Raw genomic sequence first — 115,343 nt, 5'->3', positions numbered from 1 at the left:
GGCTGCGGCAGCAGCCGCTGGAGAAGGCGGAGGCGTACTGGCGTCAGGCGCTGCGTGGCTTCACCGCCCCCACGCCGCTGCCCGGCCTGCTCGCCGAGCGCGCCGGCGCGGCCCACGCGCGCGCGGAGCTGAGCGCGCCGCTGTCCGCCGAGACCACCTCGGCGCTCCAGGCCTTCGTCCGCCAGCACCAGCTCACGCCCAACGCCGTGGTGCAGGCCGCGTGGGCGCTGGCGCTCTCGCGCCACACGGGCGAGGACGACGTCGTCTTCGGCGCCACCGGCTCCGGCCGCTCGGCCGAGCTGCCCGGCATCGACCGCGCGGTGGGCCTGTTCATCAACACGCTGCCCGTGCGCGTCCGTGTGGACGAGGAGGCTCCGGCGCTCGCGTGGATGAAGGGGCTGCACGCGCAGCAGGGCGAGCGCCGCCACCACGAGCACGCGCCGCTGGTACGCATCCAGGGCTGGAGCCAGGTGCCGCGGGGCACTCCGCTGTTCCAGTCGCTGTTCATCTTCGAGAACTACCCCGTCGACGCGGCCGTGAAGTCCGCTCGCGCCGAGCTGGCCATTCGCGACGTCCGCGCGATGGAGCAGGCGGACCTGCCGCTGGTGGCGCTCATCCTCCCCGGCACGCGGCTGGAGCTGCGCCTGGCGTACGACACGGCGCGCTTCGACCCGGCCCGCCTGGAGCGACTGCTGAAGCACTGGGCCCTGGCCGTGGAGGCGCTGGTCGCCCGGCCCGACGCGCGCCTGGGCGAGCTGTCCCTCCTGCCCGATGCCGAGCGCCAGCAGGTGCTGGTGGAGTGGAACGCCACGGCTTCCGAGTACCCGCGCGGCTCGACGCTGCCTGAGGTCTTCTCGCAGGTCGTCGCTCGCTTCTCCGACAAGGTCGCCATCGAGTTCGGCGAGGAGAAGCTCACGTATCGGCAGCTCGATGAGCGCGCCAACCGGCTGGCCTGGCACCTACGCGGGCTGGGTGTGTCCACCGACTCGCGCGTGGCCATCGCGCTGGACCGCTCGCTGGAGCTGATTGTCTCCCTCGTCGCCATCCTCAAGGCCGGTGGCGCCTACGTCCCGCTCGACCCGTCCTATCCTCGCGAGCGCCTCACGGCCATGGTGGAGGACGCACGTCCGCGCGTGCTCATCACTTCGCGCACGCTGCTGGCGAAGCTGCCCGTGTCAGAGACGTTGGCCTCCCCGGAGCAGCCGGCCTCCGCGCCGCTGTCAGCCGCGCGTGGATTGCCCTTGGACGGGCTGTCCACCGTGGTGATGGAGGACGTGTCCCTGGAGGGGCAGCCGACTTCCGCGCCTCCGTCGACGGCGCTGCCGCAGAGCCTCGCGTACATCGACTTCACCTCCGGCTCCACCGGCAGGCCCAAGGGTGTCGGTACCCCGCAGGCCGCCGTGCTGCGCACCGTCTTCGGTGTCGACTACGCGCACCTCGGGCCGGATGAGACCTTCCTCCTCATCGCGCCCGTCTCCTTCGACGCTTCCACCCTGGAGCTGTGGGGTCCGCTGCTCCATGGCGCGCGCCTCGTTGTCTTCCCGTCCAGCTCTCCCTCCGACCTGAAGGAGCTGGAGTCCGTGCTGGTGAAGCACGGTGTCACCACGCTCCACCTCACCTCCGGTCTCTTCACCCAGGTGGTGGACCACAACCTCGCGGCGCTGCGCGGTGTGAAGCAGCTCCTCACGGGTGGCGATGTCGTGAGCGCGCCTCACGTGCGCCGGGTGCTGGAAGGAATGTCCATTCCGGTGACGGCCTGCTACGGCCCCACCGAGACGACGCTCTTCGCCTCCTGCTTCCGGATGACGTCTCCGGAGCAGCCCGGCACCTCCGTGCCCATCGGCCGGCCCATCGGCAACACCCGCGTGTACCTGCTGAACAAGCAGGGGCAGCCGGTGCCCGTGGGTGTCACGGGTGAGCTGTTCATCGGCGGCGACGGCGTGGCCCGCGGCTACGTGGAGCAGCCCGCCCTCACCGCCGAGCGCTTCGTCCCCGACGCCTTCAGTGGCATCCCCGGGGCTCGCCTCTACCGTACCGGCGACCTCGCCCGCTGGCGGCACGACGGCGTGCTGGAGTTCCTCGGCCGAGCCGACGCCCAGGTGAAGGTGCGCGGCTACCGCATCGAGCTGGCCGAAGTCGAAGCCGCCCTGCTCGCCTTCCCCGGCGTTGCCCAGGCCGTGGCCCTGGCCCGCGAAGACGTGCCCGGCGACAAGCGCCTCGTTGGCTACGTCGCCGCTCCCGAGTCCCTCGACATCGCCGCCCTGCGCGACTCCCTCAAGCAGCGGCTGCCCGAGTACATGGTGCCCTCCGCCCTCGTGCGGCTGGACGCCCTGCCCCTCACCTCCAACGCCAAGGTCGACCGCAAGGCCCTGCCCGCTCCCGACGCGGCGCTGGTGTCCTCCACCGAGGCCTACGTCGCGCCTCGCAATGCCCCCGAGGAGCAGCTGGCGGAGCTGTTCGCCAGCGTCCTGCGACTCTCCCAGGTGAGCATCACCGGCAACTTCTTCGAGCTGGGCGGCCACTCGCTGATGGCCACCCAGGTCATCTCGCGCATCCGCTCCACCTTCGGTGTGGAGCTGCCCCTGCGCGCCCTCTTCGAGGCGCCCACCGTCGCCGCCCTCGCCGAGCGCATCGATTCCAGCCGTCCCCCCCAGCGGGCCGCGCCGCCGCTCGTCCCGGTGCCGCGGACGGGTCCGCTGCCGCTGTCCTTCGCGCAGCAGCGGCTGTGGTTCATCGACCAGCTGCAGCCCAACAGCGCCGCCTACAACATGCCCGCCTTCGTGCGCATGGAAGGCGTGCTCGACTCCGAGGCCCTGCGCCGGAGCCTGGACGCGCTGACGTCGCGGCACGAAGCCCTGCGCACCGTCTTCCTCCAGGAGGAAGGCCAGCCGCTCCAGCGCATCCATGCCGCGGTCGAGCTGCCGCTGGAGACCGTGGACCTCAGCGCCCTGGAGCCCCAGACCGCTCGCGCCGAGCTGGAGCGCCACCTGCGCGAGGAGCTGGCGCGCCCGTTCGACCTCTCCACCGGCCCGCTGCTGCGCGCCCGGCTGCTGAAGCTGGGCCCCACCGAGCACGTGCTCGCCCTCAACATGCACCACATCGTCTCGGACGGCTGGTCCATGGGCGTGCTGGTGCGCGAGGTCGCGGCGCTCTACGAGTCCTTCTCCCAGGGCAGGGCTTCTCCGCTGCCGCCCCTGGAGCTCCAGTACGCGGACTACGCGGCGTGGCAGCGCGGGTGGCTGCGAGGCGACGTGCTCGACGAGCAGCTCGCCTTCTGGCGCAAGCATCTCTCCGGCGTCTCCACGCTGGAGCTGCCCACCGACAAGCCGCGTCCGCCCGTGCAGACGTTCCACGGTGCGCGGGTGCCCGTCGCGCTGTCGCCGGCCGTGTCCGGCAGGTTGCAGGCGCTCTGCCAGCAGGAGGGCGCCACGCCCTACATGGCGCTGCTCGCCGCCTTCCAGGTGCTGCTGTCGCGCTACTCCGGCCAGCAGGACATCAGCGTGGGTTCGCCCATCGCCGGCCGCCAGCGGGGTGAGCTGGAGGGCCTCATCGGCTTCTTCGTCAACACGCTGGTGCTGCGTGCCCAGGTGGATGCTCGTGCCTCGTTCCTCCATCTGCTGCGGCAGGTGAAGGAGACGGCGCTGGACGCGTACGCGCACCAGGACGTGCCCTTCGAGCGGCTGGTGGAGGAGCTCCAGCCCACGCGCGACCTGAGCCGCAGCCCCCTGTTCCAGGCGCTCTTCGCGCTCCAGAACGCGGCCCTGCCGTCGCTCCAGGCGCCCGGGCTGGAGCTGAAGCCGCTGGAGGTGGAGAACCCCACCATCAAGTTCGAGCTGGAGCTCAACCTCGCGGAGTCTCCGGAGGGCTTCCGGGGCGCGCTGAGCTACAACACCGACCTCTTCGAAGGCACCACCGTCCAGCGCATGGCGGAGCACTTCCGCACGCTGGTGGAAGCGCTCGTCTCCCAGCCCGAGGCGCCGCTGGCTTCCGTCTCGCTGCTGTCGGCGGCGGAGCGCCAGCAGGTGCTGGTGGACTGGAATGCCACGGCCTCCGAGTACCCGCGCGGCTCGACGCTGCCCGAGGTCTTCTCGCAGGTCGTCGCGCGTTTCCCCGACAAGGTCGCCGTCGAGTTCGGCGAGGAGAAGCTCACGTATCGGCAGCTCGATGAGCGCGCCAACCGGCTGGCCTGGCACCTGCGAGGGCTGGGCGTGTCCACCGACTCGCGCGTGGCCATCGCGCTGGACCGCTCCCTGGAGCTGATTGTCTCGATGCTGGCCATCCTCAAGGCCGGTGGCGCCTACGTCCCGCTCGACCCGTCCTATCCTCGCGAGCGCCTCGCGGCCATGCTGTGGGACGCGCGTCCTCGCGTGCTCGTCACCTCGCGTGAGCTGATTTCGAAGCTGCCCGCCGACGGCCTGTCCGCGGTGGTGCTGGAGGACGTGTCGCTGGAAGGGCAGCCGACTTCCGCGCCTCCGTCGACGGCGCTGCCGCAGAGCCTCGCGTACATCGACTTCACCTCCGGCTCCACGGGCCGGCCCAAGGGCGTCGGTACCCCGCAGGCGGCCGTGCTTCGCACCGTCTTCGGTGTCGACTACGCGCACCTCGGGCCAGACGAGACGTTCCTGCTCATCGCGCCCGTCTCCTTCGACGCCTCCACCCTGGAGCTGTGGGGCCCGCTGCTCCACGGCGCCCGGCTGGTCGTCTTCCCGTCCAGCTCTCCCTCCGACTTGAAGGAACTGGAGGCGGTGCTCACCCGACACGGCGTCACGACGCTGCACCTCACCTCCGGCCTCTTCACGCAGGTGGCGGACCACAACCTCGCGGCGCTGCGTGGCGTGAAGCAGCTCCTCACGGGTGGCGACGTGGTGAGCGCGCCCCACGTGCGCCGGGTGCTGGAAGGAATGTCCATTCCGGTGACGGCCTGCTACGGCCCCACCGAGGGCACCCTCTTCTCCACCTGCCACCGCATGACGGACGTCGCCCACGTGGGCTCCTCCGTCTCCATCGGCAAGCCCATTGGCAACACCCGCGTGTACCTGCTGGACTCTTCCGGCCAGCCGGTGCCCGTCGGTGTCACGGGTGAGCTGTTCATCGGCGGCGATGGCGTGGCCCGCGGCTACGTCGAGCAGCCCGCCCTCACCGCCGAGCGCTTCGTCCCGGACACCTTCTCCAACGTGCCGGGTGCTCGCCTCTACCGCACCGGCGACCTCGCCCGCTGGCGGCACGACGGCGTGCTGGAGTTCCTCGGCCGCGCCGATGCCCAGGTGAAGGTGCGCGGTTACCGCATCGAGCTGGCCGAAGTCGAAGCCGCCCTGCTCGCCTTCCCCGGCGTCGCCCAAGCCGTGGCCCTGGCCCGCGAGGACGTCCCCGGCGACAAGCGCCTCGTTGGCTACGTCGCCGCTCCCGAGTCCCTCGACATCGCCGCCCTGCGCGACTCCCTCAAGCAGCGGCTGCCCGAGTACATGGTGCCCTCCGCCCTCGTGCGGCTGGACGCCCTGCCCCTCACCTCCAACGCCAAGGTCGACCGCAAGGCCCTGCCCGCTCCGAGCCTGACGTCCTCGGCCGGCACCTACGTCGCCCCGCGCACGCCCACCGAAGAGCTGCTGGCGGGCATCTTCACCCAGGTGCTCGGCGTGCAGCGCGTGAGCACCACCGACAGCTTCTTCGACCTGGGTGGCCACTCACTGCTGGCCACGCGCGTCGTCTCCCGCATCCGCGCCTCCTTCAACGTCGAGCTGTCCCTGCGCGAGCTGTTCCAGGCGCCCACCGTCGCCGCGCTCGCCGAGCGCATCGACGCCGCCGTGCGCACGGGACAGGCCGGGGTGCTCCCGCCCATCGACCGGGTTCCGCGCACGGAGCGGCTGCCCTCCTCGTACACGCAGGAACGCCTCTGGTTCCTGGACCAGCTCGAGCCCGGCAGCCCCGCCTACAACATGCTCACCGTGCTGGAGCTGACCGGCACGCTCGACATCCCGGCCCTGCGCGAGAGCCTCTCCGAGCTGGTGCGCCGGCACGAGGCCCTGCGCACCACGTTCCACGACTCCGCCGAAGGCCCCGTGCAGCGCATCGCCGAGCCCGCGCCGATGGAGTTGCCCGTCATCGACCTGGGCGGCCTGTCCGCCGAGGAGCGCCAGACGGAGGCGCGCCGTCGCGTCTCCCAGGAGGCCCTGCGTCCCTTCGACCTGGCCGCGGGCCCCATCGTGCGCGCCATGCTGCTGCGGTTGGAGGAGCAGCGGCACGTGATGATGCTCAACGTCCACCACATCGTGGCGGACGGCTGGTCCCTGACCGTCCTCGTGCGCGAGCTGACCACCCTCTACTCCGCCTTCTCGGAGGGCCGGCGCTCGCCGCTGCCGGAGCTGCCGCTCCAGTTCGTGGACTACGCGGCGTGGCAGCGCCGGTGGCTGGTGGACGAGGAGCTGGAGAAGCAGCTCACCTGGTGGCGGCGCCAGCTCGACGGCGCGCCGCAGGACCTGGAGCTGCCCACGGACCGGCCGCGCGTGCATCACCCCGCGCCGCCGGGAGCCCTGCTGACGCGGACCTTCCCGCGTGAGCTGGCCGAGGCGGTGGAAGCCCTCTGCCAGCGCGAGGGCGTCACGCCCTTCATGTTCTTCCTGGCCGCCTTCCAGCTCCTGCTGGCGCGCTACTCCGGGCAGGACGACATCTCCGTCGGCACTCCCGTCGCCGGCCGCAACCGCGCCGAGCTGGAGGGACTCGTCGGCTTCTTCCTCAACACGCTGGTGATGCGCACCCGCCTGGAGGGCGAGCCGACCGTCCGCGAGCTGCTGCACCGCGTGCGGGAGACGGCCCTGGGCGCCTACGCGCACCAGCACGTCCCCTTCGAGAAGCTCCAGCCCATGCGCGACCTGCGCCAGGCGCCGATGTTCCGGACGATGTTCGTCCTCCAGAACCTCCCGCCCGCCGAGCTCGCGCTGCCGGGGCTCACCCTGCGACCCGCGTCCGCCGAGCAGCGCATCGCCAAGTTCGACCTGTCGCTCTCGATGACGCGCACCGCGGAGGGCTTCCTCGCCGAGCTGGAGTACGCCACCGGCCTGTTCGACGCCTCCACCGCCGAGCGCATGGTGGGGCACCTGCGCGTGCTCGCGGAGGGGATGGTGGCCGATGCCAGCCGTCCCCTCTCCTCGCTCTCCCTGCTGCCCGGCGAGGAGCGCCGGCGGCTGCTGGTGGACTGGAGCGCCAACCCCGCGCCCTTCCCGGACGTGTGCGTCCACACGCTCTTCGAGGCCCAGGTGCGCCGCGCGCCGGACGTGGTGGCCGCCTCCTTCCAGGGTGAGCACCTCACGTACGCGCAGCTCGACCAGCGCGCCAACCAGCTCGCGAACGCGCTGCGCCGCCGGGGCATCGGGCCCGAGGTCCGCGTCGCGCTCAGCGTCGAGCGCTCGCTGGACATCCTCGTCGGCCTCTTCGGCATCCTGAAGGCCGGTGGCGGCTGGGTGCCCGTGGATCCGCTGCTGCCCCGCGAGCGCCTGTCCTTCATGCTGGAGGACAGCGGCGCGACGGTGCTGGTGACGCAGGCCCCGCTGCTGGAGCGCTTCCCCGAGGCGCACCGCGCCCGCGCGCTCTGCCTCGACTCCGAGCGCGACGCGCTGTCGCGCGAGAGCACCGAGGCGCCCGTCACGGGCGTGGCCCCGTGCCACCTCGCCTACCTGCTCTACACGTCCGGCAGCACCGGCCTGCCCAAGGGCACCGCCATCGAGCACCGGGGCGTGTCCAACCTCGTCACGCAGGAGGCGGTGTTCTACGAGATTGGTCCGGGCAGCCGCGTGCTCCAGTTCGCGAGCCTGAGCTTCGACCTGTCGGTGGAGGAGATCTTCACCACGCTGTGCGCCGGCGGCACGCTGGTGCTGGCGCCGATGGAGAAGCTGATGCCGGGCGCGCCGCTCCAGCAGCTCATCCGGGACGAGGCGCTCACCGTCATCAGCGTCACCCCGGCCGCCCTGGCGGCAACGCCCGCCGAGGATTACCCCACGCTGCGCACCGTCATCTGCGGCGGTGAGGCCGTGTCCGCCGAAATCGTCGGGCGCTGGGGCCCGGGCCGCCGGTTCATCAACGGCTACGGCCCCACGGAGACCACGGTGGTGGCCACGCTGGCGGTGTGCCAGCCGGACGGCAGCCCGCCGCACATCGGCCGCCCCATGGCGAACATGCTCACGTACGTGCTGGACGCGCGCGGCGAGCCGGTGCCCGTGGGCGTCAAGGGCGAGCTGTACGTGGGCGGCGTGGGCATCGCCCGAGGCTACGCGGGCCGCCCCGCCCTCACCGCCGAGCGCTTCGTGCCGGACCCGTACTCCGGCGTGCCCGGCGCGCGGCTGTACCGCACCGGCGACGTGGTGCGCTGGAAGGCGGACGGCACGCTCGACTACATCGGCCGCGCGGACTCGCAGGTGAAGGTGCGCGGCTTCCGCATCGAGCTGGGCGAGGTGGAGTCCGCGCTCGCGAAGCTGCCCGCCGTGCGCGAGGCCGTGGTGCTGGCGCGTGAGGACGGGCCCGGTGGCAAGCGCCTCGTGGGCTACGTCGTGGCGCACGACGGCGTCCAGACGGACAGCGCCACCCTGCGCGCCGCCCTCAAGGAGACGCTGCCCGAGTACATGGTGCCCTCCGCCGTGGTGGTGCTGCCGGCCCTGCCGCTCACCTCCAACGGCAAGGTGGACCGCAAGGCCCTGCCCGCGCCGGACCTGTCCTCGGCGGACGGACGCCCGGACTTCCTCGCGCCGCGCACGCCCACCGAGGCCCGGCTGGCGGAGGTCTGGAGCGCGGTGCTCGACATGGAGCGCGTGGGCGTCCACGACAACTTCTTCGAGCTGGGCGGCCACTCGCTGATGGCCACGCAGGCCATCAGCCGCCTGCGCACCGCGTTCGGCGTGGAGCTGCCGCTGCGCGACCTCTTCGAGTCGCCCACGCTGGAGTCCCTCGCGGTGCGGGTGGACCGGGCCATCCGCGCCGGCCAGGGCATCCACACGCCGCCGCTCGTGCCCGCACAGCGCACGGGCGACCTGCCGCTGTCCTTCGCGCAGCAGCGCCTGTGGTTCCTCGACCAGCTCGAGCCCGACAGCGCCTTCTACAACGTGCCCGCCGCCGTCCGGCTGGAGGGCGACCTGGACATCGGCGCCCTGGAGCGCACCTTCACGGAGCTGCTGCGCCGGCACGAATCCCTGCGCACCTCGTTCAAGAGCCACGAGGGACAGCCCGTGCAGGTCGTCCACGCGCCCCAGCCGCTGACGCTGGAGGTGGTGGACCTCCGCGCCATGCCCCCGGAGACGCGCGAGGCCAGCATCCGGCTGCACGCGGTGACCGAGGCCCAGCGCCCGTTCCGGCTCACGGAGAGCCCGCTGCTGCGCGCCCGCCTGCTGAAGGTGGCCGAGCGGGAGCACGTGCTGCTCATGACGATGCACCACATCGTCTCGGACGGCTGGTCCATGGGCGTCCTCCTCCAGGACGTGGCGGCGCTGTACAGGGCGTTCTCCCGGAATCAGCCTCCCGCGCTGCCGGAGCTGCCGCTCCAGTACGCGGACTTCACGGTGTGGCAGCGCGGCTGGCTGCGCGGCGACGTGCTCGACCGTCAGGTGGCGTGGTGGCGCGAGCAGCTCACGGGCGCGCCCCCGGCGCTGGACCTGCCCACGGACTTCGCGCGCCCGGCGGTGGCCAGCTTCCGCGGCGACGCCGTGAGCTTCAACATGCCCCGCGCGCTCCAGGACGGGGTGCAGGCCCTGGCGCGCCGTGAGGGCGCCACGACGTTCATGGTGCTGCTGGCCGGCTTCCAGGCGCTGCTGCACCGCTACTCGGGCCAGGAGGACATCAGCATCGGCTCGCCCATCGCCGGCCGCGGTCAGGCCGAGCTGGAGCGGCTCATCGGCTTCTTCGCCAACACGCTGGTGCTGCGCACCCAGCTGACGGAGCAGCTCTCCTTCCGCGAGCTGCTCGCGAAGGTGCGCGAGACGACGCTGGGCGCGTACGCGCACCAGGACGTGCCGTTCGAGAAGCTCGTCGAGGAGCTGCAGCCCGAGCGCAGCCTGAACCGCACCCCGCTGTTCCAGGTGCTGTTCGTCCTGCAGAACGCCGTGAAGCAGGCCTACGACACGGCGGACCTGCGAATGGTCCCGGTGGAGGCCACGAGCGGCACGGCCAAGTTCGACCTCACGCTCTCCATCATGGAGACCGCGCAGGGGCTGAACGGCTACCTCGAGTACAGCAGCGACCTGTACGCCCGCGCCACGGCGGAGCGGCTGGTGGGGCACCTGGAGCGGCTCCTGGAAGGCGCCGTCGCCCACCCGGACCAGCCGCTGTGGAAGCTGCCGCTGCTGTCCGAGACCGAGCGCCACACCGTGGTGCAGGGCTTCAACGCGGCCGTGGACCCCACGTACGTGCCGGGCCTGATGCACCGCTGGGTGGAGGCCCAGGTGGCCCGCACACCCGAGCGCGTCGCGGTGACCGACGGCGTGAACAGCCTCACGTACGCACAGCTCGACGCTCGTGCGAACCAGCTCGCGCACCACCTCGTACAGCTCGGCGTGCCGGTGAATGGCACGGTGGGCCTGTGCCTGGAGCGCAGCAGCCTGGACATGCCCGTGGCCGTGCTGGCGACGCTGAAGGCCGGCGCCGCCTTCCTGCCGCTGGACCCCAACTACCCGGCGGACCGGCTCGCGCTGATGCTGGAGGACACGGGCGCGCCCGTGGTGCTCGCGCACTCGCAGCTGGTCTCCGCGCTGCCCGCCGGCCTCAATGCGCGCATCATCCGCCTCGATGAGGAGGCGGCCACGTTCGCCTCGCGTCCCACGCACGCGCCCGCCGTGGAGATGTCGCCGGAGACGAACTGCTACTTCGTCTACACGTCCGGCAGCACGGGCCGGCCCAAGGGCATCGTCATGTCCCACCGCGCGGTGGGCAACATGCTCTGGTGGCTGATGAAGCGCGCCGCGAAGGCCGACGCCACCACGCTCCAGTTCGCGTCGCTCAACTTCGACGTGTCCTTCCAGGAGATGTTCGGCACGTGGTGCCTGGGCGGCAAGGTGCTGCTCATCACCACGCCGCTGCGTCAGGACCCGCCCGCCATGCTGCGCTACATGCGCGAGCACCGGGTGGAGCGGCTGTTCCTCCCCTTCGTCGCGCTGCAGGCCATGTGCGACGCGGCGCTCTCCGAACAGGAGCTGCCGCCGCTCGGCGAGGTGATTACGGCGGGTGAGCAGCTCCAGGTGACGCCAGCGCTGGTCTCCTTCTTCGAGCGGCTGCCGGGCTGCACGCTGGAGAACCAGTACGGCCCCTCGGAAGCGCACGTGGTGACGGCGTGGCGCGCGCCCGCGGACCTGAAGCAGTGGCCGGCGCTGCCGCCGGTGGGCTCACCGCTCACCAACGTGCAGCTGTACGTGCTCGACCCGCACTTCCAGCCGTGCCCCATCGGCGTGGCGGGCGAGGTGTACGTCGGCGGCACCAACCTGGCCCACGGCTACTACGGCCGGCCGGACCTGACGTCGGACAAGTTCCTGCCGCACCTGATGGGCGGGCCGTCCGGCGCGCGGCTGTACCGCACCGGTGACAAGGCGCGGTGGCTGGCGGATGGCAACCTGGAGTTCCTCGGCCGCCTGGACGGCCAGGTGAAGCTGCGCGGCTTCCGCATCGAGCTGGGCGAGGTGGAAGTCGCCCTGCGCGGGCTGCCGGGCGTGCGCGACGCGGTGGCCATCGTCCGCGAGGACGTGCCGGGAGACCGGCGCCTCGTGGGCTACGTGATGCTGCCGGCCGAGGCACCGTGGGACACGGAGGAGGCGCGCCGCGTCCTGGGCCAGCGGCTGCCGGAGTACATGGTGCCGTCGGCCTTCGTCCGGCTGGAGACGCTGCCGCTGATGCCCACCGGCAAGGTGGCGCGTGGCGCGCTGCCGCCTCCGGACGAGGAGAGCCTGCGTGGCGCGGCGCCGTTCACCGCGCCTCGCAATCCGCTGGAGGAAATGCTCGCGGAGGCCTTCTCCGAGGTGCTGCGCGTCCCGCGCATCAGCGTCACCGACAACTTCTTCTCGCTCGGCGGCCACTCGCTGCTGGCGACCCAGGTCATCTCGCGCGTGCGCAAGAGCCTCGGCGTGGAGCTGCCCCTGCGCGTCCTCTTCGAGGCACCCAGCGTGGAGTCTCTCGCCGCGCTCCTCCAGCGCGAGCAGCAGGCCCGGCAGGCCCAGCCGCCGGCCCCGGAGAACACGATGTCTCCCGTGAGCGCAGCCCCCGCGCAGTCCGCCGCCGTGAAGGAGCCCCGGAAGGAAGCAGCACCGTGGTCGCCGCTCGTGCCGCTGCGCGCGGGTGACGGCGCGCGCCGGCCGCTCTTCCTCGTCCACCCCATGGACGGCCGCCTCCACTGCTACGCGGAGCTGGTGGAGCACGCGCCGAAGGGACAGCCCATCCTCGGCTTCCAGGCCCGCGGGCTCGACGACGGCCGCGCGCCCTTCGAGTCCGTGGACGTCATGGCCGCGTTCTACGTGGAGGCGCTGCGCGCCGCTCAGCCCGAGGGCCCGTACCTCCTGGCCGGCTGGGCGCTGGGTGGCGTCGTGGCCTGGGAGATGGCGCAGCAGCTCCAGCGCGAGGGCCTGGAGGCGAAGGTCGCGCTCATCGAGCCGTCGCCCACCACGCCGGACGCCGCGACGAAGGCCACCGCCGCGGGAGCGCAGGCGGCCGTGTTCGCCAGGGAGCTGGCGGCGCTCGCCGGAGTGGAGCCGCTGGTGCTGCCCAAGGAGCTCACCACGGCCAAGGACGCCGAGCCGCTGCTCCAGCGCCTGCACACCGAGGGCGTGAAGGCCGGGCTGTTGCCCGAGGGCACGTCGCTGGACGAGGTGCGCGCGCGGTTCAAGATGTTCGCCAGCCACCTGCGCGCCGCGCGTCGCTACGTGCCGGAGCCCTACGCCGGACCGGTGCGCCTGCTGCGCGCCAGCGAGGCACCGGACCTGGAGGACGGCGAGAAGGACCGCGGCTGGGGCGAGCTCGTCGAGAGCGGCGTCGAGGTGGAGGAGACGCCCGGCGACGGTTACTCGCTGCTGCGCGCGCCGCACGCGAAGGAGCTGGCCGCGCGGCTGTTCGGCGCGACGGACTCCGAGCCGCCCACGCCGGGCACTCCGGGCGGTGGGGGTGACGGACTGCCGCTGTCCTTCGCCCAGCAGCGCCTGTGGTTCATGGACCAGTTCCAGCCGGGCAGCGCCGCCTACAACATCTTCTACGGGCTGCGCTTCACCGGCCACATGGACGCCCAGGTCCTGGAGCGTGCCTTCACGGAGCTGGTGCGCCGCCACCACGCGCTGCGCACCTCGTTCCGGGACTCGGGCCAGGGCCCCGTGCAGGTCGTGGCGGAGCCCGGTCCCTTCTCCGTTGCCCATGACGACCTGCGCGCCGTGCCCGCCGGACAGCGGGAGGCGGAGGCGCGACGGCTGGCGGACGAGGAGGTCCGCCGGCCCTTCGACCTCGCGACGGGCCCCCTGCTGCGCGCGCGGCTGGTGACGCTGGACGCGCAGGACCACGTGCTGGTGCTGGTCGTGCACCACATCGTCTCCGACGGCTGGTCCATGGGCGTCCTCGTCAAGGAGATGACGGCGCTGTACCTGTCGTTCCTGATGGGCCAGCCCTCGTCGCTGCCCGAGCTGAAGGTGCAGTACGCGGACTACGTGCGCTGGCAGCGCGACTGGCTCCAGGGCGAGGTGATGGAGAAGCAGCTCGCGTTCTGGCGCAACCAGCTCACGGGCGCTCCCGAGGCGCTGGAGCTGCCGACGGACCGGCCTCGGCCGGCCATGCAGACGCACCATGGCGCGCTGCGGGGCATCAAGCTGTCGCGGCCGCTGTCGGATGCCATCAACGCCCTGTGCCGCCGCGAGGCCACCACGCCCTTCATGGTGCTGCTGGCCGCCTTCCAGGTGCTGCTGTCGCGCTACTCGGGACAGGATGACGTGGTGGTGGGCTCGCCCATCGCGGGCCGCAACCGCGCCGAGTACGAGGGCCTCATCGGCTTCTTCGTCAACACGCTGGTGTTGCGCACGCGCCTGGGCGCCCGGGACTCGTTCCGGGATGTGCTGCGGCAGGTGAAGGAGTCGTCGCTCGGCGCCTTCGCGCACCAGGACGTGCCGTTCGAGAAGCTGGTGGACGAGCTGAAGCTCGCGCGCGACACGAGCCGTAGCCCGCTGTTCCAGGTGCTCTTCGCCCTGCAGAACACGCCCACGTCGGGCGTGAAGATGCCGGGCCTGTCGCTGCGTCCGCTGGAGGTCTCGAACTCCACGGTGAAGTTCGAGCTGGAGCTCAACCTCTCGGAGACGCCCGAGGGCTACCAGGGCGCGCTCGGCTACAACACCGACCTGTTCGATGCGGCGACCATCGACCGGATGGCGGAACACTTCCGCGCGCTGGTGGAAGTGATGGTGGCCCGGCCCGAGGCCCCGCTGGCCTCCGTGTCGCTGCTGTCGGCGGTGGAGCGTCGGCAGGTCCTGGTGGAGTGGAATGCCACTGCCTCCGAGTACCCGCGCGGCTCGACGCTGCCCGAGGTCTTCTCGCAGGTCGTCGCTCGCTTCTCCGACAAGGTCGCCGTCGAGTTCGGCGAGGAGAAGCTCACGTATCGGCAGCTCGATGAGCGTGCCAACCAGCTCGCCTGGCACCTGCGTGGCCTCGGTGTGTCCACCGACTCCCGTGTCGCCATTGCGCTGGACCGCTCGCTGGAACTGATTGTCTCCCTCGTCGCCATTCTCAAGGCCGGTGGCGCCTACGTTCCGCTCGACCCGTCCTACCCCCGTGAGCGTCTGGCGGCCATGGTGGAGGACGCGCGTCCTCGCGTGCTCGTCACCTCTCGCGCGCTGCGGACGAAGCTGCCCGTGGACGGACTGGCCGCCGTGGTGCTGGAGGACGTGTCCCTGGAGGGGCTGCCCACCTCCGCGCTGCCTTCTGCCGCGATGCCCGGCAGCCTCGCGTATATCGACTTCACCTCCGGCTCCACCGGCCGGCCCAAGGGCGTCGGTACTCCGCAGGCGGCTGTGCTTCGCACCGTCTTCGGTGTCGACTACGCCCACCTCGGGCCGGATGAGACGTTCCTTCTCATCGCGCCTGTCTCCTTCGACGCTTCCACCCTGGAGCTGTGGGGCCCGCTGCTCCACGGCGCGCGGCTGGTGGTGTTCCCGCCTCACTCGCCTTCCGACCTGAAGGAGCTGGAGTCCGTGCTGGTGAAGCACGGGGTGACGACGCTCCACCTCACCTCGGGCCTCTTCACCCAGGTGGTGGACCACAACTTCGCGGCACTCCGTGGCGTGAAGCAGCTGCTCACCGGTGGCGACGTCGTCAGCGCGCCCCACGTGCGCCGGGTGCTGGAAGAGCTGCGCATCCCCGTCACTGCCTGCTACGGCCCGACGGAGACGACGCTCTTCGCCTCCTGCCACCGCATGACGGACGTCGCCCACGTCGGCACCTCCGTCCCCATCGGCAAGCCCATCGGCAACACCCGCGTGTATCTGCTCGACAAGCAGGGGCAGCCGGTGCCCGTGGGTGTCACGGGTGAGCTGTTCATCGGTGGTGACGGCGTCGCCCGCGGCTACGTGGAGCAGCCCGCCCTCACCGCCGAGCGCTTCGTCCCCGACGCCTTCTCCAACGTGCCGGGTGCGCGGATGTATCGCACGGGCGACCTCGCCCGCTGGCGCAAGGACGGCGTGCTGGAGTTCCTCGGCCGTGCCGATGCCCAGGTGAAGGTGCGCGGCTACCGCATCGAGCTGGCCGAAGTCGAAGCCGCCCTGCTCGCCTTCTCCGGCGTGGCCCAGGCCGTGGCCCTCGTTCGCGAGGATGTCCCCGGTGACAAGCGCCTCGTCGGCTACCTCGCCGCTCCCGAGTCGCTCGACATCAGCACCCTGCGCGACTCCCTGAAGCAGCGGCTGCCCGAGTACATGGTGCCCTCTGCCCTCGTGCGGCTGGACGCCCTGCCTCTCACCGCCAATGCCAAGGTGGACAGAAAGGCCCTGCCCGTTCCCGACGCGGCGCTGACTTCGCCCACCGAGGCCTACGTCGCGCCTCGCAACGCCACCGAGGAGAAGCTGGCCGCGCTGTTCGCCAGCGTCCTGCGGCTCAAGCAGGTGAGCGTCACCGGCAACTTCTTCGAGCTGGGCGGCCACTCGCTGCTGGCCACCCAGGTCATCTCCCGCATCCGCTCCACCTTCGACGTGGAGCTGCCCCTGCGCACCCTCTTCGAGGTGCCCACCGTGGCCGGACTGGCCGAGCGGCTGGAGGCGGAGCGACGCTCCGAAGAGGAACTCGCGGCGCCGCCGCTGGCGGCCCTGCCTGGCACGGGTCCGCTGCCGCTGTCGTTCGCGCAGCAGCGCCTGTGGTTCATCGACCAGCTGCAGCCCGGCAGTGCGTCCTACAACATGCCCACCTTCGTGCGCATGGACGGCGTGCTGGACTCGGACGCCCTGCGCCGGGCCTTTGACGCTCTGGTGCAGCGCCACGAGGCGCTGCGCACCACCTTCACCCAGCGGGAGGGCCAGCCCCTCCAGGTCATCGCGCCCACGGGCTCGCTGCCCCTGGAGACGGTGGACCTCAGCGGTCTGGAGCCCCAGGCCGCCCGCACCGAGCTGGAGCGCCGCCTGCGTGAAGAGATGCTGCGGCCCTTCAACCTCTCCACCGGTCCGCTGCTGCGCGCGCAGCTGCTGAAGCTGGGCGAGACGGACCACGTGCTCGCCCTCAACATGCACCACATCGTCTCGGACGGTTGGTCCATGGGCGTGCTGGTGCGCGAGGTGGGCGCACTCTATGAGGCCTTCTCCCAGGGCCGGCCCTCTCCCCTGCCCCCGTTGACGCTCCAGTACGCGGACTACGCCGTCTGGCAGCGTGGGTGGCTGCAAGGCGCGGTGCTCGATGAGCAGATTGGTTACTGGAAGCGCCAGCTCTCCGGGCTGAGCACGTTGGAGCTGCCCACCGACAAGCCGCGTCCTCCCGTGCAGACCTTCCGCGGCGCTCAGGTGCCCGTGGCGCTGTCGCACGCGACGTCCGAGAAGCTCCGGGTGCTGTGCCAGCGCGAGGGCGCCACGCCCTTCATGGCCCTGCTCGCGTCCTTCCAGGTGCTGCTGTCCCGCTACTCCGGCCAGCAGGACATCACCGTCGGCTCGCCCATCGCCGGCCGTCAGCGTGGTGAGTTGGAAGGCCTCATCGGCTTCTTCGTCAACACGCTCGTGATGCGCACGCGCTTGGAGACGCGTGGCGCCTTCCGTGACCTGCTGCGGCAGGTGAAGGAGGCCGCGCTGGGCGCGTACGCGCACCAGGACGTGCCCTTCGAGCGTCTGGTGGAAGAGCTGCAGCCGGCTCGCGACATGAGCCGCAGCCCCCTGTTCCAGGTCTTCTTCGCCCTGCAGAACACCCCGATGCCCGCGGCGCGGAACGCACAGGCCGCACAACAGCCCGTGCTGGCGCTGCGCCCGCTGACGCCGCCGGAAGACCCCAACATCAAGTTCGAGCTCCAGCTCAACCTGACGGAACTGCCCGAGGGCTACCAAGGCACTCTGAGCTACAACATCGACCTGTTCGAGAGCACCACCGCGCAGCGCATGGCGGAGCACTTCCGCGCGCTGGTGGAAGTGATGGTGGCCCGGCCCGAGGCGCCCCTCGCGACGCTGCCCATGCTCACGCAGGCGGAGCGTCAGCAGGTGCTGGTGGAGTGGAATGCCACTGCCTCCGAGTACCCGCGCGGCTCCACCCTGCCCGAGGTCTTCTCGCAGGTCGCCGCTCGCTTCTCCGACAAGGTCGCCGTCGAGTTCGGCGAGGAGAAGCTCACCTACCGGCAGCTCGATGAGCGCGCCAACCGGCTCGCCTGGCACCTGCGTGGCCTCGGTGTGTCCACCGACTCCCGTGTCGCCATTGCCCTGGACCGCTCCCTGGAGCTGATTGTCTCGCTCGTCGCCATCCTCAAGGCCGGTGGCGCCTACGTTCCGCTCGACCCGTCCTACCCCCGTGAGCGCCTCGCGGCCATGGTGGAGGACGCGCGTCCTCGCGTGCTTGTCACCTCTCGCGCGCTGCGGACGAAGCTGCCCGTAGAGGGACTGTCCACCGTGGTGCTGGAGGACGTGTCCCTGGAGGGGCTGCCCACCTCCGCGCTGCCTTCTGCCGCGCTGCCGCAGAGCCTCGCGTACATCGACTTCACCTCCGGCTCCACCGGCCGGCCCAAGGGCGTTGGCACTCCGCAGGCCGCCGTGCTTCGCACCGTCTTCGGTGTCGACTACGCGCACCTCCGCCCCGACGAGACGTTCCTGCTCATCGCACCCGTCTCCTTCGACGCCTCCACCCTGGAACTCTGGGGTCCGCTGCTCCATGGCGCCCGCCTCGTAGTCTTCCCGCCCCACTCGCCTTCCGACCTGAAGGAACTGGAGTCCGTGCTGGTGAAGCACGGTGTCACCACGCTCCACCTCACCTCCGGTCTCTTCACCCAGGTGGTGGACAACAACCTCGCCGCGCTGCGTGGCGTGAAGCAGCTCCTCACGGGTGGCGACGTGGTGAGCGCGCCCCACGTGCGCCGGGTGCTGGAGGGAATATCCATTCCGGTGACGGCCTGCTACGGCCCCACCGAGGGCACCCTCTTCACCACCTGCCACCGCATGACGGACGTCGCCCACGTGGGCTCCTCCGTCTCCATCGGCAAGCCCATTGGCAACACCCGCGTGTACCTGCTGGACGCTTCCGGCCAGCCGGTACCCGTGGGTGTCACGGGTGAGCTGTTCATCGGTGGTGACGGCGTCGCCCGCGGCTACGTGGAGCAGCCTGCGCTCACCGCTGAGCGCTTCGTCCCGGATGCGTTCAGTGGCATCCCCGGTGCTCGCCTCTACCGCACGGGTGACCTCGCCCGGTGGCGCAAGGATGGCGTGCTGGAGTTCCTCGGCCGTGCCGATGCCCAGGTGAAGGTGCGCGGCTACCGCATCGAGCTGGCTGAAGTCGAAGCCGCCCTGCTCGCCTTCCCGGGCGTGGCCCAGGCCGTGGCCCTCGTTCGCGAGGACGTCCCCGGTGACAAGCGCCTCGTCGGCTACCTCGCCGCTCCCGAGTCGCTCGACATCAGCGCCCTGCGCGACTCCCTGAAGCAGCGGCTGCCCGAGTACATGGTGCCCTCCGCCCTCGTGCGGCTGGACGCCCTACCTCTCACCTCCAATGCCAAGGTCGACCGCAAGGCCCTGCCCGCCCCCGACGCGGCGCTGGCCTCACCCACCGAGGCCTACGTCGCGCCTCGCAACGCCACCGAGGAGCAACTGGCGGAGCTGTTCGCCAGCGTCCTGCGGCTCAAGCAGGTGAGCGTCACCGGCAACTTCTTCGAGCTGGGCGGCCACTCGCTGCTGGCCACCCAGGTCATCTCCCGCATCCGCTCCACCTTCGGCATGGAGCTGCCCCTGCGGGCCCTCTTCGAGGCGCCCACCGTCGCCGCCCTCGCCGAGCGCATCGATGCCTCTGGCGCGGGTACCCGGACTCAGCGTCTCGTCCCCGTCCCGCGTACCGGCGCGCTGCCGCTGTCCTTCGCGCAGCAGCGCCTGTGGCTCATCGACCAGCTCGAGCCCGGTAGCTCCGCCTACAACATGCCCACCGCCCTGCGCCTGCAGGGGCCGTTGAACGTGGGCGCCATGGAGCGGGCCTTCACCGCGTTGGTGGAGCGTCACGAGTCACTGCGCACCACCTTCGCCGTCCAGGACGGCGAACCCGTCCAGGTCATCCACCCCGCCGCCGCCTTCCCGCTGACCGTGGTGGACCTGAGCACCCGGCCTCCCGCCGAGCGCGAGGCCGAAGCCCGTCGCCTCGTCTCCCAAGAGGCGCAGCGGCCCTTCGACCTGGCCAACGGCCCTGTCTTCCGCGCACTGCTGCTGCGACTGGGCGAGCAGGACCACGTGCTCCTCGGCACCATGCACCACATCGTCTCCGACGGCTGGTCCATGGGCGTGCTGGTGCGCGAACTGGCCACCTTCTACGCGGCGCACACCACGGGCCAGGAGGCCCACCTCCCCGCTCTGCCCATCCAGTACGCCGACTTCGCCTCCTGGCAGCGCTCGTGGCTGCGCGACGAAGCGCTGGAGAAGCAGCTCGGGTACTGGCGTCAGCAGCTGTCCGGTGCCGCGCCCGTGCTGGAGCTGCCCACCGACAGGCCGCGTCCCGCCATCCAGTCCCACCGCGGCGCTTCGCAGCCGGTGCGCCTGTCGAAGTCCCTGACGGCGTCCTTGATGGCCCTGTGCCGCAGTGAAGGCCTGACGCCCTTCATGGCGCTGCTCGCCGGCTGGCAGGTGCTGCTGGCGCGCTACTCCGGCCAGGACGATGTCTCCATCGGCTCGCCCATCGCAGGCCGCACGCGCCAGGAGACCGAGGGCCTCATCGGCTTCTTCGTCAACACCCTCGTGCTGCGCTCCCGCATTGACTCGCGCGCGACCTTCCGCGAGTTGCTTGCCCAGGTGCGCGCTACGACGCTGGGCGCCTACGACCATCAGGACGTGCCCTTCGAGAAGCTCGTCGAAGAGCTGCGGCCGCAGCGCAGCCTGAGCCACTCGCCGCTGTTCCAGGTGATGTTCGCGCTGCAGAACGCCCCCACCGCCAACATCGAGGTGAAGGGGGACGCGAACAGCCCGCCGCTGCGCATGGAGCCCTTCGATTCGGGGATGCAGGCCACGAAGTTCGACCTGACCCTCTCGCTTTCAGACGGACCCGACGGCTTCGGTGGCACGCTGACCTACCGCACGGACCTGTTCGACGCCTCCACCATCACCCGCATGGTGGAGCACCTGGCCACCCTGCTGGAGGCAGCCGTTTCCGCTCCCGACACCCGCCTCGGCGAGCTGCCCCTGCTGCCCGCTTCCGAGCAGCAACAGGTGTTGGAGCGATGGAATGACACGCGCCGCGAGCTGAACTGGGACGGCGCCCTGCACGAGCGCTTCGAAGTGCAGGCGGCCCGCACTCCGGATGCGCTGGCTGTGCTTGACGACTCCGCCTCGCTCTCCTTCGCCCAGCTCAACCGCCGCGCCAACCAGCTCGCCCGCTGGCTGCGCTCGCGCGGCGTCGGCCCCGAGGTGCGCGTCGCCCTCTGCATGGAGCGTGGCGTCGACATGGTCGTCGCCCTCCTCGCCATCCTCAAGGCCGGTGGCGCCTACGTCCCCATGGACCCCGCCTACCCGCGCGAGCGCCTGGCCTTCATGCTCCAGGACTGCGGCGCCCTCCTCACACTCACCCAGCGCCACCTCTCCGAGCGCTTCGAAGGCTCCTCCGCCGAGGCCGTCTTCCTGGATGACGCCTCCTTCACCGAGGCGCTCTCCCGCGAGTCCGACGCCAACCCCTCCCGCCTCACCTCACCCGAGCACCTCGCCTACGTCATCTACACCTCCGGCTCCACCGGCCGCCCCAAGGGCGTCATGGTGCAGCACGCCTCGGTGATGAACCTGCGGGCCGCCCTGGCTTCCGCCGTCTACTCCGGTGTGGAGCGCTCGCTGCGCGTCAGCCTCAATGCGCCGCTGGCCTTCGATGCCTCGGTGAAGCAACTCGTCCAGGTGGCCGACGGCCATTCCCTCTGCGTGGTGCCCCAGGCGGCCCGCGAGGACGTGGCCCTGCTCAAGGCGTGGGTGGAGAAGCACCAGCTCGACGTGCTCGACTGCTCGCCCTCTCACCTGCGCCTGCTGCTGGAGGAGGGCCTGGCCTCCCGCCGTACTTTGCGCGTGCTGGTGGGTGGTGAGGCCGTGGACGAAGTCCTCTGGGCGAAGCTGTCGGCCCACCCCTTCATCCAGTGCTTCAACGTCTACGGCCCCACTGAGTGCACCGTGGACACCACCGCCCGTGCGGTGCGCGGTGCCTCCCGTCCTTCTCTGGGCGGGCCGCTGGCCAATGTGCAGGTGTACGTCCTCGACGAGAACCTGCGCCCGGTGCCCACCGGCGTGCCTGGTGAACTCTTCATCGGTGGCGCCGGTGTCGCTCGCGGCTACCTCAACCGTCCCGAGCTCTCCGCGGAGAAGTTCATCCCGGATGCCTTCTCCTCCACGCCGGGCGCTCGCCTGTACCGCACGGGCGACAAGGTGCGGTGGCTGGCCAACGGGGAGCTGGACTACCTGGGCCGCATCGACTTCCAGGTGAAGCTGCGCGGCTTCCGCATCGAGCTGGGGGAAATCGAGACCGCCCTCGAGACGCTGCCTGAGGTGCGTCGTGCCGTCGTCCTCGCCCGTGAGGATGTGCCCGGCAACGCGCGCCTCGTCGCCTATCTCGTCACCGACGCGGTTTCGCCTCGCGGCACGGCTCCCGCCACCGGCGCGGTTTCCCATCCGGGCACCGACGCGGCCACCCAACTCGACACCACCGAGCTACGCGCCACCCTCCTGCGCTCGCTGCCCGAGTACATGGTGCCCTCCGCCTTCGTCTTCCTCCCGGCACTGCCCCTCAACACCCACGGCAAGGTCGACCGCAAGGCCCTCCCCGCTCCCGACTTCTCCGCCGACTCCCTCGTCTCCTTCGTCGCCCCTCGCAACTCCGCCGAAGAGAAGCTCGCCTCCATCTGGGCCAAGGTGCTCCACCTGGAGAAGGTCAGCGTCACCGAGGACTTCTTCGCCCTCGGCGGCCACTCCCTCCTCGCCACCCAGGTGGTCTCCCGCGTACGCCGCGCCTTCGAGGTGGACCTGCCCGTGCGCGCCCTCTTCGAGGCGCCCACCATCGCCTCGCTCGCGCTCCGCGTGGAGTCCGCTCGTGCCACCTCCGGCGAGCAGTTGCCGCCGCTGGTGCCCGTGCCCCGCACCGGCCCGCTGCCGCTGTCCTTCGCCCAGCAGCGCTTGTGGTTCCTCGACAGGCTCCAGCCCGGCAGCGCCTTCTACAACATCCCCTTTGCCGTCGAGATCGACGGGGTGCTGCACCACGAGGCGCTCACCCGCTCCCTCCAGGAGCTCGTCCGCCGCCACGAGGCGCTTCGCACCAGCTTCCACAGTCAGGAGGACGGCGAGGCCGTTCAGGTCGTCCATCCGGACGCGGGACTGACCTTGTCGATCGTGGACCTGGGCGACGTGCCCGAGTCCCAGCGGGAGGCCGAGGCCCGGCGCCTGGCTCTCGCCGAGGCGCAGAAGCCCTTCGACCTCGCCCAGGCCCCGCTGATGCGCGCCACCCTGGTGCGGCTGGCGGAGCAGCGCCATGTGCTCATGGTCACCGTCCATCACATCGTCTCGGACGGCTGGTCCAACGGTGTCCTCATGAGGGAGGTCGGCGCCCTCTACTTCGCCTTCGCGCGGGGGTTGCCGTCTCCGCTGCAGCCGCTGACGCTCCAGTACGCCGACTACGCCGCATGGCAGCGCGGCTGGCTGAAGGGCGACGCCCTGGAGCAGCAGGTGGCCTGGTGGCGCAACCAGCTCGCCGGCGTGCCTCACGCCCTGGAGCTGCCCACCGACAGGCCTCGTCCGCCCGTCATGACGTACCGGGGCGCCACCCTCCCGCTGCGCCTGGGCGAGGACCTCACGTCCGCGCTCCGCACCCTGTGCGAGCGTGAAGGCGTCACGCCCTTCATGGCCCTGCTGGCCTCCTTCCAGGTGCTGCTGTCGCGCTACTCCGGCCAGGACGACATCGTCGTCGGTTCCCCCATCGCCAATCGCCAGCGCACCGAACTCGAAGGGCTCGTCGGTTTCTTCGTCAACACGCTCGCCCTGCGCGGGCGGCTGGCTCCGACGATGCGCTTCCGCGAGCTGCTCGCGCAGGTGAAGGAGACCACGCTCGGCGCCTACACCCACCAGGACGTCCCCTTCGAGAAGCTGGTGGAAGAGCTGAAGCTGGAGCGCGACCTCAGTCGCTCGCCGCTGTTCCAGGTGATGCTCGCCCTGCAGAACACTCCGCGCGAGCCGGCCCGTGAGAATGCGGGTGGCGCCGGTACGGTGCGTGCGTTGAGCGTGGACGGCGCCACGTCGAAGTTCGACCTGTCGCTGCTGCTTGGCGACCTCGGCGACGACATCGCCGGCATCCTCGAGTTCAACACCGACCTCTTCGACACCGAGACGGTGCGCCGCATGGGCGACCACCTGGTCCGGCTGCTCGAGTCCGTGGTGGCCGACGCGGGCCAGCCGCTCTGGAGCCTGCCGCTGCTCGGTGAAGAGGAGCGGCGCCACATCCTGGAGGGATTCAACGACACCTCACACGTGCCCCACACGCCCGTGCTGGTGCATCGCCCCGTCGAGGCCCAGGCCGCGCGCACGCCCGACGCGGTCGCCGTCTCCGATGGTACCCGCTCGCTCACGTACGCCGAGCTGGACCGCCGCGCCAACCAGCTGGCGCACCACCTCGTCTCCCTGGGCGTGCCCGCGGGCGGCACTGTCGGTCTGTGTCTCGACAAGAGCCTGGAGATGGCCGTGGCCGTGCTCGCCACGCTCAAGGCTGGCGCCGCCTACCTGCCTCTGGACCCCAACTACCCCGCCGAGCGCCTTGCCTTCATGCTGGAGGACGCCAAGGCTCCCGTCGTCCTCACCCAGTCCCACCTGCTCGCCTCTCTGCCCAAGGACACGCCCGCTCAGCGGGTGTGCGTGGACGCCGAGACGGACACCCTCTCGCGCCAGCCCACCCATGTGCCCCCGGGCCGCGAGCTGTCTCCCGAGGCCAACTGCTACTTCATCTACACCTCTGGCAGCACCGGCCGGCCCAAGGGCATCGTCATGCCCCACCGCGCCGTCAGCTTCCTGCTCGCCTGGCAGAATCCCCAGTCCGTCCACCCCTCCGGCGTCACCCTCCAGTTCGCCTCCCTCAACTTCGACGTCTCCTTCCAGGAGCTCTTCAGCACCTGGTGGATGGGCGGCACCGTGCTGCTGCCCACCGGCGGCCTGCGCCAGGACATCCCCGCCCTGCTGGACTTCATGCACCGGCACGCCGTGGAGCGTCTCTTCCTGCCCTTCGTCGCGCTCCAGGCCATGGCCGACGCCGTCTCTCACGGCGCCACGCTGCCTCGTGCCCTCTCTGAAGTCGTCACCGCGGGCGAGCAGCTCCAGGTGACTCCGGCGCTCGTGGCCTTCTTCGAGAAGCTGCCCGGGTGCGTGCTGGAGAACCAGTATGGCCCGTCGGAGACGCACGTCGTCTCCGCCTACCGGCTGCAGGGGGCTCCTGCCTCGTGGCCGCGGCTGCCGCCCATCGGCGGCCCTCTGCCGCACACGCAGCTCTATGTGCTCGACGCCTACGGGCAGCCCTGCCCGGTGGGCGTGGCCGGCGAGGTGTACGTCGGCGGCACGCACCTGGCCCATGGCTACCTGGACCGGCCGGACCTGACGGCCAAAGCCTTCGTGCCCAACCCCTTCAGCTCCGAGCCCGGTGCACGCATGTACCGCTGCGGCGACGCGGCGAAGTGGCGGCCGGATGGCACCCTGGAGTTCCTCGGCCGCCTCGACGGTCAGGTGAAGGTGCGCGGCTTCCGCGTGGAGCTGGGCGAGGTGGAGTCCGTCCTCCGCTCCGCTCCCGGCGTGCGGGACACCGCCGCCGTGGTCAAGGAGATCGTCTCCGGCGACAAGCGCCTCGTGGCGTACGTCGTGCCGGCACCACACGTCGAGGGTGAGGACGCAGCCACTCTGGACGCGGAGAGCCTGCGCACGTTCCTCCAGCAGCGGCTGCCCGAGTACATGGTGCCCTCCACCTTCGTCATGATGGAGGCCCTGCCGCTGACCCCCAGCGGCAAGCTGGCTCGCAACCTGCTTCCCATGCCTGACGCCGCGAGCCTGCGCGGCGCTCAGCCCTACACCGACCCGCGCACCCCGCTGGAGGCGAAGCTGGCCGAGCTGTTCTCCGCCATGCTGCGCCTGCCTCGGGTCAGCGTCACCGACAGCTTCTTCGAGATGGGCGGCCACTCGCTGCTGGCCACCCAGGTCATCTCCCGCATCCGCTCCACGCTGGATGTCGAGCTGCCCCTGCGCGCCCTCTTCGAGGCGCCCACCGTCGCCGCCCTCGCCTCGCGCATCGAGTCCTCGCGCGCGACCTCCCCGGGCGCCCAGGCTCCGGCCATCATCCCCGTGCCGCGCACGGGCGAGGCCCTGCCGCTGTCCTTCGCCCAGCAGCGCCTGTGGTTCATCGACCAGCTCCAGCCCGGCAGTGCGTCCTACAACATGCCCGCCTTCGTGCGCATGGAAGGCGTGCTGGACTCGGATGCGCTGCGCCGCGCCTTCGACGCTCTGGTGCAGCGCCACGAGGCGCTGCGCACCACCTTCACCCAGCAGGAGGGTCAGCCCCTCCAGGTCATCGCGCCCACGGGCTCGCTGCCGCTGGAGACGGTGGACCTCAGTGGCCTGGAGCCCCAGGCCGCCCGCGCCGAGCTGAATCGCCGCCTGCGCGAGGAGGTGCTGCGGCCCTTCAATCTCTCCACCGGTCCGCTGCTGCGCGCGCAGCTGCTGAAGCTGGGCGAGACGGACCACGTGCTCACCCTCAACATGCACCACATCGTCTCGGACGGCTGGTCCATGGGCGTGCTGGTGCGCGAGGTGGGCGCACTCTACGAGGCCTTCTCCCGAGGCAAGTCGTCGCCCCTGCCGCCCCTGCCCCTCCAGTACGCGGATTACGCCGTCTGGCAGCGTGGGTGGCTCCAGGGCTCTGTGCTCGATGAGCAGATTGGTTACTGGAAGCGCCAGCTCTCCGGGCTGAGCACGTTGGAGCTGCCCACCGACAAGCCGCGTCCTCCCGTGCAGACCTTCCGCGGCGCTCAGGTGCCCGTGGCGCTGTCGCACGCGACGTCCGAACGGCTCCGACTGCTGTGCCAGCGCGAGGGCGCCACGCCCTTCATGGCCCTGCTCGCGTCCTTCCAGGTGCTGCTGTCTCGCTACTCCGGCCAGCAGGACATCACCGTCGGCTCGCCCATCGCCGGCCGTCAGCGTGGTGAGTTGGAAGGGCTCATCGGCTTCTTCGTCAACACGCTCGTGATGCGCACGCGCTTGGAGACGCGTGGCTCCTTCCGTGACCTGCTGCGACAGGTGAAGGAGGCCGCACTGGGCGCGTACGCGCACCAGGACGTGCCTTTCGAGCGTCTGGTGGAAGAGCTGCAGCCGGCTCGCGACATGAGCCGCAGCCCCCTGTTCCAGGTCTTCTTCGCCCTGCAGAACACGCCGATGCCCGCGGCGGGAACCGCGCAGCCCGCACAGCAGCCGGCGCTGGCGCTGCGCCCGCTGGACGCGGTGGATAATCCCAACGCCAAGTTCGAGCTCCAGCTCAACCTGACGGAGCTGCCCGAGGGCTACCAGGGCCTGCTGAGCTACAACACCGACCTGTTCGAGCACTCCACCGCGCAGCGCATGGCGGAGCACTTCCTCCTGCTCGTGGAGGCACTCGTCTCCCGGCCCGAGGCGCCCCTCGCGACGCTGCCCATGCTCACGCAGGTGGAACGTCAGCAGGTGCTGGTGGATTGGAACGCCACCGCCTCCGAGTACCCGCGCGGCTCCACCCTGCCTGAGGTCTTCTCGCAGGTCGTCGCTCGCTTCTCCGACAAGGTCGCCGTCGAGTTCGGCGAGGAGAAGCTCACCTACCGGCAGCTCGATGAGCGTGCCAACCAGCTCGCCTGGCACCTGCGTGGCCTCGGTGTGTCCACCGACTCCCGTGTCGCCATTGCCCTGGACCGCTCGCTGGAGCTGATTGTCTCGTTGGTGGCCATCCTCAAGGCCGGCGGCGCCTACGTCCCGCTCGACCCGTCCTACCCCCGTGAGCGCCTCGCGGCCATGGTGGAGGACGCGCGTCCTCGCGTGCTCGTCACCTCTCGCGCGCTGCGGGCGAAGCTGCCCGTGGACGGACTGGCCACCGTGGTCCTGGAGGACGTGTCCCTGGAGGGGCTGCCCACCTCCGCGCTGCCTTCTGCCGCGATGCCGCAGAGCCTTGCGTACATCGACTTCACTTCCGGCTCCACCGGCCGGCCCAAGGGCGTCGGTACTCCGCAGGCCGCCGTACTGCGCACCGTCTTCGGTGTCGACTACGCGCACCTGGGCCCGGATGAGACCTTCCTGCTCATCGCGCCTGTTTCCTTCGACGCCTCCACCCTGGAACTCTGGGGCCCGCTGCTCCACGGCGCGCGGCTGGTGGTGTTCCCTCCGCACTCGCCTTCCGACCTGAAGGAACTGGAGTCCGTGCTGGTGAAGCACGGGGTGACGACGCTGCACCTCACCTCCGGCCTCTTCACGCAGGTGGTGGACAACAACTTCCCCAGCCTGCGCTCCATCCGGCAGTTGCTCACGGGTGGCGATGTCGTGAGCGCGCCGCACGTGCGCCGGGTGTTGGAGGAGCTGCGCATCCCGGTCACCGCCTGCTACGGCCCCACCGAGACGACGCTCTTCGCCTCCTGCCACCGCATGACGGACGTCGCCCACGTGGGCTCCTCCGTTCCCATCGGCAAGCCCATCGGCAACACCCGCGTGTACCTGCTGGACTCTTCCGGCCAGCCGGTGCCCGTCGGTGTCACGGGTGAGCTGTTCATCGGTGGTGACGGTGTGGCCCGCGGCTACGTGGAGCAGCCTGCCCTCACCGCCGAACGCTTCGTCCCGGATGCGTTCTCCGGCATCCCCGGTGCTCGCCTCTACCGCACGGGAGACCTCGCTCGCTGGCGCAAGGACGGCGTGTTGGAGTTCCTCGGCCGCGCCGATGCCCAGGTGAAGGTGCGCGGCTACCGCATCGAGCTGGCTGAAGTCGAAGCCGCCCTGCTGGCCTTCTCCGACGTCGCCCAGGCCGTGGCCCTCGTTCGCGAGGACGTCCCTGGTGACAAGCGCCTCGTCGGCTACCTCGCCGCTCCCGAGTCGCTCGACACGTCCGCGCTGCGTGCCTTCATCGCTCAGCGCCTGCCCGAGTACATGGTGCCCTCCGCCCTCGTGCGGCTGGACGCCCTGCCTCTCACCGCCAATGCCAAGGTCGACCGCAAGGCCCTGCCTGCCCCCGACGCGGCGCTGGCCTCCGCCGACTCCTACGTCGCGCCTCGCACCTCCACCGAGGAGAAGCTGGCCGCGCTGTTCGCCACCATCCTGCGGCTCAAGCAGGTGAGCGTCACCGGCAACTTCTTCGAACTCGGTGGCCACTCGCTGCTGGCCACCCAGGTCATCTCCCGCATCCGCTCCACCTTCGATGTGGAGCTGCCCCTGCGCGCCCTCTTCGAGGCGCCCACCGTCGCCGCCCTCGCCGAGCGCATCGACGCCTCCCGCGCGGGCACTCAGGCTCCGCCCCTCGTCCCCGCGCCGCGTACTGGCGCACTGCCGCTGTCCTTCGCGCAGCAGCGCCTGTGGCTCATCGACCAGCTCGAGCCCGGCAGCTCCGCCTACAACATGCCCACCGCCCTGCGTCTGCAAGGACCGTTGAACGTGGGCGCCATGGAGCGGGCCTTCACCGCACTGGTGGAGCGTCACGAGTCACTGCGCACCACCTTCGCAGTCCAGGGCGGCGAGCCCGTCCAGGTCATCCATCCCGCCGCCGCCTTCCCGCTGACCGTGGTGGACCTGAGCACCCTGGCCCCCGCCGAGCGCGAGGCCGAGGCCCGCCGCCTCGTCTCCCAAGAGGCGCAGCGGCCCTTCGACCTGGCCAACGGCCCTGTCTTCCGCGCCCTGCTGCTGCGGCTGGGCGAGCAGGACCACGTGCTCCTCGGCACCATGCACCACATCGTCTCCGACGGTTGGTCCATGGGTGTACTGGTGCGCGAGCTGGCCGCGTTCTACGCGGCGCACGCCACGGGCCAGGAGGCCCGCCTGCCCGCTCTGCCCATCCAGTACGCAGACTTCGCTTCCTGGCAGCGCTCGTGGCTGCGCGACGAAGCGCTGGAGAATCAACTGACCTACTGGCGTCGGCAGCTGTCCGGTGCCGCGCCCGTGCTGGAGCTGCCCACCGACAGGCCTCGCCCCGCCATCCAGTCCCACCGTGGCGCCTTGCAGCCGGTGCACCTGTCGAAGTCCCTGACGGAGGCACTGCTTTCGCTGTGCCGCGGTGAGGGCCTGACGCCCTTCATGGCGCTGCTCGCCGGCTGGCAGGTGCTGCTGGCGCGCTACTCCGGCCAGGACGACGTCTCCATCGGCTCGCCCATCGCCGGCCGCACCCGTCAGGAGACCGAGGGCCTCATCGGGTTCTTCGTCAACACCCTCGTGCTGCGCTCCCGCATCGACTCGCGCGCGACTTTCCGCGAGTTGCTTGCCCAGGTGCGCGCTACGACGCTGGGCGCCTACGACCATCAGGACGTGCCCTTCGAGAAGCTCGTCGAGGAGCTGCGCCCGCAGCGCAGCCTGAGCCACTCGCCGCTGTTCCAGGTGATGTTCGCGCTGCAGAACGCCCCCACCGCCAACATCGAGGTGAAGGGGGACGCGAACAGCACGCCGCTGCGCATCGAGTCCTTCGAGTCGGGGATGCAGGCCACGAAGTTCGACCTGACGCTCTCGCTCTCCGAGCAGCCCGATGGCATTGGCGGCACGCTGACCTACCGCACGGACCTGTTCGACGCCTCCACCATTGCTCGCATGGTGGAGCACCTGGCCACCCTGCTGGAGACCGCTGTCTCCGCTCCCGACACCCGCATCGGCGAGCTGCCCCTGTTGCCTGCCTCCGAGCGGCGGCAGATCCTCAACCAGTGGAATGACACGCGCCGCGAGCTGAACTGGGACGGCGCCCTGCACGAGCGCTTCGAAGTCCAGGCCGCTCGCACTCCGGATGCGCTGGCCGTTCTCGACGACTCCGCCTCGCTCTCCTTCGCCCAGCTCAACCGCCGCGCCAACCAGTTTGCTCGCTGGCTGCGCTCGCGCGGCGTCGGCCCCGAGGTGCGCGTCGCCCTCTGCATGGAGCGTGGCGTCGACATGGTCGTCGCCCTCCTCTCCATCCTCAAGGCCGGTAGCGCCTACGTCCCCATGGACCCCGCCTACCCGCGCGAGCGCCTGGCCTTCATGCTCCAGGACTGCGGGGCGCGCCTCGCACTCACCCAGCGCCATCTCTCCGAGCGCTTCGAAGGCTCCTCCGCCGAGGCCTTCTTCCTGGATGACGCCTCCTTCGCCGAGACGCTCGCCCGCGAGTCCGACGCCAACCCCTCCCGCGTCACCTCGCCCGAGCACCTCGCCTACGTCATCTACACCTCCGGCTCCACCGGCCGCCCCAAGGGCGTCATGGTGCAGCACGCCTCGGTGATGAACCTGCGGGCCGCCCTGGCTTCCGCCGTCTACTCCGGCGTGGAGCGCTCGCTGCGCGTCAGCCTCAATGCGCCGCTGGCCTTCGATGCCTCGGTGAAGCAACTCGTCCAGGTGGCCGACGGCCATGCCCTCTGCGTGGTGCCCCAGGCGGCCCGCGAGGACGTGGCCCTGCTCAAGGCGTGGGTGGAGAAGCACCAGCTCGACGTGCTCGACTGCTCGCCCTCTCACCTGCGCCTGCTGCTGGAGGAGGGACTCGCCTCCCGCCGTACTTTGCGCGTGCTGGTGGGTGGTGAGGCGGTGGATGAAGTCCTCTGGGCAAAGCTGTCGGCCCACCCCTTCATCCAGTGCTTCAACGTCTACGGCCCCACCGAGTGCACCGTGGATACCACCGCCCGTGCGGTGCGCGGTGCGTCCCGTCCTTCTCTGGGTGGACCGCTGGCCAACGTGCAGGTGTACGTCCTCGACGAGAACCTGCGCCCGGTGCCTACTGGCGTGCCTGGTGAGCTCTTCATCGGCGGCGCCGGTGTCGCTCGCGGCTACCTCAACCGCCCCGAACTCTCCGCCGAGAAGTTCATCCCCGACCCGTTCAGCGTCACGCCGGGTGCTCGCCTGTACCGCACGGGCGACAAGGTGCGGTGGCTGGCCAACGGGGAGCTGGACTACCTGGGCCGCATCGATTTCCAGGTGAAGCTGCGCGGCTTCCGCATCGAGCTGGGGGAAATCGAGACCGCCCTCGAGGCGCTGCCCGAGGTGCGTCGCGCCGTCGTCCTCGCCCGTGAGGATGTGCCCGGCAACGCACGCCTCGTCGCCTACCTCGTCACTGACTCCGCCACCCACCTCGACACCAACGAGCTGCGCGCCACCCTCCTGCGCTCGCTGCCCGAGTACATGGTGCCCTCCGCCTTCGTCTTCCTCCCGGCACTGCCCCTCAATACCCACGGCAAGGTCGACCGCAAGGCACTCCCCGCTCCCGACTTCTCCGCAGACTCCCTCGCCTCCTTCGTTGCCCCTCGCAACTCCGCCGAAGAGCAGCTCGCCTCCATCTGGGCCGAGGTGCTCCACCTCGAGAAGGTCAGCGTCACCGAGGACTTCTTCGCCCTCGGCGGCCACTCCCTCCTCGCCACCCAGGTGGTCTCCCGCGTGCGCCGCGCCTTCGAGGTGGACCTGCCCGTGCGCGCTCTCTTCGAGGCGCCCACCATCGCCTCGCTCGCGCTCCGCGTGGAGTCCGCTCGTGCCACCTCCGGCGAGCAGTTGCCGCCGCTGGTGCCCGTGCCCCGTACAGGCCCGCTGCCCCTGTCCTTCGCCCAGCAGCGCCTGTGGTTCCTCGACAGGCTCCAGCCCGGCAGCGCCTTCTACAACATCCCCTTCGCTGTCCGGATTGACGGGGTGCTGCACCATGAGGCGCTCACCCGCTCTCTGCAGGAGCTCGTCCGTCGCCACGAGGCGCTTCGCACCAGCTTCCACAGCCAGGCGGACGGAGAAGCCGTCCAGGTCGTCCACTCCGACGTCGAGCTGGCTCTCCCTCTCGTGGACCTGGGTGACATGCCCGAGTCCCAGCGGGAGGCCGAGGCCCGGCGCCTGGCTCTCGCCGAGGCGCAGAAGCCCTTCGACCTCGCCCAGGCCCCGCTGATGCGCGCCACCCTGGTGCGGCTGGCGGAGCAGCGCCATGTGCTCGTGGTCACCGTCCACCACATCGTCTCGGACGGCTGGTCCAACGGCATCCTCATGCGCGAGGTGGGCACGCTCTATCCGGCCTTCTCGCGCGGCCTGCCCTCGCCGCTGCAGCCGCTGACGCTCCAGTACGCCGACTACGCCGCATGGCAGCGCGGCTGGCTGAAGGGCGACGCCCTGGAGCGGCAGGTGGCCTGGTGGCGCAACCAGCTCGCCGGCGTGCCCACCGCGCTGGAGCTGCCCACCGACAGGCCTCGTCCGCCCGTCATGACCTACCGGGGCGCCACCCTCCCGCTGCGCCTGGGCGAGGACCTCACGTCCGCGCTCCGCGCCCTGTGCGAGCGCGAGGGCGTCACGCCCTACATGGCCCTGCTGGCCTCCTTCCAGGTGCTGCTATCGCGCTACTCCGGCCAGGACGACATCGTCATCGGCTCACCCATCGCCAACCGCCAGCGCACCGAACTGGAGGGCCTCGTCGGCTTCTTCGTCAACACGCTCGCCTTGCGTGGGCGGTTGGCTCCGACGATGCGCTTCCGCGAGCTGCTCGCGCAGGTGAAGGAGACCACGCTCGGCGCCTACACCCACCAGGACGTCCCCTTCGAGAAGCTGGTGGAAGAACTGAAGCTGGAGCGCGACCTCAGCCGCGCGCCGCTGTTCCAGGTGATGCTCGCCCTACAGAACACTCCGCGCGAGCAGGCTCGGGAAGGCGCGAGCGGCGCTGGCGCCGTGAGCCCTCTCGGTGTGGATAGCGCCACGTCGAAGTTCGACCTGTCGCTGCTGCTCGGCGACTTCGGCGACGACATCGGCGGCATCCTCGAGTTCAACACCGACCTCTTCGACTCCGAGACGGTGCGCCGCATGGGCGACCACCTGCTCCACCTGTTGAAGTCGGTGGTGGCCGATGCGAGCCAGCCGCTCTGGAGCCTTCCGCTGCTTGGTGAGGAGGAGCGGCGTCACATCCTGGAAGGCTTCAACGACACCTCGCGCGTGCCCCACACGCCCGTGCTGGTGCATCGCCCCGTCGAGGCTCAGGCCGCGCGCACGCCCGACGCGATCGCTGTCACTGACGGCACCCGCTCGCTCACGTACGCCGAGCTGGACAGGCGCGCCAATCAGATGGCGCATCGGCTGGTGCAGCTTGGCGTGCCCGTGGGTGGCACTGTCGGTCTGTGCCTGGACAAGAGCCTGGAGATGACCGTGGCCGTGCTCGCCACGCTCAAGGCTGGCGCCGCCTACCTGCCGCTGGACCCCAACTACCCCGCCGAGCGCCTTGCCTTCATGCTGGAGGATGCCAAGGCTCCCGTCGTCCTCACCCAGTCCCACCTGCTCTCGTCACTGCCCAAGGACACGCCCGCCCAGCGAGTGTGCGTGGACACCGAGACGGACACCCTCTCGCGCCAGCCCACCCATGTTCCCCCGGGCCGCGAGCTGTCTCCCGAGGCCATCTGCTACTTCGTCTACACCTCCGGCAGCACCGGGCGGCCCAAGGGCATCGTCATGCCCCACCGCGCCGTCAGCTTCCTGCTCGCCTGGCAGAACCCCCAGTCCGTCCACCCCTCCGGCGTCACCCTCCAGTTCGCCTCCCTCAACTTCGACGTCTCCTTCCAGGAGCTCTTCAGCACCTGGTGGATGGGCGGCACCGTGCTGCTGCCCACCGGCGGCCTGCGTCAGGACATCCCCGCCCTGCTGGACTTCATGCACCAGCACGCCGTGGAGCGTCTCTTCCTGCCCTTCGTCGCGCTCCAGGCCATGGCCGACGCCGTCTCCCACGGCGCCACGCTGCCCCGTGCCCTCTCTGAAGTCGTCACCGCGGGCGAGCAACTCCAGGTGACTCCGGCGCTGGTGGCCTTCTTCGAGAGGCTGCCCGGGTGCGTGCTGGAGAACCAGTTCGGCCCCTCCGAGGCGCACGTCGTCTCCGCCTACCGCCTGCAAGGCCCTCCGTCCACGTGGCCCCGCCTGCCGTGCGTCGGCTCACCGTTGGCACATACGCAGCTCTATGTGCTCGACGCCTACGGGCAGCCTTGCCCGGTGGGCGTGGCCGGCGAGGTGTACGTCGGCGGCACGCACCTGGCCCATGGCTACCTGGACCGGCCGGACCTGACGGCCAAGGCCTTCGTGCCCAATCCCTTCAACTCCGAGCCCGGCGCGCGCATGTACCGCTCCGGCGACGCGGCGAAGTGGCGGCCGGACGGTAACCTGGAGTTCCTCGGCCGCCTCGACGGTCAGGTGAAGGTGCGCGGCTTCCGCGTGGAGCTGGGCGAGGTGGAGTCCGTCCTCCGCTCCGCTCCCGGCGTGCGGGACACCGCCGCCGTGGTCAAGGAGATCGTCTCCGGCGACAAGCGCCTCGTGGCGTACGTCGTGCCGGGTGACGCCGCGACCGCTCCGGACGCGGAGAGCCTGCGCACGTTCCTCCAGCGGCGGCTGCCCGAGTACATGGTGCCCTCCGCCTTCGTCATGATGGAGGCCCTGCCGCTAACCCCCAGCGGCAAGCTCGCTCGCAACCTGCTGCCCATGCCTGACGCGGCGGACCTGCGCGGCGCTCAGCCCTACACCGACCCGCGCACCCCGCTGGAGGCGAAGCTGGCCGAGCTGTTCTCCGCCATCCTGCGCCTGCCTCGGGTCAGCGTCACCGACAGCTTCTTCGAGATGGGCGGTCACTCGCTGCTGGCCACCCAGGTCATCTCCCGCATCCGCTCCACGCTGGATGTCGAGCTGCCCCTGCGCGCCCTCTTCGAAGCGCCCACCGTCGCCGCGCTCGCCTCGCGCATCGAGTCCTCGCGCTCGGCCTCGCCGGGTGCCCAGGCTCCGGCCATCGTCCCCGTGCCGCGCACGGGCGAGGCCCTCCCGCTGTCCTTCGCTCAGCAGCGCCTGTGGTTCATCGACCAGCTCCAGCCCGGCAGTGCCTCCTACAACATGCCCACGTTCGTGCGCATGGACGGCGTGCTGGACTCGGATGCGCTGCGCCGCGCCTTCGACGCTCTGGTGCAACGCCACGAGGCACTGCGCACCACCTTCACCCAGCAGGAAGGCCAGCCCCTCCAGGTCGTCGCTCCCATCGGCACGCTGCCGCTGGAGACGGTGGACCTCAGTGGCCTGGAGCCCCAGGCCGCCCGAGCGGAGCTGAATCGCCGCCTGCGCGAGGAGGTGCTGCGGCCCTTCAACCTTTCCACCGGTCCGCTGCTGCGCGCGCAGCTGCTGAAGTTGGGCCCCACCGACCACGTGCTGGCGCTCAACATGCACCACATCGTCTCGGACGGCTGGTCCATGGGCGTACTGGTGCGTGAGGTGGGCGCGCTCTACGAGGCTTTCTCTCAGAGCCAGCCGTCCCCGCTGCCGCCCCTGCAGCTCCAGTATGCGGACTACGCGGTCTGGCAGCGTGGGTGGCTCCAGGGCGCGGTGCTCGATGAGCAGATCGGCTACTGGAAGCAGCAGCTCTCCGGGCTGAGCACGCTGGAGCTTCCCACCGACAAGCCTCGTCCTCCCGTGCAGACCTTCCGTGGCGGTCAGGTACCCGTGGCCCTGTCCACCGCCGCTTCGGAGAGGATCAAGGCCCTGTGCCAGCAGGAGGGCGCCACGCCCTTCATGGCCCTGCTCGCCTCGTTCCAGTTGCTGCTGTCTCGCTACTCCGGCCAGCAGGACATCACCGTCGGCTCGCCCATCGCGGGCCGCCAGCGCGGTGAGCTGGAAGGCCTCATCGGCTTCTTCGTCAACACGCTCGTGATGCGCACGCGGTTGGAGACACGTGGCTCCTTCCGTGACCTGCTGCGGCAGGTGAAGGAAGCGGCGCTGGGCGCGTACGCGCACCAGGACGTGCCCTTCGAGCGGCTGGTGGAGGAGTTGCAGCCGGCTCGCGACATGAGCCGCAGCCCCCTGTTCCAGGTCTTCTTCGCCCTGCAGAACACCCCCATACCTTCGGCGCGCGATTCCCAGTCCGCGCGGAAGCCGTCGCTGTCGCTGCGCCCGCTGGAGGCAGTGGACAACCCCAACATCAAGTTCGAGCTCCAGATCAACCTGACGGAGCTGCCCGACGGATACCGGGGCTCGCTGGGCTACAACATCGACCTGTTCGAGCACTCCACCGCGCAGCGCATGGCGGAGCACTTCCTCCTGCTCGTGGAAGCGCTCGTCGCCACGCCTGACGCGCCCCTCGCGACGCTGCCCATGCTCACGCAGGCGGAGCGTCAGCAGGTGCTGGTGGATTGGAACGCCACTACCTCCGAGTACCCGCGCGGCTCCACCCTGCCCGAGGTCTTCTCGCAGGTCGTCGCTCGCTTCCCGGAGAAGATCGCCGTCGAGTTCGGCGAGGAGAAGCTCACGTATCGGCAGCTCGATGCGCGCGCCAACCAGCTCGCCTGGCACCTGCGGAGCCTCGGTGTGTCCACCGACTCCCGTGTCGCCATCGCGCTGGACCGCTCGCTGGAGCTGATTGTCTCGCTGGTCGCCATCCTCAAGGCCGGCGGCGCCTACGTCCCGCTCGACCCGTCCTACCCCCGTGAGCGTCTGACGGCCATGGTGGAGGATGCGCGTCCTCGCGTGCTCGTCACCTCTCGCGCGCTGCGGGCGAAGCTGCCCGTGGCCGAGACGTTGGCCTCTCCGGGGCAGCCGGCCTCCTCGTCGTTGTCGGCCGCGCGTGGATTGCCCGGGGACGGGCTGTCCACCGTGGTGCTGGAGGACGTGTCCCTGGACGGTCTGCCCACTTCCACACCTCCGGCCTCCGCACTGCCGCAGAGCCTTGCGTACATCGACTTCACCTCCGGCTCCACCGGCCGGCCCAAGGGCGTCGGTACCCCGCAGGCCGCCGTCCTGCGCACCGTCTTCGGTGTCGACTACGCGCACCTCGGCCCGGATGAAACCTTCCTCCTCATCGCGCCCGTCTCCTTCGACGCCTCCACCCTGGAGCTGTGGGGTCCGTTGCTCCACGGAGCGCGGCTGGTGGTGTTCCCGCCTCACTCGCCTTCCGACCTGAAGGAGCTGGAGTCCGTGCTGACGAAGCACGGCGTCACCACGCTCCACCTCACCTCGGGCCTCTTCACGCAGGTGGTGGACAACAACTTCGCGGCCCTCCGTGGCGTGAAGCAGCTGCTCACCGGTGGCGACGTCGTCAGCGCGCCTCACGTGCGCCGCGTCCTCGAAGAGCTGCGCATCCCCGTCACCGCCTGCTACGGCCCTACCGAGACGACGCTCTTCGCCTCCTGCCACCGCATGACGGACGTCGCCCACGTCGGCACCTCCGTTCCCATCGGCAAGCCCATCGGCAACACCCGCGTGTACCTGCTGGACTCTTCCGGCCAGCCGGTGCCCGTCGGTGTCACGGGTGAGCTGTTCATCGGTGGTGACGGCGTCGCCCGCGGCTACGTGGAGCAGCCCGCCCTCACCGCCGAGCGCTTCGTCCCGGATGCGTTCAGTGGCATCCCCGGTGCTCGCCTGTACCGCACGGGTGACCTCGCCCGGTGGCGCAAGGACGGCGTGCTGGAGTTCCTCGGCCGCGCCGATGCCCAGGTGAAGGTGCGTGGCTACCGCATCGAGCTGGCTGAAGTCGAAGCCGCCCTGCTGGCCTTCTCCGACGTGGCCCAGGCCGTGGCCCTCGTTCGCGAGGACGTCCCCGGTGACAAGCGCCTCGTCGGCTACCTCGCCGCTCCCGAGTCCCTCGACATCAGCGCCCTGCGCGCCTTCCTCAAGCAGCGGCTGCCCGAGTACATGGTGCCCTCCGCCCTCGTGCGGCTGGACGCACTGCCCCTCACCTCCAACGCCAAGGTCGACCGCAAGGCCCTGCCTGCTCCGGACTCGGCTCCGGCGACCTCCGCCCGCGCCTTCGTCGCTCCGCGCAATCCCACCGAGGAGAAGCTCGCGGCGGCCTGGGCCCAGGTGCTCCGCGTGCAGCGCGTGGGCATCCACGACAACTTCTTCGAGCTGGGCGGCCACTCCCTGCTGGCCACGCAGGTCATCTCCCGCATCCGCTCCACGCTGGATGTCGAGCTGCCCCTGCGTGCCCTCTTCGAGGCCCCCACCGTCGCCACCCTCGCCGAGCGCATCGACGCCTCTCGTTCGGGCACCCAGGCTCCCGCCATCGTGCCCGTGCCGCGCACCGGACCGCTGCCGCTGTCCTTCGCCCAGCAGCGGCTGTGGTTCATCGACCAGCTCCAGCCCGGCAGCGCCTCCTACAACATGCCCTCCTTCGTGCGCATGGAGGGCGTGCTGGACTCGGATGCCCTGCGCCACGCTTTCGAGGCGCTGGTGCAGCGCCACGAGGCGCTGCGCACCACCTTCACCCAGCAGGAGGGCCAGCCCCTCCAGGTCATCGCCCCCACGGGCTCACTGCCGCTGGAGACGGTGGACCTCAGTGGCCTGGAGCCCCAGGCGGCCCGCGCCGAGCTGGAGCGCCGCCTGCGTGAGGAGACGCTGCGGCCCTTCAACCTCTCCACCGGTCCGCTGATTCGCTCACAACTGCTGAAGCTGAGCCCCACCGACCACGTGCTCGCGCTCAACATGCACCACATCGTCTCGGACGGCTGGTCCACGGGCGTGCTGGTGCGTGAGGTGGGGGCGCTCTACGAGGCCTTCGCCCAGGGACGGCCGTCCCCGCTGCGCCCGCTGGACATCCAGTACGCGGACTACGCGGTCTGGCAGCGCTCGTGGCTGCAGGGCGCGGTGCTCGACGAGCAGCTCGGCTGGTGGCGCACGCAGCTCTCCGGGCTGAGCACGCTGGAGCTTCCCACCGACAAGCCGCGTCCTCCCGCGCAGACCTTCCGCGGCGCTCAGGTGCCCGTGGCCTTGTCCGCCAGCGCTTCGGAGAAGCTCAAGGCCCTGTGCCAGCAGGAGGGCGCCACGCCCTTCATGGCGCTGCTCGCCGCCTTCCAGGTGCTGCTGTCCCGCTACTCCGGTCAGCAGGACATCGCTGTCGGCTCGCCCATCGCCGGCCGTCAGCGCGGTGAGACGGAGGGCCTCATCGGCTTCTTCGTCAACTCGCTGGTGATGCGGGCCCGCGTGGAGGACACGTCCTCGTTCCTCCACCACCTGCGCCGCGTGAAGGAGATGGCGCTGGGCGCGTACGCGCACCAGGACGTGCCTTTCGAGCGGCTGGTGGAGGAGCTGCAGCCCAACCGGGACATGAGCCGCAGCCCGCTCTTCCAGGTCATCTTCGCGCTGCAGAACGCACCCACGGCCTCGGCGCAGGGCACGTCCCAACCCCAGAAGCCGGCCCTGTCGCTGCGTCCCCTGGAGGCGGTGGACAACCCCACCGTCCGCTTCGAGCTGGAGCTGAGCCTGTCCGAGTCGCAGGACGGCTTCCGCGGCCCCCTGCGCTACAACACCGACCTGTACTCGCCGGCCACCGCGCGGCGGATGGCGGAGCACTTCCGCGTGCTCGTGGAGGCGCTCGTCTCCCGGCCCGAGGCCCCGCTCGCCACCCTCTCGATGCTCACCGAGACCGAGCGCCGGCAGGTGCTGACGGAGTGGAGCACCGCCACCTCCGAGTACCCGCGCGAGTCCACCCTGCCCGAGGTCTTCTCGCGGGTCGTCGCTCGCGCCCCCGGCAACGTCGCCGTCGAGTTCGGGGGCGAGACACTCACCTACCGGCAGCTCGATGCGCGCGCCAACCAGCTCGCCTGGCACCTGCGCGGCCTTGGTGTGTCCACCGACTCGCGCGTGGCCATCGCCCTGGACCGCTCGCTGGAGCTGATGGTCTCCCTCGTCGCCATCCTCAAGGCCGGCGGCGCCTACGTCCCGCTCGACCCGTCGTACCCCCGCGAACGCCTCGCGGCCATGGTGGAAGACGCCAGCCCTCGCGTGCTCATCAGCTCTCGCGCGCTCCTGGCGAAGCTGCCCGTGGACGGCCTGTCCACCGTGGTGCTGGAGGACGTGTCCCTGGAGTCGCAACCGGCGTTCGCGCCTCCCTCGGCCGCGCTGCCCGACAGCCTCGCGTACATCGACTTCACCTCCGGCTCCACCGGCAGGCCCAAGGGCGTCGGCACCACCCACCGCGGCGTGCTGCGCACCCTCATCGGCGTCGACTACGCGCGCTTCGGACCCGACGAAGTCCTCCTCCACCTCGCGCCCATCTCCTTCGACGCCTCCACCTTCGAAATCTGGGGCGCGCTGCTGCACGGTGCCCGGCTGGTGGTGATGCCTCCCCAGGTGCCCTCGCTGGAGGAGCTGGGCCGGGTCATCCAGTCCTCGGGTGTCACCACGATGTGGGCCACCGCGGGCCTGTTCACCCAGCTCGTGGACAACCCGCCTCCGGGGTTCACCTCCGTCAAGCACGTCATGACGGGCGGTGACGTCGTGTCGCCGGCCCACGTGCGCCGTGCCGTGGAGACGCTGCGCATCCCCGTCACCGACTGCTACGGCCCCACCGAGACGACGGTCTTCGCCACCACCTTCCCCGTGACGCGCCCGGAGCAGGTGGACACCTCCGTGCCCATCGGCAAGCCGATTGGCGGCACGCGGCTGTACGTCCTCGATGCCCACGGCCAGCCCGCGCCGGTGGGCGTCATCGGCGAGCTGTTCATCGGCGGCGATGGCCTGGCCCGTGGCTACGTGGGCCAGCCCTCGCTCACCGCCGAGCGCTTCGTCCCCGATGCGTTCTCCGGCATCCCGGGTGCGCGCCTGTACCGCACCGGTGACCTGGTGCGCTGGCGCGCGGATGGCGTGCTCGACTTCGTCGGCCGCGCCGACACCCAGGTGAAGCTGCGCGGCTTCCGCATCGAGCTGGCCGAGGTGGAGACCGCGCTGCGCGCCTTCACCGACGTGAGCCACGCCGTGGCCCTGGTGCGCGAGGACGTCCCCGGCGACAAGCGGCTGGTCGGCTACGTCGCGGCTCCAGAGTCGCTCGACATCACCGCGCTGCGTGCGTTCCTCAAGCAGCGGCTGCCCGAGTACATGGTGCCCTCCGCCCTCGTGCGGCTGGACGCCCTGCCCCTCACGACCAACGCCAAGGTGGACCGAAAGGCCCTGCCCGTCCCCGACGCGGCACCGGCCTCGTCCTCCGCCTCCTACGTCGCCCCGAGCACGCCCACCGAGGAGAAGCTGGCGGCGCTGTTCGCGGACGTCCTGCGCGTGCAGCGGGTCGGCGCCACGGACCACTTCTTCGAGCTGGGCGGCCACTCCCTGCTGGCCACGCAGGTCATCTCCCGCATCCGCTCCACGCTGGATGTGGAGCTGCCCCTGCGCGCCCTCTTCGAGGCCCCCACCGTGTCGGCCCTCGCCGCGCGCATCCAGACCGCCCGCTCGGGTGGCTCGCTCCAGGCGCCGAGCCTGGTGGCCCGCACGCACGGTGGCCCCGTGCCGCTGTCCTTCGCCCAGCAGCGGCTGTGGTTCATCGACCAGCTCCAGCCCGGCGGCTCCGCCTACAACATGCCCTCGCCGGTGCGCCTCACCGGCGCGCTCGACGTGGCGGCCCTGGAGCGCGCCCTGCACGCCCTCGTCGAGCGCCACGAGTCGCTGCGCACCACCTTCGCCGCCAACCAGGGCGAGCCCGTGCAGGTCATCCACCCCGCGGTGGCCTTCCCGCTGGCCGGGGTGGACCTGAGCGTGCTGCCGCCCGAGCAGCGCGAGGCCGAGGCCCGGCGGCTGGCCGCCGAGGAGAGCGTCCGCCCGTTCGACCTCACCCGGGGACCGCTCTTCCGCGCCTCGCTGCTGCGGCTGGCGCCGGAGGACCATGTGCTGCTGCTCAACGTGCACCACATCGTCTCCGACGGCTGGTCGATGGGCATCCTCATCCGCGAGCTGGCCGCCCTCTACGAGGCCCACGCCTCCGGCCGGACGCCCCAGCTGCCGCCGCTGCCGGTGCAGTACGCCGACTACTCCGTGTGGCAGCGCGACTGGCTGCGCGGGGACGTGCTCGACGCGCAGCTCGGCTACTGGAAGCAGCAGCTCGGCGACGCGCCCCAGGCGCTGGAGCTGCCCACCGACAGGCCCCGCCCGGCCGTGCAGACCTTCCACGGCGCGGTGCACCCCTTCACGCTGTCCGCCGAGCTGAGCCAGCGGCTGGAGGCGCTAGCCCGCCAGCACGACGCCACCCTCTTCATGGTGCTGCTGGCCGCCTGGCAGACGCTGCTCTCCCGCTACTCCGGGCAGGATGACGTCGTCGTCGGCTCGCCCATCGCCGGCCGCAACCGCACGGAGACGGAGGGCCTCATCGGCTTCTTCGTCAACTCGCTCGCGCTGCGCGCCCACTTCTCCGGCGCCGACACCTTCACCACGCTGCTGCACCGCGTGCGCGAGACGACGCTGGGCGCCTACGCCCACCAGGAGGTGCCGTTCGAGAAGCTCGTGGAGGTCCTCCAGCACGAGCGCGACCTGAGCCGCTCGCCGCTGTTCCAGGTCATGTTCTCGCTGCAGAACCTGCCCACGTCCTCCATCTCGCTGCCGGGGCTGAAGCTGTCCTCGGTGGCGGCGTCGATGAACGCCGCCAAGTTCGAGCTGACGCTGACGATGACGCCGAGCCCGGACGGCCTGTTCGGCTCGCTCAACTACAACACCGACCTGTTCGACGCCTCCACCGCCGCGCGCATGGCGGGCCACCTGCGGGTCCTGCTGGAGGCCCTCGCCGCCCACCCGCACCAGCGCCTGTCCGAGCTGCCGCTGATGCGCGAGGACGAGCAGCGCCAGTTGCTGCGCGACTGGAACGAGACGGCCGTGCCCTTCCCGGATGGCGCCCTCGTGCACGAGCTGTTCGAGGCCCAGGCCGCGAGGACGCCCGATGCGCCGGCCCTGCGCTTCGGCGCGCGGGTGCTGAGCTACCGCGAGCTGGACGCGCGCGCCAACCAGCTCGCCCATGAGCTGCGCGGCCGTGGCGTGGACGCCGACACGCGCGTGGCGCTGTGCATGGAGCGCTCGTTCGACCTCGTCGTGGGCCTGCTCGGCGTGCTCAAGGCCGGCGGCGCCTACGTGCCGCTCGACCCGGCCTACCCGCGCGAGCGCCTGGCGTACATGCTCGACGACTGCGGCGCCCGGGTGCTCCTCACCCACTCGCACCTGCGCGACACGCTGCCGGCCTTCACTGGCGACGTGCTGACGCTGGACACCGCGGGTGACGTGCTCGCCCGCCACCCGGCCACCGCGCCGACGCGGCGGGGCTCGGCGGAGGACCTGGCGTACGTCATCTACACCTCCGGCAGCACCGGCCGGCCCAAGGGCGTCATGGTGGCGCACCGGGGCGTGCCGGCCCTGGCGCAGCACATGGCGCGCGCCACGGGCCTGCGCCCCGGCCAGCGCGTGCTCCAGTTCGCGTCCTTCAGCTTCGACGCCGCCGTGTACGAGGTGACGCTGGCGCTGCTCAACGGCGCCACGCTGGTGCTCGCGCCGCGCGAGGAGCTGCTCCCCGGCCAGCCCCTGGTGGACACGCTGCGCGGGCAGGCCATCGACTCGGTGCTGCTGCCGCCCTCCGTGCTGGCGCTGCTGCCCACGGAAGGGCTGGAGACGCTGGGCACCCTCATCTCCGGCGGCGAGGCCTGCACGGCGGAGGTGGTGGCGAAGTGGGCCCCCGGACGCCACTTCATCAATGCCTACGGCCCCACCGAGTCCACCGTCATCGCCACGCTGCACACGTGCGTGCCGGACGGGCAGCGTCCGCCGCTGGGTCGGGCCCTGTCCAACACGCGGCTGTACGTGTTGGACGGGCACCTGCGCCCGGTGCCGGTGGGCGTGCCCGGTGAGCTGTTCATCGGCGGCGTGGGTCTTGCGCGCGGCTACCTTGGCCGCCCGGAGCTGACAGCCGAGCGCTTCGTGCCCGACACCTTCGGCACCACGCCCGGCGGGCGGCTGTACCGCACGGGCGACCGCGTGCGCTGGCTGGCCGACGGCACCCTGGAGTACCTCGGCCGCACCGACTTCCAGGTGAAGCTGCGCGGCTTCCGCATCGAGCTGGGAGAAATCGAGGCCGTGCTCTCCGCGCAGTCCGGCGTGCGTCAGGCGCTGGTGCTGGTGCGCGAGGACCGGCCGGGCGACCAGCGGCTCGTGGCGTACGCGGTGCCCGCCCAGGGCGTGTCGCTGGAGGCCGAGGGGCTGCGGACCGCGCTCAAGCAGCGGCTGCCCGAGCACATGGTGCCCTCCGCCTTCGTCGTGCTGGAGGCCCTGCCGCTGACGCCCAACGGCAAGGTGGACCGCAAGGCGCTGCCCGTTCCCGAGGCCTCGGCTTCCACCGCGGCGTTCGTGGCCCCGCGCACGCCCATGGAGGAGACCGTGGCCGCCATCTGGGCCGAGGTGCTCCTCCTGGAGAAGGTCGGCGTCACCGACGACTTCTTCGCCCTCGGGGGCCACTCGCTCCTCGCGGTGCGCCTCATGTCCCTGCTGCGCGAGCGCACCGGCGTCACACTGCCCGTGTCGGCCCTCTTCCAGGGCACCACCGTGGAGCGCCTCGCGCGGCGGCTGGAGGAGCGCGACGAAGCCTCCCGGTCCACCTCCAACCTCACGCGGCTGGACTCCGGCCCGGCCACGGGCCAGCCCCTGTTCCTCGTCCACGGGGGCGGCGGCGGCGTGCTGGGCTACACCGAGCTCGTCCGCCTGCTCGGTTCCCGCCGTCCCGTGTACGGCCTGTCCGTCTCCGGCCTGGAAGCAGGCGAGCTCCCCGCCGCCTCCGTCGAGGTGCTCGCGCGGGACTACCTCGCGCAGATTCGCGCCGTGCAGCCGCACGGTCCGTATCTGCTGGGTGGCTGGTCCTTCGGCGGACTCGTCGCCTACGAGATGGCGCGCCTGCTCGAGGCCGCGGGCGAGCGGGTGGAGCTGCTGGCCCTGCTCGACAGCCTCGCGCCCCGGCGCGAGCCGCTCCCCGAGCCGGACGCGCTCACGCAGCTCGCGGGCTTCGGCCGGGTGCTCGGGTTGTCCTGGCGGGACATACCGCTGGACGTGGAAGCGCTGCGGCACATGGACGTCCGCGAGGCCCTGGCCCACGTGCTGGAGCAGGCGCGGCGCTCACCGTCCGGCGCGCCCGACCTGACGCTGGACGCGGCCGAGCGCCTCTTCCGCGTCCACCAGCGGCTCAGCCAGGCCCAGCGCACCTACGTGCCCGCCAGCACCTACACGGGCCCCACCGTGCTCCTGCGGGCCGCCACGCTCCAGGCCGGCATGCCCCGGACCGAGGACATGGGCTGGGGTTCGTGGCTCACCGGCGCGCTGACGGTGTATGAAGTGCCGGGCGACCACTACACCCTGCTGAGCGCGCCCAACGCCCCCCACGTGGCGGCACGGCTCGCCAAACACCTGGAATCCTTGGAGCGCGACGCCTCATGACCCCCCCGGCCTCCCCCCCATCGAATCCCTCGATGCGGACGTTCTTCACCGTCTGGTTCGGGCAACTCATCTCGACGCTGGGCTCGGGCCTGACGAACTTCGCGCTCGGGGCGTACGTGTACGAGACGTCCGGCTCCGTCACCAACTTCGCCCTGGTGATGTTCTTCGGCAGCCTGCCCCTGGTGATTCTGTCCCCCCTGGCCGGAGTCCTCGCGGACCGGTGGGACCGCCGGAAGATCATCCTGTGGGGAGATATCGGCTCGGCGGTCAGCATCCTCCTCATCTGGCTCCTGCTCGTGGGCCACGACTCCGGGTACTGGACCATCAAGGCCTGGTACTTCTACCTGCCGCTCTTCCTGGGCTCCGCCTGCAGCGCCCTGTGCTTCCCGGCGTGGATTGCCACCGTGCCGCTCATCGTCCCGCGGCAGCACCTGGGCCGCGCCAGCGGCATGACGGAGCTGAGCAGCGCGCTGGCCCAGATTTTCGGCCCCATTCTCTCCAGCTCGCTGATGGGCCCCATCGGCCTGCGCGGCATCCTCGTCCTGGACGCCATTTCCTACCTCTTCGCGGTGGGGGTGCTGCTCTTCGTCCGCTTCCCGCAGCCGTCCCGGGACGCCGAGAAGTCGGACGCCCCGCGCTCGCTCAAGGAGGACCTGAGGGAGGCCTGGAACTTCATCCGTGAGCGCCCGGGCCTGCGCCGGCTGATGCTGTTCGTCACCAGCATCGGCTTCGTGGTGTACATGGTGATGCTGCTCATCAACCCGCTGGTGCTCGCCTTCGGGGACGTGCAGGACCTGGGGCGGATTGCCACCACCGCGGGCGTGGGCGGACTGCTGGGCGGCATCCTCACCAGCGTGTGGGGCGGTCCCAAGCGCCGCGTCCTGGGCCTGATGGGTTTCTCCGCGGTGGCCTCGCTCGTGCTGCTGCTGGCGGCGCTGCCGCCCAGCGTGCCGCTCATCGCGGGCGCCGCCGCCGTCTTCCTCTTCACCTTCCCCCTCATCTCGTCCAGCAACCAGGTCCTCTGGCAGACCAAGACGCCTCCTTCGCTGCAGGGGCGCGTGGCCTCGCTGCGGCGGGTGCTCTTCCAGGGCACCGGCCTGACGGTGACGCTCATGGGCGGCATCCTGGCGGACCAGATCTTCGAGCCGGCGATGATGCCGGGCGGCGTGCTCGCCTCGACGTTGGGGCAGGTGATTGGCGTCGGCAAGGGGCGCGGCATCGCCGTGATGTTCATCGCGCTGAGCGGGTTGCTGCTGGCGAACGTGGTGATGCTGGCCTTCTCCCCCCGCGTGCGCAACCTGGAGACCGAGTTGCCGGACGTGCTGCCCGCCCAGCCCGGCCCGGAAGCCGGGCCCCTGACCTCCACTGACAACGCCACCGCGCGGGCGGAGACCGCCCCGCGTCTGGCCCCTACCGGGAGCACCGAGTCATGAGCGCCTTCAACCGTTGGTACCAGATGCTCCGCCGGTTGCCTCCGGCGCTGGCCACCATGACGCCGGGCCTGGGTCCCTGGATGGCCCGGCGCCGCTGGCCGCGCGCGCAGGGCACCCTCCAGCTGCAGGGCCTCCACGGCCCCGTGGAGGTGCTCCGCGATACCTGGGGCGTGCCCCACATCTTCGCCCGGGACGAGCACGACCTGTTCTTCGCCCAGGGCTACGTCCAGGCGCAGGACCGGCTGTGGCAGATCGAGTTCGGCCGGCTGGTGGGCAATGGGCTCCTGGCCTCCGTGCTGGGCCCGCGCCTGGTCCCCATGGACCACCTCATGCGCACGCTGGGGCTGCGCCGCATGGCGGAGCAGGGCCTGTCCTCCGTATCGCCCCAGGCCATGGACATCCTGGAGGCCTACTCGGCGGGGGTGAACGCGCGCATCGCCAACGAGCCGCTGCCGCTGGAGTTCACCATCCTGGGCCACAGCCCGGCGCCGTGGAAGCCGGTGGACACGCTGCTGCGCGGCAACCTGCTGGCGATGATGCTGGGCGGCAACTACCGCCTGGAGCTGCTGCGCGCGCGCCTGGTGGCGGAGGCCGGCGAGGACGTCGCCGCGCTGCTGCTGCCGTCGCACGCGCCGCAGACGCCGCTCATCGTTCCCAAGGAGGCGCGGCTCCAGGGCCTGCGCGGCGTGAAGTCACTGGAGGGGCTGGACGCCACGGACGCGGTGCTGGGAGACCCGAACATCGTCTCCGGCAGCAACAACTGGGTGGTGCACGGCCAGCGCACCGCCAGCGGCAAGCCGCTGCTCGCCAATGACGTCCACATCGGCCTGGGCATGCCGGCGCAGTTCTACGAGACCGGCCTGCACGGCGGCCGGTTCGACCACGTGGGCTTCTCGCTGCCCGGCGTGCCCATGCTCGTCATCGGCCACAACGGCCACGCGTCGTGGGGCATGTCCAACCTGGGGCCGGACACCCAGGACTTCTACCTGGAGAAGCTGGACGACCCGAAGCAGCCCACGCGCTACGAGTACCAGGGCGCGTGGCACGACCTGGAAATCCGCCGCGAGCAGTTCCCCGTCCGGGGCGGTCCGCCGGCGATGACGACCATCCGCAGCACGCGGCACGGCCCGCTGCTCAACCGGGCCATGAGCCAACTGATGGCCGACGAGGCGCCGCTGGCGCTGCGCTGGGCCCACACCGACTGCAAGCCGCTCGTCGACGCGCTCCTGGGACTGAACCTGGCGAAGAGCTGGGACGAGTTCCGCGCCGCGTGCGCCCTGTGGGAGAGCCCGGGGCAGAACTTCGTGTACGCGGACGTGAAGGGCAACGTGGGCTACCAGTCCACGGGGAAGATTCCCCTGCGCGCCGCGGGCCACCAGGGCACGGTGCCGGTGCCGGGGTGGACGGGCGAGTACGAGTGGCAGGGCTACATCCCCTTCGAGGACCTGCCCGCCTCCCTCAACCCGCCCGCGGGCTACGCGGCCACCGCGAACAACAAGATTACGTCCGACGACTACCCGTACGTCATCGCCCACAACTGGTTCCCGGGCTACCGCGCGAAGCGCATCACCGACCTGCTGGCGGAGGGCACGAAGCACACGGTGGAGGACATGCGCCGCATCCAGTCGGAGACGTACTCCATCCCCGCGGAGCTGATGCGCCCGCACCTGCTGGCGGTGAAGCCCGCGGACGACGCGCAGGCCCAGGCCCTGAAGGCGCTGGCCGAGTGGGACTTGCGCTTCGAGGTGGACAGCGTCGGCGCCACCATCTTCCAGGCCTGGTACATCCACGTGCTGCGCGCCCTCTTGCGCCACAAGCTGCAGCCCAAGCTGGCGCAGCGCTACCTGGAGAGCGACTACGAGCGCCACGGCAGCATGCACATGCCGCTGGTCATCGAGCTGATGGGCAAGCCGGACGACGCGTGGTGGGACGACCCGGCGACGCCCGAGCGCGAGACGCGGGACGACATCCTCCGGCGCACCCTGGGCGAGGCCCTGCGGTGGCTGGGTGAGCACCACGGGCAGGACCCGAAGGGGTGGGCCTGGGGCAACGTCCACACGGTGACGTACCAGCACATGACGCTGGGAGGACCGGCCAGCCCGGGCCCGCTGCGGCGCCTCGCCAACACACGGACGCTGCCCGCGCGCGGGGACAACTACTCGGTGGATGGGGCGTCCTTCCTGTGGCACCAGCCCTTCAAGGTGGTCCACGGCACGGCGCTGCGGATGATTGTCGACCTGGGCGACCTGTCGAAGTCCGTGGCCATTCACGCCCCCGGGCAGTCAGAACACCTGTACCACCCGCACCGGGATGACCTGCTGGAGCTGAACAGCCAGGTGCGCTACCACCCGCTGCTGCACACGCGGCAGGCGGTGGAAGCGCACGTGAGGAACACGCTGACGCTCCAGCCCGCCGGCAAGCCCAAGACCTGAGCCCGGCTCAGGTCGACACATCACCCGCGCCTCCTTCTTCAACTTCGATTCTTCGTTCTTCGTGAGTGCGCGCAGGGAACCGCCGGCCGGCGTTGGCCGCGCCATGGCTTCGCCTGCGCGCATTGAAAGGTAGCCACGGCCCATGGCGCTGACCCCCGAGCAGAAGCGCGCGCGACTCGCCGAGTTGCTGCGCGACAAGGCCCGTCAACCCCGCCGCGCCCCGGTGTCCTTCGCGCAGGAGCGCATGTGGTTCCAGGAGCGGCTCAACCCCGGGAGCGCCGCCCTCAACAGCCCCACCGCCGTGCGCCTGTCCGGCGAGCTGGACGGGGACGCCCTGCGCCGCGCCCTCCAGGAGCTGGTGCAGCGCCACGAGGCGCTGCGCACCACCTTCGTCGAGCAGGACGCTCGGGTGCTCCAGCACATCGTCCCCTCGCTGGACGTCGCCCTGCCCGTGCTGGACGTCACGGGCGAGCCGGAGGCGTGGAGCCGGCTGCACGCGGACGCGAGGCAGCCCTTCGACCTGGAGAAGGGCCCCCTGCTGCGCGCGGTGCTGTACCGCTGGGAAGCGCGCGAGCACCTGCTGCTCCTCAACGTGCACCACATCGTCTCCGACGGGTGGACGATGGGCGTGCTGGTGAAGGAGCTGGGCGCGCTCTACCCCGCGCTCGCGGCGGGCCGCCCGTCGCCGCTGCCGCCGCTGCCCATGCAGTACGCGGACTTCGCCGGGTGGCAGCGCGACGCCCTCAAGGGCGAGACGCTGGACGCGCAGCTCGGCTGGTGGCGCCAGCGGCTGGACGCCAACGCGGTGCTGGAGCTGCCCACCGACAAGCCCCGCCCCGCCGTCGCGGGCACCGACGGCGCGCGCCTCACGGTGGTGCTGCCGCCCGCGCTGCTCCAGTCGCTGAAGGACCTGGCCCGCCGCGAGGGCCGTACCCTCTTCACCGTCCTGATGTCCGCCTACGCCGCGCTGCTGTCGCGCTACAGCCGCCAGGACGACGTCGTCGTCGGCACGCCCGTGGCCGGCCGCAACCGCTCCGAGCTGGAGGGGCTCGTCGGCCTGTTCGTCAACACGCTCGCGCTGCGCACGGACCTGTCCGGAGACCCGGGGTTCGTCGAGCTGATGGGGCGGGTGCATGACGTCGCGCTGGGGGCCTTCGCGCACCAGGACGTCCCCTTCGAGAAGCTGGTGGAGGCGCTCCAGCCCGAGCGCAAGCTGAGCACCTCACCGCTGTTCCAGGTGATGTTCACCCTGCAGAACGCGCCGCTGCCGCCCCTGGACGTGCCGGGGCTGCGGCTGGAGGCGCGGCCGGTGGACAGCGGCACCGCCCAGGTGGACCTGATGCTGCTGGCCACCGAGCTGCCCGAGGGCCTGCGCGTCGCCGCGGTGTACCGCACGGACCTGTTCGAGGCGCCCACGGTGACGCGGCTGCTGGGCCACTTCCAGAGGCTGCTGGAGGCCATCGCCGCGCACCCGGAGCGGCGCCTGTCCCAGCTGCCGCTGATGGACGCGACCGAGCGCCAGCGCGTGCTGGTGGGCTGGAACGACACGGCCGCGGACCTCCCGCGCGACGTGTGCCTCCACCAGCTCTTCGAACGGCAGGCCGCGCTCACGCCCGACGCCGTCGCCCTGGAGTTCGAGGGGCAGTGCCTCACCTACGCGCAGCTCGACGCGCGCGCCAACCAGCTCGCGCACCACCTGCGCGCGCTGGGGGCTGGCCCCGAGTCGCTCGTCGGCGTGTGCCTGGAGCGCTCGCTGGAGATGGTCGTCGCGCTGATGGGCGTCCTCAAGTCGGGCGCGGCCTACGTGCCGCTGGACCCGGCCTACCCTCGCGAGCGTCTTGCCTGGATGCTGGAGGACGCCGCCGCGCCGGTGCTCCTCACGCAGGAGCGCCTGCGGGACGTCCTGCCGCCCCACTCCGCCCGGGTGCTGTGCCTGGACACGCAGTGGGCCGCCGTCGAGGCCCGGCCCGCCACCCGGCCCGCGCTCCTGGCGGGCCCGGAGTCGCTGGCGTACGTCATCTTCACCTCCGGCAGCACCGGCCGCCCCAAGGGGGCGATGAACGCGCACCTGGGCGTCGTCAACCGGCTGCTGTGGATGCAGCGCGAGTACGGGCTGACGGCGGACGACACGGTGCTGCAGAAGACGCCGTTCAGCTTCGACGTCTCCGTGTGGGAGTTCTTCTGGCCGCTGCTGACGGGCGCCCGGCTGGTGCTGGCGCGCCCCGGCGGCCACCAGGACCCGGCCTACCTCGTGAAGTTGATGGCCGAGCGGCGCGTCACCACCGCGCACTTCGTGCCCTCCATGCTGCGCGCCTTCGTGGAGGAACCGGGCCTGGAGGGCCTGGCCGACCTGCGCCGCGTGGTGTGCAGCGGCGAGGCGCTGCCGGGGGACCTGGTGCTCAAGGCCCAGGCGCGCCTGCCGGCCGCCGCCGTGCACAACCTCTACGGCCCCACCGAGGCCGCGGTGGACGTCACCTACTGGGAGTGCCCGCGCGGGCAGCCGCTGCGCTCGGTGCCCATCGGCCGGCCGGTGGCGAACACGCGCATCTACATCGTCGACGCGGCGGGCCAGCCCACGCCCACCGGCGTGACGGGCGAGCTGTACATCGGCGGCGTGCAGGTGGGGCGCGGCTACTGGCGCCGGCCCCAGCTCACCGCGGAGCGCTTCGTCCCGGACCCGTTCAGCGACACCCCGGGCGCGCGCATGTACCGCACCGGAGACCTGGCGCGCTGGCTGCCGGACGGGACGGTGGAGTACCTGGGCCGCGCCGACTTCCAGGTGAAGCTGCGCGGCTTCCGCATCGAGCTGGGGGAAATCGAGTCCGCCCTGCGCGCCCTGCCAGGGGTGGCCGACACCGTCGTCGTCGTCCGCGAGGACGGAGCCGCTGGCGCGCGGCTGGTGGCGTATGTCGTGGCCGCCCCTGGAGCGTCCCTGGACGTCGCGGCCCTGGCCACCGCGCTCGGAGAGCGGCTCCCCGCGTTCATGGTGCCGTCGGCCTTCGTGGTGCTGCCGGCCCTGCCCCTGTCGCCCAGCGGCAAGGTGGACCGCAAGGCCCTGCCCGCCCCGGAGCAGGGGGAGACGTCCCGCGAGTACGTCGCCCCGCGCACGCCCACGGAGGAGCTGGTGGCCGCGCTCTTCGCGCAGGTGCTGGGCGTGGAGCGCGTGGGAGCGAGGGACAGCTTCTTCGAGCTGGGGGGCCACTCGCTGCTGGCCACCCGGGTCGTCTCGCGCGTCCGCGCGTCCTTCGGCGTGGAGGTGGCGCTGCGCGAGCTGTTCCAGGCGCCCACCGTCACCGCGCTCGCGGCGCGCATCGACGCCGCGGTGAGCGCGGGTGAGGTCGGCACGCAGCCGCCCATCGAGCGCGTGCCTCGCTCGGGGACGCTGCCCGTCTCCTTCTCGCAGCAGCGCCTGTGGTTCCTGGACCAGCTCGAGCCCGGCAGCGCGGCCTTCAACATGTCGTTCACGCTGGAGCTGGCCGGCGAGGTGAACGTCGAGGCCCTGCGCCAGAGCCTCTCCGAGCTGGTGCGCCGGCACGAGGCCCTGCGCACCACGTTCCACGGCGAGGCCGACGGGCCCGTGCAGCGGGTCCATGCGCCCGTGCCGCTGGAGCTTCCTCTCGTCGACCTGAGTGACTTCCCGGCCGACGCGCGTCAGGCCGAGGCGCGACGCCGGGTCGGCGCGGAGTCCCTGCGCCCCTTCAGCCTGTCCACGCCCCCGCTGCTGCGGGCCCTGCTGCTGAAGCTCGAGCCGCGGCTCCACGTGCTGCTGCTCAACGTGCACCACATCGTCTCGGACGGCTGGTCGATGAGCGTCCTGGTGCGCGAGCTGACCGCGCTCTACCCCGCCGTCTCCGAGGGCCGGCCCTCGCCGCTGCCGGAGCTGCCGCTCCAGTACGCGGACTACGCGGCGTGGCAGCGCCGGTGGCTGGATGACGCGGAGCTGGAGAAGCAGCTCGCGTGGTGGCGGCGACAGCTCGACGGAGCGCCGCAGGACCTGGAGCTGCCCACCGACCGCCCACGCACGCACCATGCCTCGCCACCGGGAGCCCTGGCGCCCGTCCTGTTCCCGCGCTCGCTGGCCGTGGCCGTGGAGTCCCTCTGCCAGCGCGAGGGCATCACGCCCTTCATGCTCCTGCTGGCGGCGTTCCAGGTGCTGCTGTCGCGCTACTCCGGGCAGGAGGACATCTCCGTCGGCACTCCCGTCGCCGGCCGCAACCGCGCCGAGCTGGAGGGCATCGTCGGGTACTTCCTCAACACGCTGGTGCTGCGCACCCGCCTGGACGGCGAGCCGACGGTGCGCGAGCTGCTGCGCCGCGTGCGGGAGACGGCCCTGGGCGCCTATGCGCACCAGCATGTCCCCTTCGAGCAGCTCCAGCCGATGCGCGACCTGCGTCAGGCGCCGCTGTTCCGGACGATGTTCATCCTGCAGAACACGCCGCCCGCGGAGCTGACGTTGCCGGGGCTGTCGCTGCGCAGCGTCCCCATGGGGGACCACGTCGCGAAGTTCGACCTGACGCTGACGCTGACGCGCACGGCGGAGGGGTTCGAGGGCTCGCTGGACTACCGCGCCGACCTGTTCGACGCGTCCACCGCCGAGCGCATGGTGCGGCACCTGCGCTCGCTCGTGGAGTCCGTGGTCGCCGCGCCCGAGCAGCGCCTGTCCGCGCTCTCGCTGCTGTCGGGTGAGGAGCGGCGCCGCGTGCTCGTGGACTGGAATGCCACCTGCGCGCCCTTCCCCGAGGCGTGCATCCACTCGCTGTTCGAGGCCCAGGCGCGCCGCGCGCCGGACGTGGTGGCTGCCTCCTTCCAGGGCGAGCACCTCACGTACGCGCGGCTCGACCAGCGCGCCAACCAGCTCGCGCACGCGTTGCGCCGCCGGGGAGTAGGGCCCGAGGTCCATGTCGCGCTCAGCGTGGAGCGCTCGCTGGACATCGTCGTGGGGCTGCTCGGCATCCTGAAGGCCGGGGGCGCCTGGGTGCCCGTGGATCCGCTGCTGCCGCGCGAACGGCTGGCCTTCATGCTGGAGGACAGCGGCGCGGCGGTGCTGGTGACGCAGTCGACGCTGCTGGAGCGCTTCCCGGAGGCGCACCGTGCCCGAGCGCTCTGCCTCGACTCCGAGCGGGACGCGCTGTCGCACGAGAGCACCGAGGCGCCCGGCACGGGCGTGACTCCGAGCCACCTGGCGTACCTGCTCTACACGTCAGGCAGCACCGGCACGCCCAAGGGCACGGCCGTGGAGCACCGGAGCGTGGCGAACCTCGTGACGCAGGAGGCGGTGGCCTACGGCATCGGCCCGGGCAGCCGGGTGTTGCAGTTCGCCAGCCTGAGCTTCGACCTGTCGGTGGAGGAGATCTTCACCACGCTGTGCTCCGGCGGCACGCTGGTGCTCGCGCCGCTGGAGAAGCTGATGCCGGGTGCGCCGCTCCAGAAGCTGCTGCGGGACGAGGCGCTCACGGTCGTCAGCCTCACCCCGGCGGCGCTGGCGGCCACGTCACCGGAGGGTCTGACAGAGCTGCGCACCGTCATCTCTGGCGGCGAGGCCTTGTCCGAGGAGGTCGTGGCGCGCTGGGCTCCGGGTCGGCGGTTCATCAACTCGTACGGCCCGACGGAGGCGACGGTCGTGGCCACGCTCACCGAGTGCGTGGCGGATGGGCGTGTGCCCTCCATCGGCCGGCCCTTGGCCAACGTGCGCGCGTACGTGCTGGATGCGCGCCGCGAGCCGGTGCCCGTGGGCGTGAAGGGCGAGCTGTACCTCGGCGGCGTGGGAGTGGCCCGGGGCTACGCGGGCCGTCCGGAGCTCACCGCCGAGCGCTTCGTGCCGGACCCGTTCGCGGCGGAAGTGGAAGCCGGCGCTCGCATGTACCGCACGGGCGACGTCGTGCGCTGGCGCGAGGACGGCACGCTGGAGTTCGTCGGCCGAGCCGACGCGCAGGTGAAGGTGCGCGGCTTCCGCATCGAGCTGGGCGAGGTGGAGTCCGCGCTCGCGAAGCTCCCCGAGGTCCGCGAGGCCGTGGTGGTGGCGCGCGAGGACGGGCCCGGCGGCAAGCGGCTCGTGGGCTACGTGGTGCCTCGCGAGGGCATGACGGCGGACAGCGCCGCATTGCGCGCCGCCCTCAAGACGTCCCTGCCCGAGTACATGGTGCCCTCCGCCGTGGTGGTACTGCCGGCCCTGCCACTCACCTCCAACGGCAAGGTGGACCGCAGGGCCCTGCCCGCGCCGGACCAGTCGGCGAACAGCGGCCGTCCCGACTTCGTCGCCCCGCGCACCCAGACCGAAACGCTGCTGGCCGGGGTGTGGAGCACGGTGCTCGGCGTGCCGCGGGTCGGCCTGTCCGACAACTTCTTCGAGCTGGGCGGCCACTCCCTGCTGGCCACCCAGGCCATCAGCCGCATCCGCGCCGCGTTCGGTGTGGAGCTGCCGCTGCGGGACCTGTTCGACTCCACCACTCTGGCGGAGCTGGCCGTGCGGGTGGACCGGGCGGTGCTCGCCGGACAGGGCCCCCAGGTTCCTCCGTTGGTGCCCGTCCCGCGCACGGGCGAGCTGCCACTGTCGCTCGCACAGCAGCGCCTGTGGTTCCTCGACCAGCTCGACCCGGGCAGCGCCTTCTACAACCTGCCGGGCACGCTCCACCTGACGGGCACCCTGGACGCGGACGCCCTGCGGCGCGGCCTGACGGAGCTCGTCCGCCGCCACGAGGCGCTCCGCACCACCTTCCGCGAGGGCCCGAGCGGCCCCGTGCAGGTCATCCACCCCGCCACCCCCGTGCCGCTGCCGGTGACGGACCTGTCCGAGCAGCCCGAGGCGCGGCGCGACGTCGCGCGCTGGGTTCGGGATGAGGCGCTCCGCCCCTTCGACCTGACCCGCGGCCCACTACTGCGCGCCGCCCTGCTCCGGCTCGGTGCCCAGGAGCACGTCCTCGTGCTCACCCAGCATCACATCGTGTCGGACGGCTGGTCCATGGGCGTCGTCGTCCGCGAGCTGGCCGCGCTCTACCTCGCCTTCTCCGAGGGCCGGCCCTCGCCGCTCCCGGAGCTGTCCGTGCAGTACGCGGACTTCGCGGCATGGCAGCGCGGCTGGCTGCGGGATGACATGCTGGACCACCAGCTCCGCTGGTGGCGCGAGCGGCTCGCCGGTGCGCCCCAGGCGCTGGAGCTGCCCACGGACAGGCCGCGCCCGGCGGTGCAGACCTCGCGGGGCGGCGCTCGCCCGGTGCTCCTGCCGGTGCCGCTCGCCGAGGCCCTGGAGGCCTTCTGCCGCCGGGAGGGCATCACCCCCTTCATGGCCCTGCTCGCCGCGTGGCACCTGCTGCTCAGCCGGCATACCGGCCAGGAGGACCTGCTCGTCGGCACCGTGCTGGCGGGCCGCGACCGGGGAGAGCTGGAAGGACTCGTCGGCTTCTTCGTCAACACGCTGCCGCTGCGTGCCCGCGTGTCGGGCTCGGACACCGTCCGCTCGCTGCTGGCCCGGGAGCGAGAGAGCGTGCTCGGCGCGTTCACCTACCAGTCCGTGCCCTTCGAGCGGCTGGTGGAAGCAGTCAAGGTGGAGCGGGACCTGAGCCGTCCTCCGCTGGTGCAGGCGACCTTCGTCCTCCAGAACGCGCCCGTGCCCACGCTGTCCCTGCCCGGACTGACGCTGCGCGCGCAGCCGGTGGACGACAGCCCGGTTCGTTTCGAGCTGGAGCTCGGGCTGTGGCGCACGGCCGAGGGTTTCTCCGGCCAGCTCTCCTACAACGCGGACCTCTTCGAGGCGGACACCGTCTCACGGATGGCGGAGCAGTTCCGCGTCCTCGTGGAGGGCATCGTCGCGCGTCCCGAGGCGACCCTCGCCTCCCTGTCCCTGTTGACGGAGGCCGAGCGCCAGCGCGTCCTGGTGGATTGGAACGCGACGACCACGGTCTACCCGCGTGACACGCCCATCCACACGCTGTTCGCCCGGCAGGCCGCCCTCACGCCGGACGCGGTGGCCGTCGTCTTCGGTGACGCGCGGCTCACGTATGCGGAACTCGATGCGCGCGCGAACCAGCTCGCGCACCACCTGCGCGCCAGCGGCGTCGCGCCGGGCTCGCGCGTGGGCGTGTGCCTGGAGCGCTCGCTGGAGCTGGTGGTGGCGCTGCTCGGCGTGCTCAAGGCCGGCGGCGCCTACGTGCCGGTGGACCGCACCTACCCCGTCGAGCGCATCACCTTCCTGCTCCAGCAGGCCGGCGTCGGCGTGCTGCTCACCCAGGAGCACGTAGCGGACGAGCTGCCCGCGCTGGGCCAGTTCCTCGTGTGCCTGGACTCCGAGTGGACGCAGGTGGTGCGCTGGCCCCAGACGCCGCCGGAGGTGGAGGTCTCCGCCGACAGCCTCGCGTACGTCATGTTCACCTCGGGCAGCACCGGCCAGCCCAAGGGCGTCAGCGTGCCGCACCGAGGCGTGGTGCGGCTGGTACGCGGCTCCTCGTTCATCCAGTTCGGGCCGGAGCACACCTTCCTCCAGCTGGCGCCCGTGGCCTTCGACGCGTCCACGCTGGAAGTCTGGGGCGCGCTGCTCAACGGCGGCCGGCTGGTGGTGGCGCCCCCGCACAAGCCCTCACTGGAGGAACTGGGCGAGCTGTTCGCGCGGCACGGTGTCACCACGCTGTGGCTGACGGCCGCCCTCTTCGAGCAGGTGGTGCTGCACCAGGGCGAGGCGCTGGCCCACGTGCGGCAGGTGCTCGCCGGTGGTGACGTGCTGCCCACCGCGCGCGTGCGTCAGCACCTGGAGCGGCTGGGAGACGGCGCCGTCCTCGTCAACGGCTATGGCCCCACGGAGAACACCACGTTCTCCGCCACGCACACGCTGCGGCGTGGCTCGGACGTGGGCGCCTCCGTGCCCATTGGCCGGCCGCTGTCCAACTCCACCGCATACGTGCTGGACGCTTCCATGCAGCCGGTGCCCGTGGGCGTGCCCGGCGAGCTGTACGTCGGCGGTGACGGCCTGGCCTGGGGCTACCTGGGCCGCCCGGACCTGACAGCCGAGCGCTTCGTGCCCCATCCCTTCAGCGCCATTCCCGGTGCGCGCCTGTACCGCACGGGTGACCGGGTGCGCTGGCGCAAGGACGGGACGCTCGACTTCCTGGGCCGCACCGACTTCCAGGTGAAGGTGCGCGGCTTCCGAATCGAGCCCGGCGAGGTGGAGGCCGGGGTGCGCCAGTTCGCTGGCGTGCGCGAGGCCGTGGTGGTGGTGCGCGAGGACGTCCCCGGCGACAAGCGGCTCGTGGCGTACGTGGTGGCGGAGACCGACGAGGAGCTGGAATCCCGCGCCGTGCGCGCCTTCCTCCAGCAGAAGCTGCCCGAGTACATGGTGCCCTCGGCCGTGGTGGTGCTGCCCGCGCTGCCGCTATCGCCCAACGGCAAGGTGGACCGCAAGGCCCTGCCCGCCCCGGACGCTCCGGCCAGCGACGAGGCCATCGAGTACGTGGCGCCCCGCACGGAGACGGAGCGGCAGCTCGCGCTGTTCTTCTCGGAGCTGCTGCGCGCCGAGCGCGTGGGAGCCCACGACAACTTCTTCGACCTGGGAGGCCACTCGCTGCTGGCCACGCAGCTCGTCTCGCGCGTGCGCGCGACGTTCGGCGTCGAGATGCCTCTGCGGGACCTCTTCGAAGCGCCCACCGTGGCGGAGCTGGCCGAGCGCATTGACTCCGCGAAGCGCGGAGAGGCGCGCCCGCCGCTGGTCCCCGTGCCGCGCTCGGGCCCGCTGCCGCTGTCCTTCGCGCAGCAGCGCCTGTGGTTCCTCGACAGGCTGGAGCCGGGCAGCGCCTTCTACAACATCCCCGCGGCCGTGCGGCTCGACGGCCCGCTGGACGTCGCGGCGCTCGAACGCGCCCTCCAGGAGCTGGTCCGCCGGCACGAGGTGCTGCGCACCACCTTCCGTCAGGAGGGGGACGCCCCCGTGCAGGTCATCGCTCCGGCCGCGGAGCTGCCTCTGCGCGTGGTGGACCTGAGCGGGCTGGCGGGAGCCGCAGCGGAGGCGGAGACACGCCGGCTCATCGACGAGGACGCTCAGCGGTCCTTCTCCCTGGAGTCGGGCCCGCTGATTCGCGTGCTGCTGGTGAAGCGCGGCGCCACGGACCACGTGCTGCTGCTCAACCTGCACCACATCGTCACGGACGGCTGGTCCTCGGGCATCCTCGTCCGCGAGGTGGCCGCGCTGTACGAGGCCTTCTCCGAGGGACAGCCCTCTCCCCTGCCGGAGCTGCCGGTGCAGTACGCCGACTACGCGGTGTGGCAGCGCGGCTGGCTGCGGGACGAGACCCTCGACGCGCAGCTCGGCTGGTGGCGCGAGCAGCTCCAGGGCGCTCCGAGCGCGCTGGAGCTCCCCACGGACAAGCCGCGTCCCCCGGTGCAGCGGTTCCGGGGCGGAGTCCAGCAGCGGACCTGGCCGAAGGCCCTCTGGGAGGGCGTGAAGGCCCTGGCCCAGGACGAGGGGGCCACGCCCTTCATGGTCCTGCTGGCCGCCTGGCAGGCCGTGCTGTCGCGCTACTCGGGCCAGGAGGACGTGTGCGTGGGCTCGCCCATCGCCGGCCGCACGCACGCGGAGACGGAAGGGCTCATCGGCTTCTTCGTCAACACCCTGGTGCTGAGGACGCGCGTCTCTCCACGGGCGTCCTTCCACGAGCTGCTGGCCCGGGTGCGCGAGGTGACGCTCGGCGCCTACGCCCATCAGGACGTTCCCTTCGAGAAGCTGGTGGAGGAGCTGCAGCCGGCGCGTGACCTGAGCCGCAACCCGCTCTTCCAGGTCGCGCTGACCCTGCAGAACACACCGATGACGGAGGTGAAGCTCCGGCAGGGGCTGGCGATGAAGGCCGTGGACGCCGGCAACCTCACGTCGAAGTTCGACCTCTCGCTGCTCGTGTGGGAGACGGCCGAGGGCGCCGCCGTGGTGCTCAACCATGACAGCGACCTCTTCGTGCCGGACACGGCGGGCCGCCTGCTGAAGCACCTGGAGACGCTGCTGGAGGCGGCGGTCGCCGCGCCCGGGACTCGGGTGGGGGAGCTGCCGCTGATGGACGCGGACGAGCGTCGCCGCGTGGTGGAGGCGTGGTGCGGGACGGCGACGGCGTATCCACGAGACGCCTCGGTGGCGGAGCTGTTCGAGGCGCAGGTGCGGAAGACGCCGCACGCGGTGGCGGTGGAGCAGGCGGGACGACGGCTGTCCTACGACGCGCTGAACCGGCGGGCGAACCAGCTCGCGCACCACCTGCGGCGGCTGGGCGTGGGCCCGGAGGTCCGGGTGGGCCTGTGCGTGGAGCGCTCGCCGGAGCTGGTGGTCGGCATCCTGGCCATCCTCAAGGCCGGAGGGGCCTACGTCCCGCTCGATTCGAACTACCCGCGGGAGCGGCTGCGCTGGATGAAGCGCGAGGCCGGCGTCGCGGTGCTCGTGGCCCAGGAGAAGCTGGCCCCCCTGGTGGCCGAGGAGGGCGAGCAGGTCGTGCTCGTGGACTCCGAGCGGGTGCACGAACCCGAGGACAACCCACCGAACCGGGTGGGCGGCGCCAACCTCGCGTACGTGATGTTCACGTCGGGGAGCACGGGCAGGCCCAAGGGCGTGGGCATTCCCCACCGCGGCATCTCCCGTCTCGTGCTGGGGGCGGACTGGGTGCGCTTCGGGCCAGAGGAGGTGTGGCTGCACCTCTCGTCCATCTCGTTCGACGCGTCCACGCTGGAGTTGTGGGGCGCGCTGCTCCACGGCGCGCGGCTGGTGGTGTACCCGCATGGAGCGCCGTCGTTGGAGGAGCTGGGCCGCACGCTGGGTGAGCACCGCATCACCTCGCTGTTCATGACCACGGCCCTCTTCGACCAGCTCCAGGCCCGGTACCCCGAGACCCTGGCCCACGTGAAGCAACTGATGAGCGGCGGAGAGGCGATGCCCATCGCTCGCGCGAAGGAGCGACTCTCCGCCGGACATCCCTTCATGAACGTGTACGGCCCGACGGAGAACACGACCTTCTCCACCGTGTACGCCATGGACTCGCTGGACGACGTCGGCACCCGCTCGGTGTCCATTGGCCGGCCCATCAACAACACGACGGTGTACGTGCTGGACGAAGCCCTGCATCCCGTCCCGGTGGGCGTGCCGGGCGAGCTGTACGTGGGCGGAGACGGCCTCGCGGTGGGCTACCTCGGACGGCCGGAGCTGACGGCCGAGCGCTTCGTGCCCCACCCCTTCGGAGACGGGGAGCGGCTGTACCGCACGGGAGACAGCGTGCGGTGGCTCGCGGATGGCACCCTCGAGTTCCTGGGCCGCAAGGACGGCCAGGTGAAGCTGCGCGGCTTCCGCATTGAGACCGGTGAGGTGGAGACCGCGCTGACGCAGCATCCGCGGGTGAAGGAAGCCGTGGTGATGGTGCGCGAGGACCGGCCTGGAGACAGGCGCCTGGTGGCCTACGTCGTGCCGTCTGACGTGGACGCCCCGGCGCTCAAGGACTTCCTCCGCCAGAAGCTGCCCGAGTACATGGTGCCCTCGGCGCTGGTGCCGCTGGACGCGCTGCCACTGACGCCCAATGGCAAGGTGGACCGGCGCGCGCTTCCCGCCCCCGAGGCCACTGCGTCCACGCAGCGGGAGTACGTGGCGCCTCGGACGGAGCTGGAGCAGCGGCTCGCCGTGCTGTGGACCGAGGTGCTGGGCGCGGCCCGGCCGGGTGTCGACGACAACTTCTTCGACCTGGGCGGTCACTCGCTGCTGGCCACGCGGCTCATCTCGCGCATCCGCGCGTCCCTGGGCGTGGAGCTGCCCCTGCGCGCCCTGTTCGAGGCGCCCACGCTCGGAGCGCTCGCCTGGCGCATCGAGGTCGCGCGGGGCGAGGGCTCGGCGCCGGAGGCCCCGCCTCCCGTCCCCGTGCCGCGCGATGGCGCGCTGCCGCTGTCCTTCGCGCAGCAGCGCCTGTGGTTCATCGACCAGCTCGAACCCGGGAGCGCCGCCTATAACGTCCCCGTCACCCTGCGCATCGACGGGACGCTCCGGGTGGACGCGCTCCAGCGGGCCTTCTCCGCGCTGGTGGAGCGGCACGAGGCGCTGCGCACCACCTTCGCGACTCGCGAGGACGCGCCCGTCCAGGTCATCCATCCGCCCTCGGAGTTCCGGCTGGAGGCCGAGGACCTCGGCGCGCTGCCCGAGAGCGAGCGCTGGGAGGAGGCACGTCGCCGCGCCATGCGAGAGGCGGCGATGCCCTTCGACCTGGGCACGGGCCCACTGCTGCGCGCCCGCCTGCTGCGGCTGACGCCCGAGACGCACGTGCTCGTGGTGGTGATGCACCACATCGTCTCGGACGGCTGGTCCATGGGCGTGCTGGTGCGCGAGATGGAAGCGCTGTACGCGGCGTTCTCGGAGGGACGGTCGCCGGAGCTGCCGGTGCTGCCGGTGCAGTACGCGGACTACGCCGTGTGGCAGCGGCGGTGGCTGAGCGGCGCGACGCTGGAGGCACAGCTCGGCTGGTGGAAGGAGCGGCTGGCCGGAGCGCCTCCGCACCTGGAGCTGCCCACGGACAAGCCTCGCCCCGCGGTGCTGTCGAACCAGGGCGGTACGGTACCGGTGCGGCTGTCCGGTGAGCTCGGCGCGGCCCTGACGGCACTGGCGCAACGGGAAGGGGCCACGCCCTTCATGGTGCTGCTCGCTGCCTTCCAGGTGCTGCTGTCGCGCTACTCTGGGCAGCAGGACGTCAGCGTGGGCTCGCCCATCGCGGGCCGCCGTTACGCGGAGACGGAGGGGCTCATCGGCTTCTTCGTCAACACCCTGGTCCTGCGGGCCCAGGTGCGGCCCCACGTCACGTTCCGCGAGCTGCTGGCCCAGGTCCGTGAGACCACCCTGGGCGGCTACGCCCACCAGGACGTGCCCTTCGAGAAGCTGGTGGAGGAGCTGCAACTGGAGCGGGACCTCAGCCGCACACCGCTCTTCCAGGTGCTGTTCGCCCTGCAGAACGCGGACAGGCCGGCGGCACGAAGGTCGCCGCTCGCGCTGCGAGAGCTGGAGGTGGAGAACCCCACGAACCGGTTCGAGCTGGAGCTGAACCTCTGGCACACCGCGGAGGGCTACGAAGGCGTCCTGGGCTACAACTCCAGCCTGTTCGAGGGCACCACGGCTCGGCGGATGGTGGAACACTTCGGGACGCTGGTGGAGGCGCTCGTCTCCCGTCCCGAGGTGTCTCTGGCTTCGATGTCGCTGCTCTCGGAAGTGGAGCGCCGACAGGTGCTGGTGGACTGGAATGCCACCGCCTCCGAGTACCCGCGCGGCTCGACCCTGCCCGAGGTCTTCTCGCAGGTGGTGGCTCGCTTCTCCGACAAGGTCGCTGTCGAGTTCGGGGAGGAGAAGCTCACCTACCGGCAGCTCGATGCGCGCGCCAACCAGCTCGCCTGGCACCTGCGGAGCCTCGGTGTGTCCACCGACTCCCGTGTCGCCATCGCGCTGGACCGCTCGTTGGAGCTGATTGTCTCGCTGGTCGCCATCCTCAAGGCCGGGGGCGCCTACGTCCCGCTCGACCCGTCCTACCCCCGTGAGCGCCTCGCGGCCATGGTGGAGGACGCGCGTCCTCGCGTGCTCGTCACCTCTCGCGCGCTGCGGGCGAAGCTGCCCGTGGCCGAGACGTTGGCCTCTCCGGGGCAGCCGGCCTCCTCGTCCACCTCCCAGGGGCAGCCGGCCTCCTCGTCCACCTCCCAGGGGCAGCCGGCCTCCTCGTCGTTGTCGGCCGCGCGTGGATTGCCCATGGACGGGCTGTCCACCGTGGTGCTGGAGGACGTGTCCCTGGACGGGCTGCCGACCTCCGCGCCTCCTTTCGCTGCGCTGCCCGGTAGCCTCGCGTACATCGACTTCACCTCCGGCTCCACCGGCCGGCCCAAGGGGGTCGGCACCCCTCAGGCCGCCGTGCTGCGCACCGTCTTCGGTGTCGACTACGCGCACCTCGGCCCCGACGAGACGTTCCTGCTCATCGCGCCTGTCTCCTTCGACGCCTCCACCCTGGAACTCTGGGGCCCGCTGCTCCATGGCGCGCGGCTGGTGGTGTTCCCTCCTCACTCGCCTTCCGACCTGAAGGAGCTGGAGTCCGTGCTGGTGAAGCACGGTGTCACCACGCTCCACCTCACCTCCGGTCTCTTCACGCAGGTGGCGGACCACAACCTCGCCGCGCTGCGTGGCGTGAAGCAGCTGCTCACCGGTGGCGACGTCGTCAGCGCGCCTCACGTGCGCCGCGTCCTCGAAGAGCTGCGCATCCCCGTCACTGCCTGCTACGGCCCTACCGAGACGACGCTCTTCGCCTCCTGCCACCGCATGACGGACGTCGCCCACGTGGGCTCCTCCGTTCCCATCGGCAAGCCCATCGGCAACACCCGCGTGTACCTGCTGGACTCTTCCGGCCAGCCGGTGCCCGTCGGTGTCACGGGTGAGCTGTTCATCGGTGGTGACGGCGTCGCCCGCGGCTACGTGGAGCAGCCCGCCCTCACCGCCGAACGCTTCGTCCCCGATGCGTTCTCCGGCATCCCCGGTGCTCGCCTGTACCGCACGGGCGACCTCGCCCGCTGGCGTAAGGACGGCGTGCTGGAGTTCCTCGGCCGTGCCGATGCCCAGGTGAAGGTGCGCGGCTACCGCATCGAGCTGGCCGAAGTCGAAGCCGCCCTGCTCGCCTTCTCCGACGTCGCCCAGGCCGTGGCCCTCGTTCGCGAGGACGTCCCCGGTGACAAGCGTCTCGTCGGCTACGTCGCCGCTCCCGAGTCGCTCGACATCAGCGCCCTGCGCGACTCCCTGAAGCAGCGGCTGCCCGAGTACATGGTGCCCTCCGCCCTCGTGCGGCTGGACGCCCTGCCCCTCACCTCCAATGCCAAGGTGGACCGCAAGGCCCTTCCCGCCCCCGACGCGGCGCTGGCCTCCGCCGAGGCCTACGTCGCGCCTCGCAATGCCACCGAGGAGAAGCTGGCCGAGCTGTTCGCCAGCGTCCTGCGGCTCGAGCAGGTGAGCGTCACCGGCAACTTCTTCGAACTCGGCGGTCACTCGCTGCTGGCCACCCAGGTCATCTCCCGCATCCGCTCCACCTTCGAAGTGGAACTGCCCCTGCGTGCGCTCTTCGAGGCGCCCACCGTCGCCGCCCTCGCCGAGCGCATCGACGCCTCCCGCTCGGGCACCCAGGCTCACGCCCTCGTCCCCGTGCTCCGTACCGGGCCGATGCCGCTGTCCTTCGCCCAGCAGCGCCTGTGGTTCATCGACCAGCTCCAGCCCGACAGCCCCACCTACAACATGCCCACGTTCGTGCGCATGACGGGAGCGCTCGATGAGGCCGCCCTGCGGCGCGGCTTCGACGAGCTGGTGCTGCGCCACGAGGCGCTCCGCACCACCTTCATCCAGCAGGAGGGTGAGCCCTTCCAGGTCATCGCCCCCACCGGCACGCTGCCGCTGGAGGTGGTGGACCTCAGCGCCCTGGAGCCCCAATTCGCTCGCGCCGAGCTGGGACGCCACCTCCGCGAGGAGCTGCTGCGGCCCTTCAACCTCTCCACCGGCCCGCTGATTCGCGCGCGGCTGCTGAAGCTGTCGCCCACCGAGCACGTGCTCGCCCTCAACATGCACCACATCGTCTCGGACGGCTGGTCCATGAACGTGCTGGTGCGTGAGGTCGCGGCGCTCTACGAGGCCTTCTCCCAGGGCCGACCCTCGCCCCTTCCGCCCATGACGCTCCAGTACGCAGACTACGCCGTCTGGCAGCGCGCGTGGCTCCAGGGAGCGGTGCTCGACGAGCAGCTCGCCTTCTGGCGCGAGCAGCTCTCCGGTGTCTCCACGCTGGAGCTGCCCACCGACAAGCGGCGGCCGCCCGTGCAGACCTTCAACGGCGCGGATGTGCCTCTCGCGCTCTCCAGCGCCACCGCCGAGGCGCTCAAGGCGCTCTGTCAGCGCGAGGGCGCCACGCTCTACATGGCGCTGCTCGCGGCCTTCCAGGTGCTGCTGTCGCGCTACTCCGGCCAGCAGGACATCGCCGTCGGCTCGCCCATCGCCGGCCGTCAGCGCGGTGAGCTGGAAGGCCTCATCGGCTTCTTCGCCAACACGCTGGTGCTGCGCGCCCGCGTGGAGGACCCGGCCTCCTTCCTCCACCTGCTGCGTCAGGTGAAGGAGGTGGCCCTGGGCGCCTATGCGCACCAGGACGTGCCCTTCGAGCGCCTCGTGGAGGAGCTGCAGCCCGCGCGTGACATGAGCCGCGGCCCGCTGTTCCAGGTGATGTTCACCCTGCAGAACGCGCCCACGACCGCGGCCCGGGGCATGGGGCTGGCGCTGCACCCGCTGGAGGTGGACAACCCCACCATCAAGTTCGACCTGGAGCTGTGCCTCGGAGAGACGCCGAACGGCCTCACCGGCATGCTGCGGTACAACACCGACCTGTTCGACGGTGCCACCGTCGCGCGGATGGCGCAGCACTTCCGCGTCCTCGTGGAGGCCCTCGTCTCCCGCCCCGAGGCGCCGCTGGCCTCCATCTCCCTGCTGACCGGCGCCGAGCGCCAGCAGGTGCTGGTGGACTGGAACGCCACGGCAACGACCTTCCCGGAGGACGCCTGCGTCCACGAGCGCGTCGCGGCCTGGGCGCGGAGCACTCCGGACGCGGTGGCCGTGGAGTCCGACGACGCGAGGCTCACCTACCGGGAGCTGGACGCACGAGCGAACCAGCTCGCCCGCGCGCTGCTGCGCCGGGGCGTCCGCCCGGGTGACTGCGTCGCGCTCTGCGTGCAGCGTGCTCCCGAGATGGTGGTGGGCCTGCTCGGCATCCTCAAGGCCGGCGCCGCCTACGTGCCGCTGGCGCCGGACTATCCGCGCGAGCGCCTGGCCTTCATGCTCCAGGACTCGGGCGCCCGGGTGCTCCTCACCCGGCAGGCCCTGCTCGGCCTGCTGCCCGAGGGCACGGACGTGCTGTGCCTCGACGACGCCTCGCTCCGCGAGGACACGCGCGCGCCGGACGTCGCGGTGTCCGCGAGCGATGCCGCCTACGTCATCTACACGTCGGGCAGCACCGGCCAGCCCAAGGGCGTGGTCATCCCGCACGGCGCCCTCGTCAATCACATGGCGTGGTTCCTCTCCGCCTTCGGCATCACCGCCGGGGACCGGGTGCTGCAGAAGACGCCGCTGAGCTTCGACGCGTCCGTGTGGGAATGCTGGGCGTCGCTGTTGGTGGGCGCCCCGCTCGTGCTCGCGCCGCCCGACGCCCACCGCGACCCGGCCGAGCTGGTGGCCTGCGTGGTGCGTCAGCGCATCACCGTCCTGCAGGTGGTGCCCTCCATGCTCCGCTTCATGCTGGAGGAGGAGGGCCTGCGGAGCGCCACGCACCTGCGCTGGCTGTTCTGCGGCGGCGAGGCCCTGGCCTCCGAGCTGGCCACGCGCCCGCGGGCGCTGCTCCCCCAGACGCGGCTGGTCAACCTGTACGGCCCCACCGAGACCACCATCGACGCCACCTCCGCGCTGGCCACGGGCCAGGAGCACGGCTCCACCGTGCCCATGGGCCGGCCGGTGGCGAACACCCGGCTCTACGTGCTGGATGAACACCTGCGGCCCGTGCCGCCGGGCGTTCCCGGGGAGCTGTTCATCGGCGGCGCGCAGCTCGCCCGGGGCTACCTGGGCCGTCCCGCGCTCACCGCCGAGCGCTTCATGCCCGACCCGTTCGCCACCACCGCCGGCTCGCGCCTGTACCGCACCGGTGACCGGGTGCGCTGGCTGCGGGACGGCTCGCTGGAGTACCTGGGCCGCCAGGACTCGCAGGTGAAGGTGCGTGGCTTCCGCATCGAGCCGGGCGAGGTCGAGGCCGCACTGCGCGCCCACGCGGGCGTGCGCGACGCGGTGGTGATGGCTCGCGAGGACGTGCCCGGCCAGCAGCGGCTGGTGGCCTACGTCGTCCCGCGCACCCCGGTCTCGCCGCGCGAGTGGCTGCGCGAGCGCATGCCCGAGTACATGGTGCCCTCCGCCTTCGTGATGCTGGAGGCGTTGCCGCTCACGCCCAACGGCAAGGTGGACCGCAAGGCGCTCCCCGCCCCCGACGCGTCCACCGACACCCGCGCCAGCTTCGTCGCCCCCCGCGACGCCACGGAGGAGAAGCTCGCCGCCATCTGGGCCGAGGTGCTCCGGCTCGAGAAGGTCAGCGTCACCGAGGACTTCTTCTTCCTCGGCGGCCACTCCCTCCTCGCCACGCAGGTGATTTCCCGCATGCGCCGCGCCTTCCAGGTCGAGCTGCCCGTGCGCGCCCTCTTCGAGGCGCCCACCATCGCCGCGCTCGCCTCGCGCATCGAGTCCTCGCGCAATGCCTCGACGACGAGCGCTCAGGCCCCGGCCATCGCGCCCTCGGGTCGCCCCCGCGCGCTGCCGCTGTCCTTCGCCCAGCAGCGACTGTGGTTCATCGACCAGCTCGAGCCCGGCAGCATCGCCTACAACATGCCCACGTTCGTGCGCATGGAAGGCGTGCTCGACCCGGACGCGCTGCGCCGCGCCTTCGAGGCGCTGGTGCAGCGCCACGAGGCACTGCGCACCACCTTCACCCAGCAGGAGGGACAGCCCCTCCAGGTCATCTCTCCCATCGGCTCACTCCCGCTGGAGACGGTGGACCTCAGCGGCCTGGAGCCCGAGGCCGCCCGCGCCGAGCTGGAGCGCCGTCTGCGTGAAGAGACGCTGCGGCCCTTCGACCTTTCCACCGGTCCGCTGATTCGCGCGCGGCTGCTGAAGCTGGGCGAGACGGACCACGTGCTCGCCCTCGACATGCACCACATCGTCTCGGACGGCTGGTCCATGGGCGTGCTGGTGCGTGAGGTGGGCGCGCTCTACGAGGCATTCTCCCAGGGCCTGCCTTCCCCCCTGCCTCCGTTGGCGCTCCAGTACGCGGACTACGCGGTCTGGCAGCGTGCGTGGCTTCGGGGCGCGGTGCTCGACGAGCAGCTCGGCTACTGGAAGCGCCAGCTCTCGGGGCTGAGCACGCTGGAGCTGCCCACCGACAAGCCTCGTCCTCCCGTGCAGACCTTCCATGGCGCCCAGGTGCCCGTGGCGCTGTCGCACGCGACGTCCGAGCGGCTCCGGCTGCTGTGCCAGCGCGAGGGCGCCACGCCCTTCATGGCCCTGCTCGCCGCCTGGCAGGTGCTGCTGTCGCGCTACTCCGGCCAGCAGGACATCGCCGTCGGCTCGCCCATCGCGGGCCGCCAGCGCGGTGAGCTGGAAGGCCTCATCGGCTTCTTCGTCAACACGCTGGTGATGCGCACGCGGCTGGAGGCTCGCGGCTCCTTCCGCGACCTGCTGCGGCAGGTGAAGGAAGCGGCGCTGGGCGCGTATGCGCACCAGGACGTGCCCTTCGAGCGGCTGGTGGAGGAGCTGCAGCCAACTCGTGACATGAGCCGCAGCCCCCTGTTCCAGGTCTTCTTCGCCCTGCAGAACGCGCCCATGCCCGCGGCGCGGAACGCCGTGCTGACGCTGCATCCGCTGGAGGCAATGGACAACCCCAACATCAAGTTCGAGCTCCAGCTCAGCCTGGGCGAGCTGCCCGAGGGATACCAGGGCGCGCTGAGCTACAACACCGACCTGTTCGAAAGCACCACCGCGCAACGGATGGCGGAGCACTTCCGCGCGCTGGTGGAAGCGCTCGTCTCCCGGCCCGAGGCACCTCTCGCGTCGCTGCCCATGCTCACGCAGCCCGAGCGTCGGCAGATGCTGGTGGAGTGGAACGCCACCGCCTCCGACTACCCGCGCGGCTCCACCCTGCCCGAGGTCTTCGCACAGGTGGTGGCTCGCTCTCCGGACAAGGTCGCTGTCGAGTTCGGGGACGAGAAGCTCACCTACCGGCAGCTCGATGCGCGCGCCAACCGGCTGGCCTGGCACTTGCGGAGCCTCGGTGTGTCCACCGACTCGCGCGTGGCCATCGCGCTGGACCGCTCGCTGGAGCTGATTGTCTCGCTGGTGGCCATCCTCAAGGCCGGGGGCGCCTACGTGCCTCTGGACCCGTCCTATCCGCGTGAGCGTCTGGCGGCCATGGTGGAGGACGCGCGTCCTCGCGTGCTCGTCACCTCTCGCGCGCTGCTGGCGAAGCTGCCCATGGACGGGCTGTCCACCGTGGTGCTGGAGGACGTGTCCCTGGAGGGGTTGCCCACTTCCACGCCTCCTTCCACCGCGCTGCCACAAAGCCTCGCGTACATCGACTTCACCTCCGGCTCCACCGGCCGGCCCAAGGGCGTCGGTACCCCGCATGCGGCCGTACTGCGCACCGTCTTCGGTGTCGACTACGCGCACCTCGGCCCGGACGAGACGTTCCTGCTCATTGCCCCCGTCTCCTTCGACGCCTCCACCCTGGAGCTGTGGGGCCCGCTGCTGCACGGCGCGCGACTCGTCGTCTTCCCCCCGCACTCACCTTCCGACCTGAAGGAATTGGAGTCCGTGCTGACGAAGCATGGAGTCACCACGCTCCACCTCACCTCGGGCCTCTTCACCCAGGTGGTCGATTCGCGTCCCGAGGCCTTGCGCAACGTGCGCCAGCTCCTCACGGGTGGCGACGTGGTGAGCGCGCCTCATGTGCGCCGGGTCCTGGAAGGAATGTTCATTCCGGTGACGGCCTGCTACGGCCCCACCGAGACGACGCTCTTCACCTCGTGCCACCGCATGACGGACGTCGCCCACGTGGGCTCCTCCGTTCCCATCGGCAAGCCCATCGGCAATACCCGGGTGTACGTGCTGGACGCTTCCGGCCAGCCGGTGCCCGTGGGTGTCACCGGCGAGCTGTTCATCGGTGGCGACGGCATCGCCCGGGGCTACGTCGAGCAGCCCGCCCTCACCGCCGAGCGCTTCGTCCCCGACGCCTTCTCCGGCATCCCCGGGGCGCGCCTCTACCGCACCGGCGACCTCGTCCGCTGGCGCAAGGACGGCGTGCTGGAGTTCCTCGGCCGCGCCGACGCCCAGGTGAAGATTCGCGGCTTCCGCATCGAGCTGGCCGAAGTCGAAGCCGCCCTGCTGGCCTTCCCTGGCGTGGCCCAGGCCGTGGCCCTGGCGCGAGAGGACGTGCCCGGTGACAAACGCCTCGTCGGCTACGTCGCCGCGCCTGAGTCCCTCGACATGTCCGCGCTGCGTGACTTCCTGAAGCAGCGGCTGCCCGAATACATGGTGCCCTCCGCCCTCGTGCGGTTGAACGCCCTGCCTCTCACCTCCAACGCCAAGGTCGACCGCAAGGCCCTCCCCGCTCCGAGCCTGGCGCTGACGTCCTCGCCCGAGTCCTACGTCGCGCCTCGCACACCCACCGAGGAGCTGCTCTCCAACCTCTTCGCCCAGGTCCTGCGCGTCGCGCGGGTCGGCGTGCACGACAACTTCTTCGCGCTCGGCGGTCACTCGCTGCTGGCCACGCAGCTCGTTTCGCGGGTGCGGGCCACCCTGGGAGTCGAGCTTCCCCTGCGCGAGCTGTTCGCCGCCCCCACCGTCGAGGGGCTCGCGGCGCGCGTGGACTCCACCCGTGCGTCCACGACCGCGCGCCAGCCGCCCGTCGTCCCGGTGCCTCGCACGGGTCCGCTGCCGCTGTCCTTCGCCCAGCAGCGCCTGTGGTTCATCGACCAGCTCGAGCCCGGCAGCGCCACGTACAACATGCCCGCCTTCGTGCGGCTGGAGGGCACGCTGGACGTGGACTCGCTCCGCCGCGCCCTCTCCGAGCTGGTCCGCCGGCACGAGGCGCTGCGCACCACTTTCGTCGAGCAGGAAGGGCAGCCCCTCCAGCTCATCCACCCGCACGTGGAGCCGAAGCTCACCGTGATGGACCTCGGCGGCCTGGAGCCCGAAGCCGCTCGGGAAGCGCTGGAGCACGGACTGCGTGAGGAAGCGTCGCGGCCGTTCCGTCTCACCACCGGCCCGCTGCTGCGCGCGGGACTGTGGAAGCTCGGGCCCTCCAGGCATGTGCTCGCGCTCAACCTGCATCACATCGTGTCGGACGGCTGGTCCATGGGCGTGTTGGTGCGCGAGGTGGCCGCGCTCTACACGGCGTTCACCCAGGGCCTTCCGTCTCCCCTGCCGCCCCTGCCCATCCAGTACGCCGACTTCGCCGTCTGGCAGCGCCAGTGGCTGCAGGGCTCCGTGCTGGAAGAACAGCTCTCCTGGTGGCGCGAGCGCCTCTCCGGGCTCGCCGCGCTGGAGCTGCCAACCGACAGGCCCCGCCCGCCCGTGCGGACCTTCCGTGGCGCCACGGTGCCCGTCGCGCTCTCGCGGTCCGCCTCCGAGGCACTCGCAACGCTCTGCCAGCAGGAGGGCGTCACGCCCTTCATGGCGCTGCTGGCCGGCTACCAGGTGCTGCTCTCCCGGTACTCGGGCCAGCAGGACATCGGTGTGGGCTCGCCCATCGCGGGTCGTCAGCGGGGAGAGACGGAGGGTCTCATCGGCTTCTTCGTCAACACGGTGGTGCTGCGGACCCGGGTGGAGGCACGGGCCTCGTTCCGCCAGTTGTTGCAACAGGTGAGGGAGACCGCCCTGGGCGCATACGCGCACCAGGACGTGCCCTTCGAGCGGCTGGTGGAGGAGCTCCAGACCTCGCGCGACCTGAGCCGGAGCCCGCTCTTCCAGGTGTTCTTCGCCCTGCAGAACGCGCCCACGGCTTCGGCGCGGATGCCCGGGCTGACACTGCACGCCCTGGCGGTGGACACCCCTTCCGCGCGATTCGAGCTGGAGCTGAACCTGGAAGCGACGCCGGAGGGGTATCAGGGCGTCCTGGGCTACAACACCGACCTGTTCGAGGACGCCACTGCTCGGCGGATGGTGGAGCATTTCCGTACGCTGATGGAGGCGCTCGTCTCCCGGCCCGAGACGTCGCTGGCTTCGGTGTCCATGCTGTCGGACGTGGAGCAACGGCAGATGCTGGTGGATTGGAATGCCACCGCCTCCGACTACCCGCGCGGGTCCACCCTGCCCGAGGTCTTCTCGCGCGTGGTGGCCCGCTTCCCGGACAAGGTCGCTGTCGAGTTCGGGGAGACGAAGCTCACCTACCGGCAGCTCGATGCGCGCGCCAATCAACTGGCCTGGCACCTGCGCGGCCACGGCGTTTCCACCGACTCGCGTGTGGCCATTGCCCTGGACCGCTCGCTGGAGCTGATTGTCTCGCTGCTCGCCATCCTCAAGGCAGGTGGCGCCTACGTCCCGCTCGACCCGTCCTATCCCCGTGAGCGCCTCGCGGCCATGGTGGAGGATGCGCGTCCTCGCGTGCTCGTCACCTCACGCGCGCTGAAGGAGAAGCTGCCGGTGGGCGGACTTCCCCCGGCCTCCGCGCCGTTGGACGCCAACCCGGGCACCATGGGCGGGCTGCCCACGGTGGTCCTGGAGGACGTGTCCCTGGAGGGGCTGCCGACTTCCGCTCCTCCTTCTTTGGCCGCGCTGCCGCAGAGCCTCGCGTATATCGACTTCACCTCCGGTTCCACCGGCCGGCCCAAGGGCGTCGGTACCCCGCAGGCCGCCGTGCTTCGCACCGTCTTCGGCGTCGACTATGCGCGCCTCGACCCCGACGAGACGTTCCTGCTCATTGCCCCTGTCTCCTTCGACGCCTCCACCCTGGAACTGTGGGGCCCGCTGCTCCATGGCGCGCGGCTGGTGGTGTTCCCTCCGCACTCGCCCTCCGACGTGCATGAACTGGAATCCGTGCTGGTGAAGCACGGCGTGACGACGCTGCACCTCACCTCCGGCCTCTTCACCCAGGTGGTGGACAACCACCTCACCGCGCTACGGGGCGTGAAGCAGCTCCTCACGGGGGGCGACGTCGTCAGCGCGCCGCACGTGCGCCGGGTGCTGGAGGAGCTGCGCATCCCCGTCACCGCCTGCTACGGGCCCACCGAGTCGACGCTCTTCGCCTCGTACCACCGCATGACGGACGTGGCCCACGTGGGCTCCTCCGTTCCCATCGGCAAGCCCATCGGCAATACCCGGGTGTACGTGCTGGACGCTTCCGGCCAGCCGGTGCCCGTGGGTGTCACCGGTGAGCTGTTCATCGGTGGCGACGGCATCGCCCGGGGCTACGTCGAGCAGCCCGCCCTCACCGCCGAGCGCTTCGTCCCCGACGCCTTCTCCGGCATCCCCGGCGCTCGCCTCTACCGCACCGGCGACCTCGTCCGCTGGCGCAAGGACGGCGTGCTGGAGTTCCTCGGCCGCGCCGACGCCCAGGTGAAGATTCGCGGCTTCCGCATCGAGCTGGCCGAAGTCGAAGCCGCCCTGCTCGCGCACTCCGAGGTCGCCGAAGCCCTTGCCCTCGTTCGCGAGGACGTGCCCGGTGACAAGCGGCTGGTGGCCTACGTGGTGCCTTCGTCGAAGGCGGAGCCCTCCTCCCCCCTCGACACCGTCCAGCTCCGCGCCTTCCTCGCGCGGCGGCTGCCCGAGTACATGCTGCCCTCGGCCGTGGTCGTCCTCGACGCCTTCCCGCTCACCTCCAACGCCAAGGTGGACCGGAAGGCCCTGCCCGCGCCCGAGGCCTCCTCCGCGCACGCCCACGTCGCGCCGCGGACTCCCACCGAGCAGTCCCTCGCCACGCTCTGGGCCGAGGTCCTCCACGTGGAGGAGGTGGGCGTCACCGACGACTTCTTCGCCCTGGGCGGACACTCGCTCCTGGCCGTGCGCCTCATGGCCCGCCTGCGCCAGCTCACCGGGCTGACGGTACCGCTGGCCACCCTCTTCCAAGCCCCCACCGTGGAGCGGCTGGCCCGATGGGTGGAGCAGCACGGACACGGCGTCCAGCAGGCCACTCCCAACCTCGTGCGGCTGGACCGGGGTACCTCCACGCAAAGCCCCTTCTTCCTCGTGCACGGAGGAGGCGGCGGCGTGCTCGGCTACGCCGACCTCGTCCGCCAGCTCGGCGGGAGTTGGCCCGTCTACGGCCTGTCCGCCTCGGGACTCGAAGGCGGCGAGCTGCCCCCGGCCTCCGTGGAGGCACTGGCGCGTGACTACCTCGCGCAGGTGCGCGCCGTGCAACCCCACGGGCCCTACCGGCTCGGAGGCTGGTCCTTCGGCGGACTCGTCGCGTACGAGATGGCCCGCCTGCTCCAGGCCCACGGAGAGCGCGTGGACGTGCTCGCCCTCTTCGACACCCCCGCCCCCACGGCCCACGTGAGGCCCGAGCCGGACACCCTCACCCTGCTGGCCGGCTTCGCCCAGGTGCTCGGCCTGCCCTGGCGGAGTCTCGGCGTGGACGTGGAGCACCTGCGGCGGCTGGACGCTCGCGACGCGCTGGCCTCCGTGCTGGAGCAGTCGCCCCGCTCCCCCGACCTGGAGCCGGCCGCGGCGGAGTGCCTCTTCGCCGTGTACCAGCGGCTCCACGAGGCCCTGCGTCACTACACTCCCAGCGGCACCTACACGGGCCCCACCTGGGTCTTCAGGGCGGCCACTCCCTCTGGAGGACCCACGTCCGCCGAGGACCTGGGCTGGGGCCCCTGGCTCACCGAGCCGCCCCGGGTCCACGAGGTGACCGGCGACCACTACGGCCTCCTGCGCGAGCCCCACGTCGCCTCGCTCGCCAGGACGCTTGCTCGGGTCCTCGATCCGGTGGAGCCGGACTCCGAGTGACTCCGCCGTCTTCCAGGCCCCGAGGCGGCCGGCGAACTCCCTGGCGGGGCTGCTATCCTCGCCAGGGAGGGGGCCCGGCCGGACGCACTCCGGGAGTCCCCTCCCCACGGGAGCACGCATCGTGATCGTCAACATCGAGGACCTGCGCCATCGCGCCCGGCGGCGGCTCCCCAAGGCCGTCTTCGACTACGTGGAGGGCGCCTCCGAGGACGGCTTCACGGCGGCGGCCAACCGCCGGGGCTTCGACCGCTACCTCTTCCGGGCGCGCTCGCTGGTGGACGTCAGCGTGGTGGACCGCACCACCACCGTGCTGGGCGAGAAGCTCGCGACGCCCCTCATCCTCGGCCCCACGGGACTGGCGGGCCTGCTGGCGCCACGCGGCGAGGAACTGGCGGCGAAGGCCGCGGCGAGCCGGGGCGCCCTGTTCACGCTGAGCACCATGTCCATCGGCACCATCGAGGAGGTGGCCTCGGCCTCGACGGCGCCGCTCTGGTTCCAGCTCTACGTGTGGAGGGACCGCGGCGTCACGCGCTCGCTGGTGGAGCGCGCGAAGGCGGCGGGCTACCGCGCGCTGTGCCTCACGGTGGACGTGCCGGCCATGGGCAACCGGGAGAACGACCGGCGCAACGGCTTCACCATCCCGCCGCGCATCACCTTCACCAACCTGCTGGACGTGTTCCGGCACCTGGGCTGGGTGCTGCGCATGTCCTCCAGCCCCCGGGCGACGTTCGGCAACTTCGTGGACCTGCCGGAGCTCAAGCGCACGGACGCGGTCTCCGTGGCGCAGTTCACCAACGCCCAGTTCGACCCGTCCGTCACGTGGAAGGACGTGGAGTGGCTGCGCACGGTGTGGCCGGGGCCGCTGGTGCTCAAGGGCATCTCCTGCGCGGAGGACGCGCGGCGCGCGGTGGAGCTGGGCGTGGAGGCGCTCATCGTCTCCAACCACGGCGGCCGGCAGCTCGACTTCCTCCCCGGCGCCGTGGACGTGCTCCCCGAGGTGGTGGACGCGGTGGAGGGCCGCAGCGAAATCATCCTCGACGGCGGCATCCGCCGGGGCTCGGACGTGGTGAAGGCCATCGCCATGGGCGCGCGGGCGTGCATGATTGGCCGCCCGTTCCTCTACGGGCTCGCCGCCAACGGGCAGGCCGGCGTGGAGCTGGCGCTGGACATCCTCTCGAAGGAAATCGACCGGACGCTGGCGCTGCTCGGCCGGCCCCGGCTGGCGGACCTGGACCGCTCGGCCCTGCGCGTGGACGCGCCCGCGCTGCTGGACGCGCCGGCCTCGCCGCTGCGGCTCGTGGAGGGCGCTCGCCGCCTGCCCGCCGGGAACACCCACGGCTAGCAAATGAAACGGCGCCGGCCCTCTTCGCGAGGACCGGCGCCGGAAGCGGCTCGAACGGCGCGCTGACTACGGAGTGGTCGCGAGGAGCGACACGCCCGAGTACGACGTGTAGCCGCGCACGGAGACGTACCAGGTGCCCGCGACCGGGTTGGAGAACGAGCAGGACTCGTCGTTGCCGCTGGCGTACGGGCGGCAGTTGTACGAGGACGTCGTCGGCTGCGAGCCCTGGCGGACGTAGAGGTCCGCGTCACCCGTGCCACCGGACTGGGTGATGGTGAGGCTGGTGGTGCCGGCGGGGACGGTGATGGCGAAGTGCTGGAAGCTGCCGCTCGCGCCCGACAGGGCCGTCTTCTCGAGCAGCTTCACCGTCGGCGGGATGACGCCGTTGATGGTGTTGGTAATCCAGGTCGAGAAGGACGACACGCGGGCGTACATGCCCGGGTAGCGCGAGTCGGCGCAGCCGTAGCCCCAGCTCACGACGCCGGCCAGCACGCGGGTGCCGTCGCTCTTGGTCACCGTGAGCGGACCGCCGCTGTCACCCTGGCACGAGTCCTTGCCCGGAGCGGCCGCGCCGAGCTGGTCCGCGGTGATGGTCTCGCTCGGGTAGGACGACTGGGCCTGGGCGTTGGAGATGATGTTCACGTCCACCGTCTGCAGCGTGGTGGGCAGCGTGCTGCCGCCGCTGGTCAGCGTGCCCCAGCCGGTGACGCGCGCGACGGCGCCGACGCCGCCGACACCCAGGGTCTCGTCCGCCGGGGTGACGATGCCGATGGCCTTCACGTTCGCGGTGCTCAGGTCGAGCGGCGTGGACAGGCGCAGCAGCGCCACGTCCTTGCCCACCTCCGGCGTCTGGTAGCCGGCCACCGTGACGACCTGGGCGACCGTGCGAACCTGGCCGGTGCCACTCCGCGAGGTGCTGCCCGCCAGGATGCGGCCCGGGACCGAGATGCCGCCGCTGCTGTTACGCACGCAGTGCTGGGCCGTCAGAATCCAGTTCTCGTTCAGCACCGAGCCGCCGCAGAAGTGCGAGCCCGAGCTGTACTGCAGCGAGACCTGCCAGGGGTTGGCGGTAATCGTCGTGTTGGTGCCGCCGACGATTTCCTGTTCGCCGGAGCCAACGGGCTCCCGCGGGGACTGCTCATCCAGCGCTTCCGGACCACAACCGACCAGCAGCGACAGCGAACCCGCGATTGCCCAACGACGCACGACACGACGTGAAGACATGGGGACCTCGTGATGGGGGATGAGTCGCACGTGATGTGAATCCACCTTCACTTCCTGGGTCAACACGGTTTCCATTTCTTTTTGTTTCTTCGGTTCTATGCAGGACGCATTCCATGATGCAATTCAGTTACTACTGAATATTAAGTACAAATACGGACTTGCCAGGGTCATGAAGCCGGGCGCCAGGTGGGGCTTGCGCCGCGCCTCACCCGAGAACAACCTTCTGGGGCAGGCTCATCGTGTCCTCCCCGGGACGTCAGACCCGGGTAATATCCCCCGCCCCATGGTCATGGAGACGGGCGTTGGGGAACATGGGGCGGTCATGGAACGGAAACCGGCCACGTACGCGGACCTGGAGGCACTTCCCGACGACGTGGTCGGGGAGATTATCGGAGGGGTGCTCCACGCCAGCCCACGTCCTGCCGGGCCTCATGTGGTCGCAGCGTCTCACCTGGGCCCCGCGCTGGGAGGCCCGTTCGTCGCCGGGCAGGGCGGTCCCGGGGGGTGGCTCATCCTGGACAAGCCGGAGCTGCACCTGGGCGAGGACGTGCTCGTCCCCGACCTGGCCGGCTGGCGCCGCGAGCGAAGGCCGCGAATTCCGGAAACGGCGGCGTTCACGCTCGCGCCGGACTGGGTCTGCGAAGTCCTCTCCCCTTCCACCAAGAGTCTGGACCGACAGGAGAAGCTCCCCGTGTACGCGCGCGAGGGCGTGCGGCACGTCTGGTTCGTGGACCCCGAGGCCCGCACCCTGGAGGTGCTCCGGCTGGAGGGCTCGGAGTATTCACTGATCGTCACTCACTCCGGTTCCGCCCCTGTCCGCGCCGAGCCCTTCGAGGCCGCCGAGCTGGAGCTCGCCTACCTCTGGGGCGAGACGTAGCGTGGAAAAACCCCATTCCGAGGGGCCGGTTGACGCGACTCCCCGTCCCCGTTACGGTGTGGCTCTCCGATGACGCACTCCACCCCGACCGCCGCGCTGTTCCGCTGCCGCTGCTGTCGGTCGTGTGCCTGTTGTGCCCTGTCGGGCCTGGGCTGTTGACGCGCACTCCGGACCTCTCCTGAGTCCCGCGCTGTCCGCCCGGCCCGGCCTCCTCTCGAAGGAGCCGGGCCGTCTGCTTTCCAACCCGCCACTCGCACACCGCCGCTCCCGCGTCCCATGACCTGCCTGCCTTCCCACGCTCCGAAGTCCCTCGCGCTGACCGCCGCGCGAGGAGCGTCGTGGGCGTCGGGTGTGCACTGTGCGTGCTGTCTGCCGTGTGCGTGTCCCGTGTGTCCGCCCCCAGGCGGGTGCCGAGCAGCGAGGAGCGGCTAGCAGCACACCCTCACTCGACCTTCCCTGCTCTCAAGGCCCGCCCCTCTCACGAGGCGCGGGCCTTTTTCGTTTCCACCTCCCGGAGTTCCCATGTCGCCCCCGTCGTCTTCCACCGCACTCGCCGCCCCCGTCCCGGCCGAAGCGCTGCTCGCCGAGGCACGCGCGCTGAAGGACGCTCCCGCCCAGGAGGTGCTCGCCTGGGTCGAGCAACGCTTCGGCGCCCGCGCCGCCCTCGCCTCCAGCTTCGGCGTGGAGGACATGGTCCTCATCGACCTGGCCCGCCACCACGCGCCGAGTCTGCGCATCTTCACGCTCGACACCGGCCGCCTGCCGCCCGAGACGTACGAGCTCATCGAGGTCGTCCGCAATCGCTACGGCGCCACGGTGGAGACCTTCTTCCCCGAGCGCGCCCGCGTCGAGGCGCTCGAATCCAGCCAGGGCTACTTCTCCTTCCGCAAGAGCCTGGAGGCCCGCAAGGAGTGCTGCGCCATCCGCAAGGTGGAGCCCCTGCGCCGCGCGCTCGCCGGCCGCGAGGCCTGGCTCACCGGCCTGCGCCGCGAGCAGTCCGTCAACCGCGCCGCCGTGGAGGTCGCCGAGCTGGACCGCGAGCACGGCGGGCTCATCAAGCTCAACCCGCTCGCCGCGTGGACGCGCCAGGACGTGTGGTCCTACGTCAAGGCCAACGCCGTCCCCTACAACTCGCTCCATGACCGCGGCTACCCGTCCATTGGCTGCGCGCCCTGCACCCGCGCCGTGAAGCCGTACGAGGACGAGCGCGCCGGCCGCTGGTGGTGGGAGTCCCGTGAGCACAGCGAGTGCGGTCTGCACCCCGTCCGCTGAAAGCGCCCCGCACCCATGAGTTCATCCCACTCCATCGACTACCCCGTCTGCCTGCGCCTGGAGGGCCGCCGCGTCCTCCTCGTGGGCGGCGGCACCATCGCCGAGGGCCGCGCCCTCGCGGTGCTCGAGGCCGGCGCGAGGCTGCGCGTCGTGTCCCCCGAAGTCACACCGACGCTGCGCCAGTTGGCTGAAGACGGCCGCGTCGAGTGGCTGCGGCGCCCGTATGCCCCCGGCGACGTGCGCGGCCATGACCTGGTGCTCGCCGCCACGGACGATGCCGAGGTCGGCCCCCGCGTGGCGGAGGAGTCCCGCGCGCTCGGCATCTGGGTGAACACCGCGGACGTGCCGGAGCTGTGCGACTTCACCCTGCCCTCCGTGGGCCGCAAGGGCCCCATCACCGTCGCCATCTCCACCGCCGGTCAGGCACCGGCCATGGCGCGGCTGCTGCGGCGCGAGCTGCTGGCGCGCGTGGCGCCCCACCACGTGTGGCTCGCCCGGCTCAGCGGCTTTTTGCGCCGCCACCTGCCCGCGGGCCGTGAGCGCCAGCGGCTGCTCAAGGGGCTGGTGGAGGGAGACATCGGCGCGCTGCTGGCACGGGGCGAGCGCAAGGCCGCGTGGACCCGGCTCCGCGCGGAACTCGAGACTTTGAAGGCCTCTGGAGAGACGACATGAGAGAGCAGGTGAAGGGACGCGTGTACCTGGTGGGAGCGGGCCCGGGAGACCCGGAGCTGCTCACCCTGCGCGCGGCCCGGTTGCTGAAGGAAGCCGACACCGTGGTGCACGACCGGCTCATCCACCCCGCCGTGCTGGAGCACGCGCGCCCCCACGCCCGGCTCATCTACGTGGGCAAGGAGGGCGGCGGCGAGTCCGTGCGGCAGGAGGACATCCACACCGTCCTCATCGCCCAGGCCCGGCTGGGTCGGCGCGTGGTGCGGCTCAAGGGCGGAGACCCGTTCGTCTTCGGCCGCGGCGGCGAAGAGGCGCTCGCGCTGGAGGAGGCCGGCATTCCCTACGAGGTGGTGCCCGGCCTGTCCGCCGGCATCGCCGTGCCGGCCTCGGCCGCCATCCCCGTCACCCACCGCGACGTGTCCGGCGAGGTGACGTTCGCCACCGCGCACCGCGCTGGCGGCGCGCCGGACTGGGCCTTCCTCGCGAGGGCCCAGACGCTGGTGCTCTTCATGGCGGGAGACCGGCTGGAGGAGGTGGTGAGCGCCCTCGTGTCGCACGGCCGCGCGGCGTCCACGCCCGCCGCCGTGGTGGAGGCGGGCACCTGGGAGCACCAGCGGGTGGTGGAGTCCACCCTGGGAAACATCGCCCTGGAGGCACGGCGCGACGCCATCGGCTCGCCGGCCCTGCTCGTGGTGGGCGAGGTGGTGGCATTGCGCTCGCGGCTGCCGTCGCTGGTGGCGCGAGGTTCTTCAATCGCCGGGCACGCGCTGCCCCGCGTGGCGGAGGCAGGACATGAGTGACAACACAGTGGCCGGCAGGTCCCACCTGGCCGAGCTGGAAGCCGAGAGCATCCACATCATCCGCGAGACGGTCGCCGAGTTCGCCAACCCGGTGATGCTGTACAGCATCGGCAAGGACTCACAGGTGCTGCTGCACCTGGCGCGCAAGGCGTTCCACCCCGCGCCCCTGCCCTTCCCGCTGCTCCACGTGGACACCACCTGGAAGTTCCGGGAGATGTATGCCTTCCGCGACGCCTTCGTGGCGCGGCATGGCATCCGCCTCCTCGTCCACCAGAACCGCAAGGCCCTGGCCGAGGGCATCAACCCCTTCGACCACGGCAGCCAGAAGTACACCCACGCCATGAAGACGCAGGCCCTGCTGGAGGCGCTCGCCCAGCATGGCTTCGACGCCGCCTTCGGTGGCGCCCGCCGCGACGAGGAGAAGTCCCGAGCCAAGGAGCGCGTCTTCTCCTTCCGCGACCGCCACGGCCAGTGGGACCCGCGCCGCCAGCGGCCGGAATTGTGGAACCTCTACAACGGCCGCGTGGACGCCGGGGAGAGCATGCGCGTCTTCCCGCTGTCCAACTGGACCGAGCTGGACGTGTGGCACTACGTGCTGCGCGAGCGCATCCCCGTGGTGCCGCTCTACTTCGCCGCCGAGCGGCCCATCATCGACCGCAACGGCACCCTGCTGATGGTGGACGACGAGCGCATGCGGCTGCGCCCCGGTGAGAAGCCCACGCTCCGGCGGGTGCGCTTCCGGACGCTCGGCTGCTACCCGCTGAGCGGCGCCATCGAGTCCTCCGCCACCACGGTGGAGGCCGTCATCCACGAGATGGTCCACGCCCGCCAGTCCGAGCGGCAGGGCCGCCTCATCGACCACGACGAAGAGGGCTCCATGGAGCTCAAGAAGCGCGAGGGCTACTTCTAATGGACACCGCACTGCAACCGACCCTCCAGCCCGACGTGCAGCGTCTCCTCGACGAGCACTCCAGCCGCGAGCTGCTGCGCCTCGTCGTCGTGGGCTCCGTGGACGACGGGAAGTCCACGCTCATCGGCCGGCTCCTCTACGAGTGCGACGGCCTCTTCGAGGACCAGATTTCCGCCGTGCGCCGCGCCAGCGCGAAGCGCGCCGCCACCCGCACCGAGGGGGTACCGCCGGAGGTGCTCGCCCAGGGCCTGCGGGCCGCGGCCGGCGCCGAGGAGGAAGAGCTGGACTTCTCCCTCTTCACCGACGGCCTGCGCGCCGAGCGTGAGCAGGGCATCACCATCGACGTGGCCTACCGCTACCTGTCCACGTCGAAGCGCAAAATCATCATCGCGGACACGCCGGGACACATCCAGTACACGCGCAACATGGCCACCGGCGCCTCCACGGCGGACGCGGCCGTCATCCTCGTGGACGCGCGCCTGGGCGTGCTGCCGCAGACGCGGCGCCATGCGTACATCGCCAACCTGCTGGGCATCCCGTACCTCGCCGTCGCGGTGAACAAGATGGACCTGGTCGGCTTCGACCGGGCGACCTTCGAGCGCATCGGCTCGGAGCTGGCGGACTTCGCGCACACGCTGGGCTTCGAGGGCGTGCGCCTCTTCCCGGTGAGCGCCAGCCGGGGCGACAACATCACCCGTCCCAGCGCCCGCACGCCGTGGCACGAGGGCGGCACGCTGCTGGGGTGGCTGGAGTCGCTGCCGCACCAGCGCCGGCTGGACAACGCGCCCTTCCGCTTCCCCGTGCAGTACGTGCTGCGTCCGCACCAGGACTACCGCGGGCTCGCCGGGCAGGTGGCCTCGGGCACCGTGCGCGTGGGTGATGAAATCCAGGTGCTGCCCTCCGGGCGCCGCACGCGCGTGGCCGGCATCGACACCTTCGACGGGCCGCTGGAGGAGGCCTCGGCGCCCGCGTCCGTCACGCTGCGGCTGGCGGACAACGTGGACGCGAGCCGCGGTGACGTGCTGGCCCACGTGGACGAGCCCCCGCTGGCGCTCCAGCAGCTCGACGCGATGCTGGTGTGGTTCGGCGAGCAGCCGCTGGACCCGTCGCGCCGCTACCTCGTGAAGCAGGCCACCCGCACCGCACCCGCGCAGGTGGAGCGCATCCACTGGCGCATGGAGCTGGAGGACCTGTCCGAGGTGCCCGCGGAGTCACTGGCGCTCAACGACATCGGCAAGGTGCGGCTCGTCGTCCGCCGCCCGCTGCTGGCCGACCCGTACCGGGAGAACCGCCGCACCGGCGCCTTCATCATCATCGACGCGCTCACGCACGACACGGTGGGCGCGGGCATGGTGCTCGGCCCGGCGGAGACCGGCGTGAAGGGCGCCGTGGAGTCCTCGCTCGTCGACGCCGCCGAGCGGAGCGCCCGGCTGGGCCAGTCCGGCGCCATCGTCCTGCTGCCCCAGGCGCGGGACGCGGCGTCCAAGGCCTTCACGCTGGAGCGCCGCCTGTTCGACCAGGGCCGGCACGTGGCCGTCGTCGCGGGTGACGTGGAGGTGGCCCTCGCTCTGGCCGGCGCGGGGCTGGTGGCCCTGGTGCACGCCGAGGCGCCCCAGGTGCGGAGGGCCCTGCGCGCCGAGGCCCGCGACGCGGGCGTGGCCTGGCTGAAGCTGGACGCTGCGGAGGAGCTGGCGCCGCAGGTGGAACGTCTCTTCAACCCTCGGGAGTCCTCGAAGTGAGCCCCTCGTCTTCTGGAACCGCGCCCCGCTTCATCACCTCGCTGCTGGGTGAGGAGAAGGGCACACGGCTGCTCGAGTTGGTGGAGGGGCTCGATGCCGCGTCCCTCCACTGGCTGAGCGGCTACGCGGCGGGGCTCGCGGCGCGGAGCGCTGGCGCGACGGTGGCCGCCCCGGCGCCCGTGTCCGCCACACCCGAGGCCGCGCCGGCATCTCCGCTCACCATCGTCTACGGCACGCAGACGGGGAACAGCCGGCTGCTGGCCGAGCGGCTCAAGCGCCAGGTGGAGTCCGCGGGCCTGCCCACGCGCCTGTTCCGCGCCAGCGACTACCCCGTGCGGGAGCTGGCGAAGGAACGGCTACTCGTCGTGGTCATCAGCACGCAGGGGGATGGAGACCCTCCGGACGACTCGCGTGGCTTCGTGGAGCACGTGCTGGGCAAGCGGGCCCCGAAGCTGGAGGGGCTGCGCTTCGCGGTGCTGGGGCTGGGCGACACCAGCTACCCGAAGTTCTGCGAGGTGGGCCGCGTGCTGGACGCGCGCTTCGCGGAGCTGGGCGCCACGCGGCTCGTGGAGCGCGCCGACTGCGACGTGGACTTCGAGCCCGTGGCCGCGGGCTGGCTGGACCAGGCCTTCGCCCGCGCGAAGGAGGCCCTGGCACCGAAGGACGCGCCCATCGCCGCCGTCCTCCCCCTGCGCGGCACGGCCACGACGCCGGCCCACGGCAAGGAGGCTCCCTTCGCCGCCGAGGTGCTGGTCAACCAGCGCATCACCGGCCGGGGCGCGCTCAAGGACGTGCGGCACCTGGAGCTGTCCCTGGAGGGCTCCGGCCTGGAGTACCAGCCGGGCGACGCGCTCGGCGTGTGGCCGCACAACCCGCCGGAGCTGGTGGACGCGTTCCTCTCCGAGCTGAAGCTGGACGGTGGCTCGGCGGTGACGCGGGACGGGCGCACCCTGCCCCTGGCGAAGTGGCTGTCCGACGAGCTGGAGCTGACGAAGCTCAACCGCCCCTTCCTGGAGCGCCACGCCGCGCTGGCCGGTAGTGACACGCTGAAGGCGCTGCTCAAGCCCGAGGGCGCGGAGGGCCTGCGCGCGCTGCTGGCGAGCCACCAGGTCATCGACCTCGTGCGCGAGCACCGGGCACCGTGGGGCGCCGCGGAGCTGGTGCAGGCGCTGCGCCGGCTGTCGCCCCGGCTGTATTCGATTGCCTCCAGCCAGAAGCGCGTGGGCGCGGAGGCGCACCTGACGGTGTCCGTGGTGGACTACACCGCCTTCGGCACGCGCCACTTCGGGACGGCCTCGTACCACCTGTCCACGCGCGCGGCCGGGACGGACAAGGTTCGCGTCTTCATCGAGCCCAACGAGCGCTTCCGCCTTCCCGAGGACGGGGACAAGGACGTGCTGATGATTGGCCCCGGCACGGGCGTGGCGCCCTTCCGCGCCTTCGTGCAGGAGCGCGCCGAGGTGGGCGCGCGCGGCCGCAACTGGCTCTTCTTCGGCGAGCAGCACTTCCGCACGCAGTTCCTCTACCAGGTGGAGTGGCAGGAGGCCCTGAAGAAGAAGACGCTGCACAAGCTGTCGCTCGCCTTCTCGCGGGACCGCGCGGAGAAGGTCTACGTGCAGCACCGCCTGCGCGAATCCGGGCGCGAGGTCTACGAGTGGCTGGAGGGCGGCGCGTCCCTCTACGTCTGCGGCGATGCCCAGCGCATGGCCCCGGACGTCCACGCGGCTCTGGTGGACATCGTCTCCACGCACGGCGGCAGGAGCCGCGAGGACGCCGAGGCCTGGCTCCAGGGCCTGCGCGACCAGAAGCGCTACCTGCGCGACGTCTACTGAAACCCCATTCCTTTCATCGAGCCCGAAGACAATGAGCACCCAGCCCAAGCCTCCCTCCGAGGTGGAGCACATCAAGACGCAGAGCCGCCTGCTCCGCGGCACGCTGGCGGACAGCCTGGTGGACCCCGTGACGGGCAGCATCGCCTCGCAGGACACCGCCCTCATCAAGTTCCACGGCAGCTACCAGCAGGACGACAGGGACGTCCGCGAGGAGCGCCGGCTGCAGAAGCTGGAGCCGGCGTACAGCTTCATGCTCCGCACGCGCCTGCCCGGCGGCGTGTGCACGCCGGCCCAGTGGCTGGCCATGGACGCGCTGGCCCGCGACCACGCCAACCACACGCTGCGCATCACCACGCGGCAGGCGTTCCAGCTCCACGGCGTCATCAAGGACGACCTCAAGCCCACCATGGCCCGCATCAACGCGGCGCTGCTGGACACCCTGGCCGCGTGCGGCGACGTCAACCGCAACGTGCTGTGCAACCCCAACCCGGTGGACTCGCGCGTCCACGAGACGGTGTACCAGTGGTCGGTGCGCATCTCCGAGCACCTGCTGCCGAGGACGCGCGCGTACTACGAAATCTGGCTGGACGGCGAGAAGGTGGCCGGTGGCGAGGAGGAGCCCATCTACGGGCCCACCTACCTGCCCCGGAAGTTCAAGACGGCCGTGGCCGTGCCGCCCCTCAACGACGTGGATGTGTTCGCCCAGGACCTGGGTTTCATCGCCATCATCGAGAACGGGGCGCTGGTTGGCTTCAACGTCGCGGTGGGCGGCGGCATGGGCGCCACGCACGGGGACGCGGCCACGTACCCGCGGCTCGCGGACGTGGTGGGCTTCATCCCTCCCGAGAAGACGCTCGCCGTCGCCGAGGAGGTGGTGAAGATTCATCGCGACTTCGGCGACCGGACGAACCGCAAGCACGCACGGCTGAAGTACGTGCTGGAGGAGCGCGGCGTGCCCTGGTTCACGGCGGAGCTGGAGAAGCGGCTCGGCTTCGCGCTGGAGCCGGCGCGGCCCTTCGCCTTCGAGCACAACGGGGACCGCTTCGGCTGGGTGGAGGGCCATGACGGTCGGTGGCACCTGACGCTGCACCTGGACAGCGGCCGCGTGGCGGACCTGCCCGGCACTCCGCACCTCACGGGACTGCGGGAAATTGCCCGCGTCCACCAGGGCGACTTCCGGCTCACGCCGAACCAGAACCTCATCATCGCCAACGTGCCTCCGGAGGCGAAGGAGGCCATCGACGCGCTGGTGACGCGGTATGCGCTGAACGGGTTCCAGAAGGCCAGTCCGCTGCGCCGAAACGCGCTGGCCTGCGTGGCGTTGCCCACGTGCGGCCTCGCCATGGCCGAGGCCGAGCGCTACCTGCCCGCCTTCGTGGAGAAGCTGGAGGCCCGGCTGGTGGCGCATGGACTGCTGGACGCGAACCTGCTGCTGCGCATCACCGGGTGCCCCAACGGGTGCGCGCGGCCGTACCTCGCGGAGGTGGGCCTCGTGGGCAAGGCGCCCGGACGATACAACCTCCACCTGGGCGGTGATGTCCGCGGGCAGCGGCTGAACCGGCTGTACCGCGAGAACATCGACGAGGAGGGCATCCTCTCCGCGCTGGAGCCGCTGCTCGCGGAGTACGCACGGGAGCGGAAGCCGGGAGAGGGCTTCGGCGACTACGTGGTGCGAGCGGGGCACGTGCAGGCGGCGCCGAAGAAGGCGGCGCCGAACGCCGCTGCGTGAGTGACAAAGCACTGGAGCTGGGTGCTACCGGATACGGAATGACTCAGCCCTCGCCCGAGCGGACGTGACAGGGGAAGCAGCGCGTTGCTTCCCTTGTCATGGCGTGGAGGCGTCCATCGCGCCTCCACCCCGCACCGCTGTCAGCAGCAGGTCGTACTTGCCGCCCAGGAACGTGCGAAAGCCGTGCTGGTGCAGGTAGCGGCGGTAGAAGGACAGGTCCTTCACCAGCAGGGACAGGTCCGGCTCGCGCAGGTTGCGCACGCGGGCGCCATAGACGACCTCTCCGTCACGAAAGCGTGAGTTGGGGAAGCCGAGCACGAACGCCGCCTGGGGTTCGAGGTGCTCCTGCACCAGCCGACGCAGGAGCGCGTGGTCATCCACGCCGGGGCTCTGCAGCGTGCCCACCGAGACCACCAGGTGGAAGCGCCCCAGGTCCGAGGGCAGCGCGTTGAGGTCCGCCAGCACGAAGCGGTGGCGCGCGTCCGGGAAGCGGGCCTGTGCCTCCGCGAGCGCGCTGGCGCCGTGGTCCACCCCGACGAAGGTGACGTCCGGCATTCCCTCCACCCATGCGAAGGCGGCCAGCTCGTCACCCCGGTTGACGCCCAGGTCCAGGACCCTCGCGCCCGGAGGCAGATTCAGCCGTCCGAGCGCCTCCAGCCACGGCAGCAGGAAGCCCGCGTCCTCCAGCTTGCGCACCCTCGCGAAGGCGGAGCCAGAGCCGTAGCGCTCCTGGGGTGAAGCGGCTTCCTCCGCGGCCTCCCCTCCCGCGTGCCACGGTGCCTCCGCGCCGAGCCGCTCGAAGGTAAGCGCCACGTGCGTGGCATCCACCGCGCGCGGGGTGAGGAGCCGGCAGGAGAGCCCCTCGGCCAGGTCGCACCAGCTCCGCAACGGCCGGTGCACGAGCGCACCGCCAGGCCCCACCCGCTCGCCTGGGTAGCGCCCCCGGCCGAGGTCCGGGTCGGGCACCTCGATGCGCGCGGTGCCCGCCTGGAGCGCTTGCCGGAGGTGGCGGAGGATGTCGATGAGCGGCTCGTCGTGGAAGCGCATGGCGCGCGCAGCCTACCTCCGGCGGCACCAAGAGCCGGTGACGGAGTTCCGCCGCCGCGCCCTATCAGGTGCCCATCAGGGCAGCCGGGCCCATGCGAGCCGTTCCTCCCGCCCGGTGACCTCCGCACGAGCCAAACCGCACCGCGACCTCTGTCGACGCACGGGCCGGCACCCCCGCCCGTGGCCCTTCACGACGCCGCGCCCAAGGCGCGTCTCAGCTCCGGGTCGGTGGTCCTCTCCACGAGCGACCTCGCCGCCTTCTCGTGCCTACGGGCCCACCACCTCAGGACATCGTTCACCACCGCGGACCTCGCGAACTGGAGGTGGGCCTGATGCGCGTCCTGTGCGAGCGCCAGGAGGAGCGGTCCCGCCTCGGCGCCAAAATGCACCGAGGCCAGCTGGGCGAGCGCGACGAGCAGCCGGAACTCCACCGCCGCGTGCGAAGCCTGGAGGTGGGGAACCCGGGCGGCCAGCGACGCCACGGACTCGGGGGACCTGCGCCACCGCTCCACCCCGGGTGCCAGCTTCACCGGCGCCTCCGAGGTGAGCCACGCGAAGAAGGCCTGGAGCAGCACCAGTCCCGCGGCGTCCGTGACTGGCGGCCGGTTGCTGGCATCCCACTTCATCACCGGCATCGAGCGCGCGTAGAACGCATCGATGGTGGACACCAGGCTGGAGAAGCGCAGCCCGTACTGGTCCACCCGCGCGAGCATGGCCGCCACCTCGTCCACGTCGATGACGGGCACGCGCCCCACCGGAATCCCCCGCTGGCCCAGTATCGCGAGCCGCAACTCTCCGAAGGCGCGGCCGGACAGCTCCGCTTGCAGGCCGTGCAGCGCACTCATCACCGCGTGCGCCCAGAAGCTCCCGTCCCCGCCATGCGCGGAGACCTCCACCTGGTAGTTCTTCCGCTTCCGGGAAATGCTCAGCCGGTGAAGCTCGTAGCGCGTGCCCGTGGAGCGGGCCGCCTCGTTCGCCACCCGCACCCGCTGGAGGATGAACTGCCGCAGCTCGCGCGCATCCTCTGGCAGCAGGCGCGACACCTCGGTGGGCTCTCCCGTCTCTTCGTCGAAGACGAAGAGGCTCTCGCCATGCCAGGGCAGGAACGCGGTGACGTCACCGCCCGCGATGGGCCTGCCCCCGCCCCGCGGGTCCAGCTTCGTCTCCCGCCCCACCTCGGGCAGCCGCAGCGTCCGCGCCGCGCCGCCCCGGAGTGGCACCCGCTCCAGCACCCCGTCCGACACCTGCGTGAGCACTGCGTCCTTCGTGGCGAAGGTGGGCATCGTGAGCGCCGCGAGCTCCTTCTTCACGAGCACGTCCCCGCCCGACACCACCCACACCATGGCCGTCCCGCGTGGAACATCGTGGGCGATGACGCCCAGCGCGTCATCGAAGGGGATGACCTGGACGTCCCACGTGGGAGGCACCTCCAGGAGCGCCGACGCCACCACCTTCGGCGCGTCGAAGTCACGCAGGTCCACCGCCAGCGCGCGCCCCTGCGTATCGACGACCGCCAGCCGCCCTGCCCGGGCCGCGTAGCGGGGACGTGTCCAGCGAGGCGTGAACCACCCCGTCGATAGCGTCACCTGGGGCTTGTCTGGAAACGGCAGGGGCTTGCGAGCCTCCTCCGTGCCGCTCCGCGTGCAGCGGGCCACCTCGACCGCTCCCTGGAGATTCGTCAGGAGGAACAGCGCCTCGCCCGCGGCATCCAGGAAGGCGTACTTGAGCTCGAAGCGGGGGTAGCGCTCCTCTCGCTCCAGCGTGTCCACCCGGACGAGGTGGCTCCGGCTGTACCCGTCGTCCCAGGCGAGCACGAGCCTGCCGGCTCCATCGGTGGACAACAGGCCCTCGCTCGACGCGTGGACGTCCTGGTCCGACACCACCTCGTCGGGCAGACACCACGACGTCAGGCCCAGCCCGTCCAGCACCACGACGTAGTCCAACCCATCGACCTTCGAAACCAGATGCATGCCTGCCCTCCAGGCGGCCCGGCGGCCGGGGCCATCATGCCCGGGCTCGCGGGCGATGGGCCGATAACAGTTGTCCGGTTCCTCTGTCGTAAAGCGCGCTCTTCCACGGCCCACTGTCCTGACGGGGCCCTCCCGGTCGGCTTTCCTGACTCCCATGAGCACACACATCGTCGACAACCCGTACACTGGCGACGTCGCCGCCTCCGTCGAGCCCACCACGCCCGCGCAGCTGGACGCCGTGCTGGAGAAGGCCCGGGGCGCCACACGGGCGCTCCGCGCGATGAGCGTGGACGAGCGCGTGAAGCTGGTGCTGCGCGCCTGCGAGGCGATGGAGAAGAACACCGACGCCATCGCCCGCGACATCACCCGGCAGATGGGCAAGCCGCTGTCCCAGGCCCGCGGTGAGGTGGGCGGCATGGCCGGACGCCTGCGCCACATGGCCTCCATCGCCGCCGAGTCGCTCGCGGACATCGTCCTGCCGCCCAAGGAGGGCTTCGAGCGCCGCATCGCCAAGGAGCCGCTCGGCGTGGTGCTGGACCTGCCGGCGTGGAACTACCCGCTGCTCACCGCGGTGAATGCCGTGGCCCCGGCCGTGCTCGCGGGCAACGCCGTCATCGTGAAGCACTCCCCGCGCACCCCGCTGTGCGGCGAGCACTTCGCCCGCGCCTTCGCCGAGGCCGGCGCGCCCCCGGGTACCGTGCAGGCCATCTTCCTGGACTACGCCGCGACGGAGAAGCTCGTCGGCGACGCGCGCATCGACCACGTGCTCTTCACCGGCTCCGTGCTCGGCGGGCACAAGATGCAGGCGGCCGCGAAGGACCGCTTCCTCCACATCGGCCTGGAGCTGGGCGGCAACGACCCGGCGTACGTCGCGCCCGACTGCGACTTCGACAAGACGGTGGAGAACATCGTCGACGGCGCCATGTACAACGCGGGCCAGAGCTGCTGCGCGGTGGAGCGCGTATACGTGCACCAGTCGCTGTATCAGCGCTTCGTGGACGCCGTGGAGCCGCTCGTGCGCGCGTACGTCCTGGGGGACCCGGAGTCCGACAAGACGACGCTCGGCCCCATCGCCCAGCCGTGGCACCCGGCCGAGCTGGAGACCTTCGTCCGCGACGCCACCGGCCGGGGCGCGAAGCTCGTCCACGGCGGCCGCGCCACGCAGGTCAACGGCAAGGGCCGCTTCTTCGAGCCGACGCTGCTCAAGGACGTGAGCGCCGACGCGCGGGTGATGCGTGAGGAGTCCTTCGGGCCGCTGCTGCCCATCGCCCCGGTCCGCTCGGACGAGGAGGCCCTGGCCCTGATGAACGCGTCCAGCCTGGGCCTCACCGCCAGCGTCTGGACGTCCGACCGAGACCGCGCGGACCGGCTGGCGCGGCAGCTGGAGGCCGGCACCGTCTACATGAACCGCTGCGACTCGCTGGACCCGGCGCTGCCGTGGAGCGGCGTGAAGGACTCCGGGCGGGGCGTGACGCTGAGCGCGCTCGGCTTCGACTCGCTGACCCGGCCGAAGGCGCTGCACTACCGGCTGCGGTTCTGAAGCCGAGGGAGCGGCCCCTGGCGGGAACAGGCTTCATGGTGGAGCATCCCCTGTCAGGCCCGTGAAGGGCCGCGCGTAAGGGGGCTCCACCGCCCCGCGAGGTTCCACATGCAGCCGCATTCCGACTGGCGTCCCCACGCGCTCGATGGCGCCCTCCTCTGGTTCCACCGGAGAACGGGCACGAACCTCCGCATCGACGGGCCCCACACGCGACACCTGCGACGCAGGGCCCCTCGGCTGGTGCTGTTCGGCATCACCAACGCCTGCAACCTCGCCTGCACCTTCTGCTCACGGGACAGGGAGGCGCGGAGCGAGTGGACGGTGGACTCGGCCTTCGACGTGCTGGCGGGGCTGGCCCGCGCGGGCTCGCTCGAAGTCGCCTTCGGTGGCGGTGAGCCGCTCGCCTTCCGCGGCTTCGACACGCTGGTGCAGCGGCTCGCCACAGAGACGCCGCTCGCCGTGCACTTCACCACCAACGGGACGCTCCTGACGGAGGAGCGGCTGGCGCGGCTGGCACCGCACCTCGGTGAGGTCCGCGTGTCGCTGTACGACGACAACGACTGGGAGGCGTGCGTGGAGCGCCTCGCCCGCGCGGGGCAGACCTTCGGGGTGAACATCCTCGCCACGCCGGAGCGGGTGCCGCTGCTGCCGGCGCAACTCCAGAGGCTCCACCAGCTCGGCTGCCGGGACGCCGCCGTGCTGCGCTACGTGGGCAATGACCCGAAGCTCCGGCTGGACACGACGAACGAGGCACGGCTCACGGAGGTGCTCGCCGGCAGCCCCCTGCGCACGCGGCTGTCGGTGTGCTTCGGCGATACGCTGACGGAGGTCCCCCGGCTCTTCGGCGGCGACTGTGGCGCGGGCCTGGACTTCGTCACCCTCACCTCCGACAAGCGGCTGAAGGCGTGCTCCTTCCAGGGCTCGGGCCTCCCCATTACCTCCGCGGAGGACGTGCTCGCGGCGTGGACGGGACGGCGCGAGGTGCTGTCGGCGCCCTCGCCCCTGCAAGGCTGTGCGCGGGCGGTCACACAGAAGACAGAGACACTCTCCGACGGCGTGCGCGTCTGGCGCGGGTTCTCCGGGAACAACAGCGGCGACTGCGTGATGGTGGGCCGCTTCGAGACCTCCGAGGAGGCCACTGCCTATGTCGAGGCGCTGCTCCCCGACTGGAAGCCCGGCGCGGCCTACCCCGAGCGCTGGAAGGAGCTGCTGGCCGCGGAGGGCATCCCGGCGCGCGAGGGGGAGTGGGCGCCGGAGGCAATTGAGTCCGTTGGCCGCATGGTGCTGCTCCACACCCAGACGACGCTGGGGGACGACTTTCCCTCGCTGCGGAAGTTGCTGTGGAAGCAGAAGGGATGGGAGGTCCACTCCGAGGTCTTCTCGAACCACCAGCTCCAGCTCGCGTTCGGATTCCGCGCGAAGGAGGGAGCCTCGCCAGGCGCGCTGGAAGAGGCCCTGAAACGCCGCGAGAGCGCGAGCTTCGTCCGTCATGGAAACCAGCTATACGGGCTCATCTACTTCCGCTGCGCGGAGCAGCTGAAGACCCTCGCCCGGGAGCATGGCGCCGACCTCGCCGCGGAGGTGGTGCGGACGCAGGACGACGAGCGGCTCGAACGGCTCCTCGCGTTCCGCAAGCCCTCGGCGGAGCGACCGCGCCTTTGGGCTCGCTTCCCCCTGCCCGAGTACGCGACCCGCTACGCCAGGGACCTGCGCGGCGAGGTCACCGTCGCCGGCAAGCATGTTCTCTTCGAGGCGGGCCACTTCGGGCCACGGCTGGGCTACCTCGCCTACCGACATGCGGGGAGCGCGCTGGTGCTCACCAGCCAGCGCGTCGTCGTGGCGGGCAGCTTTTCGAAGACGGGCTTTCAACCGCCCGAGGTCGTCCCGCACCTGCGCCCGTACCTGAAGTCCGACGACCGGCTCGAGACGACCGAGTGGGGACCATCATTCGAAGTCGCGATCAATACCGTGGAGCCGGGGCGCGTGCTGAAGGCCTTCGTCGACCTGGAGAAGCTGCTGGGTACCGACGCCTGGATTCGCGTGCTGCCGGACAACCCGCTCGCGGAGGCGCTGCACCGCATCCGCGAGGAGCTGGAGGCGGACGCCCGGCGGCGGTAGGCCGGCCCTGCGTCACGCGCGGCCCAGCGCCTCCGCCAGCCGGGGCAGCACGTCCCCGGCGCGCGCCTCCACGCGCACGTCCGCCAGCTCCACGCCGCGGCACTCGCCGATGTTGAGGATGGCGATGGGCATGCGGCGCTCCGACGCGCGCACCAGGAAGCGGTAGCCGGAGAAGATGGCCAGCGACGAGCCCACGACGAGCAGCGCGTCGCCCTCCTCCACCATCGCGAAGGCGGCCTCCACGGTGGACGCCGGCACGTTGTCGCCGAAGAACACCACGTCCGGCTTCAGCGTCCCGCCACAGCGCAGGCACACCGGCACCTGGAACGACGACAGCAGCTCCGAGGACAGCTCCGCGTCACCGTCCGGGCGCAGCTCCAGCACCTGGTGCGTGAAGCCGGGGTTGAGCGCCAGCAGTCGCTCCTGTAGCTCCGCCCGGGCCTCGTGCGCGCCGCAGTCCAGGCAGCGCACCCGCGCCAGCGCGCCGTGCAGCTCGATGACGCGCGAGCTGCCGGCCGCGTGGTGCAGCCGGTCCACGTTCTGGGTGATGAGCCCCGGCACGTGCCCGTTGCGCTCCAGCTCCGCCAGGGCGTGGTGTGCGGCGTTGGGCTTCGCCGAGGAGAAGCGCGGCCAGCCGAGCAGGCTCCGCGCCCAGTAGCGCGCCCGCGTCTCGGGCCGCGTCAGAAACTCGCGGTGCTGGATGGGGTTGCGCGCCCGCGCCCGGGTGCCCGGGCCACGGTAGTCCGGGATGCCGGACTCGGTGCTGCACCCGGCGCCGGTGAGCACCACCGTGCGCCGGCCGCGCAGCAGGGAGACGAGGGTTTCCACGCCCTCGGTCGCTTCCGGGGCAGGCAGGGCATCGAGCGAGGAGGTCATCGCGGCCTACATATAATGATGCGGGCCGCGCGGCGCCGGACACTCCCTCCCCGGCTCGGACCTCCCACCCTCCTGCCTGCCCGGGTGCGTCAGCGAGGGCCCGAGGAGACGGAAGCGGCGGGGCCCTGCGCCGTCGGGAGGGAGCCGTAGTCGAGGACGGCGGTGGCGTTCAGCGCGGGGATGGCCAGCCGCTCCAGCCTGCGGTTCTTCCAGTGCATCAGCACCAGCGACGGGTCCTCCAGGGGCACGTCGAAGGTGTAGGACAGGCGCTTGATGCCGCGGGCGTCCGCCTCCACCACCTTCACCGTGAGGCCGTCGAGCTTCACCTCGTCGCCCTGCTTCAGCATGAAGGCGGCGCCGCGGTGGACGCGCTCGTAGAGGGTGTCGAAGAAGCGCAACTCCGTCAGCTCCACCTCCAGCGTGTTGGAGCCGGTGCGGGTGGCGCGATGGATGTCGTAGGCATAGGACAGCGTCCACCACGAGCGGGGCAGCGTGTTGCCCTTCGCCCACCAGGCGATGGACGCGTAGAGGGACAGGTTCGGGCTGGGCAGGGTGAGCACCGCCACGCGCTGGTTGGGCAGGGTGGCCACATCCAGCTCCTTCTCCAGGAGCTGGTGGACGCGGGCCATGCCCCGGCTGATGCCGCCCATGGTGCTCGAGGTGCTGTACCAGGACAGCGGCGCCAGCAGGACGTGCGTCACCGCCAGCACGGCCGCGGCTCCGGCCAGCACGCGCCAGCCCTTGGAGCGCGCGCGGTTGCGCCACACGTGCGTCAGCACCATCGCGATGACGGCGGCGCCACCCAGGCTGGGCACCAGCAGCAGACGGTCTCCCTGGATGGTGCCGGACACCGGCACCAGCGCCAGGAGCGCGCCGGCCAGCATCCACCGCGAGTGCCGGCGCTCGTCCTCCGACAGGTGCGGCCACACCGCGCGGAGCATTCCGCCCACCAGCGCGAGCGCACCGACACCGACGAGGACGGTGATGGCTTCCGCGTCCGCCAGCATGAGCGTCAGGTCCGAGGGGATGCTCAAGAGCAGGCCCCAGAGCATGGCGGGGATGCGGACCGCGGCCACCTTCAGCCAGGCCAGCGGCTGCGCCACCGGGTCCACGTACAGGTCCGAGCCGAAGGAGCCGTAGCCAAGCTTCTTGTAGATGGCGAGGTAGACGAGCGCGAGCACCGCCGCGGGCGCCACGCCCAGGAGCCGCTGGCGCCACGGTCCCTTCGCGCCCAGCACCTCATACGCGAGCACGTAGGCGAAGACGCCCAGCGCCGTCTCGCCGCCCGTCAGGCCCACCGCCAGCGCCACCAGCGACAGGGGCGCGGCCCACTTCCGGCCGTGCTCGCGCCACTCCATGTGGAGCCACAGCCCCACCAGCGCCGGCAGCGTGGACACCATCGCGTTGCGGTTGCACCACCAGCCCAGCGGCACGGCGTGCGAGTCGTCGATGGCGAACAGCAGCAGCGCCAGCGCTCCCACCGCTCCGGCCAGCGTGCGCCGCATCAGCAGCGCGAACACCCCTACCAGCCCCAGGTACCAGAGGAGCGAGTGGACGTGGTACGCCGTCGTGTTCTCCCCGAAGAGGGCGTAGTCCGCCGCCATCGTCACGCTGGTCAGCGGCCGCCAGAAGGCGAGCTTCAGCTCCGGCAGCGTCCACCACGGGAAGACGCCCTTCTGCATCAGCGGCCGCGCGATGTCCGGGTCGCCCGCGATGAAGCGGTAGAGGTCGAAGGTGCTGTTGGCCAGCGGCGCCGGCGCCTCACGGCCCGCGACGATGCCCAGGTAGATGAAGTCGTCGCCGAACAGCCCCACCGTGAACAGCGGCAGGGACACCAGCACCGCCGCCCCCAGCGATAGCCAGAGGACGCGCGGCCACGACAGCAGACGACTGACAAGGGATTCTTTTTGAGCAGGAGTACCGGGGTTTTCCATCAGTGCGCATCTGAACATCATCAGCGCCTGGAAGGCCAACCCCGCCGCCTACCTCCAGCCGGCGAGGCGCCGCAGGAAGGTGGACGCGACGAAGAAGACGAGGAGCATGCGCCCCACCTGGACGGCGAGCACGAGCGACAGGGTGGCCCGCGTGCCCAGGGCGATGGCCAGGACCGAGTCGGCGCCCCCGGGCGAGGTGGCGAAGTAGGTGGTGAGCAGGTCCACGCCGCTGGCGGCGGACCAGCCCCAGGCGAGCAGCAGGCAGCCGCCCACCATGGTGAGTCCGGCGACGACGGCGACGAGCGCGGCGCGCCGCAGCTCGTGCACGGCCGTGGCGTCGAACTGGCTCCCCACGCGCACACCGAGCGCCCAGAGCGCCAGCGCCAGCACGCCCGGAGGCAGGGCTCCGACGGGCACGCCCAGCGCGGTGAGGGGGATGCCGAGCAGCACCGGCCCCAGGAAGCCGCCAGCGGGCAGCTTCAGCCGCGCGCCCAGCCAGCCGCCCACGGCCGCCACGAGGGCCGTCGTCACCCAGACCTGGAGCGCGGGGGGCGCGCCGGGTAGCGCGGCGGCGCTGGCCACCGGCACGTCCGGCGAGTCCCCGGCCCACCGCCCCACCAGCCCCGCCACGAGGATGACGATGGACAGGCGCACGTACTGGAAGAGCGTCACACGCCGAGAGTCGGCGCCCAGTTCTTCACCGAGGGCCACCATGGCGGAGGCCCCACCCGGCATCAGGCCCAGGGTGGCGGTGAGGGCGTCCAGGTGTCCTAGCCGCGCACACACCAGTGCCACGCCCTGGGCCACGGCCACCACGCCCACCACGGCGGCGAGCGCCACGGGCCAGTGTTCGCCGAGCGCGGCCCAGGCATCCGGCCGGAAGGAGGAGCACATGGCACTGCCCAGCACCGCCTGCGACACCACCTGCGGGAGCCGGGGCAGCGGCACGTGGACGTCCAGCGCCACGGCGCCGACCACCGACACCAGCAGTGCGCCCAGGAGCGCGCCCGCGGGCAGGTGGGTGGCCTCGGCCAGCGCCGCGCCCAAGAGCGACGCCACGGTGACGGCCACCACGCGCCCGGAGTGCTTCATCATGAGGGCCGCGAAGCTACCAGCAGGGCACGACGCGCGACGGGCGGAAGAGCGCCGGGGCATCAGCCGTGCTACACGCCGCCACCATGTCGCGCTGGCAATGGAAGAGCTTCCGGGAGCTGACGCTGGACGAGCTGTACACGCTGCTCGCCCTGCGGCAGGAGGTATTCGTGGTGGAGCAGCGCTCCATCTACCAGGACGCGGACGGGCTGGACCGCGAGGCGGCCCACCTGCTCGCCTTCGACGAGGCGGAGGGCACCCGGTACCTGGCCGCCTACCTGCGCGTGTTGCCGCCGGGCGTGAAGTTCCCCGACGCCAGCAGCCTCGGCCGCGTCGTCACCGCGCCCCGCGCACGGGGGCGGGGACTCGGCAGGGACATCGTGGTGGAGGGCATCGCCCGCCTGGACGCCGAGTACCCCGAGGTGCCCATCCGCATCTCGGCCCAGCACTACCTCCAGCGCTTCTACGAGAGCCTGGGCTTCCACGCGGAGGGGGACGTGTACGACGAGGACGGCGTCCCCCACATCGAGATGGTGCGCCCGGCCGCGCGGCGCTGAAGTCCCGCGCGTCACGGGAAGTACGGCGAGGTGGCCTGCTGGACGCGCACGAGCAGGTCCTCCGCGGCGAGCAATTCCTGGCCGAACAGGTTCGGCGGCCGCGCCTTGCTGGTGCCCCGCCTCACGGACCGGCAGTGTCGAAAGACAAAGCTGGGGGGACAGGCACGGTGAACCCTCAGGTGCTCCAGCAGCCCGTCCCCGTGCTGAGGAAATTGGCCTGGCAGGTCTCATCCGCCAGCCTCTGGCAATCGGTGACGTACGGATACGCTCCCATGGGGAGCCAATCCGTGTGTGGCGCGTCGCACTTGATGTAGCAGCTCCGCCCGCCGGCCTCCCAACCTTCACAGAGCCTCTGCTCAACCTCACCAAGCGGGGAGTCCGTGCCACTTGCGTCGCTCATCTCGGTTCCTCCACACCCGACGAGGAATGCGGCCACCGCGAGGCTCCCAAGAATCTTCGTCATCACGAGTCGTTCCTTTGATTGATGTGCAAGGCGCCATACGCCGCACACCTGCTGTATACCAGACATCAATAATTGACGGCTTGGGAATGCCTGACGAGTCGTGGTCCAAGCTGGAACCGCTGCCGCCACCTCGGCCCGAGCATCCGTTCGACTTCGGGTGGCATCGCCGGCCCGCGGCAGCCGCACAACGCGTGAGGGCCGCGCGCATATCGTCGGTGGGTGGGCACCCGAAACGGTCCGGATTGGAAACCCGGAGTCTCGCGTTAGGCTCGTGCCCCACCCTTCAGGGAAGAGAGATTCCGAAGTGCGCCCCGGCCTCGTGCTGCTCGCGTTGCTCGTCTCGTCGCAGGTGGCCTGCATCGTCGGCCCGCGCTTCACGCGATGCCCCGGCGAGGGAGGCCGTCCGTGGGTGCGGCTGGACAGCGAGCACTACTCGCTCCAGACGGACCTGCCGGCCGCGGAGGCACGCGAGGCCATCCAGATACTGGAGCGCACGCGCGTGGCCATGCTCGCGGCCATGTGGCCCGCGGCGCTGACGCGGCCGATGCCGAAGCTCCAGGTCTACGTCCTCCAGGACGGGCGCGAGTTCGAGGGCCTCTACCCCCGGCGCGTGCGGGCCTTCTTCTTCCGCTCCGACACCGAGGCGCTCATCGTCCTGCCGGGCCGGCCCGGCTCGTGGCAGCGGCCCTTCATCGGCTTCTCGAAGGCGTCCGAGTCCCGGCTGAACCATGAGCTGGCGCACTACTTCAGCACCTACGCCCTGCTGCGCCAGCCGCGCTGGCTGTCGGAGGGAATGGCGGAGTTCCTGGAGACGATGCGCGTGTCGCCGGACGGGAGGACGGCGGTGGTGGGCGCGCCGCACCTCGCGGCCTTTCGCGACATGTACGCCATCCTGGCGCACTCGAGGAATTGGAAGGTGAACGAGCGCGGGTGGTGGATGGAGCGCGTCTTCACCTGGGACCGCTCGCTGGAGGCCAACGAGGAGGACCGGAAGGTGGGCGCCATGTACGCGGGGAGCTGGCTGCTGGTGCACTGGCTCTACAACAAGCACCCCCGCGAGTTCGCCGCGTACCAGGCCCTGCTCGCCAGGGGCGTCCCGCCGGACGAGGCGCGGCGCGAGGCGCTCCCCGAGCTGAAGTCCCCCGCGCTGGATGGAGTGCTGTTCGACTACCTGCGGCGCAGGCGCTTCCCGGAGCACACCGTGCAGGTGCCTCCCATCGGCGCGAGCTTCGTGGAGCAGGTGCTCGACGACGCCGAGGTCCACGCCATCCGCGCGAAGCTGGCGGCGCTGGCGGCGGGCATGGCCCACCGCGAGCCCTTCATCGGCAACCGGTGGAAGCTGTCGCGCGACGAGCTGAACGAGGCGCTGCGGCTGGACCCGAACAGCCTCCTGGCGCTCACCACGAAGCTGCGCGCGGCGCCCGAGGCGGAGCGGCCCGCCATCGCCCGCGCGGCGGTGGAGGCCCACCCCCACGAGAGCGAGGCGTGGCTGCTGCTGGCCTCCGCCCTGGGCCCGGACCCGGCCACGCGGAACGAGCAGGAGGCCGCGTACAAGAAGGCGCTGGAGCTGGAGCCCCTGAGCGCGTACGCGGCCACGGGGCTGGCCTGGATGTACGTCAAGCAGGGCCGCATCGAGGAGGCGCTCCCGCTGGCCCGCTGGTCCGTGGGGCTCATGCCCTGGAGCACCTACGCGCTGGACACCTACGCCATGGCCCTGGCGGGCAGCGGCGCCTGCGCCGAGGCGCTCCAGACGGAGCAGCGCGCCCTGGAGCTGCTCCAGGAAGAGGGAGACCCCGACATGGAGAAGGTGCTGCGCGAGCGGCTGGCGCAGCTCACCGACGGGACGCTCTGCGCGAAGCCGTGACTACAGCTTGCGCAGCCGCACCCGCTTCACCTTGTGGTCCGGCCCCTTGGTGAGGATGAGGCGCGCGCGCGAGCGGGTCGGCGCGATGTTCTGCGCGAGGTTGGGCCCGTTGATTTCGCCCCACACGGACTCGGCGAAGGCGACGGCCTGGTCGTGCGTGAGCTCGGCGTAGCGGCGGAAGTAGCTGCGCTCGTCGCGGAAGGCCGTCTGCTGGAGCTGGAGGAAGCGATTGACGTACCAGCGGCGGATGTCCTGCTCGCTCGCGTCCACGTAGATGGAGAAGTCGAAGAAGTCGGAGAGGAACGTGCCCGGCATCCGGTTCCCCTCCGCGGGGCCCGACTGCTGCAGGACGTTGAGCCCCTCCAGGATGAGGATGTCCGGCTGGCGGATGACCTTCGCCTCCCCGGGCACCACGTCGTAGACGAGGTGCGAGTACACCGGCGCCGTCACCTCCTTGCGGCCCGCCTTCAGCTCCGCGAGGAAGCGCACCAGCGCGCGCCGGTCATAGCTCTCCGGGAAGCCCTTGCGCTTCATCAGCCCGCGCTCGGTGAGGACGCGGTTGGGGAAGAGGAACCCGTCCGTCGTCACCAGCTCCACGCGCGGGTGGTCCGGCCAGCGCGCCAGGAGCGCCTGGAGGATGCGGGCCGTCGTGCTCTTGCCCACCGCCACGCTCCCGGCGATGGCGATGATGAAGGGTACCTTGCTGGCGGAGCCTCCCAGGAACGCCTGCTGCTCCGTCCACAGCCGCTGCGCCGCGGCGACCTGCAGGTTGAGCAGCCGGGAGAGCGGCAGGTAGACGTCCACCACCTCGTCCAGGTCCAGCTGCTCGCCCAGACCGCGCAGCCCGGCGACGTCCTCCTCCGAGAGCGTCAGCGGTGTCGAGGCACGCAGCGCCCGCCACGCCTCGCGTTCCAGGTCGATGAACATGGAAGCAACCGTGCTGCCGGGTGCGGACATGAAGGGCTCCTCCTGGAGTATGCACACCACCGCCCCCTGCCGCCTACCACAGCCGGAGGGGTTCACGCTCGGCACTTCAGGTCCCCGACGCGGGGTCCCACCCGTAGAAGCGCTTCAGCTCCTCGTACAGCTCCGGCGTCTTCTCCCGCATCTGCACCGGTTTCTCGAAAAAGGATTCCGTGGCCACGGCGAAGAACTCCGCCTCGTTGAGGCTGCCGTAGTCGTCCAGGACCTGCCGCTCCCGGCGCTGCCCCGCCTGGAGCTTCTGGAAGTGCTCGCCCATGACGGAGGCCCACGTCTGGTAGTGCGAGTACTGGCGCAGCTTCGGCGTCCCGTCGAAGGCGCCGTCCGCCCGGTCCAGCACGTGCGCGAACTCGTGCGCGGCGGTGTCATGGCCATCGTCCGGGTTGTGCAGCCCCGTCAGCACCGCCTGCCAGGACAGGATGACGGAGCCCCAGTGCTTCGCCTCGCCCAGCACCGCGCCCGTGCGGTCCGGCAGCTTGAAGGCGGAGGGATAGACGATGACCTCCCGGAGCGCGTCGTAATACGACAGGTCCAGGTGCACCACGAGCTGCACCGCCGTGGCGGACACCACCACGCGAATCTCGTCGGTGATGGTGAGACCGCCGGCCCCGATGAACTCCTTCTCCCACGCGAAGACCTTGAGCTTGTCCAAGAAGGGCTCGCGCAGCGTGGGGGACATCGTGCGGAAGAAGGGCACCCGCGCGTCGAGGTGGCCCAGCCACTCCTGGGGGAAGGGGCGGCGCGAGAGGCTCCGGCGCTTGAGGTGACGGATGACCGAAATCATTGCCTGGGGCATAGCAGATGTCCGAACCGCCCGCGTCTGGGGGTAGGGTGTAGCCCCGTGGGCTCAGGCCGGAGACCCACTGGAAGACGGCACGCACGTGGCACGAGCAATGAGTGGAACAATGGTGAGGGGGTGCGCGGCGCTGGTGATGGCGCTGCTGGCACCCCGCGCGGTGGCACAGGACCTGGAGCCGACGCAGGTGGTGGACGAGGTCGTGGTGCGCGGTCCGGAGAAGACGCGCCCGGAGACAGTCCAGGCGTACTCGCGCATCGACGTGGGCGACGCCCTCACGACCGAGGACCTGACGAAGGTGGAGCGGCGCCTGGTGGCCACGGGCCTCTTCCAGGAGGTGCACGTCCGCACCGAGCCGACGACGGTGGACCGGGTGCGCGTCATCCTGGAGGTGAAGGACAAGGCGTCCTGGGTGGTGGCGCCCACGTTCGCGCTGTCCTCGGACAACGTGGGTGGCGGCGTGCTGTACGCGGAGAACAACCTGTGGGGCCGCAGCAAGAAGTTCGCGACGGCGGCGCAGGTGAGCACCGCCGAGAGCGGCCTCTTCGCCGGCTACCTGGACCCGAACCTCTTCGGCCTGCCGCAGTTGCGCATGAGCCTGGAAGGGCAGCTGCGCAGCGACCGCGTGGACGAGTACCGCGGCGGCGCGAGCCAGGAAGACCCGGAGGTGGTGCGCCGCACGCGCATGAACTCGGCCTCCATCGCCGGCGAGCTGGGCGTCATGCTCTTCGAGCGCGTGCGCGCCGCCGCGAAGTACCGGCTGATGCGCGTGGACGCCAAGGCCCCGGATGAGACGGAGGAAGTCACCGAGCCGGCCTTCTCCACGGGCCCGTCGCAGCGGGACGCGTCGCTGCGGCTGATGGTGGGCGTGGACACGCGGCAGAACCTCCACGCGGTGATGGAGGGCATCAACATCGAGGCCTCGTACGAGGTGTCCACCCCGGACGTATGGAGCGAGTTCCGCTACCGGCGCTTCGGGCTCCTGTACCGCCACGGCCTGCGGTTGGTGGGCGAGCACAACCTGGTGCTGCGCGGCGAGGCGGCGGCGGGCATGGACCTGCCCTTCCACCAGGAACTGGTGATGGGCGGAAACTCGCTGCGCGGCTTCGTGCACCGCCAGTTCCGCGGCGACTCGCGGCTGTCCTTCACCGCCGAGTACCACTTCCCCCTCTTCACCGTCCGCTCGCTGGCCTTCCGTGGCGTGGCCTTCTCCGACACGGGGCTGATGCTGTGGCGGGACATCCCGGAGGACGGGCAGCTGCGGGATGTGAACGGGCGCGTGGTGCGCGGCTACCTGCCGAACGCACAGGAGGGGTTGAAGGGAGCCACGCTGGCGCAGGGCATCGGCGCGGGCCTGCGGCTGTACCTGCGCAACGTCGTGCTGCCCCTGGTGGGCGTGGACGCGGCGTACGGCGTCAACTCGGGCGAGTTCCGCTTCTACCTCGTGGCGGGTGTGAATCCGTCCTGAGCGGGCGTGTGGCCGGAGGGGCGCCTGTCAGCCGGGAGGTGGGACTGGCGTCAGGTCCCCCCGCGTGCTCGGTGTACGCTCCCGTCCTCCGGCCCCCGGTGACCCGCCATGCCCCTGGAACGCTCCACCAGCAGCCGTGAGGTGTACCACCGCATCCGCTCGGCCCCGCGGCTCGACGCGCGCGAGTTCGTCATCGGCTACGACGCGCGCGAGTTCCTCATCGACCACGGCTCGCGCTTCGAGCAGATGGCGGAGCTGCCCTTCGAGGCGTTCGTCCCCGACGGGGAGATTCCCTGGCACCGCGTCTGGTACTTCAAGCGCGGCGACCAGATGGTCTGGCACCGCACGACGCGCATCGACAAGCTGACGCACCTCCTCCGTTCCGGGGAGGAGCCCAAGCCCTCCGCGGAGGAGGTGGCCGCGGGCACGACCCGAGGCTTCACGTCCCTGCCGGGCTGGCGCTTCGACGCGGGCGCAGGCGCGTGGGTGGAGGCCCCGGCCAGCACCCCGCTCACCTCCCTCGAGCGGCTCACGGTCGTCACGTACAACGTCCTCTTCGACCTGTACGACGCCGAGTGGCTCGCCACGGAGCGCAGGACGCTGGCGATGCTCGCGCTGCTGCGGGACACCGGCGCGGACGTCATCGCATTGCAAGAGGTCACCCCGCCCTTCCTCCGCGCGCTGCTCGCCGAGGCCTGGGTGCGCGAGCACTACTGGCTGTCGGAAGGCCCGGGCGCCGCCACCGTGACTCCGTATGGACAGGTGCTCCTGTCCCGCATCCCGTTCACCGCGCTGAGCCAGCGTGCCTTCTCGCGCGACAAGCGCATCATCGCGGCCCGGCTCGCCGTGGATGGAACCCCGCTGTGGGTCACCACGCAGCACCTGACGAGCAACCGCACACCCGAGGGTGGCGCCGTGCGGGCCAGTGAAATCGAGACCCTCATCCAGTGGGTCCGCTCGCTCGACGAGGAGGACGAGGCGTCCTCGCCGGACGTGGTGCTGGCCGGTGACTTCAACTTCGACTTCTGGTCACCCGAGGACCGCACGTTCGTCGAGGCCAACATCACGGATGCGTGGGACGCACTGCACCCCAGGGATGGGGAAGGGAAGACCCATGACCCCACCCGCAACGCGCTGGCCGCGCGCACCTCGCGCTCCGGAAGGCCTCAGCGGCTGGACAGGGTCCTGGTGTCCTCCCCCTCGGAGCGGCTCGTCCCGGAGGCGATAGCGCTTCTCGGAGAGGCTCCGCTCGAGGGCCCGCCCGCCCCGTCGGGTGATGCGCTCTACCTGTCGGACCACTTCGGCGTCCGCTGTGTCCTGCGCCGGGGCGACGCGCTCCAGCCCGAGGAGGACACGCCAGCGCCCGCACGGCCGCGCGGGGACACGACCTCGTTGGCCTACGACACGGCCCTGGTGCTCATCCCCGACGAGCCGCTGTGGGAGCCCATCCAGGCGCTCCGTCGCAAGTACGACTCGAACTTCGCGCAGTGGATGCCGCACATCCCCCTGCTCCACCCCTTCTACCCGGAGGAGCACTTCGGCGAGGTGGAGGCGTGGCTCGTGGAGGCGCTCCGGGACGTGAAGCCCTTCGACGTCTCGCTCGGGCAATACGACGCGTTCGAGCACGGCTCCAGCGTGACGGTCTGGCTCCAACCGTACGCCCAGCCTCAAGGAGCGCTCGAGGCGCTGCACGCGAAGCTGGAGCGTGCGCTGCCCGGGTGTGACGAGCAGAGCCGCCTGTCCCCGAAGGGATACACGCCGCACCTCACCGTCGGCCAGTTCCCGGTCTCGCGCGCCGCGGACGTCAACATGTCCATGCAGCGGCTGAACGGGGAGCTCTGGCACCCGCTCGACTTCACGGTCCGCGAGGTCTGCATCGTCCGCAGGCAGGGCGACAACCCGTTCGAGGTCGTGCGGCGCGTGCCGCTGGGAGGCACGAAGCCCCGGAAGCGCTCCGCCCCGAAGTGGGGCCGCTCCTCGCCCGAGGATGAGGAAGCACTCCTCCGCTCCGCCCTCGTCGCGCATGGGTTCGAGACAGGGCCCGCGACGAGGCGCGCACGCGCCGAAGCGGTGCGGCAGCTCCAGGGCCTCTGCGCCCGGGTCGGCGCGGAGCTGCACCCGTATGGCGCATACGTCCTCGGCACGGACGGTCCGGACAGCGACGTGGACGTGGTGGCCATCGGCCCCTCGCACCTGTCGCGCGAGGACTTCGCGCACGCCCTCCTCGATGAGCTGCCTCCCCAGGACGAGCTGTCCGCCCGGAACAGCTGCTTCCTGGCCGATGCCACCCATCCCCGTGTGAAGCTGACCCTGGGCGACGTGCGCTTCGAGGTGTCCTACGCGAACCGGCCGGCGGGGGTGGCGCCGTGTGACCCCGCGGAGCTGCTGGCGCTCCACTCCGACGGGCTCGACACCCCTGGGTTCCTCGCCCTGCTGGGCGTGGCGGACACACGCTTGCTGCTCGAAACGGTGGCGCGCGTGGAGGGCGGGCCCGAGCGCTTCCGCGAGCTGCTGCGCGCGGTGAAGGCCTGGGCGAAGGCGCGCGGCATCCACTCGCACGCGCTGGGCTACCCGGGTGACCCGTCCTGGGCGGTGATGGCCGCCTGGGCCTTCACCCGGGCGCCCCGGGAGCGGGCGGGCTCCGTCGTGTCGCTGCTCGCATTCTTCTTCGAGACGTTCGCCGCCTGGCCCTGGCCCCAGCCGGTGGCCCTCACACCCGAGACGGCGGGCGACCGGCCCGATGGCACCCGGGAGCTCGTGCCCGTGATGGCGCCCGCGCTGCCGGCGCGCAACACCGTGCGCGACATGACGCGGTCCACCTTCAGGGTGCTGCGCGAGGAGCTCGCACGGGCTCGCGACCTGGTGGAGCAGGCCCGCGCCCGGAAGACGCCCGAGGCCTGGGACGCGCTCTTCGAGCCGCTGGACATCACCCGGGAGTTTCCCGCTTGGCTGGAGTTCACCCTGCTCGGGATATGGCTGGGGGACTTCCCGCCGTTCGAGGAGTGGATGCGCGGGCACCTCTCCACGTTGCTTCACGCGCTGGAAGGCGACGGTCGCATCTTCGTGCGGCCCCATGAGCTCCCAGACGATTCTCCCTCACTGCGCATCGGCCTGGATGTCGGCGCCGCCGGAAGTCCGTGGGAGCTCGTCCTGAAGCCCGACAGCTTCGTGGAACAGGCGATGGAGAGGTTCATCGCCACCTTCGATGAGAGACCGTACACCTGGTACGGCAGCATCCGTTGGGAGCTCCACACCCGTTCCACCCTGAGCCGCCCCGGGACGTGAGGACGTTCGAGGTCGGAGAGACACCTGTCAGCCGGAATGTGGAACCGGCGTCAGGAGCCTCGCGTGCCCGCCCTGGGTGTCCGGGACGATGGGTGTACGCTTTCTTCCCTCCGACCTCCGGCGGCCGCCATGTCCCAGGAACGATTCACCACCAGCCGTGAGGTGTACCACCGCATCCGGTGGGACCCTCGGCTCGACGCGCGCGAGTTCGTCATCGGCTACGACGCGCACCTCGAACAACTGGAGGAGATGCCCTTCGAGGCCTTCGTCCCCGACGGGGAGATTCCCTGGCACCGCGTCTGGTACTTCAAGCGCGGCCGTCAGGTGGTGTGGGACCGCAAGCAGCGCATCGACCTGCTGGCGTCCCTCACCCCTTCCGTGCAGGAGCCAGCGCCCACCGTGGCGGCTCCCGCACGGGAGGAGGAGACACCTGTCCCAAGCAATCCGCTCTCCAGCGAGGTCTCCGCGCGGGAGGACGCGCCTGCCGTCGCGAACGGCATGCGGCTCCGTGAGGCGTCCCCGCGGGAGGCAGCGCGTGCCGCGAGTGGGCGGACACATGAAGTGGCTGCGCGGGAGGATGCACCCGCCGTCGCGAACGGTACACGTCCAGGTGGGGCGTCTGTCGGCACGTCGGCCGACTTCACTCCTCTTCCCTCCTGGAGCTTTGACGCGAGCACCAGCGCCTGGGTGCAGTCCCAGGCCGACGCTCCCCTTCCCCCACCCGAGCGGCTCACGGTCCTCACGTTCAACGTCCTCTTCGACGTGTACGACGCGGAGCAACGGCTCGCCACGGAGCGCAGGGTGCCGGCGATGCTCGCGCTTCTGCGGGACACCGGCGCGGACGTCATCGCGTTGCAGGAGGTCACCCCGCCCTTCCTCCAGGCGCTGCTCGCGGAGCCCTGGGTGCGCGAGCGCTACTGGCTGTCGGAAGGTCCCGGCGCCGCCACGGTGACGCCGTATGGACAGGTGCTCCTGTCCCGACTCCCGTTCTCCGCGCTGTCGCAGCGGGTCTTCTCGCGCGACAAGCGCATCATCGCGGCCCGGTTCGACCTGGAGGACGCCCCGCTGTGGGTGGCCACGCATCACCTGACGAGCAATCACGCACCCACGGGAGTTGGCGTGCGGGCCCGTCAGGTCCAGGCGCTCGTCGAGTGGGCGCGCTCGCTCGGCACGGGCGAAGCGGAGTCCGCGTCGGACGTGGTGCTGGCCGGAGACTTCAACTTCGGCGACGCCGAGCCCGAGAACCAGGTGTTCACCGAGGCGGGCTTCGTGGACGCATGGCCGGCGCTGCGGCCCTCGGAAGGCGGAGAGACCTACGACCCCGTCCTCAACGCCATGGCCGCGCTCACCACGCGCTCCGGGCGGCGCCAGCGGCTGGACCGGGTGATGGTGTCCTCGCCCTCGGGGCGGCTCGTGCCGGAGTCGGTGGAGCTCCTGGGCGAGGCTCCGCTGGAGGGACAACGGGCACCGGACGGACGCGCGCTCCACCTGTCGGACCACTTCGGCGTTCGCTGTGTCCTGCACCGGACCCGCTCGCACCGACCGCGTCCACCTTCGACAAAGCTCGTCCACCACACCGCCGTGGTGCTCATCCCGCCCGACTCCGTGTGGGAGCCCATCCAGGCGCTGCGCCGGAAGCATGACTCGAAGTTCCAGCGCTGGATGCCGCACATCACCCTGCTCTACCCGTTCCTCCCGGAGGAGCACTTCGATGACGCGGAGGCCCTGCTCACGGAGGCGCTCCGGGACGTGCAGCCGTTCGAGGTATCGCTCTCCGAGTTCAGCCACTTCGAGCACCGGACCAACGTGACGGCGTGGCTCCGTCCGGAGGACTGTCCACGAGGAGCGCTCCAGGCACTGCACGCGGCGCTGGAGAAGGCACTGCCCGAGTGTGACGAACAGGGCCGCAAGTCGGCGCGAGGCTTCACCCCGCACCTCTCCATCGGGCAAATCCCGCGCTCGGGAGCCGCCGACATCGAGCGGACGCTGGCCGCGTGGGCGAGGCACTGGCGGCCGCTCACGTTCGAGGTGCGCGAGGTCTGCATCATCCGCAGGAAGGGAGACACGCCGTTCGAGGTGGTGCGGCGGGTGCCGCTCGGAACTCCGAAGCGCGCCCCCATTCCGGACAGCCCCTCGCCTCAAAAGGAGGAGAAGGACCCCGACCTCCGCTCCGTGCTCTCCGCCCACGGAGTCGACATGACCCCCACGGCGCGGCACGCCCGCGAGGAGGCCGTGCGGCGGCTCCAGGCGCTCTGCACCCGTGTCGGCGCGGAGCTGCACCCCTACGGCTCGTATCTCCTCGGCACGGACGGGCCTGGGAGCGACGTGGACGCGGTGGCCATCGGCCCCTCTCACCTGTCGCGTGAGGCCTTCGCACAGGCGCTCATCCAGGAGCTGTCCGCGGCCTCCGCGACGGGCCGCTTCGTGGCCGACGCCGCCATTCCCCTGGTGAAGCTGTCCCTGGGCGGCGTGAGCTTCGACGTGGCCTACGCCAGCCGCCCGGAGGGCGTGGAGCCCTGCGCTCCCGAGGAACTGCTGGCACTGCATTCAGAGGCACTCGACACCGCCGGGCTCCGCTCCGTGCTGGGACTCGCGGACATCCACGGCCTGCTCGACGCGGTGACGCGAGCGGACGCCGGGCTCGAGCGCTTCCGCACGCTGCTGCGCACGGTGAAGGCCTGGGCGAAGGCGCGTGGCATCTACTCGCATGCCCTGGGCTACGTGGGAGGCCTGTCCTGGGCGGTGATGGCGGCGTGGGCCTGCACGCGAGCCCCTCGGGAGAAGACCGTCTCCGACGTATCGCTGCTCGCGCACTTCTTCGAGACGTTCGCCGCCTGGCCCTGGCCCCAGCCGGTGGCCCTCACGCCCGAGACGGCGCGCTACCGGCCCGACGGCAAGCGGGACCTCTTCCCGGTCATCGCGCCCGCGGCGCCCGCCCGCAACACCGCGCGCAACGTGTCGCGCTCCACCTTCCGCGTGATGCGCGGGGAATTCGCTCGGGGCCGAGACGTGGTGAGGCAGGCCCGCCAGTCAGGCACCGCCGAGGCGTGGCAGTCGCTCTTCACACCGGTGGACGAGGCCCATGCCTTTCAAGCCCGGCTGGAGCTCACCATCAGCGCGCTCCGGGACGACGAGCGCGAGGCGGCGGCGGGCTGGGTGCTCGGGCATCTCACGACGTTGGTCTACCCGTTGGAGGGCGACCGCCGCGTCTTCGTGCGGCCGGTGTTGGCACCGGCCGGGAAGGGTCCCCTCGTCATCCTCGGCCTGGATGCGGAGTCCTCTGTGGACGCGTGGAGGCTCTTCCAGAGCGCCGACGGCCCCCTGGCCCGGGCCGTGGAGGCGTTCGAGCTCTCCTTCCAGAAATGGAGCGACCGCCCCAGGACGGCGGGCCTGCAGGTGAAGTTGCTGCACTCGTGACGTCCGCGGTCCGGTGACTGCCCCGGGGGGCCAGGGATACCCTTCCGCCCGGCGTGCGAGAATGCACGACGCACCTGCTCGCGGAGGACGTCCATGCCGGATACCTATCGTGTCGCGCGGCTCCCCATTCGCCTGCGCGGCTTCATCGAACCGGACACGACCTCGCAGTTCGAGGGCTATGTCGAGCCGGGCGACTACATTGTCCTCGAGGAGAAGCGAGACTTCCCGACGCCCGGCACCCACTTCGCGCGGCTGGAGATGCCGACCCTGGGCGCGCTCGACACCTGGATTTGCGTGCGCTGGCACACCCAGCAGTACGCGAAGCTGCTGAACCTGGAGAAGCCTCCGCCCGTCGCCCGGCTCGCGTTCACCACCGAGCCGCTCGCCGTGGACGAGGAGCGGCTGACGGCCTTGCTGGCGGCGTTCGTCCCCTACCGCTACGAACTCGATGAAGCGCGCTACCCGTGGGTGCTTCCGGGCATCCGCCTGCCGCTCGCGCCTCCCGCGGTGAACAACTGCTGCACCTTCGTCGAGGCCCTGACGGTGAAGGCCTTCGCCGACGCGAATGGCACGGCCTTCGAGTGGGACCCACGCCGCCACCGGCAGATGATGATTGCCTCCTCGGAGGACTACTTCTCGCCGGTGACGGCCGCCGTGGAGAGCGGGATGGCGATTGCCGCGCCCTCCCCCGACGTGCCGCCCCACCCGTGGACCCTCATCCAGGGCTGGCGCAACCAGTGGCGCTCGGGCCACACCTTCCTGGTGGTGGACCACCACGCGGCCACGGACAAGGTCCTCCTGCTGGAGTCCAACAGCGCCTATGGGCTGGACGGCGTGGGCTACCGGGGCATCGGCAACCTGCGCGACAAGGGAATCAAGCCTCCGGCGAAGTGGTGGAACCTGCCCGACGTGTGGACCTGGCGTCGCGTCTGCTCCACCTACCTCTTCCGGCAGCAGGCCTGGCTGAAGGTCCGCAACCGGGTGCTGTCCGGACTCGAAAGTCCCGCCCGCTGAGACGGCTCCAAACGGCGACACGCCCGCAACCATCGGCCGCGCCCCGTGTTGAACACCGCCACGGAGGATTTCGATGACGAACCGGGTGCGCGTGCTGGGGCTGGCGCTGAGTGTGCTGCTGTGGGCCTGCGGAGGTGACGACGACTCGCCCATCCCGGACGGCGGGACCCCGCCCGACGCGGGCCTCCCGGATGGCGGTGGCACCGTCCCCGACGCGGGCTCTCCGTGGGACGCGGTGACGACGCTGCTGGAAGCCCGTGTCGCCGACGCGGGCACGTCCGTGCCGGGGCTGGGGCTCGCGGTCTACGACTCCCAGGACCGCAAGGTGTACGAGCACATGGTGGGCGACTTCGCGCCGGACCGCCGCGTGGCGGTGGCCTCCGCCTCGAAGATGATTGCCGGCACCGTCCTCTTCGAGGTCATCCGCCAGGGCCACCTCTCGCTGGACTCCACGACGGGGCAGATGCTCGGCTGGAGCGGAGACAAGGCGAACATCACCCTGCGCCACCTGCTCTCGTTCACCTCCGGGCTCCAGAACGAGCACCTCTGCACCGTGCAGGCGGGCATCACCCTCGCGGACTGCGTCGCCACCATCGCCAGCACGAACCCCGTCGCTCCGCCCGGCACCCGCTTCGACTATGGCAGCACCCACCTGCACGTGGCCGCGCGCATGGCCGAGGTGACCACCGGCAAGAGCTGGAACACCCTCTTCCGCGAGACGCTGGCGACCCCGCTCGGCCTGCCCGAGGACGTCACGTACTTCACCCGGCCACGTCAGGCCCAGGGCATCACCAACCCGCTCATCGCCGGTGGACTGCGCACGTCGATGAACGAATACGCCCCGCTCTTCGCGCTCGTCTTCCACAAGGGCCGCCAAGCCGGACGGGAGGTCGGCACGCCGGAGCTGTTCGACGCCCAGGCGCGCGAGCCCTTCCCCGGCGTGGTGATTGGCAACTCCCCCGTGAAGGACCTCAGCCTGCCGTTCCGCTACGGGCTGACGGCCTGGCTGCAATGCGCCACCCCGGCGGAGGGCTGTGACGTCATCAGCTCGCCGGGCGCCTTCGGCTGGACGCCGTGGATGGACCGCGAGGCGGGCTACTACGCCATCCTCGGCATGCAGCTGGACCGCCAGGACGAGGGTGTCGTCGGCTTCTCGGTGAACCTTTCCGGCGAGCTCCAGCCCCTCATCCGCGCGGCGCTCGGAAGGTGAGCGCCGCCCGGGACAGGGAGAGCGAGCACGCTCTCGAGCCGGAGAGCGTGTCCCGCTCCGGAAGGAACCGTCACCTCGAAGCACTCCCGTCGCTCCGAGCGCTTCTGCCCCGGAGTCTCGGGCAGTTGAGGCGTCCTCAAGCCCCTGACCCGATAGCGGAGTCCCCACGCTGCCCGCACCCGAGTCTTCCGCTCCGAACGCGTCCAGCGCCGCGGCGCCTGGAGGCAACGCGCTTACGACACCGGAACCCGGGCCTTCCATCGCAGCCCCCTCCAGAGATGGAGTCCCCACGCTTGCCGCCTCAGCGCCTTCGGTGTCAGCGCCCTCCGGTGGAGCCGTTCGCCCGCCTCCGGCACCGGAGTCCTCCTCCGCAGCCAGCGCCTTCCAGAGCACCCGCCCCAGGGGGATGACGTTCTCCAGCGCGCCCTGCTCGTCTCCCCGCGCCACTGCCCGCACCAACTCCGCCAGCGCTCCCCAAATGAGGCCCTCGCCCACCTGCACGCTTCCAGGCGCCAGCGCCCCCGCGCGCTCACCGTGCGCCAGCACCTCCCTCACCAACTCCCGCGCCTGGGCACCCAGGGCCTCCGGCTCCAGCGAGTCCGGATGCCAGTGCATGAAGGTGAAGTGGAACAGCTCCGGCTTTCTCGTCGCGCACCACGCCAGGTCCTCCCAAAAGCTGTCGAAGACCTCGCGAAAGCCGCCCTCCGGCCGCGCCAGCTCGAAGTCCACGCGTGCGATGCGGCAGAGTTCGGTCTCGGCCCACTGGCGCACCTCCCGCGCGAAGCCCGCCTTGCTGCCATAGCGCCGATAGAAGCTGCCTACGGACATGCCCCCCGCCCTCGCCAGCTCCTCGGCACGCACGTGGCCGTAGCCGCGCCCGGCCAGCGCCGCCGCCGACTCGCGGAGCGTCACCTCGCCCAGGTTCTCCCAATCCCACCTCCCCATCGAGGTCCACATCCCCATCCCTGTCTCTTATAC

The 115,343-nt window shown here is 71.3% G+C and carries 30 protein-coding genes and 1 pseudogene (1 of these 31 running past the window's edge); 22 read left to right on the top strand and 9 right to left on the bottom strand.

Annotation, left to right across the window (positions count from 1 at the left end):
• The 5 genes from HG543_RS01250 to HG543_RS01230 form a co-directional block, all read left to right on the top strand.
• On the top strand, positions 1-45,962 hold the 3' portion of the coding sequence (locus HG543_RS01250) for a non-ribosomal peptide synthase/polyketide synthase (protein WP_169342772.1). Its footprint begins 5,179 nt before the window's first position; the window shows 45,962 of its 51,141 coding nt (coding positions 5,180-51,141); the start codon falls outside the window, past its left edge; the stop codon is at positions 45,960-45,962.
• A 32-nt stretch (positions 45,963-45,994) separates the two neighbouring features.
• Positions 45,995-47,395, top strand: coding sequence for an MFS transporter (locus HG543_RS01245; protein ID WP_169342771.1), 1,401 nt, complete (start codon positions 45,995-45,997; stop codon positions 47,393-47,395).
• Positions 47,392-49,827 carry a penicillin acylase family protein gene (locus HG543_RS01240; protein ID WP_169342770.1) on the top strand — a complete coding sequence of 812 codons (2,436 nt, stop codon included), beginning with the start codon at positions 47,392-47,394 and terminating at the stop codon, positions 49,825-49,827. The genes HG543_RS01245 and HG543_RS01240 overlap by 4 nt, the downstream gene beginning before the upstream one ends.
• Positions 49,828-49,969: 142 nt before the next feature.
• Entirely contained in the window at positions 49,970-76,339 is a 26,370-nt protein-coding gene (locus HG543_RS01235; RefSeq protein WP_169342769.1) for a non-ribosomal peptide synthetase, read from the top strand.
• A 121-nt stretch (positions 76,340-76,460) separates the two neighbouring features.
• Positions 76,461-77,681: an alpha-hydroxy-acid oxidizing protein gene (locus HG543_RS01230; protein WP_169342768.1), complete on the top strand. Its 1,221-nt coding sequence runs from the start codon at positions 76,461-76,463 to the stop codon at positions 77,679-77,681.
• Positions 77,682-77,747: 66 nt separating this feature from the next.
• Here HG543_RS01230 and HG543_RS01225 read toward each other — a convergent pair whose 3' ends face one another.
• Positions 77,748-78,905 carry a trypsin-like serine protease gene (locus HG543_RS01225; protein WP_169342767.1) on the bottom strand — a complete coding sequence of 386 codons (1,158 nt, stop codon included), beginning with the start codon at positions 78,903-78,905 and terminating at the stop codon, positions 77,748-77,750.
• A 283-nt stretch (positions 78,906-79,188) separates the two neighbouring features.
• On the opposite strand from HG543_RS01225, the gene HG543_RS01220 reads away from it, so the two are divergent.
• The 8 genes from HG543_RS01220 to cysI all read left to right on the top strand — a co-directional run bounded on the left by HG543_RS01220 (position 79,189) and on the right by cysI (position 88,733).
• Positions 79,189-79,782 carry a Uma2 family endonuclease gene (locus tag HG543_RS01220; RefSeq protein WP_343073242.1) on the top strand — a complete coding sequence of 198 codons (594 nt, stop codon included), beginning with the start codon at positions 79,189-79,191 and terminating at the stop codon, positions 79,780-79,782.
• 522 nt (positions 79,783-80,304) lie between these two features.
• Entirely contained in the window at positions 80,305-81,054 is a 750-nt protein-coding gene (locus HG543_RS01215; RefSeq protein WP_169342765.1) for a phosphoadenylyl-sulfate reductase, read from the top strand.
• 15 nt (positions 81,055-81,069) lie between these two features.
• On the top strand, positions 81,070-81,726 hold the full coding sequence (locus HG543_RS01210; RefSeq protein ID WP_169342764.1) for a precorrin-2 dehydrogenase/sirohydrochlorin ferrochelatase family protein: 657 nt from the start codon (positions 81,070-81,072) through the stop codon (positions 81,724-81,726).
• Entirely contained in the window at positions 81,723-82,523 is an 801-nt protein-coding gene (cobA, locus tag HG543_RS01205; RefSeq protein ID WP_169342763.1) for a uroporphyrinogen-III C-methyltransferase, read from the top strand. Before HG543_RS01210 ends, cobA begins: the two co-directional genes overlap by 4 nt.
• Positions 82,516-83,433, top strand: a complete 918-nt coding sequence (gene cysD, locus HG543_RS01200) for a sulfate adenylyltransferase subunit CysD (protein ID WP_169342762.1) — start codon at positions 82,516-82,518, stop codon at positions 83,431-83,433. Before cobA ends, cysD begins: the two co-directional genes overlap by 8 nt.
• Entirely contained in the window at positions 83,433-85,172 is a 1,740-nt protein-coding gene (locus HG543_RS01195; RefSeq protein ID WP_169342761.1) for a GTP-binding protein, read from the top strand. The genes cysD and HG543_RS01195 overlap by 1 nt, the downstream gene beginning before the upstream one ends.
• The gene (locus HG543_RS01190; protein ID WP_169342760.1) at positions 85,169-87,004 is read left to right on the top strand and encodes an assimilatory sulfite reductase (NADPH) flavoprotein subunit; all 1,836 of its coding nucleotides are present in this window, start codon (positions 85,169-85,171) and stop codon (positions 87,002-87,004) included. Before HG543_RS01195 ends, HG543_RS01190 begins: the two co-directional genes overlap by 4 nt.
• Before the next feature lie 31 nt (positions 87,005-87,035).
• Positions 87,036-88,733: an assimilatory sulfite reductase (NADPH) hemoprotein subunit gene (cysI, locus tag HG543_RS01185; RefSeq protein ID WP_169342759.1), complete on the top strand. Its 1,698-nt coding sequence runs from the start codon at positions 87,036-87,038 to the stop codon at positions 88,731-88,733.
• A gap of 96 nt (positions 88,734-88,829) precedes the next feature.
• Here cysI and HG543_RS01180 read toward each other — a convergent pair whose 3' ends face one another.
• Entirely contained in the window at positions 88,830-89,780 is a 951-nt protein-coding gene (locus tag HG543_RS01180; protein WP_169342758.1) for a class I SAM-dependent methyltransferase, read from the bottom strand.
• A 188-nt stretch (positions 89,781-89,968) separates the two neighbouring features.
• On the bottom strand, positions 89,969-91,750 hold the full coding sequence (locus tag HG543_RS01175) for a hypothetical protein (protein ID WP_169342757.1): 1,782 nt from the start codon (positions 91,748-91,750) through the stop codon (positions 89,969-89,971).
• A gap of 154 nt (positions 91,751-91,904) precedes the next feature.
• Here HG543_RS01175 and HG543_RS01170 point away from each other — a divergent pair, with 154 nt between their 5' ends.
• Entirely contained in the window at positions 91,905-93,290 is a 1,386-nt protein-coding gene (locus tag HG543_RS01170) for an aldehyde dehydrogenase family protein (protein WP_169342756.1), read from the top strand.
• 108 nt (positions 93,291-93,398) lie between these two features.
• A complete protein-coding gene (locus HG543_RS01165) occupies positions 93,399-95,408 on the top strand; it encodes a radical SAM protein (protein WP_169342755.1) in 2,010 nt (669 codons plus the stop codon).
• A 12-nt stretch (positions 95,409-95,420) separates the two neighbouring features.
• Here the strand turns inward: HG543_RS01165 and HG543_RS01160 are convergent, their stop codons facing one another.
• The 3 genes from HG543_RS01160 to HG543_RS01150 form a co-directional block, all read right to left on the bottom strand.
• Positions 95,421-96,284, bottom strand: a complete 864-nt coding sequence (locus tag HG543_RS01160; RefSeq protein ID WP_169342754.1) for an NAD-dependent protein deacetylase — start codon at positions 96,282-96,284, stop codon at positions 95,421-95,423.
• Positions 96,285-96,373: 89 nt separating this feature from the next.
• On the bottom strand, positions 96,374-98,125 hold the full coding sequence (locus tag HG543_RS01155; RefSeq protein ID WP_169342753.1) for a glycosyltransferase family protein: 1,752 nt from the start codon (positions 98,123-98,125) through the stop codon (positions 96,374-96,376).
• Between the two features lie 141 nt (positions 98,126-98,266).
• Complete coding sequence (locus tag HG543_RS01150; protein WP_169342752.1) at positions 98,267-99,313, bottom strand: AbrB family transcriptional regulator; 1,047 nt, start codon at positions 99,311-99,313, stop codon at positions 98,267-98,269.
• An 83-nt stretch (positions 99,314-99,396) separates the two neighbouring features.
• Between HG543_RS01150 and HG543_RS01145 the strand changes: the two genes are divergently transcribed.
• Both HG543_RS01145 and HG543_RS01140 read left to right on the top strand, forming a co-directional pair.
• On the top strand, positions 99,397-99,867 hold the full coding sequence (locus tag HG543_RS01145) for a GNAT family N-acetyltransferase (protein WP_169342751.1): 471 nt from the start codon (positions 99,397-99,399) through the stop codon (positions 99,865-99,867).
• A 767-nt stretch (positions 99,868-100,634) separates the two neighbouring features.
• Positions 100,635-102,194: a tetratricopeptide repeat protein gene (locus tag HG543_RS01140; RefSeq protein WP_343073241.1), complete on the top strand. Its 1,560-nt coding sequence runs from the start codon at positions 100,635-100,637 to the stop codon at positions 102,192-102,194.
• Here the strand turns inward: HG543_RS01140 and coaA are convergent, their stop codons facing one another.
• Both coaA and HG543_RS01130 read right to left on the bottom strand, forming a co-directional pair.
• Positions 102,195-103,151 carry a type I pantothenate kinase gene (gene coaA, locus HG543_RS01135; RefSeq protein WP_169342750.1) on the bottom strand — a complete coding sequence of 319 codons (957 nt, stop codon included), beginning with the start codon at positions 103,149-103,151 and terminating at the stop codon, positions 102,195-102,197.
• 76 nt (positions 103,152-103,227) lie between these two features.
• The gene (locus HG543_RS01130) at positions 103,228-103,959 is read right to left on the bottom strand and encodes a M90 family metallopeptidase (protein WP_169342749.1); all 732 of its coding nucleotides are present in this window, start codon (positions 103,957-103,959) and stop codon (positions 103,228-103,230) included.
• A 121-nt stretch (positions 103,960-104,080) separates the two neighbouring features.
• On the opposite strand from HG543_RS01130, the gene HG543_RS01125 reads away from it, so the two are divergent.
• The 5 genes from HG543_RS01125 to HG543_RS01100 all read left to right on the top strand — a co-directional run bounded on the left by HG543_RS01125 (position 104,081) and on the right by HG543_RS01100 (position 114,365).
• The gene (locus HG543_RS01125; RefSeq protein ID WP_246356669.1) at positions 104,081-105,439 is read left to right on the top strand and encodes a BamA/TamA family outer membrane protein; all 1,359 of its coding nucleotides are present in this window, start codon (positions 104,081-104,083) and stop codon (positions 105,437-105,439) included.
• A gap of 108 nt (positions 105,440-105,547) precedes the next feature.
• Positions 105,548-108,724: a poly(A) polymerase gene (locus HG543_RS01120; protein WP_169342747.1), complete on the top strand. Its 3,177-nt coding sequence runs from the start codon at positions 105,548-105,550 to the stop codon at positions 108,722-108,724.
• 129 nt (positions 108,725-108,853) lie between these two features.
• Positions 108,854-112,141: a poly(A) polymerase gene (locus HG543_RS01110; RefSeq protein WP_246356668.1), complete on the top strand. Its 3,288-nt coding sequence runs from the start codon at positions 108,854-108,856 to the stop codon at positions 112,139-112,141.
• Positions 112,142-112,234: 93 nt separating this feature from the next.
• On the top strand, positions 112,235-113,155 hold the full coding sequence (locus HG543_RS01105) for a hypothetical protein (protein ID WP_169342746.1): 921 nt from the start codon (positions 112,235-112,237) through the stop codon (positions 113,153-113,155).
• Between the two features lie 73 nt (positions 113,156-113,228).
• Positions 113,229-114,365, top strand: coding sequence for a serine hydrolase domain-containing protein (locus HG543_RS01100; protein ID WP_171819056.1), 1,137 nt, complete (start codon positions 113,229-113,231; stop codon positions 114,363-114,365).
• 780 nt (positions 114,366-115,145) lie between these two features.
• On the opposite strand, the pseudogene HG543_RS56955 reads toward HG543_RS01100, so the two are convergent.
• Positions 115,146-115,310: pseudogene (locus HG543_RS56955) on the bottom strand (TetR family transcriptional regulator); the annotation flags it as partial.
• Positions 115,311-115,343: the final 33 nt, after the last annotated feature.

The sequence above is a fragment of the Pyxidicoccus fallax genome, assembly GCF_012933655.1.
GTDB lineage: Bacteria > Myxococcota > Myxococcia > Myxococcales > Myxococcaceae > Myxococcus > Myxococcus fallax.
This window is presented reverse-complemented; position numbering and strand designations above follow the sequence as displayed.

Bases quoted from the DNA above. Each gene is read 5' to 3' on its own strand.
- HG543_RS01245 (WP_169342771.1), top strand. From the start codon at position 45,995: ATGCGGACGTTCTTCACCGTCTGGTTCGGGCAACTCATCTCGACGCTG.
- HG543_RS01240 (WP_169342770.1), top strand. From the start codon at position 47,392: ATGAGCGCCTTCAACCGTTGGTACCAGATGCTCCGCCGGTTGCCTCCG.
- HG543_RS01235 (WP_169342769.1), top strand. From the start codon at position 49,970: ATGGCGCTGACCCCCGAGCAGAAGCGCGCGCGACTCGCCGAGTTGCTG.
- HG543_RS01225 (WP_169342767.1), bottom strand. From the start codon at position 78,905: ATGTCTTCACGTCGTGTCGTGCGTCGTTGGGCAATCGCGGGTTCGCTG.
- HG543_RS01220 (WP_343073242.1), top strand. From the start codon at position 79,189: ATGGTCATGGAGACGGGCGTTGGGGAACATGGGGCGGTCATGGAACGG.
- HG543_RS01215 (WP_169342765.1), top strand. From the start codon at position 80,305: ATGTCGCCCCCGTCGTCTTCCACCGCACTCGCCGCCCCCGTCCCGGCC.
- HG543_RS01210 (WP_169342764.1), top strand. From the start codon at position 81,070: ATGAGTTCATCCCACTCCATCGACTACCCCGTCTGCCTGCGCCTGGAG.
- cobA (WP_169342763.1), top strand. From the start codon at position 81,723: ATGAGAGAGCAGGTGAAGGGACGCGTGTACCTGGTGGGAGCGGGCCCG.
- cysD (WP_169342762.1), top strand. From the start codon at position 82,516: ATGAGTGACAACACAGTGGCCGGCAGGTCCCACCTGGCCGAGCTGGAA.
- HG543_RS01195 (WP_169342761.1), top strand. From the start codon at position 83,433: ATGGACACCGCACTGCAACCGACCCTCCAGCCCGACGTGCAGCGTCTC.
- cysI (WP_169342759.1), top strand. From the start codon at position 87,036: ATGAGCACCCAGCCCAAGCCTCCCTCCGAGGTGGAGCACATCAAGACG.
- HG543_RS01180 (WP_169342758.1), bottom strand. From the start codon at position 89,780: ATGCGCTTCCACGACGAGCCGCTCATCGACATCCTCCGCCACCTCCGG.
- HG543_RS01175 (WP_169342757.1), bottom strand. From the start codon at position 91,750: ATGCATCTGGTTTCGAAGGTCGATGGGTTGGACTACGTCGTGGTGCTG.
- HG543_RS01170 (WP_169342756.1), top strand. From the start codon at position 91,905: ATGAGCACACACATCGTCGACAACCCGTACACTGGCGACGTCGCCGCC.
- HG543_RS01165 (WP_169342755.1), top strand. From the start codon at position 93,399: ATGCAGCCGCATTCCGACTGGCGTCCCCACGCGCTCGATGGCGCCCTC.
- HG543_RS01160 (WP_169342754.1), bottom strand. From the start codon at position 96,284: ATGACCTCCTCGCTCGATGCCCTGCCTGCCCCGGAAGCGACCGAGGGC.
- HG543_RS01150 (WP_169342752.1), bottom strand. From the start codon at position 99,313: ATGATGAAGCACTCCGGGCGCGTGGTGGCCGTCACCGTGGCGTCGCTC.
- HG543_RS01145 (WP_169342751.1), top strand. From the start codon at position 99,397: ATGTCGCGCTGGCAATGGAAGAGCTTCCGGGAGCTGACGCTGGACGAG.
- coaA (WP_169342750.1), bottom strand. From the start codon at position 103,151: ATGTCCGCACCCGGCAGCACGGTTGCTTCCATGTTCATCGACCTGGAA.
- HG543_RS01130 (WP_169342749.1), bottom strand. From the start codon at position 103,959: ATGATTTCGGTCATCCGTCACCTCAAGCGCCGGAGCCTCTCGCGCCGC.
- HG543_RS01125 (WP_246356669.1), top strand. From the start codon at position 104,081: ATGGTGAGGGGGTGCGCGGCGCTGGTGATGGCGCTGCTGGCACCCCGC.
- HG543_RS01120 (WP_169342747.1), top strand. From the start codon at position 105,548: ATGCCCCTGGAACGCTCCACCAGCAGCCGTGAGGTGTACCACCGCATC.
- HG543_RS01110 (WP_246356668.1), top strand. From the start codon at position 108,854: ATGTCCCAGGAACGATTCACCACCAGCCGTGAGGTGTACCACCGCATC.
- HG543_RS01105 (WP_169342746.1), top strand. From the start codon at position 112,235: ATGCCGGATACCTATCGTGTCGCGCGGCTCCCCATTCGCCTGCGCGGC.
- HG543_RS01100 (WP_171819056.1), top strand. From the start codon at position 113,229: ATGACGAACCGGGTGCGCGTGCTGGGGCTGGCGCTGAGTGTGCTGCTG.